Below are 114,608 nucleotides of genomic sequence, written 5' to 3' on the forward strand. Positions count from 1 at the left end.
CATGCCATTGGCACGGTCACTTAGTGATGAGGGTTTCACGCTCCGTCACAGTAGTGGCTTGTCTTTGTGCTTTCTCTCAGTTGGGTCTGGCGGCAGGTCTGGATGTGTTCGCGACTAAGCGTGCAGTTGCGCAAACTGCTACTCAACCCATCGACAGTGTTCCCGGTGCGTGTGAGAGCAGCCCGGTGCCTACGCGTTTAACATTGGAGGACATGATAGAGCGCGTGCTCTGTCACGATCCCCAGGCGAGGCTGAACTGGGCAAATGCTAAGGCTCAGGCCGCGAATGTCGGGGTGCAGCAGTCGGCGTATCTTCCCAGACTCAACGCAAGTTCGGGTATCACAACGGGTCGCAACGACACGAATTATGATCAGCGTGAGGAATACTCCAACCGCGGCAATAAAAGCCAATTGGATCACCGATTGGCCTTGACCTGGGTGTTGTTTGATTTTGGTCGGCGCGACGCAGCGTTGCGTAATGCTCGCCAATTGTTGGTTGCGGCGAACGCCAATCAAGATGAGCAATTGCAGCAAACATTCATACTGGCTGCGCAGTTGTATTACGACACGTTGGCAGCACAAAACAGTCAGATTGCTGCCGCTCAGGTGGCGGCCCTGGCAGCCGAAAACCTTAAGGCTGCCAGTGCCAAGCATGACGCAGGTGCTGCTGCACTTTCGGACCGACTCCAAGCCCAAGCTGCGTATTCCCAAGCGGCACTCAATGAAGTCCGCAGCAATGGGGCGTTAGTCAGTGCCAAGGGGATTATTGCCCTGCGCATGGGATTGGCGCCGCAAACACCGCTGGAGTTAGCAGGAAGCCTGACTCGTCGCCCGGATACGCGATTTGTCAAAGGTATTGACGAGCTGCTTGAGCAAGCTAAGCAGGATCATCCCTCGCTCGTTGCTGCCAAGGCTCGGCTGAATGCGGCAAAAGCAGCTATCGACGAGAGTAAGGCGGAAGGCCGTCCTACCTTGTCATTTGTTGCCAACGCCTCCGATGTGCAGCTTAACCAATCAATGGCGCTCAACGGCGATAGCCGAACACGTGACAACAGCATTGGGCTGCAACTGAACATCCCTTTATTTGAAGGATTCGAGCGCACTTACCAACTACGAAGCGCTCAAGCGCGACTGGAAGCGAGGGAGGCAGAGGTGATCGATGTTGAACAGCGTATCTCGATAGACCTTTGGGGTAACTATCAAACGTTGATCACTGAAACGGGATCCTTGGAAAGAACGGCCGAGTGGGTGGAGCAATCCAACCAGGCACTGGAAGTAGTGCAAGGCCGCTACCGAGCCGGTGTTGGCAGCATGATCGAATTACTTAATGCATTGACTGCATATGCAACCGCAGAGCAGCAGCACATCAATGCCCTAAACAGCTGGCAAATGGCACGCTTGAAATTAGCGGCTAGTCTAGGGCGCCTGGGATTCTGGGCGTTATAGTCTCCTGTGATAGTAGTAAACCAAAAGTTGAAATTAAAAATATAAATATTTAAAAAACCGAGAAGCCATGATGGGTGCTGATACAGATAATACGGATGCAGCGAGTTTTAATAAAAGTGGTTTTTCGCGCAATACTTTTCTATTGCTTTCGTTGTATTGGAGGTCAGAGGAAAAACTATTTGCATGGTGCGCTTTAATCGCCCTGACAACCCTCTCACTACTGGGGGTTGCGACGGCGCTGGCGCTTAATGAGTGGTACAAGCATTTCTATAATGCCATTCAAGAACTAAACGCTCACAGATTCTATACATTGACATTGGTTTTCCTCGGGGTTGTATGTTTCTCAGTAGCGCGGTCAGTGCTCACCACTTACTTGGTAGATATATTTGCGCTCAGGTGGCGCCGGTGGCTGACTAATCATTATCTTTCGGCATGGATGATCCAATCCCCACAGCCGGATCAAATTGAACATCGCGTCGATAATCCAGACCAGCGCATTGCTGAAGACATTAATAAGTTCACGTTTTCTACAGTCTATCTTGCCTGCGGACTGATCTACACACTGGCGAGCGTGGTTTCATTTAGCATGGTTTTAATCACGATTTCGGGGAGCGCAGCGTTATGGGGTGTAACTGTTCCTGCCTATATGTTTTGGGCGTCGATTATATATGCGCTGCTAGGAATGTATGTAAGTCAAAAAATTGGATTTAAGCTGGTCTATTTGAACAATAAGCAGCAAAAATCAGAAGCAGACCTTCGTTATTTTTTGGTGCGTTTTCGTGATCGAAACAAGATAGAGCACATCGCATCGACGCGAAGCTTTGAAAAAAATCATATCAGTGAAAAACTCGACATTAGCTTAACCAACATGCGCCATACAATTCGGGTAAAAGTGCGTCTTTCTTTATTCACGGAAAGTTACAGCCAGCTTTCCCTGCTATTTAGTAGCTTACTGGCAGTCCCGCGATTCTTTTCTGGCTCCATTAAGTTTGGTGATGTCATGCAGATAAACTCAGCATTTGGAAATCTATGCGAAAACCTAAGTTGGTTTATTAATGCGTACCACAATATAGCGGAATGGAAAGCGACAACTGATCGATTGATTTCTTTTAATGAAGCCCTGGCGCAGATACAGATCCACCAAGGAGCTATCAATCTATCAAAAATCTATAGCTGAGGAAGAGTAATGACAATTTTAACATTACGCAATTTGCCAGAAGTTTTTTTGATATTTGAAGCCGTAAAAGCCAAAAAAGGCAAGGTTGTATATAATAATAAAAACCTTGATTGTGGCTTGAGTGATTTGGAAATAATTTCTAGATATAACTATGTGACCATTGATACTGCACATCAGTCAGATGATTTTTTGGATAAGAAGCTTTTTTTTGCAGAGCGATATGGTGGAGATGGCATTTCTACAAATGGCGGAGGTGGACGCTGTGGCTTCGATGGGGCATTTCAATTAAAAGGATTGGGGCCTAATCAATTAGTAGGAGACAGACCTCGTGACACCTATGGAAACTCACACGCGAACGGTTTTCTATCATTAGATGTTGCTATTTACGAATATATTTGGGCTGAGATCATCAACGTTGCGCTCCCATATGGTGCAGTAAGATCTGTCGCTGTGATAGATTTGGAACTAGACTTCGAAGAGCCAGATCAAAAACTTCGCAGAGGGCTATTGGTTCGATTGCCTGCTGTAAGGCCTGCACATTTTATCCGAGCTCTTTACTTCAAGGAAGAAAAAAAAGGCTTGTTAAGTGAGGATGCACGGCGTGTGAAAGAGGCAATGCATAAATTAGTTTATTTTTTGCCCAAGCCAGCGGACAACATTAAGGCTGACACTTTGGAAGAGAAACTTTGCGCGGGTATTGTTGAGCTGGCGAGGCGCTATGCTGAGCAATTTTCTGCCGCTAAAGCTAAACGTATTTATCATCAAAGTATCAGTGCATCTAATATAACCCTGACGGGTGGATGGATGGATTTGGCAGGATCAACAGTGTTTTCAGAAAAAGTCTTGTGGGATGGCTTCGACATTAAGTACTTCACGTTAGAGTACGAGCCTGCAATTTCCAGTATTCAGGAGATGTGTTTTTATTTATCTAAGTACAATATAATACCAGAAAATGTTTCCTTTTCAATATTTGAGTCTGCAAAAGAAGCTTTTAGAACTCGATACGACAAAAGCTTACCTAAATACGAACTGGCTCAGGCAGGATTTCCTCTTGATGTTTTAGAAGAGATTTCAAGTGATGCTTTGTTTGTGGAGGCTTCTAAAGAGTTCAATAAAATATTGGCGTATGATGACTTCTCATTATCTGAAGTCTTATGTGATGGTTGGAGCGGTTACGAATATGGAGTTTGTAATCTTTACAAAAAATTACTCATGGGCAATGTATATCTGAATAAGGATATCTCTGGCTTGGCTTCAGACGAAGTGCAGAAAAAAGATAGTATTAGCCGTGCATATAATTATCTCGTAAACATTGCTTTAAACGCGGCTGCACCGTTGGGTGTAACCCGCAAAAGCCTAGTTAAACTTATGGTAATTAATATTCTCAGGTTGAATAGGTGTAACGCGTCGATCATAGATCTTAAAGATAAAATCAACAATATTCGCCAGTCTGACAAAGGCAATGAAGCCCGTTTATTATACGGCGAGCTATATGAAGATGTTAATTGCTCGGTATACATGGCTTATCAGCACAGCTCTAATCTTAGTACCTTATTCTGGAAAGATGTCTCTTCAGAGATTTACTATAATGCCATTAAGGATAATTTTGTTGTATACGAAAAAGGCATGAGCTCTCCAGTCTCTGGGACACTTTCCGAGCTTGAGGAAAATTTTTTATCTCTAAAAAAAGCCGTATTTTTCTATAAGGACGTTATGGAGTTTCTATATGAATAAAAGATATGAGTTATTCACGGTTTGCCGGACAGCTAGCCACATGCAAAAGGCCAATTCTTTAGGCTTTGCTCTTTGGATTGCAATGCAAAGTCATAGTTATTACATGTTCCGCCTGATCGACCTTAGGGTATGGATTGAGCCAGCTATACATCATGATCAAATAATGTTTTTTTTTGACATATTCGATAAGCCGATAGGGTATATAATATGGGCCAACTTTGCTCCAGACGTAGAGAAGCGGTTTTTAAATAATCCTGATTTTTTACTTCATGAGTCTGAGTGGGATGAGGGGAATAAGACGTGGATTCTAGATTGCTGCTTTCCGTTTGGAGGGGTACGTCATGCAATATGCAAGCTTAGAAATAAGCTTTTTTTGCAAAGCATTAGGAGAGTATCTTGGGTGCGTAGAAATCCTGATTATTCAATCAAAAAAGTTTTTGTATATGAAGGGCGTGAAGCTTAGAGTGGTCGATTGGATCTGAGTGCAACATGTTTATTAAATTGAGGTTGTGGATCATGCCGCATGCCTACGACCTCTTGTATCACTTGGCTCATTATTTCGATGAGGTATTGTTTGCGTGGCCGCATGTTAATCATACCAAGCTGAAGCGGACCCTCGTGGCCTGACCTCTACTTCTGATTAGCATTAAAATGAGGTGGATTGCCGGAATAAGACATAGGGGGAACGCCGTATCGAAAAAGTCAGGTATTGCACTCTATTTTTGCAACCGTCTATCTATGCTCCAGACCAGCGTAATACTACCCTTCGAGCGAGCTTGTCATGCCATCCTTGTTTATGGGGGTGGCAAATGCTGCTCATATAAAACCAAGCCCCATAGGTAACGCCGAAATAAAATAGCTTAAATACCGACCAGCGCACTGTTTTATGCTTGCAGTTTCCCAGCTTTCAGCATCCACTACTTAAAGTTTTAGGGCAAATTTTCCTGGTGTGGCCTGAAAGCGACGACATAAAATCACTGTCAAGACCGCCGGCACAACGACGCTGATTATTATATCCGCAGGCCCAAAGTACAATTTATCATAGCTGAAATACTCAAGACCATAAATCTTTATAAAAGTCGGCAAGGTAACTAGAGCAAAAAAATCGAGTTAATAAGTCTAGCTCCTGCTCTTGCCCAAAAAAACTGCATAGGGCTATTTTTTATTCGCAATTATAAACTCTTTGTTGTTTTGTATTTAAGGCACTTGGCAATGCCTAAACGGTTATTCTAGAGGCGAAGTGCCGCAATTTCAGAAAGCATGGTTATTTTTGTGCCATAACTAGTTTTCATGTTGGTGTTTGTGAAAAAAAGGAGGTCCCTCTAAAACCACTAGAAACAAATCGAGCCATTATAAAGTTTCTCTCCTGCCGTACTTCCCAGGCTATTTCCAAGAGCCTCTCCCGCCAACGCCCGCCTAGGGTCTGTACGAAAAGTTTGAACGAGTAAAATAGCTGCCATGAACAGGCTGGAGGCCCGTATGGCAAAGTGTTGCGAAATCCCCGGTATCGCATGGGATTTGGTTGCAGATATCTTTACTGAAACCCGCCGTACCGGGCGCCCTCGAGCCGATGATCGCCTGATGCTTAACGGCATCATCTGGGTACTCTGCTCTGGTGCAGCTTGGCGAGATATGCTCGAGCGATTCCGTCCTCGGTCAACGGTCTATCAATTATTTCGTGACTGGCGTAATAGCGAAGCGTTTGATCAGATGCTAAAACGGCTTCATATCCGGTTAAACGAGCAGGGGTTGATTGATCTTTAAACATAGATGCTCGATTCCACTGTCGTACGAGCAACCCGAGCCTCATCAGGTACAGGGAAAAAGGAGACCTGAAGAACTGCAAGATTATGCACTCGGGCGCAGCCGGGGTGGCCTGACGACAAAGATCCATATGCTGTGCGACGAGTGCCTCTTCGTTTTCTGTTGTCAGGCGGACAAGCCAGCGATATTGCCTATGCCAAACCGCTACTCGATGAGGCTTGCATTCCCAGCCTGCGGGGTCGCCCGCGCAAGCGCTGCCGATGGCTGCTGGCCTGCATGGGTTACGACGCTGAAGCTCTGCGTCAGTACTGTGATCGGCAGCACAACGTCATTGAGCGCATGTTCGGATGGCTGAAGGAGAGCTGCGGCATCGTTACGCGTTTCTACAAGCTCGCGAAAAGTTTTGAGGGAATGATCTCATTGGCTTGTGCCATGCCGTGTGTAAGGCAATACTTTCGTACTGAACCTGGTCCACACGCGAGTAACAGCAGAGCTATGGCATGCTGCCCGGGGGAGCTGTTCCAGAGAGCCCATGTGCGAATGGCTTTGTAGTGTTACTTGGTCAGATGTGGTTAAAACGAATGAGGGTGCAGTTTGCGCCATGCATAACTGTTCAGCTAGGTATAAGTCAGTTCTGTTTATCGATATTTTTCGAAAAACTGACTAACTAATCATGACGCCAATGCGTAAAATTTATGATTTTTACTTTTGGCGCCCTATTGTATCGAAGGCAATTTTAATCTTGTCATAAGGGCCTGTTAATATGATGCTGTTATCTCTTCTTGTTATTGATATTGATTCGGATTTGCAGCGAAAGAATGCGCTGAACAATTTTTTGTTTGGAATGTGTGTTCCATCCTCTGTTTTTTTATAGTTAATTAACTGCAAGTAGCTCTCAATTTCTAATTGGTCTATGTCAGAAGCTAATGTTAGCTTAGATAGGGCTTGGTCATAATACATTTTTTTTGCTAAAACTATTAGCGCCCCGGCAGTACCAGCTATAATTCCGCCAATTAAAGGCGAGGTAGTAATTTCTGCCTTTCTCATAACAAAAAAAACTACAGATATCATCAGAAATGTGAAAAAGGCTTTTTCAAGCAGAGCGCATAATTTTAGCGGGTCGCTCAATATTTGAACTATTATGGGAAGTTTATTTATTGATTTATTGGTCATGGCTTTTATCGCGCAGTAAAAAGTTACTATCAAATGTTGGCCTGCTGGCGTGTTCAGCGAGCTATGCAACACGCGCAGAGGTTTTTTTATTTTGAGGTGGGAGTCTGCGGAAAAAAAGAAGTCCCGCGGAATCCACTTAGATCTGCCTGCCGCCCAGCATTTCTTAATTCCTGATAGATCGCTTCTCCTGCAACAGCTCCTATCGCACTTCCAACCGCCGCGCCTCCTGTACTCATTCCAACTCGCCCCCCTATAATTGCACCCGCAGTAGCTCCGAGTGTGGCGCCGGCGTTTGATGCCATAGTCGTACCTGTATCCGCACCTGATACCTGTGCTATCTCGATAAGTGATAATTTTCTCATAGATAAATTTCCTTTTTATGTATAAAGAGTCATTTATGATTAAGGGATTTTCTTAAGTTTTTTCTCTGTAAAGAATTTCCTGCACGATAGCGAAGATTTATAGGTTATTAGTTTGCTGGCTTCATTAACGCCTTCAAAATTAACTTATGCTTTATAAACTACCGATAAAAATAACGGTATAGTGAAAAAGCGCTTCTGGCAACCCCCTACACGTGTAGTATTGCAATGCTAAGAATATTTTAGGCGCTGTCGAGGGTTAAGTAGGCCTTCAATAGCAATCTACCTGGTTACGACGTAACTAGGTTCTGTACGAAATCCGCCGAAACCAATTTGAATTCCATAGCCGTTGAGATTAAGTAAAGTCCGCGATCATCAAAGGCAGGAGCCCACGATGACCAAACGTTACGAACTCCCAGACGCAGCCTGTGATTTGGTTGCGGATATCTTCGACGAACCGCGCCGTAGCGGACGCCCGAGAACAGATGATCGCTTGATGCTCAACGGTGTGCTTTGGGTGATCTGTTCGGGTGCCGTCTGACGCGACATGCCCGAGCGTTTCGGCCCTTGGTCGGCGGTATATAAGCGTTTTCGTGAATGGCGCAATCGCGGATCGTTTGACCAGATGCTCAAGCGGCTTCACATCAAGCTCAGCGAACAAAGGTTAATCGATCTGGAGGCCTGGATGAATTACTCCACCGCAGTACGAGCAACCCGGACCTTTTCTGGTGCCGGAAAAAAAGGGGGCCTGAAGAGCCACAAGACCACGCGCTCGGGCGCAGGCGGGGTGGCCTGACCACCAAGATCCACATACTCTGCGATGCCAACGGCGTTCCGCTGAAGTTTCTTTTATCGGGCGGACAGGCCAGCGATATTGATTACGCCCAGCCGTTGCTCGATGAAGCGTAAATCCCAAGCTTGCGCAGGAGCCCCCGCAAACGCTGCCGATGTACGCAAGCCACGTATGTTGAAGTGGGTAAGTTAGTAGTCGGAGTCACCGGTGCATCTGTGGGCGGGAGCATTGGAGCAGGTGTCGGTATAGGCGCCTGTGCGATTGTTTTTGGCATACCTACAGCTGGTGCTGGAGCTTTGGCATGTGCAATCGTCGGCGGTGCTGCGGGTGGATTTGCCTTGGGCACGCTCGGAAGCGAGGGGTGGGGACATTGCGGGTAGGTTTCTCTACAAGAGTATGAGCGATTATTAGATGTCCCTAGAACTCATGATGTTGTGCTCATGTGTCCTGATGCTGCTCAGCATCCCGCTAACATTTTATGTAATGTTCAAAAAACTCGACGCAGCAGAGCGTTATGTGCAACACAGCGACTATGTAAACGGGCACAGGCACATTTTCCGTAATGCTCCATTTGAAGGTCGGCAGGTACGTGTAGTCGCTATGGCTGTCATCATTCTTATCCCCAAAGTGCTTCAGTGGCGGAATTTGGTAAGGGTTGAGGCCGTTGAAAAAATCCCCCGACATCTCAAGTTTTGGATGGTCATGCCGCCACTCGTTGCCATCATATCCATCACAGGTATGGCTATCAGTTGGTTTTTTATAGAAAACTAATCCTCCCTGAATACAGGCGACGCTCTGTCGCCCTTAATGCCTGTGCCGATGATGCACATCCGGAAAATGCGCATGGCTATGCCTCATCGGGCTATGAACATGCACATGACTATGCGGCTCAGCCGGGTCCCATTCAAACCCATGCTCATGCTGATGATGCTCGTCATGCACGTGCCGATGCCCATGCTCCGTCGCCTCGTGCAGATGCTCATGCGCATGCCGCTCCGTCAGGTGCAGCCACACACCCACGGCCATCAGCGCCGACGCAATCCAGAACGCCATGGTCACCGACTCGCCCATCACCAGCAACGCAACCGCGGCACCGAGGAACGGCGCGGTCGAAAAGTAGGCGCCGGTACGCGCACTGCCCAGACCGCGCAATGCCAGCACGAACATGACCAGGCTGATGCCATACCCCAGAAAGCCAACCAACAAGATAGGCGCCAGCTGCGCAACACCCGGAATCTGCGCCCCGAGATACAGCGCCAAACTGCAATTCACCACCCCGGCAATTAATCCCTTGGCGCCCGCAATAAACACCGCGTCCGACGCAGACACCTTGCGCGTCAGGTTGTTATCAATCCCCCAGCACAAACAGGCCACCGCCACGGCAAACGGCCCGGTCCAATCGTGGCTCGTGCCGCCACCGCCGGCCCCTGACAACACCACGCCGCCCAGCACGATTGCGAGCATGCCCAGGACGATGCGCCGGTCGGCGTTTTCTCTGAATACCAGCCAGGCGATAACGGCGGTCAGCACCGACTCAAGGTTGAGCATCAGGGAAGCGGTCGCGCCTGCTGTGCGAGTCAGGCCGAACATCAACGCGACCGGCCCGAGGATGCCGCCGAACGCGATGGCGCCGATCAGCCACGGCCATTCGGAACGGGTCAGCCCGCTGGGTTTCCAGCCGCGATCACGGATAAGGCGCACGCCGGCCAGGCCGATTCCGCTGCCGAGGTAGAGCAGGCCTGCGAGCAGCACGGGCGAGAGGCCCAGGCCGAGGCTTTTGGCGAGCGGCGTGCTGGCGCCGAAGAGGGCGGCAGCGGCAAGTGCGTACAGGATACTGAGGTTCATGGGCCATCCTCGAAGGTCAGGCCCATGATACGTCGCGCCCAGGGGTTAATGCCCTGGCGATTTTGACACGTTCACACTTATTGCGCGGTTTTCAGCTTGATCACATCACCCGAGATCTTGGTGGTGTAACCGCTCAATACCCATGCCCAGAACCAGTTTTCCTGCACTTGGGTGTTGATCAGCGCGTCGCCGCCTTTGGCTTTGATGGCTGCATCCTGAGCGCGCACAAAACGGCTGTTCTGGCCGATAGGGATAACCCCGAACAACATGATGCCGGTGGCGCTTGCTTCACTGTGGCCCAGAACGGTGTACTGGCTGCTGTCGTACTGCGGGGATTTGATGGCGGTGCCGGTGCAGCCTGCCAGTGCGAAACCGAGAACTGCTGCTGCAACCACTTTACTGACGTACTTCACTGTGTAACTCCATGGACTAACCCTCGCGATTCAATTCACGAGGGGGGCGACACTTTAAACGCGGCCAGGGCGGATTGAAATCAATCAGCCCACATTTTGATCTTCACGCTTGTACGTACACCCAAGCTGTCAGCCCGGAAGCCAGCGCGACCGAGACCCGCTTATAGTCGGACACTTCATACGCATCCGCCGCCGCCAGTTCCTGTTCGTTGATCTGAAAGACCATGCCTTCAACGCTGGCAGCCTTTTCTGTGGTCGGTGCGACAATCGGGTGGTGGGTCTTGCCGCTGGTGGCCAGCACTTCGGGGTCGGTGATTTCTACCCAGCTTTGTGAATAGCCCAGCATCGCGTCCTGCTGGCCGACTAATTCCCGGCCGAAGTTGGCGAGTTGCACGGCCTTGTCTTGCAAGGTGCCGTAGGAAAACAGCAGCACAGGAAATTGGGTGGAGTGTTCCATTTTGATTCCTTGGTGGGTCAGGCGAGTAAATCTTCGTAGAAGGCGCCGTACGGCTTGCTCGGGTGGGCGATCTGGATTTCCAGGATCCACAGTCCGGCATTCGGGTAGTGCTCGAAATCCCCCAGGTCGCCGCCACGGTGGATCGCGTGGGGAAAGTCGCTGACGCGGTGCCCTTTGATGTCGAGGTTCAGTTGCCAGCCCATGGCCTGGGCCTGCTCCTCGGCGTAGCGATAAAGCTCAAGGCCCACGGCCTGGTGGTTTTTCCAGCGTGATTGTACGCGGTCGAACAGCTCTTTGGCGGCGCTGGCGCAGGCGATCATCTGCGGGTCGTTGCCGGTGGTGAAGGTCGCACCGGCGTCGCCTTCGTGGCCTTGCCACACAGCGCCCATGTCGATGAAGAAGATATCGTGTTCACCCAGTACCGGGTCGCCGTCGGAGCGTTGCTTGAACGTCTTGAGGGTGTTGGCACCGAAACGCACCAGCAGCGGGTGCCAGATGCGTTGCATGTCGAGCTCGGTGAGCACCTGCTTGCCCAGCTCGCGCGCTTCGGATTCGAGCATGCCGGGGCGAATACGTTGGGCAAGGTGGTCGATGGCTTGCCAGGTCATGGCCTGGGCATACCGCATGGAGTCGATACTGTAGGCGGCGCCCACGGCTTCTTTGGGTTGTGCAGTCACCGGTTTTCCCTCGCGTTCAAGCTGTACTGGTCGCTATGCGTTTTACTATATAGCGATACGATTCAGAGCCCAACTCTGAAAACCCCGAAGAGCACCTGTGGGGCTGGCTTGCTTGCGATAGCGCGGGTTCAGCAAACAGTGATGCGGCCTGACCCTCCACCATCGCAGGCAAGCCAGCGCCCACTTTTTGACCGCGTTCGGTCAGTCAGAGATGCAGCCACGCCAGGCTGCCCAATATCACGGCCACGCCGCCAGCGGTGTATGACATCCGCTTCAACCACTCCTTACGCGTCAGCAACGTGATCGCCGCCAGCGAAATCGCGATCTGAATCGCCGTCATCGCCTGAGCCCATCGGTGATGCTGGTGCAGCGCCTCTTCGGACTTCTGATCCCAGTCCCGCGAAGTCGCCTCAAGCTTCTCGGCCTGCTTGCGCACTTCTTCCTTCTGGCCCTTGTAGCGTTCGATCTCATCCTTGTAATGCGCAGCATCCACACCGGGAATATGGGTGGCCAGTTCCGCCAGGTTTTGTCGGCTGGATTTGGCCTGGTAGTAGTTCCACTGGTTGGCGGCTTCGGTCTTGATGATGGCGGCGTTGTTTTTGTCCATTGCCGCTTCGCTTTCGGTCGAGCCGGCCTGGTAGCTGAGCATGGCGCCGAGGGTGGCCATCAGGGCGGTCATCACAGCGATGCGGCTGGCGAAATTGTCTCCACGGCCATGGGCGTGTTCGGTGGTGTGTTCGACGTGTTTTTCGTGGGGGCTGGGGACTTCGAAGGCTTCGGACATGGGGGCGTCTACGAACGGAATGAGGGAGTCTGATTCTTTACCAGTTCAGCTGTCTCAATCCTGTACGTAACGCTGTAAACCCTGCACCAGCGCATCAAATGTCACCCGGCAGCGCGGGCTGTTGCGCAGGTCTTCGTGCATGGTGACCCACGTGTCCATCTTGAACGCAAACGCGTCGGGCAGGACCCGGTGCAGGCGCGGGTCTTGCTTGGCCAGTTGCACCTGGCAGCCGCCGATACCGGCACCGGCGCGAATCAGCGCCAGTTGTGCCAGGTCGCTGTCGCTGCTGATGGCGAAGGTGCTGCGTTCAAAGCCTTTGATGGCCAGGCTGCGGATAAACGCGCTTTCCTGATCGAAGCCAATCACCGAGTGGCCGACCAGGTCTTGCATCTGAAGAGGGATGCCGTGCTGTTGCAGATAATCGTCGCGGGCGTGCAGGCCGACTTCGATCAGGCCGACGCGCCTTGCCAGCAATTGCTCCTGGCTCGGTCGGACCATACGCACAGCGATGTCGGCCTCCAGTTGCAGCAGGTCGATCAGGCGGTTGCTCAGGATCAGTTCAACCCGCAGGTGCGGGTGCTGGCGGCGCAACTGCGTGATGATCGGCGGCAACACTTCCACGCCGACCACTTCACTGGCGGAGATCCGCACCACGCCACGCACTTCATCGCCTTGGGCTGACGCGGCGCGCTCCAGGGCGGCGGCCGTGCGCTCCATGGTTTCGGCGTGGGCGCGCAAGGTGTGGGCCACCGCCGTCGGCAACAGCCCGGTGGGCGAGCGAGTAAACAGCACCACACCCAGCGCCAATTCCAGTGCAGCGATGTGCCGGCCGACCGTCGGCTGTGTGATGCCAAGCAGCCGCGCGGCCCCCGACAACGATCCTTCCTTCAGTACGCCGAGGAACGACCGGTAAAGCTCCCAACCAATATTCGCAGGCATGCATAAATGTATAGCGGCTCGATGCTCTTCGGCAATTTATCGATAGCCGAGCCCGCCACACAATGGCCTCACCAACCAACGTGGGAGAAGGTCATGAGCAAAGTTCTGGTACTGGGAGCGACGGGCGGGATCGGCGGCGAAGTGGCGCGGCAGATGAGTGCGGCAGGCTGGGAGGTGTGTGCGTTGACCCGGGATGTGGACAAGGCGCGCCGTGCGAATGCCGCCTTCTCCTGGCTCCAGGGCGATGCACTCAATCGCCAGGAAGTGCTCGCTGCCGCGCGTGGCTGTGCGGTGATCGTCCATGCGGTCAACCCGCCGGGCTATCGCAACTGGGCCGAGCAGGTGCTGCCAATGATCGACAACAGTATCGCGGCGGCCATCGCCGAGGGCGCGACCATCGTGTTGCCTGGCACGGTCTACAACTTCGGGCCGGATGCGTTTCCCGTGTTGCACGAAGACTCGCCTCAGCACCCGCAGACACGCAAAGGCGCGATTCGTGTGCAACTGGAGCAGCGTCTACAGGACGCTTCCCGCCAGGGCGCTCGGGTGGTGATCGTGCGCGCCGGAGATTTTTTCGGCGCCCGGGTGGCCAACAATTGGTTCGCCCAAGGCTTGGTCAAGCCCGGCAAACCGGTGCACGCCGTCAGCTACCCGGGCGCTCCCGGTGTGGCGCATCAATGGGCGTACCTGCCGGATGTGGCGCGCACGATGCTCGAGTTGATTGAGCGTCGGGCGACCCTTGATGCGTTCGCGCGCTTTCATATGGCTGGGCATATGGACACGGACGGCACGCAGATGGCCGAGGCGATCCAGCGCGTGGTGCTGCGCCGGACCGGCCATCAACCGCGCGTAGGTCGTTTCCCTTGGTGGTTGATGAAATTGGCAGCGCCCTTTGTCGTCACAGTCCGTGAGATGCAGGAAATGCGCTACCTGTGGCAAACCCCGTTGCGCCTGGATAACCAGCGCTTGCTGGATGCCTTGGGCCGTGAGCCGCACACGCCGCTGGAACAGGCGGTGGAGACTACCTTGGCCGACCTGGGGTGTTTGCCTGCGTCCGCCTGATCAAGTGCACATACACCGCCATGTTGATCAGCAACACCACGGCCCCGAGTACCCATTGAATGTTCGGGGTCAGCCCGGCCGGGTAGATCAGCGTGAGGATGTAATGCTCGACAAACCCGCCGCCATAACCGTCCTGTCCGGCGAGATGGCGGAACAGGTTTTCCCAACGGGTCAGCGGGCAGGGCAGGTGGAACACCTCGACGGCGACCCCCCAGGCCGCTGCGGGCAGGTGCAGCCACATGACAGGCCGCCACTTGAGGGCCAGCAATCCGCCGAACAGTACGAACAAGATGAAACACAGGTGAAACAGCACCAGGCTGTCGGCGGCTACGCGATAGAGCATGTTGGGATTCGCTTATAAGGTGGGCCAGTGTCAGGCGCCGAGTTCTTCTTGCGGGTAGGCGATCAACGCAGGCAGTTTTTTCGACATATTACTGCGATTGCCGTCATACACCTGCCACGCACTATGGATGATCCCGTCGCCCAATACTTCCACCCACTCGCCGCTTTGCAAATAGGGCGCGAGGCTGGAGCACCCAACATAGGCAAAGCCGAAGCCGTCCAGCGTGCCTGCTGCTGGGCAAGGCTACGTTGGGTTTTGCACGCACCCAGGTCAAGGGTGTTAAGCGCTGATTTTGAGGCGTGGGCTGAGATGACTGAAGGCGTGGACTTTGCGGAGTAAGGCGCGAGGGCGGGCTCAGGTTTGTGGCCGTGATGGTTGCTTGCAAGCAACCTGGGCCGTTATTGTGCTGAATCCTTTTAGTCCTCCCCCCAAGGTTCTGTTGTGATGAATGCACCGCGTACCGCAGTCGGCCCGATCAAGGCCGTGATTTTCGATATGGACGGGTTATTGCTGGATACCGAAGGCATCTACACCGAAGTCACGCAGATCATCGCCGAACGCTACGGCCGTACCTACGACTGGGGCATCAAGCAGCACATCATCGGTCGAGGCGCTCAGGACCTGGCCGATTACGTGGTCAAGGCGCTGGACTTGCCGATCACGCCAGCAGAGTTTCTCAGAATCCGTGAACCGCTGATGAGCGAGCGTTTTCCCAAGGCCTTGGGCATGCCCGGGGCCGAGGCGCTGGTGCGGCACTTGAGGGCGCATAACATTCCGATCGCGGTGGGCACCAGTTCGTCGCGCAATTCGTTTGGCCACAAGACCACCTTGCACCGTGAATGGTTTGGCCTGTTCGGCACCATCGTCACGGCCGATGACCCGGAAGTCGGCGCCGCGAAACCTGCGCCGGATATCTTCCTGACCGCTGCGCGTCGCCTGGGCGTCGCGCCGCAGGATTGCCTGGTGTTCGAGGACTCGCCGTTTGGTGTGACGGCCGCGAAAGCCGCCAACATGACCGCTATTGCCGTGCCCGATGAAGCCATGGCCGACAGCAAATACCAACATGCCGACCAGATCATCCGCAAACTCGCGGACTTCGATCTCGCCGCCTATGGCTTGCCACCTTTTCCCTGACTGAACAGGGTCAAAAATGTGGGAGCTGGCTTGCCTGCGATGGCGTCCTCAAGACCGCCGTCGCAGGCAGGCCAGCTCCCACAATGGGTTAGGCGCTGAAACCACCATCAATGGTCAGGCTTGCACCGGTGATATACCCCGCTTCCGGCCCGGCCAGGTAAGCCACAAAACTCGCTATCTCCTCCACGTGGCCATAACGCCCCACCGCCATCAACCCGATCAGCGTCTCGGCAAACTCACCGTTCGCGGGGTTCATATCGGTGTCCACCGGCCCCGGCTGCACGTTGTTAATGGTGATGCCGCGTGGCCCCAGGTCCCGTGCCAAACCTTTGGTCAGGCCCACCAGCGCCGCCTTGCTCATCGCGTAGGGGCCACCGCCGCCAAACGGCATACGTTCGGCATTGGTGCTGCCGATGTTGATCACGCGGCCGCCTTCACCCATGTGCTTGGCCGCTTCCTGAGTGGCGATAAACACGCTGCGCACATTGATCGCCAGGGTCTGGTCGAAGTCTTCCAGCTTGAAATCCTCCAGTGGCGCGATGGCCAATACACCGGCGTTGTTCACCAGGATATCCAGGCGCCCGAACGCTTCGACGGTGGCGTTGACCGCATTGCGAATCGCCGTGGCGTCAGCACTGTCGGCCTGAATCGCCAGGGCTTTACCGCCTGCGCTGATCACGACGTTCTGCAGTTCTTCGGCCTTGGCGGCCGAACTGACGTAAGTGAAGGCGACGGCTGCGCCTTGTGCGGCCAGGCGTTTTACGATCGCAGCGCCAATGCCGCGGGAACCGCCCTGGATCAAGGCGACTTTGCCGGTGAGGTTTTGTGTGGTCATGTCGATCTCCAAGTAGTTGATGGGCCGAGTATCGACCTCACCCACCCATGCCGGTAGACCGTGATTGCTATAGTCTGTGTAAACCAAAAGTTTAGAATGGCGCGATATGGAAAGCTTTGGCAGTATCGAATGCTTTGTGCGCAGTGCCGAAGGCGGCAGCTTCGCCGAAGCGGCCCGGCACCTGAGCCTGACGCCGGCGGCGGTCGGCAAGAGTGTCGCCAAGTTGGAAGCACGCCTCGGTGTTCGCCTGTTTCAACGCAGCACCCGGCGCCTGACCCTGACCGAAGCCGGCAAGCTGTTCCTCGAAGAAGTCAGCGGCAGCCTCATCACCATCCAGAACGCCGTGGCCAACCTGGCGAGCGCGGAAGGCCGCCCGGTGGGCACGCTCAAGGTCAGCATGGGCACGGTGTTCGGCAATCGTTATGTGGTGCCGTTACTGGTGGAGTTCATGCGGCGCTTTCCGGATATCAGCCCGGACTGGCATTTCGATAATCGCCAGGTGGACTTGATCGGCCAAGGCTTTGATGCGGCTATCGGCGGCGGTTTTGAACTGCCCCAGGGCGTGGTGGCGCGCAAGTTGGCACCTGCGCATCGAATACTGGTGGCCTCGCCGGCTTATCTGGAGCGGCGTCTGCCGGTAAGGGCGCCCGAAGATTTATCGCGTTGCCTGGGCATCCTGATCCGCTCTCCGCAAACCGGCCGCGTGCGCACCTGGCAGCTCACGGGCCCGGAGCGTGAGCAACGCCCGCTGGTGCTCAAGCCGCGCATGACCATGAGCGATTCCGAAGCCGCCTGCTGCGCCAGCGCCCAAGGCCTGGGGATTGCGCTGGTCAGCATGCCGATGGCCGTGCCGTTCCTCGACAGCGGCGCGGTGGTGCGGGTGTTGCCCGATTGGTACGTCGACGACGGCAACATCTCCATCTACTACGCCGAACACAAGCTGCTGCCCGGCAAGACTCGGGCGTTTGTGGACTTCATCATTGAGCAGTTTTCCGAAAAGGGCTTGGGGCAGCGGTTCAGCGCGATTTGACGACGGTTGCTCACGGAATCGCGGCCATCGCGGACAAGCCCGGCTCCCACAGTTGCTCGCATTCCAATGTGGGAGCCTGGCTTGCCCGCGATGCAGGCGACTCGGTCTACTGGCCCAACTTACCCGGCCAACCAATGACCTGCTTCGGCCTCGGCGTGGCATAGGTCCTGATCTTCGATGTCGACAACCCCAACCGAACCAGGGATTCGGCAATGGTCACCGCCGCCGTCACCCCATCCACCACCGGCACGCCGGTGCGCTGGCGAATTTGCTCATCCAGCCCGGCCATACCGCCGCAGCCCAGGCAGATCACTTCGGCCTTGTCCTCGCGGATCGCCAGTTCCGCCTGGCGCACGATGGCTTCCATGGCGGCCAGCGGGTCTTCTTCAAGCTCGAGCACTGCCATGCCACTGGCGCGTACCGAGGCGCAGCGTTGATACAGCCCGGCAAGTTTCAACCGGTCTTCGATCAACGGCACGGTACGGTCCAGGGTGGTCACCACCGAGTAGGCGTGGCCCAGGAACATCGCCGTGCTGGCCGCCGCCTCGGTGATGTCCACCACGGGTACATTCAACAATTCCTGCAAGCCTTCACGGCCATGTTCGCCATAGCCGGCCTGGATCACCGCATCAAACGGCTGATCGTAGGCCATTACCCGGTCCATCACGGCGATAGCGGCCAGGTAGCTTTCGAAATTGCCTTCCACCGATTCGGCGCCGAAATACGGCGTGAGGCCGATGATTTCTGTGCCGGGCGAGGCCACGGCCCGTGCCTGCTGGGCGATGGTTTCAGTGATGGATTCGGTGGTGTTGACGTTGACCACGAGGATGCGCATGGAATGTCCTTGGTTAATGACTGACGTTATCGACTGCAATGCTTTCGCCGCTGACATCGGCGTAGAACGGTTGGCGCTTGGCGATCAGCCGATACAACAGCCCTGCAATACCAGCGCCAAACAGCCAGGAAAAGGGAGCGACGCTGGTAAAACCTGGCAACAGCGCCAGTAGGATCGCGATCACCGCCGCAGGAATAAACGCCGCGACTGCGCGTAAATTGACGCCTCGGCTGTAGTAATAAACGCCATTTGGGTCTTCGCTATACAGCTGCAGAACGTCCACCTGGCTTTTACGAATCAGCCAGTAATCGACCATGATCACCCCGTACAGTGGCCCCAGCAGCGCGCCCAGTCCGGACAGGAAATACACGATCACCAGCGGGCTGTTATAGAGGTTCCACGGCAGGATCAGCACCGCCACGGTGGCGCTGATCAGCCCGGCACGACGAAAGTTCAGGTACTTGGGCGCCAGGTTGCTCAACACAAAGGCCGGTGCGACGAAGTTGGCCATGATGTTCACCGCCACGGTGACGATCAGGAATGCCAGGCAGCCCAGCACGAGAAAGAAGGTATTGGGAATCGCCGCGATGATTTCGGTCGGGCTTTCGATCACCCGGCCATTGAGCTGGAACTGCCCACCGCAGAGCAGCACGGTGATGGCGGCAAACACCAGGATATTCACCGGCAAGCCCCAGAAATTGCCGACCAGGATGGTTTTGCGGCACGGCGAGGACCGGGCAAAGTCGCAGAAGTTGAGAATCAGCGTGCCGTAGATCGTCAGCCACAACGCGCCGCCGGCAAAGATGTTGCGCCACATCTCGCCACCGCTCAGCGGCTCGCGGATCGACCAGGCGATATTGCCGCCGACCTGGAAATACATCCAACCGGCCAATGACGCCACAGTCACCAGAATGACCGGCCCGGCAAACGCTTCATAGCGGCGCACCATTTCCATGCCGTACGCCAGGATCGCCAGTTGCACAAACCAGATCGCCACGAAACACGCCCAACCCAGCGTCGACAGGCCGAGGATCGAGTTGTGATCATAGTCGGCAAACCCTGGATGAATTGCCGACAACAGCACGCGGAAAACCACTGACGCCAGGTAGGTCTGGATACCAAACCAGGCAATCGCAATCACCGCCCGAATCAGCGCCGGAATTTGTGCACCGTGAATACCGAAACTGATACGGCTGATGACCGGGAACGGCACACCGGTCTTCTGCCCCATATACCCCGACAAGTTCATGAAGAAGTACACCAGCGCCGCGCCAATCCCGAGTGATAACAGAATCTGCCACCCGCCAAGGCCCAGCGCATATAAGCCAATGGCAAACGAATAGTTGGCGATGTTGTGCACGTCATTGGTCCACAGCGCGAAAATGCTGTAGCGACCCCAGCGACGACCCTCAACTTTGGTGGGCGCCAGGTCCCGGTTGTGCAGGCGAGGGCTGAGCACCAACGGGCCGGGGCTTGCGGCCGCCGGGTTAAGGTCGGAGGAGGGCAGATCCAGTGCGATGTTATTCGAGAGGCTTGTACGCATTCCGGCAGGCTCCAGCGCATCGGCGAGCAAGCCGCGGATGGCAAAGTGTATGTAGGTTTTGTATTTATTGTATACAAAACGCATTTCACCTTAAGCCACATGCGTGCCAGTTTTGGAACTATGAAACGGGTGATTAATTTCGTTTTTATAGGTTGTCCAAATAACTGACTGAATTAAAAGCGATATAAATTGACCGTTTGAACAGGTATTTATTTTTTATGCAGTAGAAGCTGTGTGGGAGAGAACGAAAAGAAGCGGGAACAGATGTTACGTTATGGTGCGTCTTGAACTAGATTGCACACATAAATGGCACCGATGGTTACATTAGTGTGTACAAAATTTATACCCACCACAAAGCAAATGTGGGAGCGGGCTTGCTCGCGAATGTGAAGGGCCAGTCACTGAATATGTCGACTGATCCACGGCATTCGCGAGCAAGCCCGCTCCCACATTTTTTACTGCGCTAGCCCTCAGGCTTTGCTGATGATATTCCCGGCGTGCAGGCCACATTCTTTCTGCGTAGCTTCTTCCCACCACCAGCGGCCTTCGCGCTCGTGCTGGTTCGGCAATACCGGCCGGGTGCACGGCTCGCAGCCGATGCTGATAAAGCCGCGTTCATGCAGGCTGTTGTAAGGCAACTCCAGCATTCGGATGTAACCCCAGACTTCCTCGCTGGTCATCTGCGCCAGCGGGTTGAACTTGTACAGCGTGCGTTCCGGGGTGGAGAAAGCGCTGTCGACCTCCAGTGCCGCTACCTGGCTGCGGGTGCCGGGGCTCTGGTCGCGGCGTTGGCCGGTGGCCCAGGCGCTTACGCCGGACAGTTTGCGGCGCAGCGGCTCGATCTTGCGCACGCCGCAGCATTCGCCATGGCCGTCCTTGTAGAAGCTGAACAGGCCCTTTTCCTTGACGAAGGGTTCCAGCGCGCGCTGGTCCGGCGAGATCAGCTCGATGTCGATCTTGTAGAACTCGCGCACCTGCTCGATAAACCGGTAGGTCTCCGGGTGCAGACGGCCGGTGTCGAGGCTGAACACCTTGACGTTCTTGTTCAGCTTCCAGGCCATGTCTACCAGCACCACGTCCTCGGCGCCGCTGAAGGAAATCCACAGGTCATCGCCGAACTGACTGAACGCCAGCTTGAGAATGTCCTGGGCGGATTTGTTTGCGTAAGTCGCAGCGAGTTCAGCGACGTCGAAGGCTTGGTTCATCAGGACGGTTCCTACAGGTCAGTGGCGCTGAGCGCTCTATAGGGGAGCGATGGTATCAAAATCCGCCCCGCGTTGCGGGGCCGAGCTTGAGTCGCTAGAGTTCGGCAGTCCTTTTGCTCGCTCAACTTGAATAAGATAAATAGGGGTGTGTTGTGGAAATTGCCTGTCTCGACCTGGAAGGGGTGCTGGTTCCGGAAATCTGGATCGCCTTCGCTGAAAAAACCGGTATTGAATCCTTGCGGGCCACCACCCGGGATATTCCCGACTACGACGTGCTGATGAAGCAGCGCCTGCGCATCCTCGACGAACACGGGCTCAAGCTCGCCGATATCCAGGAAGTGATCGCCACCCTCAAGCCGCTGGACGGTGCCATCGATTTCGTCAACTGGCTGCGCGAGCGCTTCCAGGTGGTGATTTTGTCAGACACCTTCTACGAGTTCTCCCAACCGCTGATGCGCCAACTCGGCTTCCCGACCTTGCTGTGCCACCGATTGATTACCGATGAGAACGACCGGGTGGTGAGCTACAAACTGCGCCAGAAGGACCCCAAGCGCCAGTCGGTGCTGGCGTTCAAAACCCTCTACTACCGCGTGATCGCCGCCGGCGATTCCTACAACGACACCACCATGCTCGGCGAAGCTGACCGTGGGATTCTGTTCCATGCGCCGGAGAATGTGATTCGCGAGTTCCCGCAGTTCCCCGCGGTGCATACGTTTGAGGACTTGAAGAAAGCGTTCATCAAGGCGTCGAATCGGCCATTGAGCCTGTAGTTGATTGGTTGATGCTGTTTGCCTCATCGCGGGCAAGCCCGGCTCCCACATTTTGATGTGTGACCCTTCAAATGTGGGTGCTGGCTTGCCTGCGATGAAGCCGGTTCAGTCAGCGCCTAAACCCCGGCCAGCAACCGCTCATAGGGGATGCTTAAACCCTCATGCAGGCGTTTGATCATCGCCAGGCTCAGCTTTCGCTTGTGATTCAGCACTTCGGACACTCGCCCGCTCGTACCGATAAAAGGCTCAAGGTCACGAGCGGTCATCCCCAGCTGTTCCATGCGAAATTTAATCGCTTCCACTGGGTCCGAAGCTGGCATTGGAAAATGTTCCGCCTCGTACTTCTCGATGAGTACGGCGAGGATTTCCAACTCGTCACCCTCTGGCGAGCCGATTTGCGCTCCCCATAGCTGCTCGACGCGTGCGAGCGCCGCAGTCAGGTCTTCCTGGGAATGAATAGGTTTGATGTTCATCACACGGTCTCCGCGTTGATCTGGTCGTATTGCGCATGGGTCCCTACGAAACGGATGAAACCCAGCTGTCGTTGATAGTCGATCGCCATGATCACTCGGTACTTGTTGCCGCCCACGTTGAAAACAACCCTGCCGCCCTTGAGAATGCTCGCCGTTCTAAGCGCTTCTTTGAGTGCATGCGGCGTGGCGTAAGTAGTCTTCTCCATGTGGCGATACAGCTCGACCAGCGGCGTTTTGGCCTCGATATGCGTGGGATGGCTTTCCCAGAATATTCGTAAGGTAGAGAGAGCGATTATCCGCATCGCTGCAACCTCCCAATACGGGAGATAATAGATATGCTCGAGTGGATATGCAATCGCGGAAATAATTTCTGACGAGTAGGTGGTCGCTTCATGTGATCCTTCACAAACGGCGGGCGGACGGTAGGGTTGGACGCTATCCTCCCGCTCACACGCCGTCCACGGCCATTCTGATTCAGGCTTTTTCGGCTACTGGGCTCTGCGTCTGAGCGCCAGAAGAAGCGCGGCGCTAGAGGTTTTCCAACGTGTGTAACAACACCCGCACCTTGGTCAGCGACTCCTGATACTCCGCCTCCCACTGCGAGTCCGCCACGATCCCGCCGCCGCCCCAGCAGCACACCTGCCCATCCTTGACCAACAAACTGCGAATCGCGATGGAGCTGTCCATCTCGCCGCGTACATCCAGGTACACCAGCGAGCCGCAGTACAAGCCGCGTCGCGTCGGCTCCAGCTCGTCAATGATCTGCATCGCGCGGATCTTCGGCGCGCCGGTGATCGAGCCGCCGGGGAAGCTGCCGGCGATCAGGTCGAGGGCGTCCTTGTCGTCGGCCAGGATGCCGGTGACGCTGCTCACCAGGTGGTGCACGTTGGGGTAGCTTTCCAGGCTGAACAGCTCGGGCACTTTCACCGAGCCCGTGCGGCAGGTGCGACCGAGGTCGTTGCGCAGCAGGTCGACGATCATCAGGTTTTCGGCGCGATCCTTGGGGCTGGCCAGCAGTTCGGCGGCGTGAGCTGCATCCTCTTCGGCGGTCAAACCCCGTGGGCGGGTGCCCTTGATCGGGCGAGTTTCGACGTGGCGTTCGCTGACCCTGACGAAGCGCTCCGGCGACAGGCTCAATACCGCGCCGTGATCCGGCAGGCTTTGAAAACCGGAGAAGGGAGTAGGACAGGCTTCACGCAGAGCGCAGTAAGCCACCCATGGGTCGCCGATGCACGGCGCCCGGAAGCGCTGCGCGAAGTTGACCTGATAGCAGTCGCCCGCCTGGATATAGTCCTGAATGCGCACGATGGCCTGGCGATAAGCCTCGGCTGTGAGGTCGGGCGCCATCGGGCCGTGGAGCTTGAAGGTGGCTGATGTTTGTGGGGCAGCCTGGCTGAACAGGTCGGTCAGCCGTTGTCGCTCGCTGTCGGCCTGCGCCGGGTGGAAGACCAACTGACTGGTCTGTGCCTGGTGATCGCTGATCAGCGCCCAGGCATACAGCCCGAAGCGAGCATCCGGCAGGTGCAGGTCATCCACCGCCAGGTGTGGCATCTGTTCGAGGTGCCGGCCGAAGTCGTAGCTCAGATAGCCGATCAAGCCGCCGGCAAACGGCAGTTCCACACCTACCGGCATTGCCGCTTCACCCAGCTGCGTCAGGTTATCGCGCAAGCGTTGCAGGAAATCACTGCCGCTTTCGTCAGGCCTTACGGTCAAGGTTGCTTGTGGCCAGGCGCTGAGCACGTCATAGCGCCCGCGTTCGGCAGCCGGGCGCCCGCTGTCGAGCAGCACCGCACCGGGGGCATGGCGAATCGCCGCAAAGTATTCGGCGGGGTTGGCCCGGTAGGGCAGCGAGTGTACGGAGCAGGTCGACATTGCGGGGCGGATCAGCGATTGGCGTGGGGAGGCGATTGTAGTCCCCCGTAGGATTTGGTCCTAGAGGGGATGTCGGCTATAGACAGATTGAAGCCCGGATCAGCCTTCGACGTGGGGTATATGCCCAAACATTTCCTGCACAAACTTCACGCGCTCTTGCGGGGTTTCCGTCACGCCGGCGGCTTTCAGCTCTTCCAGGCGCGCTTCCACGGCGTGGGTGCGCAGGGTCAGGCCGCAGTCGTTGGCGATTTGGATATTCAGCCCCGGGCGTGCATTCAGTTCGAGGATCAGCGGGCCTTTTTCCTGGTCCAGCACCATGTCCACGCCGATATAGCCCAGCCCGCACAGTTCATAGCAGCCGGCCGCCAACTGCATGAAACCATCCCAGTTGGGCAGTTGCACCCCATCCACTGCGTTGGTGGTGTCGGGGTGTTTGGTGATGATGTTGTTCAGCCAGGTGCCGCGCAGGGTCAGGCCGGTGGCCAGGTCCACACCGACGCCAATCGCACCCTGGTGCAGGTTGGCCTTGCCGCCGGACTGCCGGGTCGGCAGGCGCAGCATGGCCATCACCGGGTAGCCCATCAACACGATGATGCGGATATCCGGCACGCCTTCGTAGCTGATGCTCTTGAAGATCTGGTCGGGCACCACGCGGTATTCGATCAGCGCACGGTCGCGGTGGCCGCCCAGGGAATACAAACCGGTGAGGATGCTGGAAATCTGGTGCTCGATTTCTTCATGGCTGATGATCTTGCCTGACACGGTGCGATAGCGCCCTTCAAAACGGTCGGCCACCACCAGGATGCCATCGCCGCCGGCGCCCTGGGCCGGTTTGATCACGAAGTCGTTGCGCCCGCCGATAATCTCGTCGAGCTTGTCGATTTCCTTCTCGGTGGAAATGACCCCGTACATTTCCGGCACATGGATGCCGGCGGCAATCGCCCGCTCCTTAGTGATGATCTTGTCATCCACAATCGGGTACAGGCTGCGCTTGTTGTACTTGAGCACGTAGTCGGCATTACGCCGGTTGATGCCCATGATCCCCCGCGCTTCGAGGGCCTTCCAGGTCTTCCAGAAGCCGAACATTATGAGTCAGCCTTGAGGAAGGCCTTGAAGCGCACCAGTTCGGTCAGGCGGTAGCCGCGATAACGACCCATGGCCAGCATGAAGCCCACCAGGATCAACAGGATCGCCGGGAAGGTAAACACAAAGTAGATCAGCTCCGGCACGCTCATGATGATGTGCGCCAGGGAGGCAGCGAACAGCGTACCGATCGCCACTTTCAGCGCATGGTTGGCGCCGCGCTCCTCCCAGGTGATCGACAGGCGTTCGATGGTCATGGTCAGGATCACCATCGGGAACAGCGCCACCGACAGCCCACGTTCCAGGCCGAGTTTGTGGCTGAACAGGCTGATGGCCGCAATCAGCACCACCACGAAGGTCAGCACCACCGATAGCCTCGGCAGCATCTGCAACTTCAAGTGTTCCAGATACGAGCGCAGGGACAGGCCCAGCGCCGTGATAATCGTAAACAGGACAATGCCGAAGCCCAGCTGCGTCTCGCGAAACGCCAGGGCGATCAGCACCGGGGTAAAGGTGCCCAGGGTCTGCAGGCCGATGAGGTTGCGCAGGATCAGAATCACCAGCACGCCAATCGGGATCATCACCATGATCATGAAGGTCTGCTGGGTTTGCAGCGGCAGGCCGTACAGCGAATATTCGAGGAAGTTGGCGTCAGTGTTTTCGTCGGTCAGCTTGGCCAGGCGAATGGCGTTCATTTCGCTGTTGTTCAGGCTGAAGGTGACCATGGCTTTCTTGCCGCCATCGACCGTGATCAGGTTTTCATCGCCCGTCCACCACAACAGGCGGTCGGACGGCAGGCCTTGCTCGCCGGTTTCCGGGTTGAAGTACAGCCAGTCATTGCCGTTGAAACTGCGCAGCCACAGCTCGGGGGTTTGCGGTTGGTCGGCCACCAGGCGGATGGTGTGGACCTTTTCGATCGGCACGTGGGCGATGGACAGCAGCAGCTCGACGATCTTGGCTTTGTGCGGCGTCGACGGATCGCCGGCCAGCAGCAGCTTCACATTGTCGTCGTTGAGGTTGTTGGTGCGCTTGATGGCCTCGCCGATAAAGGTCTCGACGTCCGCCGAGTGCTGGCGTATCGGCGCGAGCAAGGCTTCGGCGGCGATCTTCTCCGGGCCGTCCACTGCGATGCTGTCGCGGAAGGTCGGGCCCTTGACCTTGACCTTTTCACCGCTGTAACGCTTGGTCAGCACCAGTCGGTAATACAGGGTCTGCTTGCCTTTGGCTCGGCGTGCCGACCACGTGACCTTACGGTTGCCGTCGGTGCGGTTGACGCTGACGCCATAATTATTGGAGATGAAACTCTCATTGAGGCTGACGAAGTCGCGGCTCAGGGGCGGCACGAACATCGAGATTTTCACCGGGTCCTTGGGGTTGGCGACGAACTCGACCTTGGCGTCGATGTTCCACAGGTCGTCGGTGGCGTCCTCGGTGACAGGAATCCCCAGCACGAAAATCTGGTAGGCGGTGACCGAAATACCCAACACCACCAGGATGGTGATCAGGATTTTCAGGTGCAGGGTCAGAGAGCGCATTCAGTTTACTCGGCGGTATGAGCGTCGGCGGCGCAGGCAGGTTTGCCCGCTGCGTATTTGAGACTGGGGTCGACCAGCGCATCAAAGCGTTTCAACGCTTCGGAGCCGATCAGCAGCGGGTATTGGAAGGCACTGCGGTCAGTCAAGTTCACTTCGATGCTGCGTAAAGCGCTGCCCATGCAGATTTCCAGCGAGATCACTGGGCGGGCGGTGTAGTTCTTGTCCTCATCGGGGTCGTAGTCACCGGCGCGGCGCTTGATCTTGCTGACGCGGGCCAACGGGCGTTCGATGGGGTGGGAATGGGCGGCGTCGATAGCCAGGTAGAAGCGCACCCAGGATTCGCCGTTGCGCTTGAAGCGCTTGATATCGCGGGCGCTCAACGAGGCGGTCTTGGCGCCGGTGTCGAGTTTGGCCGCCACTTCCAGGTCAATGCCGGCCAATTTGGCGTATTCATTCAGGCCATACACGGTCTTCTCGGCGGCAGCACTTAGCCCCGGCATGAGCCCCGGCAGGAACAGTAGGCAAATCAGAAGGAAGGGCTTGAGTCTCATAGATCCTGACGCGGTGCAGTGCGATGTTCAATTCATCAAGGCGACTGGCATTGCTGCGCAATCTCTAGTGCGCCGTTTCATCAAGTGATGTCAGGCAAAAGCGGCGGGCATTCTAACATGATGCTTTTTTGGCGCCAGCGCTGGCAGGCGGCCATGCCCTAGAGCGTGCAGAAGGGGTTATTAGACGATTGTCGACAATGTTGATTTATTCTTTGACTAATAAGGTCTGATTGGCTAGTTTTTGCGGCATTGCTTTTAAAGGTGTCGACAATATGCTGGATCAACTGGAAACCCCAGTGGTAGCGCAAGACGATTCCCAGACCATGTCAGAGAACGTCTTCCGGCGTATCCAGGCCGCCATCGTCAAAGGCGAAATCGCCCCCGGCAGCAAGATCTCCGAGCCGGAACTGGCGCGCACCTACGGCATCAGCCGTGGCCCATTGCGTGAAGCGATCCACCGCCTGGAAGGCCAGCGTCTGCTGGTGCGCGTGCCTCACGTTGGCGCGCGAGTGGTGTCCTTGAGCCATGCCGAGCTGATCGAGCTCTATGAAATCCGCGAATCTCTGGAAGGCATGGCCTGCCGCCTGGCCGCCGAGCGCATGACCGATGCGGAAATCGAGGAGCTACGCCAAGTGCTGCACACCCATGAACGCGACGAAGCGTTCCAGGCCGGGCTCGGCTACTACCAGCAGGAAGGCGACTTCGATTTTCATTACCGGATAATTCAAGGCGCCGGTAATCGCACGCTGACCCAAATGCTCTGCGGCGAGCTGTACCAATTGGTGCGCATGTACCGCATCCAGTTCTCCGCCACCCCCAATCGTCCGCGCCAGGCTTTTGCCGAGCATCACCGCATTCTTGACGCGATTGCCGATCGTGACGGTGAACTGGCCGAATTGTTGATGCGCCGGCATATCGGCGCCTCCAAACGCAATATCGCCCGTCACTTCCCGGACGGCGCGCCCCAGACAGCCACTCAGCGAGGTGAGTCATGAGTTCCAACAATAAAACTACTCCAGGCCAGCGTTTCCGTGATGCAGTCGCCAGCGAACATCCCTTGCAAGTGGTGGGCGCAATCAACGCCAACCACGCGCTGCTGGCCAAACGCGCCGGTTTCAAGGCCATCTACCTCTCGGGTGGCGGTGTCGCTGCCGGCTCCCTCGGCGTGCCGGATTTGGGCATCACCGGCCTGGATGACGTGCTGACCGACGTGCGCCGCATCACTGACGTGTGCGACCTGCCGCTGCTGGTGGACGTGGACACCGGTTTCGGTTCCTCGGCCTTCAACGTGGCGCGCACGGTCAAGTCGATGATCAAGTTCGGCGCCGCTGCCATCCACATCGAAGACCAAGTCGGCGCCAAGCGCTGTGGGCATCGCCCGAATAAAGAGATCGTGTCCCAGCAGGAAATGGTCGACCGCATCAAGGCCGCCGTGGATGCGCGCACCGATGACAGCTTCGTGATCATGGCGCGCACCGACGCCCTTGCCGTCGAAGGGTTGGAGTCCGCTCTGGAACGCGCCGCCGCCTGCATCGAAGCCGGCGCCGACATGGTGTTCCCGGAAGCCATCACTGAACTGGAGATGTACAAGCTCTTCGCGTCAAGGGTGAAGGCGCCGATCCTGGCCAATATCACCGAATTCGGCGCAACCCCGCTGTACACCACCGAACAGTTGAAATCTGCCGATGTTTCCATCGTGCTGTACCCGCTCTCGGCTTTCCGTGCCATGAACAAGGCCGCCGAGAACGTCTACACCGCGATCCGTCGCGACGGCACCCAACAGAACGTGATCGACACCATGCAAACCCGCATGGAGCTTTACGATCGCATCGACTACCACACCTTCGAGCAGAAGCTCGACGCGCTGTTCGCCGCGAAAAAGTAACGAACGCGCCTCCCTGAATAACTACAAAATTGGAGAAGAACCATGGCTGAAGCAAAAGTACTGAGTGGTGCCGGCCTGCGTGGTCAGGTAGCCGGGCAGACCGCACTGTCCACCGTAGGCCAGGCCGGTGCTGGCCTCACCTATCGCGGTTACGACGTGCGTGAACTCGCCGCCGACGCGCAATTTGAAGAAGTCGCTTACCTGCTGCTTTACGGCGAGTTGCCGACCAAAGCCGAACTGGCCGCCTACAGCAAAAAACTGAGCACGCTGCGCGATCTGCCCCAGGCCTTGAAAGAAGTGCTGGAACGCATCCCCGCCGACGCCCACCCGATGGACGTGATGCGCACCGGTTGCTCGTTCCTGGGCAATATCGAGCCCGAGAAAGACTTCAGCGTGCAACGCGATGTCACCGACCGCCTGCTTGCCGCCTTCCCGGCGATCATGTGCTACTGGTATCGCTTCAGCCACGACGGCAAGCGCATCGACTGCGTGACAGACGAGCCCAGCATCGGCGGCCACTTCCTGCACCTGCTGCACGGCAAGAAGCCGAGCGCGCTGCATGAGAAAGTCATGAACGTGTCGCTGATCCTCTACGCCGAGCACGAATTCAACGCGTCGACCTTCACCGCCCGCGTGTGTGCCTCGACCTTGTCCGACCTGTATTCGTGCGTCACGGCCGCCATCGGCTCCCTGCGCGGCCCGCTGCATGGCGGCGCCAACGAAGCGGCGATGGAAATGATCGAGCGTTTCGGCTCGGCCGAAGAAGCCGTTGAAGGCACTCTTGGCATGCTGGCGCGCAAAGACAAGATCATGGGCTTTGGCCACGCGATCTACAAAGACAGCGACCCGCGCAATGAAGTGATCAAGGGCTGGTCGAAAAAACTCGCTGACGAAGTGGGCGACAAAGTGTTGTTCCCGGTCTCGGAAGCCATCGACAAAACCATGTGGGAGCAGAAGAAACTGTTCCCCAACGCCGACTTCTACCATGCCTCGGCGTACCACTTCATGGGCATACCGACCAAGCTGTTCACGCCGATCTTTGTGTGCTCGCGCCTCACCGGCTGGGCCGCGCACGTGTTCGAGCAGCGCGCCAACAACCGCATTATCCGTCCGAGCGCCGAATACATCGGCGTTGAGCAGCGCAAGTTCGTGCCAATCGAACGTCGCTGAGTGGAGTGACCGGCGATCCTGACGTGGTAACCGAATCAAAAATGTGGGAGCGGGCTTGCTCGCGAATACGGTGTGTCATTCAACACATCCGGCGACTGTTCCACCGCTTTCGCGAGCAAGCCCGCTCCCACATTTTGACCTCATTCCAATTCGGGATCTGCCTCGGCTCTTCTTTATGTAACTACCGTGACCGAGTCCTGACGATGAACACTGAATTTCGTAAACCGCTGCCCGGCAGCCGCCTGGATTTCTACGACGCCCGTGCGGCCGTCGATGCAATCAGCCCCGGTGCCTATGCCACCTTGCCGTACACCTCCCGCGTCCTTGCGGAGAACCTGGTGCGCCGTTGCGACCCGGCCACGCTCAATGCGTCCCTGAGCCAGATGATCGAGCGCAAGCGTGACCTCGACTTCCCGTGGTTCCCGGCGCGTGTGGTGTGCCACGATATCCTCGGCCAGACCGCCCTGGTCGACCTCGCCGGCCTGCGCGATGCCATCGCCCTGCAAGGCGGCGACCCGGCCCAGGTCAACCCGGTGGTGCCGACCCAACTGATCGTCGACCACTCCCTGGCCGTTGAAGCCGGTGGTGCTGACCCGGACGCGTTCGAGAAAAACCGCGCCATCGAGGACCGTCGCAACGAAGACCGTTTCCACTTTATCGAGTGGACCAAAAAGGCCTTCAAGAACGTCGACGTGATCCCGCCGGGCAACGGCATCATGCACCAGATCAACCTGGAGAAAATGTCGCCGGTGATTCAGGTGCGTGACGGTGTGGCGTTCCCCGACACCTGCGTCGGCACCGACAGCCACACCCCACACGTGGATGCCCTGGGCGTGATCGCCATCGGCGTCGGCGGCCTTGAAGCCGAGAGTGTGATGCTCGGCCGCGCCTCGTGGATGCGCCTGCCGGAAAGTGTCGGCGTGGAGCTGACGGGCAAGCTGCAACCGGGCATTACCGCGACCGACATGGTGCTGGCACTGACCGAATTCCTGCGTAAGCAGAAAGTGGTGGGGGCATGGCTGGAATTCTTCGGCGAAGGTGCCTCGGCACTCACCCTGGGCGACCGTGCGACTATCTCCAACATGGCACCGGAATATGGCGCCACTGCGGCCATGTTCTACATCGACCCGCAAACCATCGCCTACCTGAAACTCACCGGCCGCGAAGACGAACAAGTCACGTTGGTTGAGCAGTACGCGCGCCACACCGGCCTGTGGGCGGATGACCTCAAAAGTGCGCAGTACGAGCGTGGCCTGACCTTCGACCTGTCCAGCGTCGTACGCAATATGGCCGGCCCGAGCAACCCGCACGCCCGTGTCGCCACCAGCGATCTGGCCTCCAAAGGCATCTGCGGCCCGTGGGACGACGTGCCGGGGCAAATGCCCGATGGCGCGGTGATCATCGCTGCCATTACCAGCTGCACCAACACCAGTAACCCGCGCAACGTGATCGCCGCCGGCCTGTTGGCACGTAACGCCAACAAGCTCGGGCTGGCCCGCAAACCGTGGGTCAAATCCTCGCTGGCGCCCGGCTCGAAAACCGTGGCGATGTACCTCGATGAAGCGGGCTTGACCCACGAGTTGGAGCAGTTGGGTTTTGGTGTGGTGGCGTTCGCTTGCACCACCTGCAACGGCATGTCCGGTGCGCTCGACCCGGTGATCCAGCAAGAAATCATCGACCGCGACCTCTACGCCACTGCCGTGCTTTCCGGTAACCGCAACTTTGACGGGCGCATTCACCCGTACGCCAAGCAAGCGTTCCTCGCTTCGCCGCCGCTGGTGGTGGCTTATGCGATTGCCGGCACCATCCGTTTCGACATCGAAAAGGACGTGCTGGGCCTGGATGCCGACGGCAAGGAGATCCGCCTCAAAAACATCTGGCCGAGCGATGAAGAAATCGACGCGGTGGTCAAGGCTTCGGTCAAGCCGGAGCAGTTCCGCGCGGTCTACATCCCGATGTTCGCGATTCACGAAGACACCGGCCCGAAAGTCGCGCCGTTGTACGATTGGCGCCCGCAAAGCACCTACATCCGCCGCCCGCCGTACTGGGAAGGCGCGCTGGCCGGTGCTCGCCCGCTCAAGGGGATGCGCCCGCTGGCGGTGCTGCCGGACAACATCACCACCGATCACCTGTCGCCGTCCAACGCGATCATGCTCGACAGCGCCGCCGGCGAATACCTGGCGAAAATGGGCCTGCCGGAAGTCGACTTCAACTCTTACGCCACCCACCGCGGCGACCACTTGACCGCGCAGCGCGCGACCTTCGCCAACCCGAAACTGTTCAACGAAATGGTGGTTGAAAACGGCAAGGTCAAGCAGGGTTCCCTGGCGCGTATCGAGCCCGAAGGCCAGGTCACGCGGATGTGGGAAGCCATCGAAACCTACATGGAACGCAAGCAGCCGCTGATCATTATTGCGGGTGCCGACTACGGCCAGGGCTCGTCCCGCGACTGGGCGGCCAAGGGCGTACGCCTGGCCGGTGTGGAAGCGATTGCCGCCGAAGGCTTCGAACGCATCCACCGCACCAATCTGGTGGGCATGGGCGTGTTGCCGCTGGAGTTCCTGCCGGGCACCGACCGTCACACCTTGAACATCGACGGCAGCGAAACCTATGACGTAATCGGCCAGCGCACCCCGCGTGCGCAGTTGACCCTGGTGATCAACCGCAAGAATGGCGAACGTGTCGAAGTGCCGGTGACGTGCCGCCTGGACACCGCTGAAGAAGTGTCGATCTACGAGGCGGGCGGCGTGTTGCAGCGTTTTGCCCAGGACTTCCTGGAATCGGCGGCGACCGCCTGAAGAGGATAACCATGGCACACACAGCGCAAATCAAGATCCCCGCCACCTATATGCGTGGCGGCACCAGCAAGGGCGTGTTCTTCAGCCTCAAGGACCTGCCCGAAGTGGCGCAGGTGCCGGGTGCCGCCCGCGATGCCCTGCTGTTGCGGGTGATCGGCAGCCCCGATCCCTACGACAAGCAGATTGACGGCATGGGCGGTGCGACCTCCAGCACCAGCAAAACCGTGATCCTGGTCAAAAGCACGCGCGCCGAGCACGACGTGGACTACCTGTTTGGCCAGGTCTCCATCGACAAGCCCTTTGTCGACTGGAGCGGCAACTGCGGCAACCTGTCGGCGGCGGTGGGCTCGTTCGCCATCAGCGCCGGGCTGGTCGACCCGGCCCGCGTGCCGCACAACGGTGTAGCGGTGGTGCGGGTGTGGCAGGCCAATATCGGCAAGACCATCATCGCCCATGTGCCGATCACCGACGGTGCGGTGCAGGAAACCGGCGACTTCGAACTCGATGGCGTGACCTTTCCGGCCGCCGAAGTGCAGCTCGAATTCATGGACCCGGCGGCGGAAGAAGAGGGCGGCGGCGGCTCGATGTTCCCCACCGGCAACCTGGTCGACGACCTCGAAGTACCCGGTGTCGGCACCTTCAAGGCGACACTGATCAACGCGGGCATCCCGACGATTTTCATCAACGCCGAAGACCTTGGCTACACCGGCACCGAGCTGCAAGGCGCGATCAACAGCGACCCCAAAGCCCTGGCGATGTTCGAAACCGTGCGGGCCTATGGTGCGTTGCGCATGGGCCTGATCAAACACCTCGACGAGGCCGCCCAGCGACAGCACACGCCGAAGGTGGCGTTTGTGGCCAAGCCTGCGGACTACGTGGCGTCCAGTGGCAAGGCGATCAAGGCCGGTGATGTCGACTTGCTGGTGCGTGCGCTGTCCATGGGTAAGTTGCACCACGCGATGATGGGCACGGCAGCGGTGGCGATCGGCACGGCGGCGGCAATTTCCGGGACGTTGGTTAACCTCGCCGCCGGTGGTGTTGAACGTAACGCCGTGCGCTTCGGGCATCCGTCCGGCACCTTGCGCGTCGGCGCCGAAGCCCGCCAGGTGAACGGTGAATGGGTGGTAAAAAAAGCCATCATGAGCCGCAGCGCGCGAGTCCTGATGGAAGGCTTCGTACGCGTTCCCGGCGACGCCTTCTAAAGCCTGACACCATCCCCTTGTGGGAGCGGGCTTGCTCGCGAAGGCGGTGGTCCCGTCAACTTATGTGTAGCTGACACGCCGCCTTCGCGAGCAAGCCCGCTGCCACAGGGGTTCAACGCAATCCGCACTCCATTAGCAGGCAATCAGACCTGCCACACATGATCAACCCTGACCCTGAGGATGAAACAACCCTAACCCACTTTGGAGAACTGCCATGAGCGCCAACGTCGACCAGAACAACCGTCCCGACTACGACCAGGTCCTGCAGGACATCGCCGATTACGTCCTCAATTACCGGATCGATTCACGGGACGCCTTGGACACCGCCCGCAACTGCCTGATGGACACCCTCGGTTGTGGCCTTTTGGCCTTGCGCTTCCCCGAGTGCACCAAGCACCTGGGGCCGATCGTGGAGGGCACGGTGGTGCCGTTCGGCGCGCGCGTGCCGGGCACGTCCTTTCGGCTGGACCCGGTCAAAGCCGCCTGGGACATTGGCTGCATCGTGCGTTGGCTCGACTACAACGACACCTGGCTCGCCGCCGAATGGGGCCACCCTTCGGATAACCTCGGGGGCATTCTTGCCGTGGCCGACCACCTTTCGCAAAAACGCGTGGCCAATGGCGACACGCCGCTGACCGTGCGCGCGGTGCTGGACGCGATGATCATGGCTCACGAGATCCAGGGTGTGATTGCCCTGGAAAACTCCTTCAACCGTGTCGGTCTCGATCATGTGCTACTGGTGAAAGTCGCTTCCACCGCCGTCACTGCCAAGCTGATGGGTGCCAACCGTGAGCAACTGCTTGCCGCCTTGTCCCACGCGTTTGTCGATGGGCAGGCGCTGCGCACCTACCGCCACGCGCCCAATGCCGGTTCGCGCAAATCCTGGGCGGCGGGGGACGCGTCGAGCCGTGGTGTGCGCCTGGCGGACATCGCACTGCGTGGCGAGATGGGCATCCCGGGCGTGTTAAGCGCGCCGCAGTGGGGTTTTTACGACGTGCTGTTCAGCCACACCAACAATGACCTGGCGCTCAAACCCGAGGACAAGCGGGCCTTCAGCCTGTCACAGCCCTACGGCACCTATGTGATGGAAAACGTGCTGTTCAAGATCAGCTTCCCCGCCGAGTTTCATGCGCAAACGGCCTGTGAGGCGGCGGTGACGTTGCACCCGTTGGTCAAGCATCGCCTGCATGAAATCGAACGCATCGTGATCACCACCCACGAGTCGGCGATACGCATCATCTCCAAGGTCGGCCCACTGGCCAACGCCGCCGACCGCGACCACTGCCTGCAATACATGACCGCTGTGCCCTTGGCCTTTGGCAACCTGGTGGCCGAGCAGTATGAGGACGAGTTTCATGCGGCTCATCCGATCATCGATGAGCTGCGCCAGAAGATGGTCATTGTCGAAGACCCGCGCTACAGCCGCGAATACCTGGAGGCGGACAAACGCTCCATCGCCAACGCGGTGCAGGTGTATTTCAAGGACGGCTCCAGCACCGAGCAGGTGGCGGTGGAATACCCGATTGGCCATCGTCGGCGTCGGGTGGATGGCATTCCGTTGCTGGAAGACAAGTTCAAGGCCAATTTGGCCACGCGGTTTACCGCGCAGCGCAGTGCGCAGATTTTTGCGTTGTGCAAGGATCAGGCACGGCTTGAGGCCACGCCTGTGAACCGCTTCGTTGATTATTTTGTAATCTAAACAACACCACGAAACTAATGTGGGAGCGGGCTTGCTCGCGAAAGCGCAGTGTCAGGCAATTCATCTGTCACTGACTCACCGCATTCGCGAGCAAGCCCGCTCCCACATTCACATTAGCGTTTGCTCAGGAGCTACATACTGCCTTCCACATCATCCAGGCTGAACGTCTCGGTGTGGTCGTCATAGGAGAAAATCTCCGCATAGCGCCCCCACGCCACCACGCTTTCCAGGGTTTTCTCCACAAATGCTTCGGTCATCGAGTCTTCCAACTCCTGCTCGAAGCGCACCCGTGGCGCCCGGTGCCCGCTGCGCTCAAGCAGCACCTGATGAATGCGTGCGGCCAACGGCACGTGCCGGATCAAATGCTCGGCGAACAGGGTTTTGCGTTCCTGGGTGCCGTAGTCGGCGAACAATTTGCCGGCGTCGGTCAGGGTGATGTCGGCGCCCTTGAGCTCAGCGAAGCCCAAATGCTCAAGCATCTCCGCTACTGGGAACAGGTCGTCGACTTCCAGCAAGCGCCGCTCGGCCACGGTCGGCAAGCCGGCATGACCGTTGTAAGGCTCGGCGGCCAGGGTTTCGATCAAGCCGGCCATCAGGTTGGTGGACACTTCCGGCAACAGGCTGCCCATTTTCAGCTCCGGCAGGCCTCGGCTGGCGTCGGCGCTGCGCCGGTCAGTCATCAGTGCGTAGATGTCGTCGACCATTTGCCGAAAGGTCGGGTCCAGCCGGTTGCGCGGGTGCGGGAACGGTACTTTGATTTCTGCGACCACGCGACCGGGGTTGGATGACAGCACCAGGATGCGGTCGCACATCAACACGGCTTCTTCGATGTTGTGGGTCACGATCAGGATCGACTTGATCGGCAGTTGTTTGCCGCTCCACAGGTCCAGCAAGTCCGTGCGCAGGGTTTCGGCGGTCAGCACGTCCAGGGCGGAGAAGGGTTCGTCCATCAGCAACAGGGTCGGGTTGACCACCAGGCCACGGGCAAAACCCACACGTTGGCGCATACCGCCGGACAACTCACGCGGGTAGGCGTTTTCAAAACCGTCCAGGCCGATCAAGTCGATGGCCGCCAGTGCGCGCTTGCGGGTTTCCTTGCGCTCGACCTGCAAGGCTTGCAGGCCGGCCTCCACGTTTTCCAGCACGGTCAGCCAAGGGAACAGCGCAAACGTCTGGAACACCATGGCCACGCCTTCGGCCGGGCCGTTCAGCGGCGCGCCGTTGTAGCGGACTTCGCCCGATGACGGTTGAATAAGCCCGGCGATAATGCGCAGCAGTGTGGACTTGCCCGAGCCAGAGCGGCCGAGCATGCCGACGATTTCACCTTCGTGCAGGCTCAGGTTCACGCCACTGAGCACCTGCAGTTCGTCTTTACCTTTGCCGAACACCCGATTCACGTTTTTCAGCGAGAAGATTTCGGGGGTATCAGCAGTGTGTTCAGTGTTGGTATTCATCACAGCGAATCCCGTCAATTCAAGCGAAGTTTGTTTTCAGCCATGGCGTACATAGGTCGCCAGACCGCGCGGTTGAAGGCCACCACAAAGATCGACATCACCACGACGCCCAAGGCGATCTTCGGGAAGTCGCCGGCAGCCGTGGTCTGCGCGATGTAAGCCCCTAGCCCGTGGGCCACCACATTGTCCTGGCCCCAGGACACATACTCGGACACGATGCTGGCGTTCCATGCACCGCCGGACGCGGTAATCGCACCGGTGACGTAATACGGAAAGATCCCCGGCAGCATTACCTTGCGCCACCACAGCCAGCCGCGAATGCGGAAGTTGGCGGCGACTTCCTTGAAGTCATTGGGGAACGCCGTGGCGCCGGCGATCACGTTGAACAGGATGTACCACTGGGTGCCCAGCACGATCAGCGGGCTCAGCCAGATGTCCGGGTTGAGCTTGTAGTGCAGGATCACAATGACGAACACCGGGAACAGCAGGTTCGCCGGGAACGCCGCGAGGAACTGCGCGAGGGGCTGGATTTTTTCCGCAAGGCTGGGACGCAAGCCGATCATCACGCCCAACGGCACCCAGATCAGCGAGGCGATCAGAATCAGCCCGGCTACCCGTAGCAGCGTGATAAGGCCCAGTACAAATACATGGCCGACTTCGGCGAACGTCACCTCGGTGCCGACGTATTGCACGATGTGGTACAGCGCATAAGCCGCCATCAGCGCAATCAGAGTGCCCCACACCCAGTCGATCACCTTTGACGCCGCCGGTGTCTCTGCCGGCAAGGCCTTGAGCGCACCGCCCGCCAGGCTGAAGCGCTTATTGCCGATGCGACTGACGGTGCGGGTGATAGGGCGCAGGATGCGCTGGACGATGCGTGTGCGCTGGATCAGGTTCAGCAGCCAGGACTGTGGCGCGGCGCCCTGGGAGGCGGTGGTTTCCATGCGGAATTTGTCGGCCCAGGCCACCAGTGGGCGGAACAGGAACTGGTCGTAGATCAGGATCACCACAATCATCGCCAGGATCACATACCCCACCGCATGCAGGTCTTTCTGGGCAATGGCCAAGGCCAGGTATGAACCCACGCCCGGCAGGGTGATGGTCTTGTCGCCGACGGTGATGGCTTCAGAAGCAACCACGAAAAACCAACCGCCGGACATGCTCATCATCATGTTCCACACCAGCCCGGGCATGGCGAAGGGCACGTCGAGTTTCCAGAACTTCTGCCAGCCGGAAAGCCGCAGGTTGGTGGACACTTCCACCAGGTCATGGGGCAGCATGCGCAGCGACTGGTAAAAGCTGAACGTCATGTTCCAGGCCTGGCTGGTAAAGATCGCAAAGATCGCCGCGAACTCGGCCCCCAGCACGCGCCCTGGAAACATCAGCAGGAAGAACGTCACCGTAAACGAGATGTAACCGAGTACCGGCACCGACTGCAGAATGTCGAGCACCGGCACCAGCAATTTTTCGGCGCGCCGGCTTTTGGCGGCCAGTGTGCCGTACAACAGCGTGAAAACCAGCGATGCCACCATTGCCGCAAGCATTCGCAAGGTAGTGCGCATGGCGTATTCCGGCAGGTTGGCCGGGTCGAGGGAGATGACCTCACTTTGCAACGTGGCGATGGGGGCCCAGGTTTCCCGGGCGCCGATGGACAAGAACAGCAAAAAGCCGATCACCAGAGGCAGTGCGACCAAATCCCAGCGGTTGGGCAGCAGGCGCAGCGTGGAGGCTGGCAGGTAGTGACGGAATACTTTTTTCATAGGCCGTGGTTCATAGGCAGTCAGTCCGGCAGCGTTCAGGTTCAAAGAGGTGCGGTGGGGTGAGCTTAGCTTCTATACAAATCACCCACCGAGAATGGGCGGGCGCTCTTTCTCCGTGAGTCTGGGGCGCATCGAATCTGAGGGAGATTCGCCGCTGGCGGGATTGTACGTTTCAAAATGTTACAAACGTATAAAATTACTGTCAGTTTTAGGTAAAAAAACACCGCCAGGGTGTCGACTGCCCTGGCAAGGCTTAACAATCATTCAAATTGCAGGGTGTGGCTGTTTTTCTAAGCGGACACAATCAGCTACCCACCTGTCATGCAGGCTCGGAACTGCTTTCAGAAAAGTGCCAATCAGGTAGTGAGACGACTGGCTATTGCATCGCTGCTGGCACGCGTCAGTTACGTATTAAAGACCTGAATCTGAGGCGGCACCCCATGACTAGCGTAAATACTCGGCAACCATCGCCCTGCACTGTCGGCCATGAGATCTCCCCGGCGCCTGCGCCCACGGGCCCGGAAGGCGACGCCGAAGCTTCCGGGAGATCCGACACACGGCCCGACGCGGCGCCTCCCCGAAACCCTGTGACACCCGAGCAGCGCGGTCAGTTTTCGAGCCACCATGCAATCGTCAACCCGAAGCCGCCAGAAACCGCAGAAACGCGCCTGCTGGCAGAATTGACTCAAAAAAATAATCAACTTCTCGCCAAACTAAACGCGCTGGTGGAAAAGTTTGAGCCGCAAGCCCAGGGTAAAGCAGCTCCCGATTCTGCCGTTGCACCGGCCAGTCAGCCGTATTACCGCCTCTTCGATGAACAGGATGAAACTTTCCTCCTGCAGGGCACGCTGGTGAACGAGTCAGGCTTGTCGCGCAGTCTGGATACGTTGACCCGTGAAAACGATGAGTTTCGCCATATGGTCAAGAAGGCATTCGAGCAGTTCCATAGGATGCTTACACGGCTGCAACAGCTGGTTGGGAGCCTGGCTCACCGAGTCGACACGATGGATCTCCCGCAAAGGCAAATACCTACAGGGACGGCGGCCTCCGCCAAACCGGTTTCGTCAGACGACGTGCAGCCTGAAGCACCCGCTTCCCGGCAAAACCAAGTGTCTGTCCCGGCGAATGAGTCAACAGCCTCGAGGGCCAGGACCGTTGAAGCGCTCAAGAAAGAAAACCAGGCGCTTGAGGACGGACTTGATGCGGCCACTGCTTACTACCACACGTTGATCTCACCGCTTCAACAGCAGATTGAGGCGCCGGTCAAGAACGCCGACAAGCAAAAGAAATAGGGCGCGCAAAACCGCTTCGGACAGGGTGGGGTGAGCCCCCATGCTGGACCGGGTCAGCCTCGATTTACTCAAAGCGCAGGATCACCCGACGGTTGTGCTTGCTCTTCTTCTCGATTTTTTCGCAAAACACCCGGCCGATTTCTTCGGTGTTGATCACGTGGGTGCCGCCGCACGGCTGGATATCGATCCCGGCGATCTCTATCACGCGGACCGAACCCTGGATGACCGGTGGTGCCACCGCCTGGGTGCGGGTGATTTGGAGCAGGGTCGAATATTCGGAGGCGGGCATCGACAGGGTTTTCACCTCGTGGGCCTGTTCGATCAAGGCGTTGAGGTCGCGGGTGATGCTGTCTTTGTCGAGGGTCATTTCCGGCAGGTCGAAATCCAGGCGACCTTTGTCTGCGCTGATGCTGCAACCGGTGACCGGAGCATCAATGATCGAGCAGAGTAAGTGCAGGCAGGTGTGCATCTTCATGTGCTGGTAACGCCGCTGCCAGTTCAGGCCTGCGTCTACTTGCACACCGGCCGTCAATTGCTCGGGGCAGTGTTCAACCTGGTGCCAGATGATCGAGCGCAGCACCGGGTCGCGCACGGTGCCGATCACCTCGACCCGCGTGCCATCAGCCAGGGTCAGATGCCCGGTGTCGCCCGGTTGCCCGCCGCCGGTGGGGTAGAACAGCGTGTGTTCCAGCGCGATACCGTGCTCGCTGACGGCAATCACCCGTGCGCTGAAGGCGTTCTGATAGGGCGCGCTGTCAAACAGCGCCAGGGTTTCCATGGTGTGCACGGACATGTTCAACCTCCGACGATCAGTGGGCTGGCTTGCAGCAGGTGGCGCACCATTGCACTCAAGCCAGGAGGGGAGAGCAGGGTGATTTCAAATTCCGGCCCGCAGACTTTCAGGTTCAGCGGCAGTCGCGGCAGGTGGTCGCCGACATCGAGGCGACGCAAGCGAAATTGCAGGTGATGGCGCTCTTTCACCGTGGCCTCCAGCATCAGCCCCAGCAGGGGGTGAAAATCGGCATCCAGTACCGTGACCTTGTGGCTGGCACTGACCTCACCGACCACGTGTAAACGCTCATCCAGGGCGAACGCACCGAGGTAGTTGCTGTGGTCCGATTCGGCGTTTTTCTGCAGCTGAATCTGATTGACCACCTTGACCTTGGTGCCCGCCGGCACATCCTGGGTAATCACACAGGAAGGGCTGATAAACACGTTGTCGCCGATCAGCACATAGCCGAGCACGCGCGCGCCGGCGCCCACCTCGACATTGTTGCCCAGGCGCGGGTGACGCTTGCCGTCCGGGTTATTGGCGATACCCCGTGCGCCCAGTGTCACGCCGCAGAGGATGTAGCAGTCGTTGCCGATCTCGCAGGTCTCGCCGATCACCGTGCCGTAGCCATGGTCGAGTACGAAGCGCCGGCCGATGCGTGCGGCGGGGTGAATCTCGGCGCCGGAGAGCACTTTGCCCTGATTGCTGAGCTTGAGGGCGATGCGCGAAAACAGACCGTTAGTCTGGTCGGGAAAATTCCACACCAGGTGCGCAAGCCGGTAGAACAGCACGGCCTTGAACGAGGCGTAGGACTCCAGGATCAACTCGCCGCGCCCTCGGGAAGCCGGGTCGCGATAGGCATAGGCGATCAAGTCTTCGGCCACTGCCTGCGCGGCGTTCTGGATCAGCGGCGCCAGGTGCGGTTCCAACTGCTTCATCTGCGTAGGCGTCAGGGTCTTGATGAGGTGGGTAAGCAACTCATCGTGCAGCTGTTGCATGTCGATAAAGCCCCCCATGGAGGCACCCCCACATTCTGGATGGTTGGCAAACGGGTTACTCGAAATTGGGCAGGTAGCTGTCAGCATTGTCGTAGACCATGGTCAACACCACCGTTTCGGGCGGAAGTTCGGGGGCAAGCTGAGCGATGGCAACCATGTTGGCAGCCGAGGACAACCCAAGGCTGATGGCGTCGGTTCGCATGATGCGTTTCATCATGTCGATGCACGCCTGTCGCGATACCTTGAGCATGCCGTCCAGCACCTCGACATTGAGGATGCTTGGGATCAAGCCAATCGACAGGCCCTGTATATGGTGCGGCGCGTGCCGATCTTTTAGCAGGTCGCATTCTTCCGGCTCCACGCCCATTACCCGGATCGCCGGCCACGTGGCTTTGAGGGTTTCGCCGATGCCGGTGATGTGGCCACCGGTACCGATACCGCTGACGAAATAGTCAACGCGCTGTTCACCAAAGGCGCGGATGATTTCCGGCGCGGTAGTATCGCGGTGGGTTTGTGGGTTGGCGCCGTTGCGTTGCTGGTTGAGCATTACGAAGCTGGGGTTTTCCAGCTGCAGCTCCATACACTTTTCGCCATGGGAGTTATTGCCCAAACGGCTGTCCGACAGCACTACCTTGGCGCCGTAGAGGCGCAGCAGTTTCTGTTTTTCGGGGCTGTAGTTGTCGGGGATCACCAGCACCACTTTGTAGCCCAGTACATTGCCTGCCATCACCAGGCCGATGCCGGTGTTGCCGCCGCTGGGTTCGATAATGGTTTGCCCGGAATCGCGGATCAGCACGCCGCGACGTTCCGCGTCGAGGATCATGCCCAAGGCGATGCGTGCCTTGTGACTGCCGCCGGGGTTGAGTGATTCCAGCTTGGCGTAGACCTCGATGCCGAGGTCCTCGGAAAACTGCTCCAGGCGCACGATGGGCGTATGGCCGATCACGTCGAGAATTGAGTTATGCAACATCAGGCTGTCCCCGAATCAGTACAAAGGCATATCGGGTTCGACGTCGCGAACCCAGTGTTTCATGCCGCCCTGCAGGACTTTGGTATTGGCGAAACCGGCCGCCAGCAAGGTGCTGGCCGCTTGCTCGGCGCGGGTCCCTGCGTAGCAGATCAGGTAATGGGTGTTGTCCCGGCTGAGGCTGTCGAGTTGCCTATCCAGTTCGGCGAGGGGGATGTGCACAACGCCTGGCAATTTGCACACTTCCAGTTCGCTGGCGTCGCGCACATCCAGCAGCACGTCAGCGCTGCGCGGGTGTTCGAGCAGTTGCTTGAGTACGCGCGGCTTGATGTAGCGCTCTTCGGCCAGGGAAGGTTGGCTGGGGAGGGCGTCCGCGCAAACCGCCGGTGCCACGGTTTCGCTGTGGCGCAGTTCCGAGCAGCAGGGGCAATCGGCGCGACGCTTGAAGCGGATTTCGCTGAACTTCATTGCCAGCGCATCGAAGCGCATCAAGCGGCCGGACAGCGGTTCGCCGATGCCGATCAGCAACTTGATGGCTTCGGTGGCCTGAATCATCCCGACCACTCCCGGCAGTACACCGATAACGCCGCCGGCGCTGCAGTTGGGGGCCAGTTCTGCGGGCGGGGCTGTGGGGAACAGGCAGCGGTAGCACGGCCCGCCTTTATGGTTGAGCACGCTGATCTGCCCGTCGAAGCGATAGATGGCGCCATATACCAAGGGTTTGCCCAACTGCACGCAAGCGTCGTTGACCAGGTAGCGCGTGTCGAAGTTGTCGGTGCCGTCGATCACCAGATCGTAGGCGCCCACCAGTTCCAGCGCGTTGTCGGCATTCAGGGCCGTGTTGTGGGCGTTGATCTGAATATGCCGGTTGAGGTCCTGTAGGCGCTGCTTGGCGGACTCGACCTTGGGCATGCCCAGTGTGCTGTTGCCGTGGACGATCTGGCGTTGCAGGTTGCTGCTTTCCACCACATCGAAATCCACCAGGCCCAGTGTGCCGATGCCGGCTGCCGCCAGGTACAGGCTGATGGGTGAGCCCAGGCCACCCGTGCCGATGATCAAGACCTTGGCTTTTTTGAGGTTCAACTGACCTTCGCGGCCGACGCCCGGCAGCGTGATGTGGCGCACGTAACGCTGCACTTCTTCATTGCTCAGGGCGTCGACATCCATGCCGCCTGAGGTCGCGAGCAGCACTTCGATCCTGGCTTTTTCCGGCAATGTGTCGTCTGCGCCGATCAGTTCTTCTTCGGCGGTGAACAGAAAGTGTTCCTTGAGCTGGTTGTTTTTTTCGTGAAACAGGTGCGAGCGCAGCTGTGGGTGGCTGCTGCAGAGGTTTTCAATGACTTCGCGCAATGTCGATCCAGTGCCCTCAAGGGTCGATTCCGGCAGCTTGGCCACGCGAACCAGAATATCGGGGAAAGAGACAGCGTTCATGGACAACTCCGTGTGCAGGTCGTTGAAGGGTTGAAGTGCGAAATGCTTGCCATCCCAGGCAAACAGCTTTGAGCCCAGGGCCTTACCCTGGCGAACGTCCACCACCAGGTAGCTGACGGGGTAGATCGGCTCACCCAGGAACAGCGCCTTGTCCTGGTCTTCGTCACTGAAATAGGCACCGACGTCCGGGTGGGAGTGGTAGATCACCACCACCGGGTTATCGCTGCGAAACGCCTTGTTCAGCAGCAGCGTGTCGGCCACGGAAAAGGTGTAGCCGTTGGCCGCGCTGCGCGAGTACATCTCAGGGTTCTTGCGGTGCAGCTCATTCTGGATATTGCTGCCCAGGTACACACTGCCGTCGGCGAAGACAAAACCACAGCACTCTTCGGGGTAGCTGCGGCTGGCGTGGGCGTAGATCTGTTCCAGGGCGGTCGGGCGGAGGACATCCATGTTTCTCTCGCGTGGCTGATGTTGATGGGTCAGGACAGTCAATTTTTCTGGGCCAGCAGTTTTTCAACCGGCAACTTGGTAATCGCAAAGCCGGCCAGCAAGATGGCCGAGTACAGCATCAGGTCACGGGAAATTTCCACGCCTTCGTACCAGGCGCCGATGATCACCGCGAACACCGGGAAGATGATGAACACGAACGACAAAATGATCGGGCTCAAGCGTTTTAGCAGCATGAAATAGACGATAAAGCCGCCCACCGACGCCACCAGCCCCAGGTAGAACAGTGCACTCCAGGAACGCAGGGTAATGTTTTCGAACGTGGGCGTTTCAAACCACAGCCCGGCGACGAACAGCATCAGCCCGGCAATGCCGATGGGCAGGGTGTTGTAGGTAATTACGCTGATGGCGCTGCCTTTTTGCTTGGTAATGACATAGCACAGTGCATGCATGATCGCGGCGGTCAGGATCGCCAGTACCCCGAAGAACTCGGCGTGGTCCAGGTGCAGGCCCTGGCTCTTGATGATCATGTAGAGGCTGCCGAAACCGATGCCGATGCCGACCACCTGGGAAAAGTAGATGCGCTCGCGCAGGAACAGCGCGGAGAAAATCAGGATGAAGACGGGCATGCAGCTGAACAGCAGAGCGGTGAGGCCGGATGAGACGTGCATCTCGCCATAGTTGAGCAAGTAATAGGGAACGCTGAAATAGGTCAGGGTTACGAATACGAAGAACCAGCGGCTTTCTCGCGGGAACAGGATCGGTTCACGGCGCACCAGGGCAAAGCACAGAAACAACGGAAACGCGATCAGGAAGCGCAAGCCTGCAGACGTCAGTGGTGGCACGCTTTCGACGGCGATCTTGATCCCCAGCCAAGTGGTGCCCCAACTCAGGCACACGATAAGAAACATCACGCTGGTTACCAGGCCGGACAACCACTGTTTCTGAGTTTTTGTTTTTGTAGTGTTTTCAAGAACGGCGGACATTGGCATCGTTTATTGCTTCCCTGAGCCGGAATTGAACTCTATATTGACTGTGTATTAAGTTGTTTCATTCGGTGATTGAACCCGTAAAAGCACACTATTAGGGCGAATGATGGCTGTCAAAACAAATATTGACATGGTGTCAATTATGCGTGAGGGGTTGTCCAGCGGTCAGGGCGTGAAGTACAAGCGCCTGTCTGACGTGATGGAACGCGGCATCCTTGAAGGCTTGATTGAGCCGGGGCGAAAACTGCCGCCCCATCGGGTTCTTTCCGACAATCTGGGCGTGACCATCGGCACCATCAGCCGAGCCTACGGCGAACTGGAACGCCTTGGGTTAGTGGTGGCACGGGTGGGTGACGGTACTTTCGTACGCAAGCGTGGGATGGAGCGTCAGCGTGATGAAGGCTTTCGCAACGTCAGCGAGGAGCCACGTCATTATTTCGATATGAGCCGTAACATGCATATTCCCGGGCAGGAGACGGTGTTTCTCGCGCAGAGCTTCCAAACCCTGTCGACCAATGCCAAGTTCCTTCAAGACATCAGTGCCTACACACCCGACGCCGGTTTGCCGCGCTACCGTGAGGCCGGTGCGCAATGGCTGGTGCAGCGCGAATTTCACCCGATTCCCGAGCAGGTCATCTGTGTCAATGGCGGCCAGCATGGCTTGCTTTGCGCCATGATGGCGCTGCTGCGGGCGGGCGATACGGTGGTCACTGAACAGCTCACGTACCCTGGGCTGATTACCGCTGCGCGGATGCTCGGCGTACGTCTGATCGGTCTGGAGATGGATGAGGAAGGCGTGCTGCCCGGTGCGCTGGATGAAGTTTGTCGTAATCACCGGGTTTCGGCGCTGTACTGCACACCGACCATCCAGAATCCGACCACGGCGGTGCTGTCTGTCGCACGCAGGGAGGCTCTGGTTAAGGTATGCCGTGAGCATAATCTGCTGATTCTTGAAGACGAAGCCCACGGCGTCCTGGTGGAAGATCGCCCACCACCGCTAAGCTTTTTCGCACCGGAGCGTACGATTTTGATCAGTAGCCTGAGCAAGGCAGTGTCTGCCGGGTTACGTGTGGGATATGTGCATGCGCCACCGGCGTTGGTCAGCCGTATTTCGGCAGCGTTGCGCTCGACGTGCTGGATGGCCACGCCGGTGACCCTGGAACTGGCAACCCAGTGGATCGAAAACGGCACGGCGGAATACCTGTTACGCCAACAAATCAATGAGATCAGCCGACGCAAAGCCCTGGTGCGTGACCTGCTGACCGGCCTGGAATACCGCACCCACCTCAACAGTCCGCATTTCTGGATTGAAGTACCGGAGCCATGGCGAGCGTCGGAAATTGAGGCGGAGCTCAAGCAGAATAATTACCTGATCGCCACCGCCGAGGCGTTTGCTGTGGGGCAAACAGCAGTCCCGCAGTTTATTCGGGCGAGCATTTGTAATACGTCGGGGGATGACCAGTTGTTGCGGGCGGGGTTTGATGCGCTGGCGACGGCGTTGGGGCAGGGTGGGGACAGGTTTCATTTGTAGGACGGTAAACCGAGTTACCGTTCATCGCAGGCAAGCCGGCTCCCACATTTGCAGTGTATTCCGCTGTGGGAGCTGGCTTGCCTGCGATGGCGTCAGTTCAGGCAACAGAGATTATTTAAAGCGTCGCTCTACGCCTTTCTCTACCAGAATCTTCGCCGATATCTCTTCCACCGAGAAATGCGTGGAATTGATGTGCGCAATATTCTCGCGACGGAACAGATTTTCCACTTCGCGCACTTCGAACTCGCACTGGGCATAGCTGGAGTAGCGGCTGTTGGGCTTGCGCTCATTGCGGATGGCGGTGAGGCGGTCCGGGTCGATGGTCAGGCCGAACAGCTTGTGCTGGTGCGCGCGCAGGGCGGCCGGCAGCGTCAGGTGCTCCATGTCGTCTTCGGTCAGCGGATAGTTGGCCGCGCGGATGCCGAACTGCATGGCCATGTACAGGCACGTCGGGGTCTTGCCGCAGCGGGATACGCCCACCAGGATCAGGTCGGCCTTGTCATAGTAGTGAGTACGGGCGCCGTCATCGTTGTCGAGGGCGAAGTTTACCGCCTCGATACGCTCCATATAATTGGAGTTGTGCCCAATGGAATGGGACTTTCCTACGGAATAGGAGGAGTGTTCACTCAGCTCTTGCTCCAGCGGCGCCAGGAACGTGGAGAAGATGTCGATCATGAAACCATTGGAAGTCGCGAGGATCTCACGAATATCCTGATTGACGATGGTGTCGAAAATGATCGGGCGACAACCGTCTTTTTCGGCCGCCAGATTGATTTGTTGTACCATGGCCCGCGCTTTATCCACGCTGTCGATATAGGGCCGCGTGAATTTGGCGAAGGTAATGTTTTCGAACTGCGCGAGCAGGCTCTGACCCAATGTTTCGGCTGTAATGCCGGTGCCGTCGGAGATAAAGAAAGCAGATCGTTTCATTTGAGCCCTGGGCCTTAAGCTGATGGCGAATCTTGGATATGATAGGCGCGATTTTGCCGTCCCGCAGTGGGCCGCATTCTCACTTATTTTCCAGGTCCAGGCCACAAGCGTCAGCGTTTGCTCCTACTGAGCAGCCGGCGTCCTGAGCTTTTCCAACACAGAAAGTGGAGAGATCACCTTGGTAGAGTACGTAGTTTCCCTCGATAAGCTCGGCGTCCATGATGTAGAGCATGTGGGGGGCAAGAACGCATCCCTCGGCGAGATGATCAGTAATCTTGCAGGCGCTGGTGTTTCGGTGCCCGGTGGTTTTGCCACCACGGCCCAGGCTTACCGCGATTTCCTCGAGCTGAGCGGGCTGAATGCTCAGATCCACGCCGCGCTGGACGCCCTGGACGTCGATGACGTCAACGCTCTGGCCAAGACCGGCGCCCAGATCCGTAAATGGATCATGGACGCCGAGTTTCCCGAGAAGCTCAACGAAGAAATCCGTACTGCTTTCGCCATTTTGTCTGCCGGCAACCCGGACATGGCCGTCGCTGTGCGCTCTTCTGCCACCGCTGAAGACTTGCCGGATGCCTCCTTTGCCGGCCAGCAAGAAACCTTCCTTAATATCCGCGGCGTGGAAAACGTTATCCGCGCAGCCAAGGAAGTGTTCGCCTCACTGTTCAACGACCGCGCTATTTCCTATCGTGTACATCAGGGTTTCGACCACAAGCTGGTGGCCTTGTCTGCCGGTGTGCAGCGCATGGTACGTTCGGAAACCGGCACCGCCGGCGTGATGTTCACACTGGACACCGAATCCGGTTTCCGTGACGTGGTGTTTATCACCGGTGCCTACGGCCTGGGCGAAACCGTCGTACAAGGCGCGGTCAACCCGGACGAATTCTACGTCCACAAACACACCCTTGAGGCAGGCCGTCCGGCCATCCTGCGCCGTAACCTGGGCAGCAAAGCCATCAAGATGATCTACGGCGACGAGGCCAAGGCCGGTCGCTCGGTGAAAACCGTTGATGTCGACAAGGCTGAACGCGCGCGTTTCTGCCTGACCGACGCCGAAGTCAGCGAATTGGCCAAGCAAGCAATGATCATCGAAAAGCACTACAAGTGCCCGATGGACATCGAGTGGGCCAAAGACGGTGACGACGGCAAGTTGTACATCGTGCAGGCTCGCCCTGAAACCGTGAAGAGCCGTACCTCGGCCAACGTCATGGAGCGTTACCTGCTCAAAGAAACCGGCACCGTGCTGGTAGAAGGTCGCGCCATCGGCCAGCGCATTGGCGCCGGTAAAGTGCGGATCATCAAGGACGTGTCCGAAATGGACAAAGTCCAGCCAGGTGACGTACTGGTTTCCGACATGACCGACCCGGACTGGGAGCCGGTGATGAAGCGCGCCAGCGCCATCGTCACCAACCGCGGCGGGCGTACCTGTCACGCGGCGATCATCGCCCGTGAGCTGGGGATCCCTGCTGTGGTGGGTTGCGGCAACGCCACCCAACTGTTGAAAGACGGCCAAGGTGTGACGGTGTCCTGCGCCGAAGGCGACACCGGCTTCATCTTTGAAGGCGAACTGGGCTTCGACATCAAGCAAAACTCCATCGACGCCATGCCAGACCTGCCGTTCAAGATCATGATGAACGTCGGTAACCCGGACCGTGCCTTCGATTTCGCGCAGCTGCCGAATGCCGGTGTGGGCCTGGCCCGCCTGGAGTTCATCATCAACCGCATGATCGGCGTGCACCCCAAGGCCTTGCTGAACTACGACGGTCTGCCGTTGGAGATCAAGGAAAGCGTCGACAAGCGCATCGCCGGCTACAACGACCCGGTAGGTTTCTACGTCGAGAAGCTGGTGGAAGGCATCAGTACCCTGGCGGCGGCCTTCTACCCGAAAAAGGTCATCGTGCGCCTGTCGGACTTCAAGTCCAACGAATACGCCAACCTGATCGGCGGCAAGCTCTATGAGCCGGAAGAAGAAAACCCGATGCTGGGTTTCCGCGGCGCCTCGCGTTACATCAGCGAAGCTTTCCGTGACTGCTTCGAGCTGGAGTGCCGTGCGCTCAAACGCGTGCGCAACGAGATGGGCCTGACCAACGTCGAGATTATGGTGCCGTTCGTGCGTACCCTCGGCGAGGCGAGCCAGGTCGTTGATCTGCTGGCGGAAAACGGCCTGAGTCGTGGTGAAAACGGCTTGCGCGTGATCATGATGTGCGAACTGCCATCCAACGCCATCCTGGCCGAAGAGTTCCTGGAGTTCTTCGACGGTTTCTCCATAGGCTCCAACGACCTGACCCAGCTGACCCTGGGCCTGGACCGCGATTCGGGGATCATCGCTCACTTGTTCGACGAGCGTAACCCGGCGGTCAAGAAGCTGCTGGCCAACGCCATCCAGGCGTGTAACAAGGCCGGCAAGTACATCGGGATCTGCGGCCAAGGCCCTTCCGACCACCCGGACCTGGCCAAATGGCTGATGGAGCAGGGCATCGAAAGCGTCTCGCTGAACCCCGATTCCGTGCTGGAAACCTGGTTCTTCCTCGCGGAAGGCCAAGCGCCCGCATAAGGTCGTTACGTCAAAAGTGCCGGTCACTCATTAAGGATGACCGGCATTCTTATCTGTGCAGGGCGGAACTCCTTCCGGACGCCGCCCTTTTTTGTGCAAGAGCATTATGCAAAGCAGTAGCAACCTGTTTCCCGTCGCCCTGATCAGCGCTGAACGTCGCGGCGACCTGAGTGAAGATGTGTACCGCCTCAAACCCGGCAACAGCCCGGACGGCACCGTCGAGTTGGCCGTGACCCGTTTGGGCCTGGCGGATGTCCCGGAAAACCGGGGCACGCCGGTAATTTTAGTGCACGGCAGTTTTTCCAATCGGCGCTTCTGGTACTCGCCTAAAGGCATCGGCCTGGGCGCTTACCTGGCGCGCCAGGGATTTGATGTATGGATCCCGGAAATGCGCGGGCATGGCCTGTCCAAGCGCAATCAGAACTACGCCAGCAATCGCGTCGCCGATTATGCGCGTTACGATTTGCCGGCCATCGGGGCGTTTGTGCGTGAGCAAAGTGCGCAAATCCCGCACTGGATTGGGCATTCCCTGGGTGGCACCGCTCTGGCGGCAGCCTTGGGCGGTCAGCACCTTGGCGCGCCAGCAGTGGCCTCAGTCGCGCTGTTTGGCTGCCAGGTCAGCCGCACCCACTGGCCGTTGAAAATTCCACCGCTGGAGTGGACGGGGCGTTTGCTTCTGAAGCGCTTTGGCGAGGTATCCGGCTCCCGCCTCAAGCGCGGTCCGGAGGACGAGCCGGCGGGCGTGATGATCGAGGCCATGCGCTGGAATGGCCTGTTCGGTCGCTTTGGCGAGGGAAAGCAAGACTGGTGGAAGGGCTTGGCCGACGTTGACGTGCCGCTGTTGGCGGTGAGCGCTGCGGGTGATCGGCAAGACCCGGATTGGGCGTGTCGCAAACTGTTCGAGCAAGTGGGCTCTGTGCATCGCCAATACCTGTGCCTGGGGCGCGGGCAAGGTTTTACCGGGGATTTCGGGCATGTTGAAATGCTGGTCAGTAAAGCCGCCCAGGCCGAAGTGTGGCCGTTGGTGGCGCAGTGGTTGAAAGATCCGCTCACACCTTTGTTCGGGGCTCAATCGCAGATTGCCGCAACGGTTTGACGCAAGCGCTCTACCAAGGGCGTTTCACTTGTGTGTGGTTGCGGCTAAGATATGACGCGTTATGGGCTTCTGGTCATATTCAGTCGCGCAATGGCTATTGCGTTGCGATAAAATGGGTTTGATCATGGCCGCCGTCAACGGGTGAGCATGTAAAGATTGCCTGTCACGACGCGTTTTTCTGATGTACACCGTGGGATGTTCGACCTCTTCTTTCACGACAGGAGTTTCTCGATGAACCATTACGTGACGCCCGACTTGTGCGACGCCTACCCGGACCTGGTGCAGGTGGTTGAGCCGATGTTCAGCAATTTCGGTGGCCGAGACTCCTTTGGTGGCGAAATCGTCACCATCAAATGCTTCGAAGACAACTCGTTGGTCAAGGAGCAGGCCGACCAGCCGGGTGCCGGCAAAGTGCTGGTAGTCGACGGTGGTGGTTCCCTGCGCCGCGCGTTGCTGGGTGACATGATCGCCGAGAAAGCCGCAAAAAACGGCTGGGAAGGGCTGGTGATCTACGGTTGCATCCGTGATGTCGATGTCATCGCCCAGACTGACCTGGGTGTGCAGGCACTGGCCACTCACCCGATGAAAACCGACAAGCGCGGCATTGGCGACCTGAACGTAGTGGTGACCTTCGCGGGCGTGACGTTCCGCCCGGGTGAATACATCTATGCGGACAATAATGGTGTGATCGTCTCGCCAAGCCCGCTGAAAATGCCTGAATAAACTGCTGTAGCCATAGGGGTGAGGATGTTCGAGGAAGAAAACGCGCAGTGGGGGCTGGTGCATGCCCTGGTACTGGACGGTAAAGGCGGTGCGCGTTCGATTGCCCGGACTGAGCTCGACGATTTGCAACTGCAGCCCCAGGAAAGCCTGTGGTTGCATTGGGATCGCAGCCATCCGCAGACCCAGACCTGGTTGCGTAAATCCAGCGGCTTGAGCGAGTTCGCGTGCGACTTGTTGCTGGAGGAAAACACCCGTCCGCGCCTGTTGCCGCTGCCGGACGACGAATTGCTGCTGTTTCTGCGAGGGGTCAACCTCAACCCGGGGGCCGAGCCGGAAGACATGGTCTCGGTGCGTATCTTCGCTGCGGCCAGTCGCGTGATTTCCTTGCGCTTGCGCCCGCTGCGCGCCACTGATGAGTTGCTGGTGCAACTGGCGGAGGGCAAAGGCCCAAAGACCTCGTCTGAACTCATCCTTTATATGGCGCAGTACCTGACCCATAAAGTGCAGGATTTGGTGACCGAGCTCTCCGAAATCGTCGATTTCGAGGAAGAAAAACTGGATGCCGACGAACGGTATACTCCGGAACATGGCAATGTTTTGCAGATCCGTCGACGAGCGGCTGGGCTGAAGCGATTCCTGGCGCCGCAGCGGGATATTTTTGCCCAGCTGACGCGGATCAAATTGCCGTGGTTCTGTAACGATGATGCTGACTATTGGAACGAATTGAACAACAGCCTGACCCGTTACCTGGAAGAGCTCGAATTGACTCGGGAGCGCGTGGGGCTGGTGCTTGAGACCGAAGACCGGCGCTTGAGCGTGCGCATGAATCGCACCATGTACCGCTTTGGGATCATCACGGGAATCTTCCTGCCGATGAGTTTTCTGACCGGTTTGCTGGGTATAAACGTGGGCGGAATACCCTTCTCCGGTGACCCCTACGGATTCGCGATTGCCTGCCTGATGATGGTGGCTGTCGCGCTCGGGCAATGGTGGCTATTTCGACGATTGCGCTGGGTTTGACCTGAATATGACCTGAACACAGGAAGGGTCGCATGTGACCCCAAGAATTTAACCCTCGTCTTTTAAAATACTTGCGAGAGGTCTTTATGCACGATCCGTTCGAACAGTCTTTGCGTGACATGCTCAATGCTTCGCCGTCCAACCGTGACGACGACGCTTGCCTGGGCCGCGTGTTGAAAACCGCCAACCGTCAGGTAGGGGCGGGTGACCTGTTCGGTTTGCTCGGTCGTTGGCTGCCAGCTTTGATGATGGCTCTGAACAATGGTTCGGCCCATGTATCGCCGGTTTCCCGTCGTAAACCTCTTGCTCGCACTGCTGATAAGGCTGATTGAATATGGAACTTGATCTCTGGACCCAGAGCCTGGTCACCGCGATGACCGCATTATGGACCAAGGTGGCGAATTTCATTCCCAACCTGTTTGGTGCTCTGGTCCTGGTATTGCTGGGTTTTGTCGTGGCCAAGTTGCTCGACACCTTGCTGTCCAAATTACTCGCCAAGCTTGGGCTGGATCGCTTGATGGCGGGCACCGGTTTGACCAAACTGTTGGGCCGTGCCGGGCTGCAAGTCCCGATCTCTACCCTGATCGGGAAGATCGTCTACTGGTTCGTTTTACTTATTTTTCTGGTTTCTGCGGCTCAATCCCTTGGACTTGAGCGAGTTTCAGCTACGCTCGACATGCTGGCGCTGTATTTGCCGAAAGTATTCGGCGGCGCGCTGGTGTTGCTGGTAGGCGTTTTGCTGGCGCAATTGGCCAACGGTCTGGTGCGTGGGGCAGCCGAAGGCGTGGGCTTGGACTATGCTGCGGGCCTGGGGCGAATTGCCCAGGGGCTGGTGATCATCATCAGTATTTCCGTCGCGATCAGCCAGTTGGAGGTCAAAACTGACCTTCTCAACCACGTGATTGTGATTGTTTTGATTACCGTTGGTCTGGCCGTTGCGCTGGCCATGGGGTTGGGTAGCCGGGAAATTGCCGGTCAGATTCTTGCGGGAATCTATGTGCGTGAGCTGTATCAGGTTGGGCAACAGGTCCGTGTGGGCGAGGTCGAAGGGCAAATCGAAGAGATCGGTACAGTCAAGACGACGGTGCTGACCGATGACGGTGACCTGGTGTCACTGTCCAATCGGATTCTTCTGGAGCAGCAGGTCAGTAGCCGCTAACCCGGCAAACCCTGCTAATGTACGCCGCCGCAAACCCGGGTGACCGGGCTGTAGCGGACATTGACCTGACTGTCGGCACGACTTGTTTTGAATAAAGCCCAAACGCTGTCTACGCGCTATGACCCCCGTGAGCTCTCTGATGAGGAGTTGGTCGCGCGCTCGCACACGGAGCTGTTTCACGTAACACGCGCGTACGAAGAATTGATGCGCAGGTATCAACGCACTCTGTTCAACGTTTGTTCAAGGTATTTAGGGAACGATAGAGACGCGGACGATGTCTGTCAGGAAGTGATGCTCAAGGTGCTGTACGGCCTGAAGAACTTCGAGGGGAAATCGAAGTTCAAGACATGGCTTTACAGCATCACGTACAACGAGTGCATCACGCAGTATCGTAAGGAACGGCGGAAGCGTCGCTTGATGGACGCTTTGAGTCTGGACCCCCTTGAGGAAGCGTCTGAAGAAAAGGCGCCGACACCCGAGGAGAAGGGCGGACTTGACCGTTGGTTGGTGTATGTGAATCCAATTGACCGTGAAATTCTGGTGCTACGATTTGTCGCAGAGCTCGAGTTTCAGGAAATTGCTGACATCATGCACATGGGTTTGAGTGCTACAAAAATGCGTTACAAACGTGCTCTTGATAAATTACGTGAGAAATTTGCGGGCAGTACTGAAACTTAGTTCGGTGCAAATATCTCTTACGTGTAGGCAAGTTCTGTTAGACTTGTCGCCGAGTTGTCCCCCGGTTTGTGGGACTGCTTTACAATCACCAGATGGGGATTTAACGGATGAAACTGAAAAACACCTTGGGCTTTGCCATTGGTTCTCTTATTGCTGCCACTTCTTTCGGCGCTCTGGCACAAGGCCAAGGCGCAGTTGAAGGCCAGCTGTTCTACAAGAAGCAGTACAACGATAGCGTTAAGCACATCGAAGACGGCTTCAACCCTGGCGCAAGCATCGGTTACTTCTTGACCGACGACGTGTCGATCAACCTGAACTACGACACGACCAACCACACCCGCTCCAACGGCGGTACTGGCAACCAGAAGATCAAAGGTGACACTGGCAGCGTGACTGCTCAGTACCACTTCGGTCAGGCCGGTGTTGACTCCCTGCGTCCATACGTTGAAGGTGGTTTCGGTCACCAGAGCCGTACCAACGTTGCTGCTGACGGCCACACTGGTCGTGACCAGTCGACCCTGGCTATCGCTGGCGCTGGCGTGAAGTACTACTTCACCAACAATCTGTTCGCACGTGCTGGCGTTGAAGCTGACTACGCACTGGACAACGGCAAGTGGGATTACTCCGCACTGGTCGGCCTGGGTGTGAACTTCGGCGGTAACGCTGGCGCAGTTGCTCCAGCTCCTACCCCAGCACCAGCTCCAGAGCCAACTCCAGAGCCAGAAGCTCCAGTTGCTCAGGTTGTTCGTGTTGAGCTGGACGTGAAGTTCGACTTCGACAAGTCGGTTGTTAAGCCTAACAGCTACGGCGACGTGAAAAACCTCGCTGACTTCATGAAACAGTACCCACAGACCACCACCGTTGTTGAAGGTCACACTGACTCCGTCGGTCCTGACGCTTACAACCAGAAGCTGTCCCAGCGTCGTGCTGACGCGGTCAAGCAAGTTCTGGTCAAAGACGGTATCGCTCCTAACCGTGTAAGCTCGGTTGGTTATGGCAAATCCCGCCCAGTTGCTGACAACGCAACTGAAGCTGGCCGCGCTATCAACCGTCGCGTAGAAGCCTCGGTAGAAGCTCAAGCTGCTCAGTAATTACTGAGTGGTAGAAAAAAGCCCGGCTTAGGCCGGGCTTTTTTTCGCCTGTGATTTGCCTCAAATGCTGGCTGAGACCGCAACCCGGATCGCCTGTGCAGTGGCGGCAACGGGGCCGATCACGAGGATCGCCGGGCTCTTCAGGGCAAACGCCTGCGCATCCGCATGCATAGACGCCAGATGACTGCGACATTCGCGCTGCTGGGGCAGCGATGCGTTTTCGATCATCGCCACCGGCATATCCGCGGCCATTCCGCCTTCCAGCAGTTGCTGACGAATCTCCTCAAGTTTCGCCACGCCCATATACACCACCAACGTCGTGCCACCCTCGACCAATGCGCGCCAGTTCAGGCTGCTGTCGTCCTGGGTATGCGCCGTGACCAGTGTTACGCCTCGGCTGACACCACGTAACGTCAGCGGGATATCGCAATTCGTTGCCCCCGCCAGCCCCGCTGTAATCCCGTTGACCAATTCCACCTCCACCCCGCGCTCACGCAACCACGTCGCCTCTTCGCCGCCTCGACCAAAAATGCACGGGTCACCACCTTTAAGTCGCACCACGCATTTGCCCTGGCGCGCATAACGCTGCATCAGGCGGTGAATGAAATCCTGCGGCGTCGAACGGCAACCCCCACGCTTGCCTACGGTAATTACCCGCGCGTTGACACAGTGTTCCAGCACTGCCGGGTTGACCAAATCATCGATCAGCACCACATCGGCTTCGTGCAGGGCCCGCACCGCCTTGAGGGTCAACAACTCCGGATCACCAGGCCCTGCGCCCACCAGCCAAACCTTTGCGCTCATATTTTCCCCTCACACACGCATTGCGATTGGCTGCGGGTTGCTGGCCAAAAGACGTTTGATTTCCGGTACACAGGAGCCGCATTGAGTGCCGCAGCCTAATTCCTGTTTAAGCCCGCCCAGGTCCAACCCACGCCCGATACCGGCGCACACCGCGCTTTCGCTGATGTTCTTGCAGTTGCACAAAGTCTTGTTGCTGGCTGTCGTGCCACCCGGTGGCGCACTGAGTGGCGCCAACAGCCAACGTCGTAGCTGATCGTCGGCACGGCCTTCCTGCCAGAGGTTTTGCAGCCAGTGCCGGGCCAGGGTTTCGCCTGCCAGGCGCAGCGCAGTAATGCGGCCTTTTTCAATTTTGACGCGCTTGCCGATTGAACGACGGGGATCGTCATAGGCCATGACAGGGCCGTCGTTCAGTCCCAGCAGTTCGTCGATTCGGGTCAACAGTTGCAGGTCGGGCGCTTCGGTGTGCGCAGCGCGCACCAGCAGCGCCGGCCTTTCGCGCCCGGCCAGGCTGAGGCTGACGTAGGCAAAACCCTCGCACAGCGGGCGCAGGGCCTCAAAGTGTTGCTGTATATTTCCTTCGATCAGCGCGAACAGCTGCCATGGCAGTTGCACGGGTTCCAGGCGCACGCCGCTGTGCTTGAGTTCGGGTTGTTTTGACAGGGGATCGAACGCCGGTGGGGTCAGGACGTTGACGCCGCCTTTGAGAAAGCGATCGCCCCAATGCATGGGCAAGAACGCCTGGCCTGGACGCACGCTGTCGTCACTGCTGACGGCGACGATCACGCTGCCGCGACGGCTTTTCAGGCTGACCAGGTCACCTTCTTTGAAGCGATGGCGGCGTAACTCTTCCGGGTGCAGGCTCAGTAACGCCTCACTGATGTGCCCGAACAACTGCGCCGCCGTGCCGGTGCGGCTCATGCCGTGCCACTGGTCGCGCAGGCGGCCGGTGATAAGGGTCAGCGGGAAGCGCGCGTCCCGCGTTTCCTTGGCGGCGCGGTAAGGGTCGGCGATAAAGTGCGCGCGGCCAGTTTCGGTGGGGAAGGTGCCATCGGTGTACAGGCGCGGCGTTCCCGTTTGCGCGCCCACGGGAAATGGCCATTGCTGCGGGCCGATCTGATCGAGCAGGGCATGGCTGAGGCCTGACAGGTCGAGGTCGCGGTCGCCGGTCAGTCCCTTGTACTCATCAAAAATCTGCGCAGGTTGTTCAAACGTAAACAGGCTGGTCGACCCTGGCCGTAAGCGACGCTCCAGCCGCCGTGCGAAATCCACCGTAATCGCCCAATCGGGACGCGCTTCTCCTGGTGGGACGATGGCGCGGCGCACGTGGGAAATACACCGTTCGGAGTTGGTCACTGTGCCTTCCTTCTCCCCCCAACTGGCGGCAGGCAGCAGCAGGTCGGCATAGGCAGCGGTTTCGGTCGTGCGAAAGGCTTCCTGCAAGACCACGAACGGGCAGGCGGCCAAGGCCGCACGGACGCTGTTTTGGTCCGGCAGGGATTGCGCAGGGTTGGTACAGGCAATCCACAATGCCTTGATCTTGCCAGCCTGGATTTGCTCGAACAGTTCGATCGCCGTTAGCCCGGTTGTCGCGGGCAACGATTCAACCCCCCAATAGGCGGCGACTTGCGCTCGGTGTTCGGGGTTGGCCGCTTCGCGGTGCCCTGGTAGTAAATTCGACAAGCTGCCGGTCTCGCGTCCACCCATCGCATTGGGCTGACCCGTCAGGGAAAACGGCCCACAGCCCGGTCGGCCAATCGTGCCGGTCGCCAGGTGCAAGTTGATCAGCGCGCTGTTTTTCGCACTGCCGGCGGTGGATTGGTTCAGCCCCATGCACCACAGCGACAGAAAACTGCTGGACGTGCCGACCCATTGCGCACACAGGCGCAGTTGCTCGACGCTGATCCCGCACAACTGCGTGACCATTTGCGGTGTGTAGTCATGCACCAGTCGCTTTAACTCGGCCAACCCATCGGTATGCGCCTGGATAAAGTCGCGGTCGATCCAGTCTTCCCACAGCAACAGATGCAAAATTCCGTGAAACAACGCGACGTCCGTGCCCGGCAAGATCGCCAAGTGCAGGTCAGCCAAATCGCAGGTGTCGGTACGCCGGGGGTCAATGACCACGACTTTCATCTGTGGACGCCGGGATTTAGCTTCCTCCAGGCGTCGGAACAATACTGGGTGGGCGTAGGCCATGTTGCTGCCGACGATCAGCACACAGTCGCTGGACTCCAGGTCTTCATAACTGCACGGCGGTGCATCGGCGCCCAGGCTGCGCTTGTAGCCAACCACCGCCGAAGACATGCACAGCCGCGAGTTGCTGTCGATATTGTTGGTGCCGACCACCGCGCGGGCCAGCTTGTTGAAGCTGTAATAGTCCTCTGTCAGCAATTGCCCGGATATGTAGAACGCCACGCTGTCCGGCCCGTGCTCGGCGATGGTGTCGGCGAACACGTTGGCCGCGTGTTCGAGAGCCGTGTCCCAGTCGGTGCGGGCACGGGCCAGGCCTTTGCCCAGGCGAAGCTCCGGGTACAAGGCGCGGGCAGCCAGGTCGCCGGTCAGGTGCAGGCTGGCGCCTTTACTGCACAACTTGCCGAAGTTTGCCGGGTGGTTCGGGTCGCCTTGCACGCCCAGGATCTGCGAGCCGTCATGCTCGATCAGCACGCCGCAACCCACCCCGCAATAACAACACGTGGATGCAGTGGTCTGGCGGTTCATCAACCCGCGTCCCGCAGGGCCAACATCACTCGGCCGTTTTCCACGCGGGCGGAGTGATGATGGGCGCAGCCAATATCCGGTGCCTGGGCTTCGCCGGACGCCAGGTCGATCTGCCAGTTATGCAGCGGGCAGGCCACGCGCTTGCCATAGATCAAACCTTGGGACAGTGGCCCGCCCTTGTGCGGACAGCGGTCGTCGAGGGCGAAAACTTCGTCATCACTGGTACGAAAAATCGCGATATCGCCTTTGGGTCCATTGATGATGCGCGAACCCAGAGTGTTGATTTCATCGAGGGCGCAAATATCCAGCCAGTTCATGCCTGCACCTCCAGTTGCTTGACGGGAATAACCTCGAACTCCTTTTTCAGCAGCGGCTGCTCCAGGCGTTCCTTCCAAGGGTCTTGTTCGAATGACAGTGAGAACTGCAGGCGCTCATTGAGCGCCTGGCGCCTGGCCGGGTCTTCCAATACGGCCTTCTTGATATGTTCCATGCCCACCCGTTGCAGGTAATGCACGGTGCGCTCTAGGTAGAAGGCTTCTTCGCGGTACAGCTGCAGGAAAGCGCCGTTGTATTCGCGGACTTCTTCGGCGGTTTTCAGCTTGACGAAGAACGCTGCGACTTCGGTTTTGATCCCGCCATTGCCGCCGATATACATCTCCCAGCCGGAGTCGACACCGATAATTCCTACGTCCTTGATGCCCGCTTCCGAGCAATTGCGTGGGCAGCCCGACACTGCCAGCTTGACCTTGTGCGGCGACCACATATTGAACAGGTCATGCTCCAGTTCGATGCCCAACTGCGTGGAGTTCTGAGTGCCGAAGCGGCAGAACTCGCTGCCGACGCAGGTCTTCACGGTGCGGATGGATTTGCCGTAAGCATGGCCGGACGGCATGTCGAGGTCTTTCCAGACGCCGGGCAGGTCCTGTTTCTTGATGCCCAGCAGGTCAATACGCTGGCCGCCGGTGACCTTGACCATCGGCACGTTGTACTTGTCGGCCACATCGGCGATACGCCGTAGCTCCGAGGGATTGGTCACCCCGCCCCACATCCGGGGGACTACAGAATAGGTGCCGTCCTTCTGAATATTGGCGTGGGCGCGTTCGTTGATCAGGCGCGATTGCGGGTCGTCCCTGGCTTCGCCGGGCCAGGTGGAAATCAGGTAGTAATTCAATGCCGGGCGGCAAGTGGCACAGCCGTTGGGTGTGCGCCAGTTCAGGTAAGTCATGGTGCCGGCGATGGTCAGCAGATGCTGTTCGCGGATAGCCTGGCGGATTTGCCCGTGGTTGAGGTCGCTGCAACCGCAAATAGCCTTTTCGCTTTTCGGTTTGACGTCCGCAGCGCCTCCCACGGTGTTGATTAAAATCTGTTCCACCAGACCGGCACACGAGCCGCAGGAGCTGGCGGCCTTGGTGTGCTTTTTCACGTCGTCAACGCTGAACAGCCCATGTTCCTGAATCGCCTTGACGATGGTGCCCTTGCACACGCCGTTGCATCCGCAGACTTCGGCGTTGTCGGCCATGCTCATGGCCTTGTCCTGGCCTTGATGGCCTACATCGCCGAGAGTATTTTCGCCAAACATCAAGTGATCGCGGATCTCGCCAATCGCGTGGTTCTCACGGATCTGACGGAAATACCAACCGCCGTCTGCGGTATCGCCGTACAGGCAGGCGCCGACCAGGATGTCGTCCTTGATCACCAGTTTCTTGTAAACGCCACCGATCGGGTCGGAGAGGGTGATGGTCTCGGTGCCTTCGCCGCCCATGAAGTCGCCGGCGGAGAACAGGTCGATGCCGGTCACCTTCAATTTGGTCGAAGTGACCGAACCCTTGTAGGTCGCAAAGCCCAGCTGGGCCAGATGATTGGCGCAGACCTTGGCTTGTTCGAACAGCGGCGCCACCAACCCGTAGGCAATCCCGCGATGGTTGGCACATTCACCGATGGCATAGATGCGCGGGTCGTAGGTTTGCAGGGTGTCGTTGACCAGAATCCCACGGTTGCAGGGGATGCCGGATTTTTCCGCGAGTTCAGTGTTGGGGCGGATACCGGCAGCCATTACCACCAGGTCGGCGGGGATGATGTCGCCATTCTTGAATTGCACGGAGCCAACGCGGCCATTGCCGGCGTCGTGCAGGGCCTGGGTCTGTTCACACAGCCGAAACACCAGGCCACGGTTTTCCAGTTCGGTTTGCAGTAACTGGCCGCTGGTCTTGTCCAGCTGGCGCTCCAGCAGCCATTCGCCGATATGCACCACAGTCACGTGCATGCCGCGCAGCATCAGACCGTTGGCGGCTTCCAGGCCGAGCAGACCACCGCCGATCACCACGGCGTGCGTGTGGGTCTTGGCGGTGTCGATCATGGCCTGGGTATCGGCGATGTCGCGGTAGCCGATTACACCCTTTAAGGTGTTGCCGGGGATCGGCAGGATAAGCGGCGTTGAGCCGGTGGCGATCAGCAAGCGATCGTATTCGGCTTCGCTGCCGTCTTCGGCAATAACGATGCGTTTGACGCGGTCGATCTGCACCACTTTGCGGTTGAGCAACAGCTTGATGTTGTTATCCAGGTACCAACTGAGATCGTTGAGCACGATCTCTTCAAACGTCTGCTCGCCCGCCAGCACCGGCGACAACAGAATTCGGTTGTAGTTGGTGTGGGGCTCGGCGCCGAACACGGTGATGTCGTACAGGTCGCTGCTCAGCTTGAGCAATTCCTCGAGGGTGCGAACCCCGGCCATGCCGTTGCCGATCATCACCAATTTGAGTCTTTTCATGTCGTTCTCCGTAATGGCTCGACAAATCACGCGCAAACAAAAAAGGCGTCCCCGCTAGTTAGCTAGCGAGGACGCCTTTGTCCTGGTCCCGTTCTCTCGGGAAGCTCGGCCCTTCGACGTTGAAGGAGCGGCTATATGTGTGTTGTTGAAAAAGTTAATGCAGTGGTTGTGCCAAGTTACCCAGCGCCCGGTTTTATTGGGGAGAGTGCCGATATCCCTGAGTTTATTCGCCCTCTAGTGGTGCAACAGCCAGTAAGCCAGCACCAGATTGACCAGCAGCGATGCCAGCGCCACGGTTTGCCAGACCTTGAGCGGTTCGCGCTCCAGCAGCGGTTTGGGCCGCACGCTCAACTCACGGCGGTCGGCCTGCTCCAGCACCAGCAGCCATTCTTCGGCTGTTTCATAGCGTTGTGCGGGGTGAGCCGCCACCGCGCGTTCCAGGCTGAGGGGCAACCAGTCCGGCAGGTCGGGGCGATAGCGGCTGGCGCTGACGGGCTGGTTGAAACGGGGTCGTTGGAAGGCTTCGATTTCGCCGTAGGGGTAATGCCCGGTCAGTAGGTAATACAGCGTGACGCCGACGCCGTATAAATCTTGTTGCGCCGTAGGATGTTCGCCACTGAAAGCCTCGGGTGCGATAAAACTCGGCGTGCCGGGCAGCACGTGGGCGCGGTCCTCGGAGAGCCCCGGGCAATACGCCAGGCCGAAATCCAAGACGCGCAGTTCGCCATCGTCACCCAATAACACGTTCTGCGGCTTGATGTCCCGGTGCAGGATCTGCCGCCGATGCAGCATGCCTACCGCCCGCAACAAGCGCTCGGCGATGGACTGCCACTGCGCCAGGGGCAATGGGCCCTGATGCTGGAACAGTTCTGCAAGGGTGTGCCCCGGATATTCACGCATCACGTAGTACAAATGCTGACGCCCACTGGCCGCATGGACTTCAGGAAACGCGCGCCCGGCCACTCGCCGCAGAAACCATTCTTCCGAGAGCAGCGCTTGGCCCGCATCGCTGTCATCCTCGCGGTTAAGCGGCAAGGTTTTCAGCAGCCAAGGCTGCTGCTGTGCGTCGCGCACTCGGTACAACAAGGACTGGCGACTGTGCGCCAACACGCTTTCAACCTGCCAGCCCTCAAAGTGTTGCCCGGCTTTCAGGGCCGGTGGCAGCGGCCATTGCTGCAACTGCACCAGCGCATCGCCAAGGGTAGCGGCACCCAGTCTGTCGATACGCACCAGCAGCGCGCTGGCATTGTCCTGGCTGGCGGCCAGGTGTGCGGCGTTGACCAGGGTGTTGACCGCCAGATCCAGGTCGGTTTGCTCACGCAGAATCGCCCGGATGCTGTGATCGCCCAAAGTGGCCCACACGCCATCGCTGAGCAGCAGGAAACATTCACCCTCGCGCAATTCGCCGTCGAGAAAATCCAGTACCAGGTGTTGATCCAGGCCAAGGGCGCGCTTGAGCACATGGTGCATGCCCGGTTGCTCCCACACGTGGTCTTCGCTGATGCGCTGCAATTCGCCGTCCAGCCAGCGATAGACCCGGCAATCGCCGACATGTGCGAGCGTGAAGCGTTGGCCGCGAAACACCAGGGCGCTGAGGGTGGTCAACAGTGGCTGGCCGCCGCCGTTGGCCTGTAGCCAGCGATTCTGCGCCAGCAGCAAACGTTCGAGCGCCTGCGCTACGCCCCAGGTTTGCGGCGTGGCGTAGTAGTCCAGGGCCAGCGCCTGCAAGGTCGAGCGCGCGGCCAGGCCACCGTCGGCACATTGGCTGACACCGTCGGCCATGGCGCACAGATAACCCTTGCTTGCGGCCAGTTCCGCCACCGGGGTGACCACGCGCAGGGCATCCTGGTTTTCCGCTCGAGGGCCGATGGCGCTGGCGTGGGCGATGCTCAGTTGCAGGCTCATCAGACGCGTGCGGCGGTCACGGCGGCCGAGCCCCAGGTGGTTCTCCAGCGACGTTTGACGCCGTGCAGGCCAAACCAGGCCACCACGCCGAGGCTGGCGAACAACCACAGGGCCATCTGATAACTGCCAGTGCTTTGTTTGATCGCACCCATACCCGCAGCGAGGGCGAAGCCGCCGATACCGCCAGCCATGCCGATCAGACCGGTCATCACGCCGATCTCGCGGCGAAAACGTTGGGGAACCAGTTGGAACACCGCGCCATTACCCGCGCCGAGGCCGAGCATGGTGCAGACGAAAAGCGCCAATGCAGCGTAGGAACTTGGCAGGTTGAACCCGACCGCAGCGATGCAGATTGCCGCCACGCTGTACATGCCGAGCAGGGTACGAATCCCGCCGAAACGGTCAGCCAGGGCGCCGCCCAACGGACGCATCAGGCTGCCACCAAATACGCAGGCGGCGGTGTAGTAGCCGGCGGTCACCGGGCTCAGGCTGTATTGGTCGTTGAAGTAGCCGGGCAGGGCGCTGGCCAGTCCGATAAAGCCGCCGAAGGTCACGCTGTAGAAGAACATGAACCACCAGCTGTCGCGGTCGCCCAAGGCCTTGAAGTAGTCAGCCATGGATTTGGCTTTCGCACGTTCAGGGGCATTGCGCGCGAGCCAGGCGAAGACAATCAGGGTGAGGATCAGCGGAATCAGCGCGAAGCCGAACACATTGCTCCAGCCATACGCAGCGGCCAGCACCGGTGCCAGCAGCGCGGCAAACACGGTGCCGGAGTTACCGGCGCCGGCGATGCCCATGGCCTTGCCTTGGTGTTCAGCGGGATACCACTGGGACGCCAGGGGCAGGGCAACCGCAAAGGACGCTCCGGCCATGCCAAGGAACGCGCCGAGCAGCAGGGCTTGCTCGTAGCTGTGGATGCCAAGCTTCCAGGCCCCGAACAATGCTGCGATCACAATCACCTGACCGATCAGGCCGGCGGTCTTGGGCGACAGCTTGTCGGCCAGCATGCCCATTAAAAAGCGCAGTACCGCGCCGGCCAGGATCGGCGTCGCCACCACCAGGCCTCGTTGCTGGGTGGTCAGGTGCAGGTCGGCGGCGATCTGTACCGCCAGCGGGCCCAACAGGTACCAGACCATGAAGCTCAGGTCGAAATACAGGAACGCGGCAAACAGGGTCGGGGTGTGCCCGGATTTCCAGAAGCTTGATTTCATCACGCACCTCAACGGTTGGGAGTCTTGTAAGAAGGCCTGGTGATGGAACAGCCGTTTAGGGCCGCCCCACCGGCCCCATGTTCTAGGGCCAAAACGAAAAAACGCCGCCACCAGGTTTGCGGGGGCAAACCGAGTGGGCGACGTCTTTGTCGTAGAAGGGGCAACCGCCGTTGGTTACCTGTGAGGATTCTTTAGCAAGAGCTGCGCCAGTTCAGCCGAGTAACTCGCTCATCGCAATAATCTGCTCCGCCACCTGGATCAGTTTCTGTTGGCGGCTCATGGCCTGGCGGCGCATCAGGGTGTAGGCCTCTTCCTCATTGCAGTGCTTCATTTTCATCAGCATGCCTTTGGCCAGCTCGATGCGTTTACGCTCGGCCAGTTGCTGATCCCGGGCCTGGAGCTGCGCGCGCAGGGCCTGGTCGCTTTCAAAACGCGCCATGGCCACGTCCAGGATGGGCTGGAGGCGTTGGGCCTGAATGCCTTCAACGATGTAGGCGCTGACACCGGATTTGATTGCCTGGCGCATCACATTCGGGTCGTGCTCGTCAGTAAACATCACGATCGGCCGGGGTTGGTCGCGGCTGACCAGCACCACTTGCTCCATCACATCGCGACCGGGCGACTCGGTATCGATCAGGATCACGTCCGGGCGCACCGTTTCGACGCGCGCAGGCAGGTCAATGGTCAGGCCGGACTCATCGATTACCTCGAATCCTGCTTCGGTCAGCGCGGCCTTCAGGCGCCCGACTTTGCGCGGGGTATCGTTGATCAACAGGATTCGCAACATCGTGGTTCCTCCTGTCAGCGCTGGGCGTGGCGGCTGGAAGGGTCGGCCATGGCGTGCAGGCGGAAGCTGCGGGCGTACGCGGCGGGGTTGGAGCCGTCCCAAATTTTGCCGTCGATTAACTGGCTGCTGCGCATGTCCTGGCCGCTTGCCGGAACGCCGACGGCAGCGGCCGCTTGACGATACAGGTCCAGTTGCTGCACCTGGCGGGCAACGCCGAGGTAATCCGGGTCTTCGCGCAGCAGGCCCCAACGCCGGAACTGGGTCATGAACCACATGCCGTCGCAGAGGTACGGCAGGTTCACCTCGCCATCGGCAAAAAACCTCAAGGCATGCGGGTCTTGCCACTGGTTGCCGAGGCCATCGTCATAAGCGCCCAGCAGGCGTGGCTCGATGCAGTCGAGCGGCGTATCGAGGTAGTCGCGGGCGCTGAGTAATTGCGCCGTAGAGCGGCGGTTTTCCTGGCTTTCTTCGATAAAACGGCTGGCCTCCAGGATCGCCATTACCAGCATGCGGGCAGTGTTCGGATATTGATCGACGAACGCCTGGGTGCAGCCGAGTACTTTTTCCGGATGGTTCGGCCAGATCGCTTGCGTGGTCGCCAGCGTGAATCCCTGGTTTTGCTTGACTGCGCTGGCGCACCAGGGCTCGCCGACGCAAAAACCGTCGATACGCCCGGCTTGCAAGTGCGCGAGCATCTGCGGCGGTGGCACCACCACGCTATTCACATCTTGCAATGGATGAATGCCTTGGCTGGCCAGCCAGTAATACAACCACATGGCGTGGGTGCCTGTGGGAAATGTCTGGGCGAAGGTCAGCTTTGTTCGGCTTTGGTGCACGTGACGGTCCAGTGCATCAGGAGTGACCACCCCCTGTTGTTGCAGATTGTGGGAGAGGTTGATGCTCTGACCGTTTTGGTTGAGCCCCATCAACACGGCCATATCGGTAGAGGCTACGCCGCCAATGCCCAGGTGCACGGCATAGACCAGCCCGTACAGGCTGTGGGCGGCGTCCAGCTCACCGCTGACCAATTTGTCGCGCAGGTTGGCCCAGGATGATTGGCGTTTGAGGTTCAGTGTCAGGCCGTAGGGCTGAGCGAAGCCCTGGGTGGCGGCGACCACCAGCGAGGCGCAATCGGTCAGCGCCATGAAGCCCAGGTCGAGGCTGCTCTTTTCCGGGGCGTCACTGCCGTTTACCCAGGCCAGCGCATTGTTCACCGGGCTGTTGCCGACCGAATCGTTCATCAACACCTACCTTTTCTGTCAAAAAAAAGCGTCGTTTCCTTAGATGGCAGCGCGGTGATGCCAGCGCAGGCCATTGCGGGGTAACGACGCCTTTGTCTGTAGGCACGCTCCGACGTTGGTGCGCGCTCTGATGCAGAGTCCAAAGCAAGGCACATGCCACGGGCAGATAGAGGTGGCCTGCCGTCAGCTTTCCATCAAGATTGAAAGTCGACGCCCTTTCAGTATGGCCGCTTCTTTGCGCCAGACTGCCAGGAACCCCTGCGTGTATATCGAACCCTCGGCGATGATGAGTTTCCACAGGCTGTGCCCCTGGCTGATGTGCCTTACGTTGTTGCTGGCAAACGCTCCCGCCCTGGGGGAAAGCTACCAGGCGCGGGATGAGAGCCTGCATACCTTTTTTACCGCGTTATCGGTGCCTTTGGGCCTGCCCGTCGTCGTCAGCCGCGACGTGGCGCGCAAGCGTATCTCCGGGGTATTCGATTTGGGGATGGCTCAGCAGACCCTGGAGGCGGTCGCCGCGCAACAAGGTCTGATCTGGTACAGCGACGGGCAGGTGCTTTATCTGTATGACGCGGGCGAAGCAAAAAGCTCGGCGGTGGCGCTGCGGCATATCTCTGTCGACAGGTTGCGAGGGTTCATGCGCCGTTCGGGGCTAGATGAATCACGTTATCCCCTCAGGGAGAGCGGCGGGCGGACGTTCTATGTGGCCGGGCCACCCAATTATGTGGATCAGGTGTTGCACCTGGCCCGGCTGATGGACAGGCAACGCACCGAGGTGCGCATGGGCAAGCAGATCTTCGGCGTGGTGCAGGTATTCAATACCCACGTGGCGGACCGTCAATACGCCATGGGTAACGACAAGGTCAATGTGCCGGGCATGGCCTCGATAATCGAAAACCTGCTGGCTATCGAGCAGAAGGATGCCACGCAGCGCCCGCCGGGCTTACTGGCCGACAAGAGCTTGTTAGTGATTGCCTATCCTGACTCCAACAGTTTGTTGATCAAGGGCAAGCCTGCCCAGGTGAAGGTGATTGAGGACCTGGTGGCGGAGCTGGACAAGCCCAAACGTCCGATTGAAGTGGCACTGTGGCAGGTCGATGTGGACCGCGACGAACTCGAGAAGCTCGGCGCAGCCTGGGCCCGGGAAACCGACGGCGTGGCTTCCGTGACGCGCGTCATGGAACCCTTGGACGATAACCGCTTGATGGTGCAGCTCAATGCGCTGGAGCGTCGCCGCAAAGCCAGGATCACAGCGTACCCGGTGATACTCACCCAGGAAAATGTACCGGCGGTGTTCCAGGATCAGCACACGTTCTACCTGCCCAACCCCGGGGACAACAAAGGCGAATGGCAGCCCGTACGCTATGGCACCGAAGCCAGTGTGCTACCGCGCTTTGCTCAAGCGAATCAGATCGAAATGCTGCTGAGTCTTGAGGATGGCCGCCAGATGGCGGGTAAAACCACGCCTGGCGCCGCAGGGGCGGCAGGCAGAGTGGGAATCAGCACGGTGGTGCGCGTGGCGCAGGGTAAACGCCTGTGGCTGGGCGGTTTTCGACGTGATGACGAGGGGGCGGGTCGCGGGCGACGCGCCGAGGTCCGGTTGTTTGTAATCCAGGCGCGTGCGGTTGGGAGTGAGCCCAGGATGTTGGCTGGCGCTGTGGGGCCGCCGCCGCTGACGCAGGCTCAATATGAGCGCGTGCAACGTGCGTTTGTGCGCCAAAACCATGATGTCTCTGAATGAGATCGCCGTTTAAGCACGCTTGTTGACCGTAGTGGCGAAAGATCCTACGCGGTACCCGCCGAAAGCCTCGAATACATCGGTTTTTTCCTAGCGCTGTCCCAGGTTCAGGTTTTTATAGTCGCGGGGTTGGCGTTTCGCCGTTTCTTGAAACAAGGAATTCAATGTCAGTAGTTGGATGCAGAGGTGTGTATGACCCTCACGAATGAAGGGGCGACGGCCTCATCGGTCTTTGCCGGGTGGACCTTGCATGGCGATGGACGGTTGACCGGCGATGGTGTGGACATTCAGTTGCCGCCCAAGGAGTGGCAGGTACTGCGGCTGCTGCTGGCGTCCGATGGCGCACTGATCACCAAGGATCGTTTGCTTGAGTGGGTCTGGCCACGTGGAGAGGTTGCTGAAGAGTCGCTCACCCGCTGCATTTATGCGTTGCGCAAACACTTGAAGATGGACAAGCGGTTTATCAAGACGATTTATGGCAGGGGCTATCGCTTTACCTGTGCCGTGAACGTCCGGCAACACGAACCTCGACAGACAGGGCTGGGACGTGCGCAGCGCATCTGTTCGGCTTGTGGCCAGGTGAGACATGATTAAGCGCCTGTGCAAAAGTTTACTGTTGAGCCTGTTGATGGGCAGTCTTCCAGCCTGGGCAAGTTGCTGGGATGAAGTAGCCCGTCGCTACGACATCGAGCCGGAACTGTTGCAGGCCATTGCTGCCGTGGAGTCGGGGTACCAGGCGCAAGCCTTGAACGCCGGCAACAGCGATGGCTCCCGGGATATTGGCTTGATGCAAATCAACAGCATGCATTTGCCTCGCTTGCTCAAGCAGGGGATTACCCAGGAACGGTTGCTGAGTGAGCCTTGTTTGTCGATTGAAGTGGGCGCCTCGATCCTCGCCGAGTTCATCCAGCGCTTCGGTTACAACTGGACAGCTATTGGCTCATACAACGCAGGGGCTGCGCCTGAGCGTGAGGCGTTGCGCTTACGTTATGCACAAAAGATCTGGGCTCGGTATGAGGTGCTGGTTGCGCAACGCCAATGACGATTGGACGGCACGCCTCGCACCTGGCGTGCCACCCCGGCTATAATCGGCGCCACCTTTCGCCGCCATCCGAGTCTAGCCCGCCCATGTATACCCTGGCCCGCCAGTTGTTGTTCAAACTCTCTCCGGAAACCTCCCACGATCTGTCCCTGGACTTGATCGGTGCCGGTGGTCGCCTGGGGCTCAATGGCCTGGTATGCAAGGCACCGGCAAAAATGCCGGTGACGGTGATGGGGCTCGATTTCCCCAACCCGGTCGGGCTGGCTGCCGGCCTGGACAAGAATGGCGCGGCCATCGACGGTTTTGCGCAACTGGGTTTCGGCTTTGTCGAAATCGGCACCGTGACGCCACGGCCGCAACCGGGCAACCCTAAGCCGCGCATCTTTCGTTTGCCGGAAGCCGAGGCGATCATCAACCGCATGGGCTTCAACAACCTGGGCGTTGATCACCTGCTGTCGCGGGTTCAGGCTGCGAAGTACAAGGGCATCCTCGGTATCAATATCGGCAAGAACTTCGATACCCCGGTAGAGCGCGCCGTCGATGATTACCTGATCTGCCTGGACAAGGTTTACGCCCACGCCAGCTACGTCACGGTCAACGTCAGTTCACCCAACACCCCGGGCCTGCGCAGCCTGCAGTTTGGTGATTCCCTCAAGCAATTGCTCGAAGCCTTGCGTCAGCGCCAGGAAGACTTGACGGTGCGCCATGGCAAGCGCGTACCGTTGGCCATCAAGATTGCTCCAGACATGAGTGATGAAGAAACTGTTCTGGTTGCCCAGGCGTTGGTCGATTCGGGTATGGATGCGGTGATTGCTACCAACACCACCCTCGGCCGTGTCGGCGTTGAAGGGTTGGCGCATGGTGATGAAGCGGGCGGCCTGTCGGGTGCGCCGGTGCGTGACAAGAGCACCCATATCGTCAAGGTGCTGGCCGCTGAGCTGGCGGGGCGTTTGCCGATCATCGCGGTGGGCGGCATCACCGAAGGCAAGCACGCCGCCGAGAAGATTGCGGCGGGCGCGAGCCTGGTGCAGTTGTACTCCGGCTTTATCTATAAGGGGCCGGCGCTGATTCGCGAGTCGGTGGATGCGATTGCCGCGTTGCCGAAGGCCTGAAAGTATCGGCCATTAAAAAGGGCTCCATTAGGAGCCCCCTGGGCCGAAGCCCGCCGCCCGGATAGGACGTGCGTGGTTAAGTCGTTACATAATCTTCTAGGTGGTATGTCGGATTAAGTGCCCTGTGTTAGCCGACGGCGTGAAGTTCGTTGAGTCTATGTATCCCCGCAGTGCCGGTCATACCGTCCCAATTGTCGCCGCGTCCTTCTCGCCAGCCGTTGATCCAGGCTTGGCGTACCGACGGTAGAGTAAATGGGCAAAGCTCACGGGATTTGCCATGAACGCCATACTGATATCCGCGTAAAAATGCTCTTTCCAACGGATCACGCTTAAGTCTTCTCATAGGGTGTTTCCCTCACTTGTTGACTGTGTAGATATCCTTCGGCCTCGTCTGAGGCCGGGCAGAGTTTTTCTGCCGTTGGTGGGCTCGCTGCCGGCGTGGCGAGCCAATGTGTCGGCGTCGTTACGGCGCCAACCTGTGTTGAGTTCTAACCAATAGGTCACATGGATTCAATGATCGTTTTGTCATAAGCACGTAACGATAACGATGCTATAGCCATAAGCTGGGATGGCTTTTCGCCCCATTTATTGGGCAAAGCCAGCTATGATGTGCCTTGCAAAGAGGATGGGTTTAATCCTTTAGTGAGAATGCCCGCTCGTTGCAGTCGGTTATTATTCGACGAAGGGTCGGAATATTTCTTTTTGTTGCAAACAATTGTTTATCTGCCCCGGAAATTTTGGCCGAAAGGCCCGGCAGCCGGGGTGGAACGGCACATTCGTGCCACGCGAGCACTCTTCAAGAAAAGTGCTTGATTGAAAACCGAGCCGGCGATGCGTCGCCCGTTCATTTATTGCTGAAAAGCCTGGAATGCCCATGTCGGACCGTTTTGAACTCTTCCTCACTTGCCCCAAGGGCCTCGAAGGCCTGCTGATCGAGGAAGCCGTCGGGCTTGGCCTTGAAGAAGCCCGCGAGCACACTTCGGCCGTGCGCGGCATGGCCGATATGGAAACTGCCTACCGCCTGTGTCTCTGGTCGCGCCTGGCCAACCGCGTATTGCTGGTGCTCAAGCGCTTCCCGATGAAGGACGCCGAAGACCTGTACCACGGCGTGCTGGATATCGAATGGGCTGACCACATGGTCTCGGACGGCACCCTGGCGGTAGAATTCAGCGGTCACGGCTCGGGCATCGATAACACCCACTTCGGCGCGCTGAAGGTCAAGGATGCGATTGTCGACAAGCTGCGCACCCCGACCGGCGAACGCCCGTCCATCGACAAAATCAACCCGGACCTGCGTATCCACCTGCGCCTCGACCGTGGCGAAGCGATTCTCTCCCTTGACCTGTCCGGCCACAGCTTGCACCAGCGCGGTTACCGCCTGCAGCAGGGCGCGGCACCGTTGAAGGAAAACCTGGCCGCCGCGATTTTGATTCGCGCCGGCTGGCCGCGCATTGCTGCCGAAGGCGGCGCGCTGACGGACCCGATGTGCGGCGTGGGTACCTTCCTGGTGGAAGGCGCAATGATCGCGGCCGACATGGCACCCAACCTCAACCGCGAACTGTGGGGTTTCACCACCTGGCTCGGTCACGTCCCGGCGCTGTGGAAGAAACTGCACGCCGAAGCCAGTGAGCGTGCCGCCATCGGCATGAACAAACCGCCGCTGTGGGTCCGTGGTTACGAAGCTGACCCGCGTCTGATCCAGCCAGCCCGCAACAACATCGAACGCGCAGGCTTGAGCCACTGGATCAAGGTGTACCAGGGCGAAGTCGGCACCTTCGAACCGCGCCCGGACCAGAACCAGAAAGGCCTGGTGATCTGCAACCCACCCTACGGCGAGCGCCTGGGTGACGAAGCCAGCCTGTTGTACCTCTACCAGAACCTTGGCGAGCGTCTGCGCCAGGCGTGTATGGGTTGGGAAGCGGCGGTGTTCACCGGCGCGCCGGACCTGGGCAAGCGCATGGGCATTCGCAGCCACAAACAGTATTCGTTCTGGAACGGCGCGTTGCCGTGCAAATTGCTGCTGATCAAGGTCAACCCGGACCAGTTCGTCACCGGCGAGCGCCGTACCCCGGAACAGCGTCAGGCCGAGCGTGAGCAAGCCGCTTACGATCAAGCCCCGACCGAGCCGCAAGAGCGCCAGTACAACAAGAACGGTAACCCGATCAAGCCAGCACCGGCTCCGGTGGTCGAGCAGGCGCGCCTGAGCGAAGGCGGGCAGATGTTCGCCAACCGCTTGCAGAAGAACCTCAAGCTGCTGGGCAAGTGGGCCAAGCGTGAAGGGGTGGATTGCTACCGTGTGTACGATGCCGACATGCCGGAATACTCCATGGCCATCGACCTGTACCACGATTGGGTTCACGTCCAGGAATACGCTGCGCCTAAGTCCATCGACCCGGAAAAAGCCTCCGCACGCATGTTCGATGCGCTGGCGGCCATTCCCCAGGCGCTGAACGTCGACAAGAGCCGCGTCGTGGTCAAGCGTCGCGAGCGTCAGAGCGGTACCAAGCAGTACGAGCGCCAGAGTGCCCAGGGCAAGTTCACCGAGGTCAGCGAAGGAGGCGTGAAGCTGCTGGTCAACCTCACCGACTACCTGGACACCGGTCTGTTCCTCGACCACCGCCCAATGCGCATGCGCATCCAGAAGGAAGCGGCCGGCAAGCGTTTCCTCAACCTGTATTGCTACACCGCCACCGCGAGTGTGCACGCTGCCAAGGGCGGCGCGCGCAGCACCACCAGCGTGGACTTGTCCAAAACCTACCTGGACTGGGCGCGTCGCAACTTCTCGCTCAACGGTTTTTCCGACAAGAACCGTCTGGAGCAGGGTGACGTGATGGCGTGGCTGGAAGCCAGCCGCGATGAGTTCGACCTGATCTTCATCGACCCGCCGACCTTCTCCAACTCCAAACGCATGGAAGGCATCTTCGACGTGCAGCGCGACCACGTGCAGTTGCTCGACCTGGCCATGGCCCGCCTGGCACCGGGTGGCGTCCTGTACTTCTCGAACAACTTCCGCAAGTTCGTGCTTGAGGACAACCTCAGTGAACGCTATGCCGTAGAGGAAATCAGCGACAAGACGCTCGACCCGGATTTCGCGCGTAATGCGAAGATCCACCGTGCATGGAAAATCACCGCGCGCTGATCGCTGCACCACGACGCATCACGTTGCACCAAAAAGCCGCAAGCCTGGATTAAACCGGGCTTGCGGCTTTTTTGCGCTGGTCAAATACCGGCCTCATGGCTATAACTTAACGCCTAGCCAAAGTGACACCCCCGCACGCTGGCGTTGTGAGTGTTGCCTATGACGTTACAAGCTGTTCGCCCGAAAATCCTAGGCTTTATCAGTGAACAGGCGTCGGCTTGGCTGGTGGCATTGGCGGTATTACTGGCAGGTTGCACGCTGACGATCATCGTTGCCTGGGGGGCTGCCGACCTTTATCAGCAGCAGGTTCGCCAGCGTTTCCAGTTGCTGGTCAATGAGCGCTACGCCCGCCTTCAGGAACGTTTTGAAGACCAGGAGCAACGCCTGGCAAGCCTGCAACGTTTCTTCGTCAATTCCAGTGGTGTCTCCCGCGCCGAGTTTGATGGTTTCGCCCAACCCTTGTTGTTGCGCGCCCGCGCCTATGCCTGGGCGCCACGGATATCGCACGATCAGCGCAGCGCGTTTGAGCAGGAAATTTCCCGCCAGCGAGGCGTGCCCTTCGCGATCCGTGAATTGAGTGCGTCGGGTGAGCTGGCGCCTGCCGCGGAGCGCGATGAATACGTGCCGGTGCTGTACAGCCAGACTCAAAGCCTGCTGGGCTCACCCTTGGGTTTTGACCTGTTGGCCCAGCCGCTGCGTCGCTCGGCGCTTGAACGTGCGCAAAAAAGTGGAAAGCCGGCGGTGTCTCAACCCATGCAACTGGTGGGCGTGGAGCCGGCTTATGCTGCCGGTGTGTTGCTGGTGGCGCCCGTCAGCAAGCCGGTTGGCGCAGAGCCTTTCGGTTTTGTGATGGCGGTGATCAGCATGCGCCAGCTGGTCGCCGATGGGTTGCCCAAGCCGAAGCGGGACAACCTGGTGATGCAGATCATCGACACCTCCGACACTCAACAGCGCGTGCTGTACGCGTCCAGCAATGCGGTAGGCGAGAGTGATCTGATTGCCGCGCGCCGTCTGACCCTTGGCGACCATGTGTACGCCCTGAGTATTCGCGCTAGCCAGGTCTTCGACCAGGCTAACCATTCTTCGAAGAGCACGATCCTGACCATGGGCGTGCTCCTCAGCCTGCTGCTGAGTGTTTTGTTGTATGTGCTGGTCAGCCAGCGCCAACGCGCGCTGGAACTGGTGGAGCAACGCACAGAACAGTTGCGCCTGCGTGAGCTGGAGTTGCGTGGGGCGCATGGGCAATTGCGCAGCGTGCTCAATGCCGCCACCCAGGTTGCGATCATTGCCACTGACCTCAGAGGCGTGATCAACACGTTCAATGCCGGTGCCGAGCAGATGCTTGGGTTCAAGGCCGACGAAGTTGTGGGGCGGCTGACGCTTGAGAGCCTGCACCTGGCCTTCGAGCTCGAATCACGCGCCGCCAGTTTAAGCGTGGCCTTGGGCAAGCGTATTGCGCCGAGTCAGGCGATGCTGGTGGAAAGTCCGGACAACCTGCTCGAGGCGCGGGAATGGACACTTCTGCGCCAGGATGGCAGCCATTTGACGGTGAATATGCTGACCACTGTTTTACTGGATGACTATGGCCTGTGGGTTGGGCACTTGGCGATATACCTGGATGTCACCGAGCAGAAGCGCGCCTACGAAGCGCGGGCCGCACGTGACCGCTTACTGAAAAAACTCAGTGCCCACGTGCCCGGCGGAATCTTCCAGTTCACCCTGGACCCCCAGGGAAACGGGCGCTTTATCTACGCCAGCGATGGCATGCGCGATATCTATGAAATCGAACCCGGCGTCTTGCAGCACGACGCGACTAAGGTTTTTGAACGTATCCACCCTCTGGACGTAGAGCGGGTACGACTCTCGATGCGGCTGTCGGCGTTGCAGTTGAGCCATTGGCGCGAAGAGTATCGCGTGGTATTGCCGCAACGGGGTCTGCGCTGGATTCGCGGCGAAGCGACGCCGGAGGAGTTACCCGGCGGCGGCACCTTGTGGCACGGCTACGTTTCGGACATTTCCGATCTCAAGCGGGTAGAGGAGGAACTGCGCGCGTTATCCATTACCGACTCGCTGACGGGGATTTATAACCGACGCTATTTTCAGGATCGCCTGCAGGCCGAGATGCTCAGGCTCAACCGCACTGCAGGGGCGCTGTCGTTGATCATGTTCGATATCGATCACTTCAAGCGGATCAACGACCAGCATGGGCATGCGGTGGGGGATGGTGCCCTGCAGGAAGTGTGCAAGCGCATCAGCCAGCGCCTGCGTCGCACGGACGTGTTCTGTCGCCTGGGTGGCGAAGAGTTCGTGGTGCTGTGCCCGCACACCCATTGTGATCAGGCTTACAGCCTGGCGATGGAGTTGTGGCAGTCGCTGCGCACTACGTCGATGGACCCCGTGGGGGTCGTGACCGCCAGTTTCGGGGTGGCCAGTTGGCGGGTCGATGAAGGCGTAGATGAGCTGCTGCTGCGCGCGGATTCGGCGGTGTATGTGGCCAAGCAGGCGGGGCGCGACCGGGTGGAAGCCGAGCGCTTGCGTGCCTGAAGGTGGGAGGCTGGCTTGCCTGCGATTACAGAGTGTCAGTCGATGCATCTGATACTGATACACCGCTATCGCAGGCAAGCCAGCGCCCACACTTGATCTGTGTTGCCTTTAGAGTACCGGGGCCGCCGCCGTCAGCTTAGGCTGGCGATACAAATCCAGCAGCACCTGATCCAGCACCGACGAAGCACCCCAAGGCTTCGAGTCGTTGAGGATCGCCACCACCACCCAGCTATTGCCGTTGTTATCGCGGCTGAACCCGGCGATGGCGCGCACCGTGTTCAGGGTGCCGGTCTTGACGTGGGCCTCGCCGCGCAGGGCGGTGGTTTTCAGGCGTTTACGCATGGTGCCGTCGGTGCCGGCAATCGGCAGCGAGCTGATGTATTCCGCTGAATACGGGCCTTTCCAGGCGGCTTGCAGCATGGCTGCCATCTCGCGGGCGCTGACCCGTTCGGCGCGGGACAGACCGGAACCGTTTTCCATCACCAGGTGCGGTGCGGTGATGCCTTTCTTCGCCAGCCACTGACGCACAACGCGTTGTGCGGCCTTGGCATCATCGCCATCGGCATCGTTTCGGAACTGCGCGCCGAGGCTCAGGAATAACTGCTGGGCCATGGTGTTGTTACTGTATTTGTTGATGTCGCGAATGATTTCCGCCAGGTCCGGCGAAAATGCACGGGCCAGCACCTTGGCGTCCTTGGGGACCGGCGCCTGGATATCACGGCCCTGGATGGTGCCGCCCAACTCCTGCCAGATCGCGCGCACGGCGCCGGCGGTGTAAGTGGCATGGTCGAGCAGCGACAGGTAAGTCTGCGAGCTGCAACCATCGCCCAACTGGCCACTGACGGTCACGGTGACGCTGCCATCGGCGGCAGTTACGGGGCTGTAGCGCACGTCGCCGGTGCATTGTTTGGCGTTGGACACCTTGACCTGATTGTCGATACGGATGCTGGCAATCGGCGGCTCGACCGACACGATCACCCGGCCCGAATCATTGCGGGTAACAAAGCGCAGGGCCTTGAGGTTGACCAGCAGGGCGTCGGGCTTGACCAGGAACGGCTTGTTCTCGTCGTTACCGTCGTCATTGAATTCGGGCAATTGCGGCTGGTTGAAGAAGCTGCGGTCCAGCACCAGGTCGCCGGTGACTTGTTGCACGCCGTTGGCGCGCAGGTCGCGCATCAGCAGCCAGAGTTTTTCCATGTTCAGCTTGGGATCGCCACCGCCCTTAAGGTAGAGGTTGCCGCGCAACACGCCACCGCTGAGGGTGCCGTCGGTGTAGAACTCGGTCTTCCACTGGTGGTTGGGACCGAGCATTTCCAGGGCCGCATAGGTGGTGACCAGTTTCATGGTGGACGCCGGGTTTACCGAAACATCGGCGTTGAACACGGTCGGAGTGCCGGGGCCGGTCAGCGGCAGCATCACCAGGGACAGCGAAGTATTGGGGATTTTGGCTTTTTGGAGGGCTTGCTGAACATTGGGTGGCAGGGTGTTATTGATCGGCGCAGCGGTAACGGAAAAGGCCAGTGGCAGCAAAAAACCGGCAAACAACATTGAACGTAAAGAATGGGAACGAAAAGAGTTGATCATAAGGAATAAAACCCTACGGCAGAGGAGGGTGAAAAAGGCGAGGGGTATGGAAGAAAATCCCTCATTGGTCACGAAAGTGTCGGCATTATGCCCCAACCTGGAGCCACTTGTAGCTCAACGATAGCTGGTAATCGGCGTTTTTTTAACTGGCGCATAGCCGCCTGTCCCAGAGAGTCGGGCAATTGCCGCCTTAAACTGCTAAAGTGCCGCCCGTTATTACTTATGAGGATTGTTCCAATGGCGACTAACCGTTCCCGGCGTCTGCGCAAAAAACTGTGCGTTGATGAATTTCAAGAGCTGGGTTTCGAACTGAACCTGGACTTCAAAGAAGGTTTGGACGATGAAGCGGTAGACGCTTTCCTCGAAGCATTCCTGACTGAAGCAATGGACGGCAACGGCCTGGACTACGTCGGCGGCGATGACTTCGGTCTGGTTTGCAAAGCCACCCGTGGTTCGGTCAACGAAGAGCAGCGTGCAGCTGTTGAAGCGTGGCTGAAGGCTCGTCCAGAGCTGACCCGCGTTGAAGTCAGCGCCCTGTTGGACGCTTGGCACCCAGAAAAGCCGATCAATCCGGCAGTCTGATGTCAAAAAAAAGCGACCCTCCCGGGTCGCTTTTTCGTTGCGCAGTCTTAAACAATCAAGCCTTGCGCCCATTCAGAATCAGCAGCGTCAACACCCCCGCCACAATCCCCCAGAACGCCGAACCGATGGAAAACAACGTCAAGCCTGACGCGGTGACCATAAAGGTGATCAGCGCCGCTTCCCGTTCCTTCGGCTCATTCATGGCGATGCTCAAGCCATTGATGATCGAGCCAAACAACGCCAAGGCCGCAATCGACAGCACCAGCTCCTTGGGCAAGGCTGCGAACAACGCCGCCAACGTGGCACCAAATACCCCGGCAATCCCGTAGAACACCCCGCACCACACGGCCGCGGTATAGCGCTTGCTGCGGTCTTCATGGGCATGCGGCCCGGTGCAGATGGCCGCACTGATCGCTGCCAGGTTGATCCCGTGGGAACCGAAGGGCGCCAGCACCAGCGAGGCCAGGCCTGTTGCGGTGATCAACGGCGAGGCGGGCACGGTGTAGCCGTCGGCGCGCAATACGGCGACGCCGGGCATGTTCTGCGAGGTCATCGCCACCACGAACAGCGGGATGCCGATGCTGATGGTCGCCGCCAGCGAGAAGTGCGGGGTAGTCCAGACCGGCGTTGCCACTTCCAGATGAAAACCGCTGAAGTCCAGCAGCCCCATCAGGCCCGACAGCAGCGTGCCTATGACCAACGCGGCCAGCACGGCATAACGTGGCGACACGCGCTTGATGACCAGGTAGGTGAAAAACATCCCCAGCACCAGGCCGGTGCGATGTTGCGCGGCGACGAAAATCTCGCTGCCGATCTTGAACAGAATCCCCGCCAGCAGTGCCGCCGCCAATGACGCGGGAATGCGCTTGACCAGTTTTTCAAAGCTGCCGGTCAGCCCGCAGAGCGTCACCAGCACCGCGCAGGTGATGTAGGCACCAATCGCTTCGTCGTAACTCACGCCGCCCAGGCTGGTGATCAGCAGCGCCGCGCCGGGGGTCGACCAGGCAATGGTGATGGGCGTGCGATAACGCAGGGACAAGCCAATGCTGCACACCGCCATGCCGATCGAGATGGCCCAGATCCACGAGGAAATCTGCGCGGTGGTCAAGCCGGCGGCTTGTCCGGCCTGGAACATCAACACCAGGGAGCTGGTATAGCCGGTCATCATGGCGATGAAGCCGGCGACGACGGCCGACGTTGAAGTGTCGGCCAGCGGGCGCAAGGGCGCTTGGATGGCATCAGTCATGGAGAGGGTGTTCCTTTTACCTGGGTGTTTGCCGGTGAAGGCCCGGATTCAAGCCTAAACTCAAACGTAACGACTCATTGCAATACAGCCGAGGCCGCAAACAGCCGTACAGTGTGTTGGCGCACTCGGTTGTGTACAATGTGCCCTGTTTTTAGGTGATACTTGCCAGCGACACGCTGTTGCCGTATTACCGTTAATTCGCCGCCGTTCTCCCTACCCGAGTGCCCATGAACGAACAGTTGCAACCTCTCAAGAAACAACCGCGAGCCGGCAAGGCCGGTCGCAGCGGAACCCAGGACGATATCGTCTATGCGCATATCTTCGAAGCGATCCTCGAACAACGCCTGGCGCCCGGAACCAAATTGAGTGAAGAGGCACTGGGCGAAATCTTCGGCGTCAGCCGCACCATCATTCGCCGCGCGCTGTCGCGCCTGGCCCATGAGGGCGTGGTGTTGCTGCGGCCCAATCGCGGCGCAGTGGTGGCGAGCCCAAGTGTAGAAGAAGCGCGCCAGGTATTCCTGGCCCGGCGTCTGGTCGAGCGGGCGATCACTGAATTGGCGGTGCAACACGCCACGGCTGAGCAACTGGCCGAGTTGCGCCAGATGGTCAACGACGAGCGCGACAGCTTTTCACGCGGTGATCGCGGTGCGGGTATCCGTCTTTCCGGCGAATTCCACCTCAAGCTGGCCGAAGCGGCGAAGAATGCGCCGCTGATAAGCTTCCAGCGCAGCCTGGTTTCCCAGACATCGTTGATCATCGCCCAGTACGAAAGCGGCAACCGCTCGCACTGTTCCTACGATGAGCACACTCAGCTGATCGATGCGATCGAAGCACGGGACGCGACGCTGGCGGTGAATCTGATGATGCATCACATGGATCATATCGACAGCAAGCTCAACCTCGATGAGGAAAGCGCGTCGGATGATTTGCATGCAGTGTTCTCGCATTTGTTGCAGACCAAGAAGCCAGGGCGTTCTTCAGTAAAACTGTAATTTTCCAGGTTCGCCTGGGACTAAAAATGTGGGAGCGGGCTTGTGTGGGAGCTGGCTCCCACACAAGCCCGCTCCCACATTGATTTATGGCGGCCCTGAAATTAGCGCTGGTGCACGAGCTGACCCGCTGCATACGTCTGCAACACCGCCCGATCATCCCCCAGCGTCATCAACACAAACAACGTCTCGGCAATATTATTGGCCTGCTTCAAGCGATAGCTCAGCAGCGGCGTGGCGTTGTAATCCAGTACCAAAAAGTCCGCATCGGTGCCCGGCTGCAAAGTGCCGATCTTGTCTTCCAGGCGCAGTGCCCGCGCACCGCCCAACGTGGCCAGGTACAGCGACTTGAACGGGCTCAACCGCGCGCCCTGCAACTGCATGACCTTGTAGGCTTCGTTCAACGTTTGCAGCAGCGAGAAGCTGGTACCGCCACCCACGTCCGTGCCCAGGCCCACGTTGAGCTTGTGCTTCTCGGCCATCGGCAGGTTGAACAAACCACTGCCGAGGAAGAAGTTCGACGTTGGGCAGAACGCGACGGCCGAACCCGTTTCTGCGAGCCGCGCGCACTCGTCGTCACACAGATGCACACCATGGGCAAACACCGAGCGCTCGCCCAGCAGTTTGTAGTGGTCGTACACATCCAGATAGCCTTTGCGCTCCGGGAACAGCTCCTTCACCCATTGCACTTCCTGCAGGTTTTCACTGATGTGAGTCTGCATGTACAGGTCCGGGTACTCGCCCAGCAGTTGCCCGGCCAGTGTCAGTTGTTCAGGGGTGCTGGTCGGTGCGAAGCGCGGCGTGACCGCGTAGTGCAAACGGCCCTTGCCGTGCCAGCGCTCGATCAGCGCCTTGCTTTCCTGGTAGCCGGATTCGGCGGTGTCGGTCAGGTAGTCCGGTGCGTTGCGGTCCATCATCACCTTGCCGGCGATCATGCGCAGGTCGAGTTTCTCGGCCGCTTCAAAGAATGAATTCACCGACTGCGGGTGCACGCTGCCGAACACCAGCGCGGTGGTGGTGCCGTTGCGCAGCAGTTCCTTGATGAAGATGTCCGCGACTTCTTCGGCATGGGCCTTGTCGGCGAACTGGCTTTCACATGGGAAGGTGTAAGTGTTGAGCCAATCCAGCAGTTGCTCGCCATAGGCGCCGACCATGCCAGTTTGCGGCAGGTGGATGTGGGTGTCGATCAGGCCCGGTGTGATCAGCGCATCCTGGTAATGGGTGACGTCGATATCGGCGGGCAGCGTCGGCAGCAAATCGCTGGCATGGCCCAAGGCACTGATCTGGCCGTTATCGATCACCAGCAGGCCGTCTTCGAAATACTCGTAGGAGGCTTCGATCCCTACTTCAGCAGGGTCGGCGATGCTGTGCAGGATGGCGGCACGGTAGGCTTTGCGAGTCAAAGGCATGGTCATCTCAACTGATAGCTTGGCTGCGGCGTGATACCGGCAGCAGTTTGGCAATGGGTTCGGCGCTCGCGGTGTGCTGGCCGAAATTCGCGTTATAGGTGGCAATGATTTCGCCGGCGATGGAGATGGCGATCTCCACCGGTAATTTGCCCTTCACCTCGGTGAGGCCCATGGGGCAGCGCATGCGTTGCAACTGTGCGGTATCGAAGCCGCGGTCACGCAGGCGGTGTTCGAACTTGACCCGCTTGGTCTTCGAACCGATCAAGCCGAAGTAAGCAAAGTCATTGCGCTTGAGCAGTGCTGCGGTCAGTTCCAGGTCCAGCGCATGATTGTGGGTCATGACGATGCAGTAACTGCCTGCTGGCAGGTCGGCAATTTCGTCGACCGGCTCTTCGCTGACGATTTTACGCACGCCTTGGGGGATATGTTCCGGAAACTCCTGGTCACGGGAGTCGATCCAGCGTACCCAGCACGGCAAGCTCGCCAACAGTGGCACCAGCGCGCGACCGACATGGCCGGCGCCAAATACGGCGATCTGCGCCTGTACCTGGCCCATGGGTTCGAACAGCAGCACTGTCACGCCACCGCAGCACTGGCCAAGGCTCGCGCCGAGGCTGAAGCGCTCCAGATGGGTGTTCTGCTGGCCACGCACGAGCATGTCGCGGGCGATCTGCATCGCCTTGTATTCCAAGTGCCCGCCACCGATGGTGTCGAAGGTCTGCGCGGCGCTGATCACCATCTTGGAGCCGGCATTGCGCGGCGTGGAGCCGAGCTCTTCGATGATGGTCACCAGCACGCAGGGTTCACCCTGGTTCTGCAGGTCGGCGAGGGCGCTGATCCAGTTGTTCATAGTCACCTCTTGTGGTGTCTGTGAGGCCGCTATCGCGGGCAAGCCCGCTCCCACTTTTTTGAGTGTGAACACCGTCAAATGTGGGAGCTGGCTTGCCTGCGATGGCAGCACCTCGGTCCTAAAGCGAAGCCATCTCGGCGTCAGTCTCAACAGCCTTCGCCGCCTGCAACTGCCGCATCTGCTCACAGCCCCACAACACCCGCTCCGGCGTGGCCGGTGCATCGACCTTCGGCTGATGGCGATACTCACCCAAACTCGCCACCGCATCCTTGATCGCACACCACGAGGCGATCCCGAGCATAAACGGCGGCTCACCCACAGCCTTGGAATGGAACACCGTGTCTTCCGGGTTCTTGCGGTTTTCCACCAGCTTCACGCGCAGGTCCAGCGGCATATCCGCCACGGCCGGGATCTTGTAACTGGCCGGGCCATTGGTCATCAACTTACCCTTGTTGTTCCACACCAATTCCTCCATGGTCAGCCAGCCCATGCCCTGGATGAAGCCGCCTTCGACCTGGCCGATATCGATGGCCGGGTTCAGCGAGGCGCCCACGTCGTGGAGGATGTCGGTGCGCAGCATCTTGTATTCGCCGGTCAGGGTGTCGACGATCACTTCGCAGCAGGCCGCGCCGAACGCGAAGTAATAGAACGGCCGACCCTTTGCCTGGCTGCGGTCATAGAAGATTTTCGGGGTCTTGTAGAACCCGGTGCTCGACAGCGAGACCTGGGCGAAATACGCCTGCTGAATCAGGCTTTCAAAGGTCAGGATCTGGTCGCGCACGCGCACATGGCCGTTGTGAAATTCCACATCCGCTTCGCTCACGTCGTACTTGCGCGCGGCAAATTCCACCAGCCGTTGCTTGATGGTTTCGGCGGCGTTCTGCGCAGCCTTGCCATTCAAGTCGGCGCCGCTGGAGGCCGCGGTCGGCGAGGTGTTGGGCACTTTGTCGGTGTTGGTGGCGGTGATTTGTACGCGGTCGATTTCCACCTGGAACACTTCGGCCACCACTTGCGCGACCTTGGTGTTCAAGCCCTGGCCCATCTCGGTGCCGCCGTGGTTCAGGTGGATGCTGCCGTCGGTATAGATATGGATCAGGGCGCCCGCCTGGTTCAGGAAGCTCGCGGTGAACGAGATGCCGAACTTCACCGGCGTCAGCGCCAGGCCTTTTTTCAGGATCGGGCTGTGGGCGTTGTACAGGCGAATCGCTTCGCGGCGCTCGGCGTATTGGCTGCTGGCCTCAAGCTCGGCGGTCATTTCCTCGAGCATGTTGTGCTCGACGGTCTGGTAGTAGTGGGTGACGTTGCGCTCGGTCTTGCCATAGTAATTGGCCTTGCGCACGGCCAATGGGTCCAGCGCCAGATGGCGGGCGATGGCGTCCATCACTTCCTCGATGGCGACCATGCCTTGCGGGCCACCGAAGCCTCGATAAGCCGTGTTGGAGGCAGTGTTGGTCTTGCAGCGATGACCCTTGACGGTGGCGTCGCCCAGGTAATACGAGTTGTCGGCATGGAACATCGCGCGGTCGACAATCGAGTTCGAGAGGTCTGGCGAACAGCCACAGTTACCCGCCAGTTCCAGGTTGATTCCATGCAGGCGGCCGCTGTCGTCGAAGCCCACGTCGTATTCGATGTAGAAGGGGTGGCGCTTGCCGGTCATCAGCATGTCTTCGACGCGCGGCAGGCGCATCTTGGTCGGCTGGCCGGTGAGGCGCGCGACCACCGCGCACAGGCACGCCGGGCTGGCCGCCTGGGTTTCCTTGCCGCCAAAACCACCGCCCATGCGGCGCATATCCACGACGATTTTGTTCATCGACACGTCCAGCACTTCGGCCACCAGTTTCTGCACTTCGGTGGGGTTTTGCGTGGAGCAGTAGACGATCATGCCGCCGTCTTCGGTGGGCATCACCGAAGAGATCTGGGTTTCGAGATAGAAGTGTTCCTGGCCGCCGATGTGCAGCGTGCCCTGGATGCGGTTTTTCGCCGTGGCCAGCGCGCCCACTGAGTCACCGCGTTGGTGGGTGTGGCTGTCCAGCACGAAGTGCTTGTTGCGAAAGGCCTCGACCACGTCCAGCACCGGGTCCAGGTCTTCGTATTCGATCACGGCCGCCATGGCGGCTTTGCGCGCGGTTTCCAGGTCGCGGGCGGCGACGGCCAGTACCACTTGGCCAACGAACTGCACCGTGTCGATGGCCAACAGTGGATCGCCGGGCATCAGCGGGCCGATGTCTTTCAGGCCCGGTACGTCTTCGTGGGTGATAGCAATGCGTACGCCTTCAAACGCATAGCAGGGCGCGGTGTCGATGCTGAGGATTCTGGCATGGGCGCGGTCTGACATGCGCGCATACAGGTGCAACTGGTTGGGGAATTCCAGGCGATCGTCGATGTACTGCGCTTCGCCGCTGACGTGCTTGGCGGCGCTGTCATGCTTGACGCTGCGCCCGACGCCGGAGGTCAGGTCCTGGGCAAACAGTGCGGCGAGTTCGGCCTGGGTTTTAACGACGGCGTGATGGTTAGACATAAGCGGTCACCCGAGTCTCGATGTGCGGTGTTTGCAGCTCGATGAAGTATTTACGCAACAGGTTCTGTGCGCTGAGCAGGCGGTATTCCTTGCTGGCGCGGAAGTCCGACAGCGGGGTGAAATCCTCGGCGAGTGCGGCGCAGGCTTTCTCCACGGTGGCGGCGTTCCAGGTGGCGCCGACCAACACGGCTTCGCAACTCTTGGCACGTTTGGGCGTGGCGGCCATGCCACCGAAGGCGACGCGTGCTTCGTTGATCACACCGTTTTCGATCTTCAGGTTGAAGGCGGCGCACACGGCGGAAATATCATCGTCCAGGCGCTTGGAGACCTTGTAGGCACGGAACAGGGAATGGCCTTTGGGGACAATGATTTTCTCGATGAACTCACTGTCCAGGCGCGCGGTAACGCGGTAGTCGATGAAGTAATCTTCCAGCGCCAGGGTGCGGCGGGTGTTGCCTTTGCACAGCACGATCTGCGCACCGAGGGCGATCAGCAGCGGCGGCGAATCACCAATCGGCGAGGCGTTGCCGATATTGCCGCCCAGGGTGCCCTGGTTGCGGATTTGCAGGGAGGCGAAGCGGTGCAGCAGATCGCCAAAGTCCGGGTACTCGTGATGCAGCGCGCTGTAGCAATCGGACAGCGCAGTGGCAGCGCCGATTTCCAGGCGGTCGTCGAAGTTTTCGATGCGCTTCATCTCTTCGATATTGCCAACGTAGATCATTACCGGCAGCGTGCGGTGGAACTGGGTGACCTCCAGCGCCAGGTCGGTGCCGCCAGCCAGCAGCCGGGCTTGTGGGTAGGCGTCGTAGAGGTCGGCGAGGTCGGCAACGGTCAGCGGCACCAGGCAGCGTTTATCACCACTGTTGAGCTCGCCGGTTTGCGTCGGCGCAATGGCTTTGAGGCGGGCGATGGTCTCGGCTTGGCGGCTGTCGAACTGGTCCACCGGTTTATTGCAGCAGGCCTGTTCGGCAGCGGCAAGAATCGGGCGGTAGCCAGTGCAGCGGCAGAGGTTGCCGGCCAGGGCTTCGTGGGCTTTTTGGCTGTCGGGGGCGTCGCTGTTCTTTTGCAGGGCAAACAACGACATCACGAAACCCGGCGTGCAAAAGCCGCATTGCGAGCCGTGGCACTCAACCATGGCTTGCTGCACGCTGTGCAACTGGCCTTGATGCTTGAGGTCTTCGACGCTGATCAGTTGTTTGCCGTGCAACGACGATACGAAGGTCAGGCACGAATTGAGGCTGCGATAACGAATCTGCTCTGCGCCTTGCTCATTGGTATGCAGCTCGCCGACCACCACGGTGCACGCACCGCAATCGCCGCTGGCGCAGCCTTCCTTGGTACCGGGTTTGCCCACATGCTCGCGCAAATAGCTGAGCACGGTCAGATTGGGGTCCAGGGCGTGCTCGCTACGGAGTTCCTGGTTAAGTAAAAACTGGATCACGGAAGGCCTCGCAGACTCATTATTGTTGTTAACCGCTTTGCGCCGAATCTAGTCATATCTGACTTTTCGGTCAATGGTTTTCTGACCTACAGGTCAAGAAAATGCGATCGCAACACTTTCAATTATGGTCCAGTCTTCTGGAACCGGCGTTTTTGGCGGCTTCTGGCTGTTCATCGTTGCTTATTTCGTGCCAAATTCGCCACCGTGGGCGTAGCGCCATCAGCTGGCCAATGCGCTACACTGCCGCGCTTGTACCGATAGACGATTTTGAAGGAAAAACATGACGTTCAAGGCGCCGGACAGTCTCGCCGAGCAAATCGCTCACCACCTCGCCGAACGTATCATTCGCGGCGATCTCAAGCCTGGGGAGCGGATCCAGGAACAGAAAGTCACGCTGGCGCTCAATGTCAGCCGTGGTTCCGTGCGTGAAGCCTTATTGATCCTTGAGCGCCGCCACCTGATCGCGATCCTGCCGCGCCGTGGCGCCCACGTCACCGAACTCACCGCGCACAAGGTGCAGAGCCTGTGTACGTTGATGAGCGAGTTGTACATCCTGCTCGGTAATGCAGTGGCGGATGGCTGGCGGACTCAGGCCGACATGGCGCCGTTCCTGCAAATCCAGCAGCGACTGGTGACCAGTTTTGAACGCGAGGACATCCGTGCCTTCGTCGAAGAAAGCTTCAACGTGATGCGCGCCGCGTACCCCTTCGCCAACAACCCGTATTTGCAGGAAACCGTCGAGAACCTGCAGCCGGCGATGAACCGCGCGTATTACCTGGCGCTGGATCAACGCAAGGCGTCCATGAGCGAGTACCTGGCATTGTTCGAGCAACTGCTCGCCGCCGTGCTGGCCCGTGACCTGGCGCAGATTCGCCAGGTACTGTCGGCCTATGGCCAGCGCAGTTCCTCGCTGGTGATCGCTGCGTTGGCGGACGCCTAAGCGTGCGGCTCAAGTGCATCAAACTGGCGGGGTTCAAATCCTTCGTCGACCCGACCACGGTGAACTTCCCCAGTAACATGGCGGCGGTGGTCGGGCCCAATGGCTGCGGCAAGTCGAACATCATCGACGCCGTGCGCTGGGTGATGGGCGAGAGCTCGGCAAAAAACCTGCGTGGCGAGTCGATGACCGACGTCATCTTCAACGGCTCCACCAGCCGCAAGCCGGTGAGCCAGGCCAGCATCGAACTGGTATTCGACAACTCCGACGGCACCCTGGTCGGTGAATACGCGGCCTACGCGGAAATCTCGATCCGCCGCAAAGTGACGCGCGACAGCCAGAACAGTTATTTCCTCAACGGCACCAAGTGCCGGCGCCGGGACATCACCGATATCTTCCTCGGCACAGGCTTGGGCCCGCGCAGCTACTCGATCATCGAGCAGGGCATGATCTCCAAGCTGATCGAAGCCAAGCCCGAAGACCTGCGCAACTTTATCGAAGAGGCGGCCGGCATCTCCAAGTACAAGGAGCGCCGCCGCGAGACTGAAAACCGTATTCGCCGCACCCATGAAAACCTTGCCCGCCTGACCGACCTGCGCGAAGAGCTGGAGCGCCAGTTGGAGCGCCTGCACCGCCAGGCCCAGGCCGCCGAGAAGTATCAGGAATACAAAGGCGAGGAGCGTCAGCTCAAGGCGCAGCTGTCGGCCCTGCGTTGGCAGGCGCTGAATGATCAGGTCGGCCAGCGCGAAGCGATCATTGGCACCCAGGAAATCAGCTTTGAAGCGCTGGTGGCCGAGCAGCGCAATGCCGACGCCAGCATTGAGCGCCTGCGCGATGGGCACCATGACCTGTCCGAGCGCTTCAACCTGGTGCAGGGCCGTTTCTACTCGGTGGGGGGGGATATCGCCCGGGTCGAGCAGAGCATCCAGCACGGCCAGCAGCGTCTGCGCCAGTTGCAGGATGATTTGAAGGAAGCCGAACGCGCGCGCCTGGAAACCGAATCGCACCTGGGCCATGACCGCACCTTGTTGCTGACCCTCGGCGAAGAGCTCGACATGCTCACCCCCGAGCAGGAAATCACCAGCGCCGCCGCCGAAGAAGCGGCCGCTGCGCTGGAAGAATCCGAAACCACCATGCACGGCTGGCAGGAACAGTGGGACGCTTTCAACCTGCAATCCGCCGAGCCGCGCCGTCAGGCTGAGGTGCAGCAGTCGCGTATCCAGCAGCTGGAAACCAGCATGGAACGCCTGGCCGAGCGCCAGCGCCGTCTGCAGGAAGAGCGTGTGTTGCTTGCCGCCGACCCGGAAGACGCGGCGATCATGGAGCTCAGCGAGCAACTGGCCGAGAGCGAAATGACGCTCGAAGAGCTGGAAGCCAGCGAAGAACAACAAGTGGAGCGCCTGGAGCAATTGCGTCAGCAGTTGCAACAGGCGACCCAGGCCCAGCAGCAGGCCCAGGGCGACTTGCAGCGGCTCAACGGTCGGCTGGCGTCACTTGAAGCCTTGCAGCAAGCCGCACTGGACCCGGGCACCGGCACCGCCGAGTGGCTGCGCGACCAGCATCTGGCCGAGCGCCCGCGCCTGGCCGAAGGCTTGAAGGTTGAGGCCGGTTGGGAGCTGGCGGTGGAAACCGTGCTCGGCGCCGACCTGCAAGCCGTGCTGGTGGATGATTTTGGCGGCTTCGACCTGGCCGGTTTTGCCCAGGGCGATCTGCGCTTACTCAGCCCGGCAGCCGATGGCACCCGCGTGCCGGGTAGTCTGCTGGACAAGGTCGAGGCGGCAATTGATCTGTCGCCCTGGCTGGGCCAGGTCAAACCGGTGGATTCCCTGGAGCAGGCCCTGGCCCAACGCGGTCAGCTGGGCGCCGGTGAAAGCCTGATCAGCCGTGACGGTTACTGGGTTGGCCGGCACTTCCTGCGGGTGCGCCGTGCCAGCGAAGCGGAAAGCGGCGTATTGGCCCGTGGCCAGGAAATCGTCAACCTGACCGCCGAGCGCGAGGAGCGCGAAGCCACCCTCGAACGCCTGGAAACCGAACTGCAAACCTTGCGCGCTACCCAGCGCCAGCAAGAGACCGGTCGCGAACATTTGCGCCGCCTGTTGCAGGATGAGGCGCGCCAGCAAGGTGAATTGAAAGCCCAGCTGTCGGCGAGCAAGGCCAAGGCCGAGCAACTGACACTGCGCCGCTCCCGCCTCGACGACGAAGTGGTCGAGATGGGCGAGCAGCGTGCCCTGGAACACGAACAAATCGGCGAAGCGCGCCTGCAATTGCAAGAAGCCCTCGACAGCATGGCCCTCGATACCGAGCAGCGCGAACTGCTGCTGGCCCAGCGTGACAGCCTGCGCGAGCGCCTCGATCGCGTGCGTCAGGAAGCCCGCCAGCACAAGGACCACGCCCACCAATTGGCGGTGCGCCTCGGCTCTTTGCGCGCCCAGCACGATTCCACGCGCCAGGCCCTTGAGCGCCTGGAGATGCAATCCGAGCGCCTCACCGAAAAGCGCGAACAACTGAGCCTCAATTTGGAGGAGGGCGAAGCGCCGCTGGAAGAGTTGCGGCTCAAGCTCGAAGAATTGCTCGACAAGCGCATGACCGTCGACGAAGAACTCAAGACTGCGCAGATCGCCCTGGAGGACGCCGACCGCGAACTGCGTGACGCAGAAAAACGGCGGACCCAGGCCGAGCAGCAATCCCAATTGATCCGCGGCCAACTCGAACAGCAACGCATGGAATGGCAAGCCCTGACCGTGCGCCGCAAGACCCTGCAAGACCAGTTGTTGGAAGACGGTTACGATCTGCACGGCGTGCTCGATACCTTGACCGCCCAGGCCAACGAAAAAGACGCCGAAGAAGAACTTGAGCGGATTGCTGCGCGTATTCAAAGGCTCGGTGCGATCAACCTTGCGGCCATCGACGAGTACCAGCAGCAGTCCGAGCGTAAACGTTATCTGGATGCTCAGAACGCCGACCTGGTGGAAGCCCTCGACACCCTGGAAAACGTGATTCGCAAGATCGACAAGGAAACCCGTAATCGCTTCAAAGATACCTTTGATCAGATTAATAGCGGTTTACAGGCGTTATTCCCGAAAGTTTTCGGTGGAGGCAGCGCCTACTTGGAACTGACGGGCGAAGATCTACTCGATACAGGGGTAACGATCATGGCGCGGCCTCCGGGCAAGAAGAACAGCACCATCCATTTGTTGTCCGGCGGCGAGAAGGCCCTGACTGCATTGGCTCTGGTATTTGCCATCTTCAAGTTGAACCCGGCGCCGTTTTGTATGCTCGACGAAGTTGACGCCCCGCTGGATGACGCTAACGTTGGACGCTACGCTCGATTGGTGAAAGAGATGTCCCAGACCGTGCAGTTCATCTATATCACCCACAACAAGATCGCCATGGAAATGGCGGACCAATTGATGGGTGTAACGATGCACGAGCCGGGTTGTTCGCGATTGGTGGCAGTGGATGTCGAGGAAGCGATGGCGATGGTGGAGTCCTGAACCGCGCTGGCAGAGCAGATTTTTAGCCCGTAACAGGAGATGGACCGGTCTGGCGAAAGTGGCAAATGGACATATTTGTTCAAGGCATTTTGACAGACGGTGTAAAGTTATCTTGGGTCGTGCTAGTTTAATGTCAATTTTTCGTATGCGTGGGCAAAACGTCAGTCAGAACATAGAGTTGGCGCCACGTTTTAAAGCGGTTTGCACGGTGCTAAACCCCTTATTTTTCAGCATTTTTTATTAGAGGCACGGGATTACATGGAAATCGGTCTGCGCGAGTGGCTGATCGTCATCGGCATTATTGTCATTGCCGGTATTCTTTTTGATGGCTGGCGCCGCATGCGCGGTGGCAAGGGCAAGCTCAAATTCCGTCTGGACCGTAACCTGTCCAACTTGCCCGACGACGACGGCAGCGCCGAGCTGCTGGGGCCGCCCCGTGTGCTGGATACTCATAAAGAGCCGCAGCTGGACGAGCACGACTTGCCGTCGATGAGCGCGCCAATGCGTGAAGCGCGGGAGCCGTCCTCCAAGCGTGGCAAGCGCGGCAGTGCGCCGGTGGCCGAGCCGCATCAGGGCGACCTGAACCTCGACGTCGATGAAGGCCCGAGCTTCAGCAGCCGCGATGACGACTTCCCTGACGAGACCCCGACCAAAAGCGCGCCACGCCAATCGGTAAACGATCAGCCGGCCGCCGAAGAAGTGTTGGTGATCAGCGTGATCTGCCGCGACGCCGCCGGCTTCAAAGGCCCGGCGCTGCTGCAGAACATCCTCGAAAGCGGCCTGCGCTTTGGCGAGATGGATATTTTCCACCGTCACGAAAGCATGGCCGGTAACGGCGAAGTGCTGTTCTCGATGGCTAACGCGGTCAAGCCGGGCACTTTCGATCTGGACGATATCGACCTGTTCAGCACCCCGGCAGTGAGTTTCTTCCTCGGCTTGCCAGGCCCACGTCACCCGAAACAAGCGTTCGACGTGATGGTGGCCGCCGCCCGCAAGCTGTCCCAGGAACTCAACGGCGAGCTCAAGGACGACCAACGCAGCGTCCTCACGGCCCAGACCATCGAACACTACCGTCAGCGCATCGTCGAGTTCGAGCGTCGCGCCCTGACACAGAAACGCTGAGGTTCGATCTTAAGCGTTGTCTGTAGAATCCGTGCACTAACATATTGAGCAGCTTCGGCTGCTCTTTTGCTTTATGAGAGAACACCCATGACCGCCGCCCATACCCGCATCCTCGAACTGCGCGCTGAACTGGATCAGCACAACTACCGTTACCACGTCCTCGACGAGCCGAGCATTCCGGACGCCGAGTACGACCGGTTGTTCCATGAGCTCAAGGCCCTTGAGGCCGAGCACCCGGAATGGGTGACACGTGATTCGCCGACGCAGCGGGTCGGCAGTGCGGCGTTGTCGGCGTTTACCCAGGTACGCCACGAAATTCCGATGCTCAGCCTGGGCAACGCCTTTGATGAAACCACCATGCTCGAGTTTGATCGCCGGGTCACCGAAGGCCTCGACCTGCCGGTGGGCGATCTGTTTGGCGGTGGCGCGGCGGTGGAATACAGCTGCGAGCCCAAGCTGGATGGCCTGGCGGTCAGCCTGTTGTATCAAGATGGCGAGCTGGTGCGCGGTGCTACCCGGGGTGATGGCACCACGGGTGAAGACATCAGCGTCAACGTGCGCACCGTGCGCAATATCCCGCTGAAGCTGCAGGGCACTGGCTGGCCCGCCACCCTGGAAGTGCGCGGAGAAGTGTTCATGTCCAAAGCCGGTTTCGAGCGGCTGAACGCCTCGCAGCTGGAAGTCGGCGGCAAGACCTTCGCCAACCCGCGCAATGCCGCGGCCGGCAGCCTGCGCCAGCTGGATTCGAAGATCACCGCCAGTCGCCCGCTGGAGTTTTGCTGCTATGGCATTGGCCAAGTGACCGCAGATATCAGCGACACCCATATCGGCAACTTGAAGCAGTTGCAGAAGTGGGGCATGCCGATCAGCCACGAGTTGAAGTTGGCCAAAGGCATCCAGGAATGCCTGGACTACTACCGCGATATCGGCGAGCGGCGTAACAGCCTGGGTTATGAAATCGACGGCGTGGTATTCAAGGTCAACAGCATCGCCTCGCAGCGTGAACTGGGCTTCCGCGCCCGCGAACCGCGTTGGGCGATCGCGCATAAATTCCCGGCCATGGAAGAGCTTACCGAGTTGCTCGACGTGGAGTTCCAGGTCGGCCGCACCGGCGCCGTGACGCCCGTGGCGCGGTTGAAACCGGTCAAAGTTGCGGGTGTCACCGTGTCCAACGCCACCTTGCACAACATGGACGAAGTCGCGCGTCTGGGCCTGATGATCGGCGACACCGTGATCATCCGCCGGGCCGGTGATGTGATCCCGCAAGTCGTTTCCGTCGTGCCCGAGCGCCGGCCGGAAAACGCCCGCGCGGTGCAGATTCCCGAGCGCTGCCCGGTGTGTGGTTCCCACGTGGAGCGCACGCAGCTGGTCAAGCGCAGCAAGGGCAAGGAAACCGTCAGCGAAGGCGCGGTGTACCGCTGCGTCGGGCGCCTGGCCTGTGGTGCGCAGCTCAAGCAGGCGATTATCCATTTCGTTTCGCGCCGCGCCATGGACATCGACGGTCTGGGCGACAAGACCATCGAGCAACTGGTGGATGAAAAGCTCATCGGTTCGCCGGCCGATCTCTACAAGCTCAAGTACGAGCAGGTCATCGACCTGGAAGGCTTTGCCGATATTTCCAGCAAGAAGCTGATCACCGCCATCGAAAACAGCAAGACGCCGACCCTGGCGCGCTTCATCTACGCGCTGGGTATTCCGGACGTAGGCGAGGAGACCGCCAAGGTGCTGGCGCGCTCGCTGGCGTCTCTGGAGCGGGTGCAGAAGGCGTTGCCGGAGGTGCTGACGTACTTGCCGGACGTGGGCCTGGAAGTGGCGCACGAGATTCACAGCTTCTTCGAAGACGGCCATAACCAGGACGTGATTGGTGCCCTGTTGTCACCGGACGAATGCGCGCTGCAATTGCAGGATCAGGGTGACCTGAGCGCCGAGTTTGCCGCCAGCACCACGCTGGGCGGCCTGCTCGACAAGCTGCACGTACCCAGCGTTGGCCCGGGTGCCGCACAGAAACTCGCGGACAAGTTCGGCTCCCTGGAAGGCGTGATCAAGGCCGACTGGCTGGATATGCGCCAGGCGCTGCCCGAGAAGCAGGCCAAGGCCGTGCGCGACTTTTTCGATAACCCCGACAATGCCCACCACGCCCTGGCCATCGAGCAGCAGCTCAAGGACTTTGGCATGCACTGGCAGAGCGAGAAGAAGGTGGTCGAAGGGTTGCCGGAGGCGGGGCATACCTGGGTGCTCACCGGCTCACTGGAGCTGATGAGCCGCGATGTGGCCAAGGACAAGCTCGAAAGCCTCGGCGCCAAGGTGGCCGGTTCGGTGTCGGCGAAAACGCACTGCGTGGTGGCTGGCCCGGGCGCCGGTTCTAAACTGGCCAAGGCCAGCGAACTGGGCCTGAAAGTGTTGGATGAGGAGGCATTTGTCGCGTTCCTGGCCAAGCACAACATTACGGTCTGATTTGGACTGAACGATCTCTTCCTGGCGATGCTCTAGTATTGGCAAGCACCCAGGGAGAGATCGCCATGTTCCGCTACTTCGAGCAACTCAGTTCGCGCATCGCCGCACCGTTCATGGCCGGATCCTCGCGCAACAGCAAGGTGTGGCAATGCCGCTGCGGCCAGGCGCTGTTCTTTCGCAACAGCCAGTGCCTGGCCTGTCAGGCGTTGCTGGGCTACCAACCGCAACAAAGCCGGTTGTCGTCTCTACAGCCCGGGCCCGTCGCCGACACCTGGCTACAGGACGATAACCTCGACGCCGGCGCCTTCCGCCGCTGCGCCAACCTCGACACTGCGGCCGCCTGCAATTGGCTGATTCCCGCCCACAGCACCGCACCGCTGTGCGTGGCGTGCAGCCTGAACCGCACCATTCCGGACCTTTCCGTGCCGGAAAACCCCGAACGCTGGCGCAAGGTAGAAACCGCCAAGCGCCGGCTGGTGGCACAACTGATCAGCCTGGGCCTGCAAGTCGTGCCAAAAAGCGTTGACGAAGACATCGGCCTGGCCTTCGACTTCGTCGGCATCGACCTGGAAGGCAACGCGCCCACCACCGGCCATGCCAACGGTCTGATCACCCTCGACATCAAGGAAGCCGACGACGCGCACCGCGAAAAAATCCGTGTGCAGATGCGTGAACCCTACCGCACCTTGCTCGGCCATTTTCGCCATGAAGTCGGCCATTACTACTGGGATCGACTGATCGCCAACAGCCACTGGCTTGAACCGTTTCGCAGCCTGTTCGGCGACGAGCGCGCCAGTTACGCCGAGGCGCTCGACCAGCACTACCAAAACGGCCCACGCCCCGACTGGCAGCAAACCTGCGTGAGTGCCTACGCCACCATGCACCCTTGGGAGGACTGGGCCGAAACCTGGGCCCATTACCTGCACATGATGGACGCCGTCGACACCGCGCTGGGCTTTGGCATGAGCGCCCGTGAGATGGACCTGGATTATCAACCGTTCCCGCTCACCACGCTCTACGACCCCGAGCACCCTGGCGGGCCGGCCTTCCTGTCGTTCGTCAACGCCTGGATCGAACTGGCCGGCATGCTCAACGAACTGTCGCGCAGCATGGGCCAGCCGGATTTTTATCCCTTTGTATTGCCGCCGGCAGTGATCGCCAAGCTGCACTTTATTCACCTGGTGATCCAGGAAGAGGGTGGCAGGGCCGATGACGTCCTGAAGGCACAATGATCAAAATGTGCGAGAGGCTTACTGCCAACAGCGTGGATCAGTCACCGGCCTGACTGGCTGGCAGACTGCTTTCGGAAGCAAGCCTCCTCCCACATGGGACAGGGGCGACGCTGAAGGTTATGGCAAGTGCTTGAGCCCCTTCATATTTTAATCCTGCACCAACGGTTGTAACTTCCGATGAGATCGGTACAATGGCGCTGCTTGCCGAGAGGCTAGCGTCGTTATGGTGACCCCATCGGTCCCCCCGCAACGATTACCCGTGAACCTGGTCAGAGCCGGAAGGCAGCAGCCACAGCGGGAACATTGTGTGCCGGGGTGTGGCTGGTGGGGTTGCCTCCATAACGCTCTTCCTTATTGTGTTCCTAAAGCTTCCAATTCTTTCCTGCTACCCAGCCTGATGATGGGGTGGCGATCTTCGCTATTCGCTTATTTTTATCCTCTTACGGCCTCAAAATCCCAAGACCCGATTGGCCTATTGGCTGACGAAGATTGCGACGCGTAATGGCTATTTGATGGCGTTTCTTCGTTTTAAAATATATGATTGCCTTTGGTTGTTGTGGAGCGGAAAAAGACCGATCTGAAACGGTGCTTTCAGTAGGTGTTCGCTATTTAGTCTTTAGTCTATGGCTGGAAGGTTTCTATGTCTCTTTGTATAGGGTTGGAGCAATTCTTTTCTGATATGTTTGTTTTTATTTTATCAATCCCCAGTAGCATACATGCCTTTGGTATTTTGTCTTCGAACTACGGCTCGCTCGTTGCAACACTCTTGGCGGCGACGGCATTATTTGCTGTAAAGGAGTTTTCCAACAATGCGTCGAAATGCTCAGGGGTTTTTTTTACGAAAAGTATAGTTGAATTGACGGAGTATAATCCGCATAAAGGGATGGAGGTTTTTCATACGTTTGTTCTTTTTTCTGATGGTTATATTGTCTCTGGTACCTCGGAAAAGACGGGTGATAATGATTTAAGAGGGGGGTGTGAATATGTTGGGGGCGGTAAAATTCGAGGAGTTGTAGCTGGTCGGATTGAAAGGAATTATATAAGGTCTAGTGTTATGAATTTGCATATAGTAGAGCAGGGTTTGAATAGGGAGATTACAACGTATATGTCGATACCTATGTCGCGATTTTCGCTTGGCAATTCGCCTATGTATGGAAAGTTTTATACTACAGCATCTAATTCGAAAGGAAGCGTCTTGTGTGGCAGAGAAAAATTCAACGAGCATCCATGTGGCTGCTCACCGCTCCGGTCTACATAGGAATAGGTTTTGTAAGATTTTTTTCTTACACTCCTGTTTTGAGAGATTTTGATTGCTGTAAAATTGTTGTTGAAGAAATGAGGTATAAGTTTGCATCAGATATCTCTGAGACGTTAATTTTAACATTATTTGTTGCGGAGGATCATCGGAATCACTCTCATTATGGGGTTGATCCGGTCGCGATTGTGCGAGCATTGGTTATGCGTTTTTTTTACGGAAAAAAACAAGGAGCCAGCACTGTAGAGCAGCAGTTGGTAAGAACAATTACTCAGCGCTATGAAAAAACGCCTAGGCGTAAAGTGCGAGAGCAGATGTTGGCTGTTATGTTGGGTGCGGAATTCAAAAAAACAGAATTGGCGGCGGCATATCTTAAGTTGGCTTACTATGGGGGGGGTCTTGTTGGGGGGCATGGAATTCGAAGGCTGCGAGTAGAGTGTTCTCAGTTTTCAGATGAAGCCATAGTCGCGCATTTAAAGTATCCTAGGCCTTTGGTTTATAGTGAGAGGTTGCGCGAAAAGCACAAGGATAGGATGAGGCATATTAGGCGTCTAATAAGTGGTGAGATTAAGTTGCTATTTCGTACTCTTTAGCCGGAGTTGAGCTGGGTTGTTATGAATGCTCTCAGAGGATATCTACCAATTCCACTCTAGAAATCGGTATTGGACTAAAATTCAACAACCACTAACCAAACGTCTCCCGCAGCAGCTCGGCAAACGCATCCCGCGCCAGGTGCCGTTGGGTGTCTGTGTGCCAGAACAGCAGGTTGTCCACGGCCTGCAACTCCTCGAACCGGTAGGACGTCAGCTGGTTCGCCTGCTCATAGCGGGCCAGGATGCCTTCCGGTGCCAGGGCCACGCCAATACCTGCGCTGACACAGCCGATGATCGTGCCCCAGCTGGCATAGCTGGCGATGCTTGGCTTGAAGTCATGGGGTTTGATCCAGTTTTCCAGCGCGGCGCGATACGGGCAGCCGGGTGGCCACACCAGCAGCGTGCGGCCCGCGAGGTCTTCGGCGCTGTTGATCGGCGCGCTGGACGCGCTGGCAATCAGCACCAGGCGCTCGCTGTAGACCACGCTGCGTTCGAGCTTGGCGCGTTTACCGCCGGAGGCGACCAACGCCACGTCGAGACGATGGTGTTGCAGGTCGTCCAGCAGTTGCGCCCAGGCGCCGGTGACCAGCTCAAGTGTGACGTCCGGGTAGCGGCGATGGTATTCCGCCAGCAATGGCGGCAGGCGGCCGCTGGCGCTGGACTCTACCGCGCCGATGCGCAAGGTGCCGCGCGGAATGGCGTTGGCATCGACCGCGCGTTTGGACTCGTCCACCAACGCTAGGATGCGCTCGCAGTAGTCCAGGAAAATTTCACCGGCGGCACTGATCGCCAGCCCACGGCCCGCACGAATAAACAGCGGCGTGCCCAACTCGCCTTCCAACTGCTTGATACGTGTGGTGATGTTGGAGGGTACGCAGTGCAATTGCAGAGCGGCCTGGGCCACGCTGCCGGTTTGCGCCACGGCTCGCACCATTTTCAGTTGGGCCAGTTCCATTGCTCAGTTCCAGTGATTTCAGAAGTCAGAAACGGTTAATTGTCCTACGCCTTGCCCAGGCCAAGACTGACGGCATTCCTTCTCAGTTTTGGGCGCCGTCGATGAATACCCCGTCATCCTTAAAGCTTACGCTAGTCATCGCCGGCGTCATCCTCTGTTGGGCTTACTCGCCGATTGGCGTGCACATGGGCCTGCACAGCTATAGCCCCGGTCAGTTGGCGTTGCTGCGATTCTTGATCGCGTCGGTATTCATGGCGGGTGTGGCCGTGGTGGTGGGCATTGCCCGCCCGCGTTTGCAGGATCTGCCGTGGCTGCTGGTGTTGGGGTTTTTCGGGGTGTTCCTGCACCACACCAGCCTCAATTATGGGCAGCAATGGGTGACGGCGGCGGCGTCCAGTGTGCTCGCGCAGTCGGCGCCGCTGTTCAGTGTGCTGATCGCGTTTTTTGGCTTGAAGGAGCGGGTCAGTGCCTGGCGTTGGGGCTGCGTGCTGTTGGGGTTGATCGGCGTGCTGGTGGTGATCTGGGGCGATCATGGCCTAGGGGGCATCGACCCGCGCGGTTTGCTGATTCTATTGGCGGCCGTCTCGTGGAGCGTGTACTTCGCCATCCAGAAACACTATGCCCACCGCTATAGCCCGCTGACCATGGCGTGCTACATGGTGTGGGCGGGCACGCTGATGCTTTGCGTGAACCTGCCGGGCTTGGCCAATGCCGTCGGGCAGGCGCCGTTGCCGGAAAACCTGGCGGTGCTGGTGTTGGGTATTTTTCCCAGTGCCCTGGCGTATCTGGCGTGGGGTTATGTGTTGAAACACATCGAGGTCAGCCGTGCCTCGGTGGCGATGTACCTGATTCCGCCGGTCGCCATGGTGATGGCCGCGACGTTGCTGGGCGAACACATTGCCGTGCAGGTAGTGCTGGGCGGCGTGATTGTGTTGGCCAGCGTCGCTGCCATCAGCCTGGAGGGCCGCTGGCGATCAGTCGCTCAGGCTGAACGCGCGCAGCCGGTGGCCATCAAGGTCCTGGGCGACAAAGGTGTAACCGAAGTCCAGGGTGGCCGGTGACTGGATGATCGTCGCGCCGCGCGCTACCCACTGAGCGTGCAGGGCGTCGACAGCGGCATGGTCGGGCAGGGAAAAGCCCACCTCGCCACCGCCGCCGGTGATCTGGGCCGCCGGCTCGACGGTGTGCCGCGACCACAACCCCAGCTTCACACCGTTGTCGAGGATGAACAGGGCAAACGTCGGGTTCAGCTCCACCGGGGGCTTGTCCAGCAGGCGGCTATAGAAGTTGGCGCTGGTGGCCGGGCTGTCTACGTACAGCAGGAAGTAATGGGCGACGGTGTTCATGCAGGCTCCTTGAGAACGGGCGGTTGAGTGAGGCCAGTCTAGGGGAGGGCCCTGTCAGTTCTTGTCAGGAGTCGGCAGCGGTTGCGCATTCTCGCCGGTGTACAGCTTGATGATGTCATCGATCTCCCCTGACATTTTCATCCGCAGCAGCGTGCGCAAGATCCGCTGCACCGGCACGTTCGGATCATTGCGCACGATGCAGCCCAGGCTTTGCTCGTCGATCACTGCGCCCTTGTGCAACTGCTGGCTCGCAGGCAGGTTGAGGTTGAAGCGGTCCAGGATCCAATCATTGATGACGGCGTATTTAAAGCGCCCGGCGACCAACTTTTGCAGCACGAGCGCCTCGCTGCGGGAATCGTCACGGGTCAGCTGGCCGCTGGCGAACAGCGGGTCGAGGACGGCATAACGGTAGTTAAGCACCGTGCCGATCGACTGGGGTGCCAGCTCACTCACGTGCACCGGTTGCGGCGCTGCAGGGCTGCTCGCCATCACATTGCGTTGCACCATCAGGGGTACGCTCCAGGTGTAGTCGCCGGACAGGTTATCGACCCAGTCCTGGGCGACATAGCAGCGCACGTCAATGTCGCCGTGCGCCATGGCACCGGCGATGCGGGCCCGGGCCAGTACGTGGAACTCGGCCGGGCGCCCGACCTGAGTGGCCAGGCTCAACATCAAGTCATACAAAATGCCCTGGGTGGGCCGGTTGTTTTCGACTTCGGCCATGGGCATTGCCCAACTGTCGGAAATCGAGAAGCGCAACGGCGCGGGTGCCGCGAGGCAGGTGAGGGAAATCATCCATAAAGCGCCCAGGATTCCGCGCATACACTCTCCGGGTTGAGGCCTTCGTGGGGCCAGTCACGCAAGCTTAGTCAGATTAGGCGAGCGTGCCGGATGCAATTTCCCCCTTGCTCCGCTAGCATTACCGGCTTCCGCTTCCCAGTTGCGACGGTTTTCGATGAGTTATCAGGTTCTTGCACGTAAATGGCGTCCGCGCTCGTTCCGCGAAATGGTCGGCCAGACCCATGTGCTCAAGGCTCTGATCAATGCCTTGGACAGCCAACGGCTGCACCACGCCTACCTGTTCACCGGTACGCGGGGGGTGGGCAAGACCACCATTGCGCGCATCATCGCCAAATGCCTGAACTGTGAAACCGGCATCACGTCGACGCCTTGCGGCACGTGTTCGGTGTGCCGGGAAATCGACGAAGGGCGTTTTGTCGACCTGATCGAAATCGACGCCGCGAGCCGCACCAAGGTCGAAGACACCCGCGAGTTGCTCGACAACGTGCAGTACGCGCCGAGCCGTGGCCGCTTCAAGGTCTACCTGATCGACGAAGTGCACATGCTGTCCAGTCATTCCTTCAACGCACTGTTGAAAACCCTGGAAGAGCCGCCGCCCTACGTAAAATTCATTCTGGCCACCACCGACCCGCAGAAACTTCCTGCAACGATTCTGTCGCGGTGCCTGCAGTTCTCCCTGAAAAACATGACCCCCGAGCGTGTGGTCGAGCATTTGACCCACGTGCTGGGCGTCGAGAACGTACCGTTCGAAGACGACGCACTGTGGCTGCTTGGCCGTGCTGCCGATGGTTCGATGCGCGATGCCATGAGCCTCACCGACCAGGCCATCGCCTTTGGTGAAGGCAAGGTCATGGCCGCCGATGTGCGTGCCATGCTCGGCACCCTCGACCACGGCCAGGTCTTCGACGTGCTGCACGCGCTGATCGAAGGTGATGCCAAGGCTTTGCTCGAAGCCGTGCGCCACTTGTCGGAGCAAGGGCCGGACTGGAACGGTGTGCTCTCGGAAATCCTCAATGTGCTGCACCGCGTCGCCATCGCCCAGGCCTTGCCTGAAGGTGTCGACAACGGCCATGGCGACCGCGACCGCGTATTGGCGCTGGCCCAGGCGTTGCCGGCCGAAGACGTACAGTTTTACTACCAGATGGGCCTGATCGGCCGTAGGGACTTGCCCTTGGCACCGGACCCGCGTGGTGGCTTTGAAATGGTCCTTCTGCGGATGCTGGCCTTCCGGCCCGCCGATACGGCAGACGCACCGAGACAGCCGCTAAAGCCAGTGGGGATCAGCCAGGCCACAGTTGATTCCGCCAAACCAGTGGCTGGCGCAGCGGTGGCCGCGCCAGTGGTTGCTGCGCCTGCGCCGGTTGCTCCGGCACCTGCGCCAGTGGTTGCCGCGCCCGTGGCCGAGCCAGCGCCGCAGCCTGCGCCTGTGATCGAGCCTGAGCCTGAGCCCGAACCCGCCCCGGTGGTCGACCTGCCCTGGAATGATCCGGTAGACGCCGAGCCTGAAGTCGAGCTACAGCCTGCCGTGGAGCCCGTACTGGAAACCACCGGCGAGCAGCCCGAGCTGACGCCGATGCCTGCACCGACGCCGGACAGTGTTGTGCCGGCCGCGCCCGAGTGGGTGTCTGCGCCGGTGCCCGAGCCGACTGTCGCCCAGGTCGACGCTGCAACTCCGGGTATCGACCTCGACGACGAGCCGCCACTGGACGAAGACTACATCGAGCCGGACATGGATTCGGCCTACAGCTACCTGGATGACCTAGCCAGCGAGCACACCGCCGACCCGGCGCCCGAGCCCGAGGCGGAACCCGCTGCGGCCCCGGCCACCGGCCTGGCGTTACAGTGGCTGGAACTGTTCCCGAAATTGCCGATCTCCGGCATGACCGGCAGCATCGCGGCCAACTGCACCTTGATCGCCATCGATGGCGACCATTGGCTGTTGCACCTGGACCCGGCCCACAGCGCGCTGTTCAACGCGACCCAGCAACGCCGGCTCAACGATGCGCTGAACCAGTACCATGAGCGCACGCTGACCATCGCCATCGAGTTGATCAAGCCCGAGCAGGAAACCCCGGCCCAGGCCGCGACACGCCGACGCATCAACCGTCAGCAAGAAGCGGAAAACTCCATCCAGGCTGATCCGCTCATCCAGCAAATGATGCAACAGTTTGGTGCGGTCGTGCGCCAAGATACTATTGAACCTGTCGACGCCCCGGTGCCCCAAGCGTCATAAAACCGGGCTACTTATTGATCCACGTACTTTTGAGGTGATTCCCATGATGAAAGGTGGCATGGCCGGCCTGATGAAGCAGGCGCAGCAGATGCAGGAAAAGATGGCCAAGATGCAGGAAGAACTGGCCAACGCCGAAGTCACCGGTAAGGCCGGTGGCGATATGGTCAGCGTGGTGATGACCGGTCGTCACGACATCAAGCGCGTGAGCATTGACCCAAGCGTGTTGCCAGGCGCCAGCGAAGATGACCTGGAAATGCTTGAGGCGCTGTTCGCGGCGGCCGTCAACGATGCCGTGCGCAAGATCGAAGCCAACAGCCAGGACAAAATGTCTGGCGTGACCGCCGGCATGCAACTGCCGCCGGGCATGAAGCTGCCGTTCTGATCGGTGAGCGTTTGCTTTAATAAAAATGCCAGGCATCCAGCCTGGCATTTTTGTTTGTGCCGTAATCGTCCGCTGGGCAGTAACGTCATGCCGCGAGGACGCACTGCGTTCAATATGAACCCTGGCGCGGCATATAGGGTCTGCACCCTATACCGATGAATTCGATAAAGGAGTTCCCTGATGTCTGAAGAACCGATTCTGAACCAGCGCGTCGTGCTGGTCTCGCGCCCTCAAGGCGCACCGACCCCGGAAAATTTCCGCCTGGAACGCGTGAACTTGCCCGAGTTGGCGGACGGCCAGGTGCTATTGAAAACGCTGTACCTGTCCCTCGATCCCTATATGCGTGGCCGCATGAGTGACGCACCGTCCTACGCCGCTCCGGTTGAAATCGACGAGGTTATGACCGGTGGCGCTGTCAGCCGTATCGAGCAATCGCGTAACCCGAAATTCGAAGTGGGTGACCTGGTAGTTGGTTCCACCGGCTGGCAGAGCCACAGCGTTTCCGATGGACAAAATCTGATCCCGGTGCCCAATGGCCTGGCGAGCCCGTCGATGGCACTGGGTGTGCTGGGCATGCCGGGTATGACCGCGTACATGGGCCTGATGGATATCGGTCAGCCCAAGGAAGGGGAAACCCTGGTGGTCGCCGCAGCGTCCGGCGCCGTCGGTTCGGTGGTGGGCCAGGTGGCCAAGCTCAAGGGCTTGCGGGTGGTGGGCATCGCAGGTGGCGCGGACAAATGTCGCTACGTGGTGGACGAGCTGGGTTTTGACGCGTGCATCGATCACAAGAGCGCCAATTTTGCCAATGAGCTGGCCCTGGCCTGCTCCAACGGCGTGGACATCTACTTCGAAAACGTCGGCGGCAAGGTGTTCGACGCGGTGTTGCCGTTGCTCAACCCCAAAGCGCGGGTTCCCCTGTGCGGCTTGATCGCCGGCTATAACGCCCATGAAGCCCCGAGTGGCCCTGACCGTCTGCCGGCGCTGCAACGCACCTTGCTGACCAAGCGCGTGCGCATCCAGGGCTTTATCGTGTTCGATGACTACGGTGATCGCCAGCCTGAATTCCTCAGCGCCATGGCGCCGTGGGTGCGTGATGGCAAGATCAAGTTCCGCGAAGACGTGGTCGAGGGCCTGGAGCAGGCGCCCGAAGCCTTTATTGGTTTGCTTGAAGGGCGCAACTTCGGCAAGTTGGTGGTGCGCGTCGCGCAGGATTGACCATTTGACGCTAATCCGGGGCGCGGGTATAAACCGCGTCTCGTTGTTTTGTCGGACCATTGCCCCATGAGCTTCAGCCCTCTGATTCGCCAACTGATCGACGCCCTGCGCACCTTGCCGGGTGTGGGTCAGAAAACCGCCCAGCGCATGGCGCTGCAACTGCTGGAGCGGGATCGCAGTGGCGGCACCCGGTTGGCCCAGGCCTTGAGCCAGGCCATGACCGGTGTGGGCCACTGCCGCCAGTGCCGCACCCTTACCGAAGAAGACCTCTGCCCGCAATGTGCCGACCCGCGCCGTGACGACACGTTGCTGTGCGTGGTGGAAGGGCCGATGGATGTGTACGCGGTCGAGCAGACCGGCTATCGCGGGCGCTACTTTGTGCTTAAAGGGCACCTCTCACCGCTGGATGGGCTGGGGCCGGAAGCCATCGGCATTCCGCAACTGGTGGCGCGCATTGAAGAGCAGGGCACCTTTACCGAGGTGATCCTGGCGACCAACCCGACGGTGGAAGGTGAGGCGACCGCGCATTACATCGCCCAGTTGTTGAGCAATAAAGGCCTTGTGACGTCGCGTATCGCCCATGGTGTGCCGCTGGGTGGTGAGTTGGAGTTGGTCGATGGCGGCACGTTGGCGCATTCGTTTGCAGGTCGCAAACCGATCGCCCTTTAAAGACCATCACAGTTCAACATGTGGGAGCGGGCGGGCTCGCGAATGCGCTGGTTCAGTCAATACATCTGCTGACTGACACCCCATCGCAGGCAAGCCAGCTCCCACATTTGACTGGGTTCACACATCAAAATGTGGGAGGGGGCTTGCTCCCGAAGAGGCCCTCACAGTCACCAAAAATCCCCCCGCTATCGCAGGCAAGCCAGCTCCCACAGTGTTTTGTGAAATCCGCATAGCTTGATAACCAAGCAAGCGCTTGGTAATTTCGTTCCACCTCACCGTGGAGCTTGCCGATGTCTGCCTACCAGGACTACTTCGACCCCAGCCACCAATTGGTCCGCGACAGCGTGCGTCGTTTTGTCGAGCGCGAGATGTTGCCGGGCATCGAGCAATGGGAGGAGGCCGAAAGCTTCCCCCGTGAGCTGTACCTCAAGGCAGGCGCTGCGGGGATTCTCGGCATCGGTTACCCGGAGAGCCTGGGCGGCAGTCACGAAGGTGATCTGTTTGCCAAGGTTGCCGCCAGCGAAGAGTTGATGCGGTGTGGTTCCGGTGGTGTGGTGGCGGGGTTGGGTTCGCTGGATATCGGCCTGCCGCCCGTCGTCAAATGGGCGCGGCCCGAGGTGCGCGAACGTGTCGCGCCGCAGGTGTTGGCCGGCGAGAAGATCATCGCCCTGGCCGTTACCGAGCCCTGTGGTGGCTCCGATGTGGCCAACCTGCAAACCCGCGCTGTGCGTGATGGCGAGCATTACCGGGTGAGCGGCAGCAAAACCTTTATCACCAGCGGCATCCGTGCCGACTTCTACACCGTAGCCGTCCGCACCGGCGGGCCGGGCTTTGGCGGTATCAGCTTAGTGCTCATCGAAAAAGACACCCCCGGTTTCACGGTCGGCCAGCCGTTGAAGAAAATGGGCTGGTGGGCGTCGGACACGGCTGAGTTGTTCTTCGACGATTGCCAGGTGCCTGTGGGCAACCTGATCGGTGTCGAGAACATGGGCTTTGCCTGCATCATGGGCAATTTCCAAAGTGAACGCCTGGCCCTGGCGTTGATGGCCAATATGACCGCGCAGTTGGCGCTGGAGGAAAGCCTCAAGTGGGCCGCCCAGCGCGAAGCCTTTGGCAAGCCCATTGGTAAATTCCAGGTGCTCAAACATCGGCTGGCGGAGATGGCGACGGCGGTGGAGGTGTCGCGGGAATTCACGTATCGCCAGGCAGCGAAAATGGCTGCGGGCATGAGTGTGATCAAGGAGATCTCCATGGCCAAGAACCTCGCCACAGACACCGCCGATCGCGTTACCTACGACGCGGTGCAGATCCTCGGCGGCCAAGGTTACATGCGCGGCAGCCTGGTGGAGCGGCTATATCGTGACAACCGCATCCTGTCCATCGGCGGCGGTACCCGCGAAGTGATGAATGAAATCATCAGCAAGCAGATGGGGTTGTAAGGTGGGGGGTCTCACAGGCCCCATCGCGGGCAAGCCCGGCTCCCACAGGTGATCGCATACCAATGTGGGAGTCGGGCTTGCCCGCGATGAGGCCGGTTCAGGCAATGATTAACGTTCGGTCAACGCAAACTGCGTCAGGCAGAACGTCGGAATTCCCATGTCTTCCAGGCGCTGCGAGCCACCCAGCTCCGGCAGATCGATGATCGCCGCCGCTTCGAAGATGGTTGCGCCCATGCGCCGCACCAGATTGGCGGCAGCGATCAAGGTACCGCCGGTGGCAATCAAGTCATCGAACATCAGCACCGAGCCGCCTTCACACAGGCTGTCGGCGTGCACTTCGAGGAAGGCTTCGCCGTATTCGGTCTGGTAACCCTCGGCCAGCACGTCGGCCGGCAGCTTGCCCTGCTTGCGGAACAGGATCAGCGGTTTGTTCAGTTGGTAGGCGATGATCGAACCGATCAGAAACCCGCGTGCATCCATTGCGCCGATGTGGGTGAAGTCGGCCTCGACGTAGCGGTGGGCAAAGCTGTCTGCCACCAGCCGCAGGGCCCTGGGCGATTGGAACAGGGGCGTGATGTCACGAAAGATCACCCCAGGCTTGGGGAAGTCGATGACGGGGCGAATCAGGGATTTGATGTCGAACGAATCGAAGGTCATCGTCGAAGAGTCCTGAGGGCTGAAAACGGACTCGAAGTATACCTGCGGCCTCGCCGATTGGCGCAACCGCAAGCCTCTGCATCAACCTTCCAGCGAACCACCGGCCAGCGCACACAGCTGGATGGGGTCAAGGATATGCACTTCCTTGCCTTCGGCGGCAATCAATTCGTTCTGCTGGAAACGGGTGAACACGCGGGACACGGTTTCCACCGCGAGGCCCAGGTAATTGCCGATTTCATTGCGCGACATGCTCAGGCGGAACTGGTTGGCCGAGAACCCGCGGGCGCGGAAACGTGCCGACAAGTTGACCAGGAACGTGGCGATGCGCTCGTCGGCGGTTTTTTTCGACAGCAGCAACATCATCTGTTGATCGTCACGAATCTCGCGGCTCATCACGCGCATCAACTGGCGACGCAGTTGCGGCAATTGCAGAGCCAACTCATCCAGGCGTTCGAAGGGGATTTCGCAGACTGATGTCGTCTCCAGCGCCTGGGCCGACACAGGATGAATCTCGGTGTCCATGCCGGACAGCCCGACCAGCTCGCTGGGCAGGTGGAAACCGGTGATCTGCTCTTCGCCGCCGTCGCTCAGGCTGAACGTCTTCAACGCTCCCGAACGTACTGCATAAACGGAATCGAATTTGTCGCCCTGGCGAAACAGAAACTCGCCTTTTTTCAGCGGGCGACCGCGTTTAACGATTTCGTCCAGCGCTTCCATGTCTTCCAAATTCAATGAAAGTGGCAGGCATAGCGGGGCCAGGCTGCAATCCTTGCAGTGAGTCTGGCTGTGAGCGCGCAGTTTGACAGGCTCGGACATTTCTTAAATCCTTGTGGGAAAACACACATAAGACGTAAGGGTAACGCACTGGGGGGCAGTGAGGCCAGCGTGTGCAAAAAAGCAGCAACGGTATAAAGGTTTGTGTATCAGCGCCGATACATGCAGATATCTCCATGAGCCGGAGCTCAGATCATGTCAGTCAGTACGATCCAAAACCCGACTATCAACGTGGCGGCGGTATCGGTTTGGAAGTCCGCCGATGCGGCGAAGGATAAAGACGCCACCACCAAGGCGCCAACCGAAGCCAAGGCTGCTGAGCCTGCGGCCACCGCAAGCGTGAAGGTCGTCATTTCCGGTGCGGGGATGGACGCATCGAAGGCCGAGCAATCGTCCAACAGCGATATTGACAACAGCAGCTTGAGCGACAGCGTCAAGCAACTGTTGAAAATGATCCGCCAACTGAAAAAGCAGCTTGCCGAGAAAATGGCCGAGCTTTCCGCGGCCATGGCTGACACTTCCATGAGCCCCGAAGCGCGGCAGGCCAAGATAGCCAGACTGCAGGGAGATGTGATGACATTGCAGGCTGGCTTGACCACGGCCCAGACACAGTTGGGCAAGTCCATGAAGGGCGAGCCGCCAGCGGCTCAGTTGGAAGCCATGAGCCTGGCGATGAAGTAACGGCGCTCAGATCACCCGCGAGAATCGTTGCCTGTTCTGGTGCTCCAGGTAGGCATCGAACACCATGCACACCGAGCGCACCAACAATCGCCCGGCGGGCAGTACGTGAATGCCACGGGCGTCCAGTTCAATCAGGCCGTCTGCGGCCATCGTCTCCAGTTGCGGCCATAGCTCGTCGAAATAACCTCGAAAATCGATGTTGAAAGCCTGTTCGATCCGCTCGAACCCCAGGCTGAAATTGCAGATCAACTGCTGAATCACCTCCCGCCGTAATCGATCATCCGTGGTGCAGACCAAGCCACGGCTGGTCGCCAGCTGCGCGCCGGCCAGCGCGTTCTGGTAGTGGTTGAGGTCGCTGCTGTTCTGGCAGTACAAGTCACCGATCTGGCTGATTGCCGATACGCCCAACCCAATCAGGTCGCAATGCCCGTGGGTGGTATAGCCCTGGAAATTGCGTTGCAGCCTACCTTCTTCCTGGGCAACGGCCAGTTCGTCATCCGGCAGGGCGAAGTGGTCCATGCCGATGTAGCGATAGCCCGCCCGGGTCAACTGCTCGATGGTGGTTTGCAGCATCAGCAGTTTTTCTGCCGGGGAGGGCAGGTCGTCGGCGTTGATCCGCCGCTGAGGCATGAAACGCTCCGGCAGGTGTGCGTAGTTGAACACCGACAGGCGATCCGGCTGCAGGCCGATGACTTCTTCGACGGTGCGCGCGAAGTTCAACGGCGACTGCTTGGGCAGGCCGTAGATCAGGTCGACATTGATCGAGCGAAATTGCAGGGTGCGCGCCGCATCAATCACTGCGCGGGTTTCTTCCAGACTTTGCAGGCGGTTGACCGCCCGTTGCACCTCGGGGTCGAGGTCTTGCAGGCCAATGCTCACGCGGTTGAAGCCCAATTCACGCAGCAGGCCCATGGTCGCCCAGTCGGCTTCACGCGGGTCGATTTCGATGCCGTAGTCGCCGGAGTCGTCATCGAGCAAATTGAAATGCTGGCGCAGGCTTGTCATTACCTGGCGCAGTTCGTCGTGGCTGAGAAAGGTCGGGGTGCCGCCGCCAAAGTGCAGTTGCTCCACCGGCTGTTTCGGGTCGAGGTGGCAGGCCACCAGCTGGATTTCCTGTTCCAGTCGTTGCAGATAGGCCTGGGCGCGGCCACGGTCCTTGGTGATGACCTTGTTACAGGCGCAGTAGTAGCAAATGTTCGCGCAGAACGGCACATGCACATACAGCGACAGCGGGCGCACGGCCTTGCGGCTGTCGCGCAGGGCGTGGAGCAGGTCGAAGGTGCCGACCTGGCTGTCGAATTGTACGGCGGTGGGGTAGGACGTGTAGCGCGGCCCCGCCAAGTCGTAACGGTGAATCAGATCTGTGTCCCAACGAATGGCGTCGAGCATGCGGGTGGTCCCCCGGATAGGCTAGTGGACCGAGTCTAGGGGCATGGCCGCAATGGCATGTTGACTTGTATCAACGGGGAGCGGCGCTATGCCACATGGGCGTTTAGTGGCCCATCAACCAGTGCTGATGCGGACCGGGCAGCGTCCAGACACCGAAGAAAATCACCAATAACCCCCCGGCCACGCGCACGCTGCGTTTGCGCAGCAACGCCGTGACACGTTCGGCCGCCAGCCCGGTGGCGAGCAACACCGGCCAGGTGCCCAGCCCGAAAGCCAGCATCAGCCATGCACTGTCCAGCGCATTTCCCTGGCTCGCGGCCCACAGCAGGGTGCTGTAGACCAACCCACACGGCAACCAGCCCCATAGCGCCCCCAGCAGCAAAGCTCGGGGCAGGCTGGACACTGGCAGCAAACGGTTGGCGACGGGTTGCAGGTAGCGCCACAGGCCGCGCCCGAGGCTTTCGATTCGGGTGAGGCCGCTCCACCAGCCGGCCAGGTATAACCCCATGCTGATCAGCAGCAACCCGGCAAGCACGCGCATGAACATCGCCGCCGGGCTGTTGGCCACCGCCCAGCCGGCCAGGCCAATCAATAACCCTGCGGTGGCATAGCTGAGCACTCTGCCGAGGTTGTACGCCAGCAGCAGGCGAAAGCGGCGGCTGCGTTGCTCTTTTGGAATGGCCAGGGTCAACGCTCCCATCAGCCCGCCGCACATGCCCAGGCAATGGCCGCCGCCGAGCAGTCCGAGGATCAGCGCGGAGACCAGCAGCGGCGCCAGCTCAAGCATGGGGTGGTTCTTTTGGCGCGGGCGGTTGCTCGGGCCCGTTGGCTTCGTCGACGGCGGCCAGGTGGTTCGGGTCCTGGTCGTCGAACAGCACGCTGTGAGCCGGGCCGTCGAGGTCGTCGTACTGGCCGCTGTCCACCGCCCAGAAGAAGATGTAAATGGCTACGCCTACTAACAGCAGCGCCGCCGGAATCATCACGTATAGAGCTGGCATCTGCACTCCATGCCTGTGCGGCTCAAGCCGGCAGCGGGCGGGTTACTAAGGCGGCGCTTTTAGCCTGCGCGCTCGGCAGGCGAGTCAGGCGCAAGGCGTTGAGCACCACGGTCAACGAGCTGAGGGACATGCCGATCGCCGCCCAGATCGGGGTGATCCAGCCGAGGGCGGCAAACGGCAGCATAAGGCCATTGTACAGCCCGGCCCACAACAGGTTTTCGATGATTACCCGGCGTGTGCGCCGCGCGAGGGTAAACGCCTGCACCAGCGCGTCGAGGCGGTTGGACAGCAGCACAGCATCGGCGCTGGTTTTAGCCAGGTCCGTGGCCGAGCCCATTGCCACACTGATATCGGCGGCGGCGAGCACGGGCACATCATTGACGCCATCGCCGAGCATCAGCACCTTGCGGCCATCCCTGTGCAGTTGTTGCAGCACCTGCAGCTTGTCGTCGGGACGCAGGCCGCCATGGGCTTCGTCGATGCCCAGCTCCAGCGCGACACTGGCAACCATCGGCGAGCTGTCGCCCGACAACAGCAGCGTGCGCCAGCCCCGCGCCTTGCACGCGGCCAGCAGTGCTGGCGCGTCACTGCGCAGGCGGTCGTCCAGCACGAACCAGGCGAGGGCGCCAGTACGGTCGCCCAGCAGCAGCCATTGGCCAGCCTCATCCGGCGAATCGGGAATCGGGCAGCCACTCAATTCGCAGACAAAACCGGGCTGGCCGATGCGCAACCGGCGTTCGCCTACGCGACCCTCCAGGCCGAGCCCCGGGGCGCTGAGGACTTCATCGGCGGCCAGCGGCGCTCGGCCGAAAGCCCGGGCAATCGGGTGCTCGGAGCGGTTTTCCAGGGCGGCGGCGAGGCTCAGGCATTCATCACTG

The 114,608-nt window shown here is 59.0% G+C and carries 99 protein-coding genes, 1 other RNA gene and 2 pseudogenes (2 of these 102 cut by a window edge); 50 read left to right on the forward strand and 52 right to left on the reverse strand.

Annotated elements, in window-relative coordinates:
* The 6 genes and pseudogenes from ACLBW8_RS00815 to ACLBW8_RS00840 all read left to right on the forward strand — a co-directional run.
* Positions 1-24: the final stretch of a peptidase domain-containing ABC transporter gene (locus tag ACLBW8_RS00815; protein ID WP_447804325.1), read on the forward strand. 2,127 nt of this gene lie to the left of the window's left edge; 24 of the gene's 2,151 nt are visible here — the last part of the coding sequence; its start codon lies beyond the left edge, outside the window; it ends in the stop codon at positions 22-24.
* Between the two features lie 2 nt (positions 25-26).
* On the forward strand, positions 27-1,445 hold the full coding sequence (locus tag ACLBW8_RS00820; protein ID WP_447804326.1) for a TolC family protein: 1,419 nt from the start codon (positions 27-29) through the stop codon (positions 1,443-1,445).
* A gap of 67 nt (positions 1,446-1,512) precedes the next feature.
* Positions 1,513-2,622, forward strand: a complete 1,110-nt coding sequence (locus ACLBW8_RS00825) for an SbmA/BacA-like family transporter (protein ID WP_447804327.1) — start codon at positions 1,513-1,515, stop codon at positions 2,620-2,622.
* 9 nt (positions 2,623-2,631) lie between these two features.
* Positions 2,632-4,356, forward strand: coding sequence for a hypothetical protein (locus tag ACLBW8_RS00830; RefSeq protein ID WP_447804328.1), 1,725 nt, complete (start codon positions 2,632-2,634; stop codon positions 4,354-4,356).
* A gap of 40 nt (positions 4,357-4,396) precedes the next feature.
* Positions 4,397-4,819 carry a toxin-activating lysine-acyltransferase gene (locus ACLBW8_RS00835; protein ID WP_447804329.1) on the forward strand — a complete coding sequence of 141 codons (423 nt, stop codon included), beginning with the start codon at positions 4,397-4,399 and terminating at the stop codon, positions 4,817-4,819.
* 1,016 nt (positions 4,820-5,835) lie between these two features.
* Positions 5,836-6,576: pseudogene (locus ACLBW8_RS00840) on the forward strand (IS5 family transposase); the annotation flags it as partial.
* A gap of 246 nt (positions 6,577-6,822) precedes the next feature.
* Here ACLBW8_RS00840 and ACLBW8_RS00845 read toward each other — a convergent pair.
* Together ACLBW8_RS00845 and ACLBW8_RS00850 are read right to left on the reverse strand one after the other, a co-directional pair.
* A complete protein-coding gene (locus ACLBW8_RS00845; RefSeq protein ID WP_447804330.1) occupies positions 6,823-7,293 on the reverse strand; it encodes a hypothetical protein in 471 nt (156 codons plus the stop codon).
* Positions 7,294-7,379: 86 nt separating this feature from the next.
* Positions 7,380-7,655, reverse strand: coding sequence for a hypothetical protein (locus ACLBW8_RS00850; RefSeq protein ID WP_447804331.1), 276 nt, complete (start codon positions 7,653-7,655; stop codon positions 7,380-7,382).
* A gap of 391 nt (positions 7,656-8,046) precedes the next feature.
* Here ACLBW8_RS00850 and ACLBW8_RS00855 point away from each other — a divergent pair.
* A pseudogene (locus ACLBW8_RS00855) lies at positions 8,047-8,558 on the forward strand (IS5 family transposase); the annotation flags it as partial.
* A gap of 337 nt (positions 8,559-8,895) precedes the next feature.
* A complete protein-coding gene (locus ACLBW8_RS00860; RefSeq protein ID WP_447804332.1) occupies positions 8,896-9,216 on the forward strand; it encodes a hypothetical protein in 321 nt (106 codons plus the stop codon).
* Between the two features lie 33 nt (positions 9,217-9,249).
* Here ACLBW8_RS00860 and ACLBW8_RS00865 read toward each other — a convergent pair whose 3' ends face one another.
* The 6 genes from ACLBW8_RS00865 to ACLBW8_RS00890 all read right to left on the reverse strand — a co-directional run bounded on the left by ACLBW8_RS00865 (position 9,250) and on the right by ACLBW8_RS00890 (position 13,560).
* Positions 9,250-10,290: an EamA family transporter gene (locus tag ACLBW8_RS00865; RefSeq protein WP_447804333.1), complete on the reverse strand. Its 1,041-nt coding sequence runs from the start codon at positions 10,288-10,290 to the stop codon at positions 9,250-9,252.
* Between the two features lie 77 nt (positions 10,291-10,367).
* Positions 10,368-10,703 carry a hypothetical protein gene (locus ACLBW8_RS00870; protein WP_010563783.1) on the reverse strand — a complete coding sequence of 112 codons (336 nt, stop codon included), beginning with the start codon at positions 10,701-10,703 and terminating at the stop codon, positions 10,368-10,370.
* Between the two features lie 103 nt (positions 10,704-10,806).
* A complete protein-coding gene (locus tag ACLBW8_RS00875; RefSeq protein WP_064453658.1) occupies positions 10,807-11,160 on the reverse strand; it encodes a gamma-glutamylcyclotransferase family protein in 354 nt (117 codons plus the stop codon).
* 17 nt (positions 11,161-11,177) lie between these two features.
* Entirely contained in the window at positions 11,178-11,837 is a 660-nt protein-coding gene (locus ACLBW8_RS00880) for a M24 family metallopeptidase (protein WP_221295423.1), read from the reverse strand.
* Positions 11,838-12,042: 205 nt separating this feature from the next.
* Positions 12,043-12,621 carry a DUF4337 domain-containing protein gene (locus ACLBW8_RS00885; protein ID WP_064453656.1) on the reverse strand — a complete coding sequence of 193 codons (579 nt, stop codon included), beginning with the start codon at positions 12,619-12,621 and terminating at the stop codon, positions 12,043-12,045.
* Between the two features lie 54 nt (positions 12,622-12,675).
* Entirely contained in the window at positions 12,676-13,560 is an 885-nt protein-coding gene (locus ACLBW8_RS00890; protein ID WP_064453655.1) for a LysR family transcriptional regulator, read from the reverse strand.
* 93 nt (positions 13,561-13,653) lie between these two features.
* Here ACLBW8_RS00890 and ACLBW8_RS00895 point away from each other — a divergent pair, with 93 nt between their 5' ends.
* Positions 13,654-14,622: an NAD-dependent epimerase/dehydratase family protein gene (locus tag ACLBW8_RS00895; RefSeq protein WP_447804334.1), complete on the forward strand. Its 969-nt coding sequence runs from the start codon at positions 13,654-13,656 to the stop codon at positions 14,620-14,622.
* On the opposite strand, the gene ACLBW8_RS00900 is transcribed toward ACLBW8_RS00895, so the two are convergent.
* Together ACLBW8_RS00900 and ACLBW8_RS00905 are read right to left on the reverse strand one after the other, a co-directional pair.
* On the reverse strand, positions 14,582-14,965 hold the full coding sequence (locus ACLBW8_RS00900; protein ID WP_447804335.1) for a DUF2784 domain-containing protein: 384 nt from the start codon (positions 14,963-14,965) through the stop codon (positions 14,582-14,584). The two genes, ACLBW8_RS00895 and ACLBW8_RS00900, sit on opposite strands and share 41 nt — an antisense overlap.
* A gap of 30 nt (positions 14,966-14,995) precedes the next feature.
* Positions 14,996-15,136 (reverse strand): hypothetical protein, encoded by a 141-nt coding sequence (locus tag ACLBW8_RS00905; RefSeq protein ID WP_447804336.1) that lies wholly within the window; start codon positions 15,134-15,136, stop codon positions 14,996-14,998.
* A 273-nt stretch (positions 15,137-15,409) separates the two neighbouring features.
* On the opposite strand from ACLBW8_RS00905, the gene ACLBW8_RS00910 reads away from it, so the two are divergent.
* Positions 15,410-16,099 (forward strand): HAD-IA family hydrolase, encoded by a 690-nt coding sequence (locus ACLBW8_RS00910; RefSeq protein WP_128588244.1) that lies wholly within the window; start codon positions 15,410-15,412, stop codon positions 16,097-16,099.
* Between the two features lie 88 nt (positions 16,100-16,187).
* On the opposite strand, the gene ACLBW8_RS00915 is transcribed toward ACLBW8_RS00910, so the two are convergent.
* Positions 16,188-16,934: a 3-oxoacyl-ACP reductase family protein gene (locus ACLBW8_RS00915; RefSeq protein ID WP_064453651.1), complete on the reverse strand. Its 747-nt coding sequence runs from the start codon at positions 16,932-16,934 to the stop codon at positions 16,188-16,190.
* 106 nt (positions 16,935-17,040) lie between these two features.
* On the opposite strand from ACLBW8_RS00915, the gene ACLBW8_RS00920 reads away from it, so the two are divergent.
* Positions 17,041-17,964 (forward strand): LysR family transcriptional regulator, encoded by a 924-nt coding sequence (locus tag ACLBW8_RS00920; RefSeq protein WP_064453650.1) that lies wholly within the window; start codon positions 17,041-17,043, stop codon positions 17,962-17,964.
* Between the two features lie 106 nt (positions 17,965-18,070).
* Here the strand turns inward: ACLBW8_RS00920 and ACLBW8_RS00925 are convergent, their stop codons facing one another.
* The 3 genes from ACLBW8_RS00925 to ACLBW8_RS00935 all read right to left on the reverse strand — a co-directional run bounded on the left by ACLBW8_RS00925 (position 18,071) and on the right by ACLBW8_RS00935 (position 21,547).
* On the reverse strand, positions 18,071-18,799 hold the full coding sequence (locus ACLBW8_RS00925; RefSeq protein WP_447804337.1) for an aspartate/glutamate racemase family protein: 729 nt from the start codon (positions 18,797-18,799) through the stop codon (positions 18,071-18,073).
* 13 nt (positions 18,800-18,812) lie between these two features.
* Positions 18,813-20,342 carry an NCS1 family nucleobase:cation symporter-1 gene (locus ACLBW8_RS00930; protein ID WP_447804338.1) on the reverse strand — a complete coding sequence of 510 codons (1,530 nt, stop codon included), beginning with the start codon at positions 20,340-20,342 and terminating at the stop codon, positions 18,813-18,815.
* Between the two features lie 470 nt (positions 20,343-20,812).
* On the reverse strand, positions 20,813-21,547 hold the full coding sequence (locus tag ACLBW8_RS00935; RefSeq protein ID WP_064453648.1) for a phosphoadenylyl-sulfate reductase: 735 nt from the start codon (positions 21,545-21,547) through the stop codon (positions 20,813-20,815).
* A gap of 152 nt (positions 21,548-21,699) precedes the next feature.
* Here ACLBW8_RS00935 and thrH point away from each other — a divergent pair, with 152 nt between their 5' ends.
* Positions 21,700-22,317, forward strand: coding sequence for a bifunctional phosphoserine phosphatase/homoserine phosphotransferase ThrH (thrH, locus tag ACLBW8_RS00940; RefSeq protein ID WP_447804339.1), 618 nt, complete (start codon positions 21,700-21,702; stop codon positions 22,315-22,317).
* Positions 22,318-22,433: 116 nt separating this feature from the next.
* Here thrH and ACLBW8_RS00945 read toward each other — a convergent pair whose 3' ends face one another.
* The 6 genes from ACLBW8_RS00945 to rloA all read right to left on the reverse strand — a co-directional run bounded on the left by ACLBW8_RS00945 (position 22,434) and on the right by rloA (position 27,831).
* On the reverse strand, positions 22,434-22,790 hold the full coding sequence (locus ACLBW8_RS00945; RefSeq protein ID WP_447804340.1) for a helix-turn-helix domain-containing protein: 357 nt from the start codon (positions 22,788-22,790) through the stop codon (positions 22,434-22,436).
* Positions 22,790-23,092, reverse strand: coding sequence for a type II toxin-antitoxin system HigB family toxin (locus tag ACLBW8_RS00950; RefSeq protein ID WP_447804341.1), 303 nt, complete (start codon positions 23,090-23,092; stop codon positions 22,790-22,792). Before ACLBW8_RS00950 ends, ACLBW8_RS00945 begins: the two co-directional genes overlap by 1 nt.
* 226 nt (positions 23,093-23,318) lie before the next feature.
* On the reverse strand, positions 23,319-24,662 hold the full coding sequence (gene pabB / locus ACLBW8_RS00955) for an aminodeoxychorismate synthase component I (RefSeq protein WP_447804342.1): 1,344 nt from the start codon (positions 24,660-24,662) through the stop codon (positions 23,319-23,321).
* A 99-nt stretch (positions 24,663-24,761) separates the two neighbouring features.
* Positions 24,762-25,748 (reverse strand): alpha-L-glutamate ligase-like protein, encoded by a 987-nt coding sequence (locus tag ACLBW8_RS00960; RefSeq protein WP_447804343.1) that lies wholly within the window; start codon positions 25,746-25,748, stop codon positions 24,762-24,764.
* Positions 25,748-27,280, reverse strand: a complete 1,533-nt coding sequence (rloB, locus tag ACLBW8_RS00965; RefSeq protein ID WP_064453643.1) for an osmotic stress tolerance membrane protein RloB — start codon at positions 27,278-27,280, stop codon at positions 25,748-25,750. Before rloB ends, ACLBW8_RS00960 begins: the two co-directional genes overlap by 1 nt.
* A gap of 5 nt (positions 27,281-27,285) precedes the next feature.
* The gene (gene rloA / locus ACLBW8_RS00970; protein ID WP_447804344.1) at positions 27,286-27,831 is read right to left on the reverse strand and encodes a retropepsin-like aspartic peptidase RloA; all 546 of its coding nucleotides are present in this window, start codon (positions 27,829-27,831) and stop codon (positions 27,286-27,288) included.
* Positions 27,832-28,103: 272 nt separating this feature from the next.
* On the opposite strand from rloA, the gene ACLBW8_RS00975 reads away from it, so the two are divergent.
* From ACLBW8_RS00975 to prpD, 6 genes are all read left to right on the forward strand, one after another.
* Positions 28,104-28,826 carry a GntR family transcriptional regulator gene (locus ACLBW8_RS00975; RefSeq protein WP_064453641.1) on the forward strand — a complete coding sequence of 241 codons (723 nt, stop codon included), beginning with the start codon at positions 28,104-28,106 and terminating at the stop codon, positions 28,824-28,826.
* The gene (prpB, locus tag ACLBW8_RS00980; RefSeq protein WP_021491517.1) at positions 28,823-29,716 is read left to right on the forward strand and encodes a methylisocitrate lyase; all 894 of its coding nucleotides are present in this window, start codon (positions 28,823-28,825) and stop codon (positions 29,714-29,716) included. Before ACLBW8_RS00975 ends, prpB begins: the two co-directional genes overlap by 4 nt.
* 42 nt (positions 29,717-29,758) lie before the next feature.
* Positions 29,759-30,886, forward strand: coding sequence for a bifunctional 2-methylcitrate synthase/citrate synthase (prpC, locus tag ACLBW8_RS00985; RefSeq protein ID WP_447804345.1), 1,128 nt, complete (start codon positions 29,759-29,761; stop codon positions 30,884-30,886).
* 203 nt (positions 30,887-31,089) lie between these two features.
* Positions 31,090-33,684 carry a Fe/S-dependent 2-methylisocitrate dehydratase AcnD gene (gene acnD, locus ACLBW8_RS00990; RefSeq protein ID WP_447804346.1) on the forward strand — a complete coding sequence of 865 codons (2,595 nt, stop codon included), beginning with the start codon at positions 31,090-31,092 and terminating at the stop codon, positions 33,682-33,684.
* A gap of 11 nt (positions 33,685-33,695) precedes the next feature.
* Complete coding sequence (gene prpF / locus ACLBW8_RS00995) at positions 33,696-34,886, forward strand: 2-methylaconitate cis-trans isomerase PrpF (protein WP_447804347.1); 1,191 nt, start codon at positions 33,696-33,698, stop codon at positions 34,884-34,886.
* A gap of 214 nt (positions 34,887-35,100) precedes the next feature.
* Positions 35,101-36,585, forward strand: a complete 1,485-nt coding sequence (prpD, locus tag ACLBW8_RS01000) for a 2-methylcitrate dehydratase (RefSeq protein WP_447804348.1) — start codon at positions 35,101-35,103, stop codon at positions 36,583-36,585.
* 131 nt (positions 36,586-36,716) lie between these two features.
* On the opposite strand, the gene ACLBW8_RS01005 is transcribed toward prpD, so the two are convergent.
* Positions 36,717-38,039: an ABC transporter ATP-binding protein gene (locus ACLBW8_RS01005; RefSeq protein ID WP_064453636.1), complete on the reverse strand. Its 1,323-nt coding sequence runs from the start codon at positions 38,037-38,039 to the stop codon at positions 36,717-36,719.
* Positions 38,040-38,053: 14 nt separating this feature from the next.
* On the reverse strand, positions 38,054-39,799 hold the full coding sequence (locus tag ACLBW8_RS01010; RefSeq protein ID WP_064453635.1) for an ABC transporter permease: 1,746 nt from the start codon (positions 39,797-39,799) through the stop codon (positions 38,054-38,056).
* Positions 39,800-40,386: 587 nt separating this feature from the next.
* Between ACLBW8_RS01010 and ACLBW8_RS01015 the strand changes: the two genes are divergently transcribed.
* Entirely contained in the window at positions 40,387-41,091 is a 705-nt protein-coding gene (locus ACLBW8_RS01015) for a hypothetical protein (protein WP_447804349.1), read from the forward strand.
* Positions 41,092-41,155: 64 nt separating this feature from the next.
* Here the strand turns inward: ACLBW8_RS01015 and ACLBW8_RS01020 are convergent, their stop codons facing one another.
* The 5 genes from ACLBW8_RS01020 to ACLBW8_RS01040 are packed head-to-tail and all read right to left on the reverse strand — an operon-like array spanning position 41,156 to position 46,641.
* Positions 41,156-41,884 carry an alanyl-tRNA editing protein gene (locus tag ACLBW8_RS01020; RefSeq protein ID WP_447804350.1) on the reverse strand — a complete coding sequence of 243 codons (729 nt, stop codon included), beginning with the start codon at positions 41,882-41,884 and terminating at the stop codon, positions 41,156-41,158.
* 2 nt (positions 41,885-41,886) lie between these two features.
* A complete protein-coding gene (locus ACLBW8_RS01025; RefSeq protein ID WP_447804351.1) occupies positions 41,887-42,879 on the reverse strand; it encodes a serine O-acetyltransferase in 993 nt (330 codons plus the stop codon).
* A 37-nt stretch (positions 42,880-42,916) separates the two neighbouring features.
* A complete protein-coding gene (locus ACLBW8_RS01030) occupies positions 42,917-43,831 on the reverse strand; it encodes a PLP-dependent cysteine synthase family protein (protein WP_064453633.1) in 915 nt (304 codons plus the stop codon).
* 15 nt (positions 43,832-43,846) lie between these two features.
* Complete coding sequence (gene moeB, locus ACLBW8_RS01035) at positions 43,847-45,709, reverse strand: molybdopterin-synthase adenylyltransferase MoeB (protein WP_447804352.1); 1,863 nt, start codon at positions 45,707-45,709, stop codon at positions 43,847-43,849.
* 38 nt (positions 45,710-45,747) lie between these two features.
* Positions 45,748-46,641, reverse strand: a complete 894-nt coding sequence (locus ACLBW8_RS01040; protein ID WP_447804353.1) for a DMT family transporter — start codon at positions 46,639-46,641, stop codon at positions 45,748-45,750.
* A 160-nt stretch (positions 46,642-46,801) separates the two neighbouring features.
* Between ACLBW8_RS01040 and ACLBW8_RS01045 the strand changes: the two genes are divergently transcribed.
* Entirely contained in the window at positions 46,802-48,226 is a 1,425-nt protein-coding gene (locus tag ACLBW8_RS01045) for an aminotransferase-like domain-containing protein (RefSeq protein WP_064454994.1), read from the forward strand.
* A 111-nt stretch (positions 48,227-48,337) separates the two neighbouring features.
* Here ACLBW8_RS01045 and ppsR read toward each other — a convergent pair whose 3' ends face one another.
* Positions 48,338-49,156 (reverse strand): posphoenolpyruvate synthetase regulatory kinase/phosphorylase PpsR, encoded by an 819-nt coding sequence (ppsR, locus tag ACLBW8_RS01050; protein ID WP_064453630.1) that lies wholly within the window; start codon positions 49,154-49,156, stop codon positions 48,338-48,340.
* 178 nt (positions 49,157-49,334) lie between these two features.
* Here ppsR and ppsA point away from each other — a divergent pair, with 178 nt between their 5' ends.
* From ppsA to ACLBW8_RS01090, 8 genes are all read left to right on the forward strand, one after another.
* Positions 49,335-51,710, forward strand: coding sequence for a phosphoenolpyruvate synthase (gene ppsA, locus ACLBW8_RS01055; protein ID WP_064453629.1), 2,376 nt, complete (start codon positions 49,335-49,337; stop codon positions 51,708-51,710).
* A gap of 106 nt (positions 51,711-51,816) precedes the next feature.
* Positions 51,817-52,806 carry an alpha/beta fold hydrolase gene (locus tag ACLBW8_RS01060; RefSeq protein WP_221295412.1) on the forward strand — a complete coding sequence of 330 codons (990 nt, stop codon included), beginning with the start codon at positions 51,817-51,819 and terminating at the stop codon, positions 52,804-52,806.
* Positions 52,807-53,037: 231 nt separating this feature from the next.
* The gene (gene rraA, locus ACLBW8_RS01065) at positions 53,038-53,529 is read left to right on the forward strand and encodes a ribonuclease E activity regulator RraA (RefSeq protein ID WP_432750917.1); all 492 of its coding nucleotides are present in this window, start codon (positions 53,038-53,040) and stop codon (positions 53,527-53,529) included.
* A gap of 24 nt (positions 53,530-53,553) precedes the next feature.
* Entirely contained in the window at positions 53,554-54,549 is a 996-nt protein-coding gene (locus tag ACLBW8_RS01070; RefSeq protein WP_447804354.1) for a zinc transporter ZntB, read from the forward strand.
* 86 nt (positions 54,550-54,635) lie between these two features.
* A complete protein-coding gene (locus tag ACLBW8_RS01075; RefSeq protein ID WP_005790375.1) occupies positions 54,636-54,881 on the forward strand; it encodes a hypothetical protein in 246 nt (81 codons plus the stop codon).
* Between the two features lie 2 nt (positions 54,882-54,883).
* Positions 54,884-55,708, forward strand: a complete 825-nt coding sequence (locus tag ACLBW8_RS01080) for a mechanosensitive ion channel family protein (RefSeq protein WP_003175519.1) — start codon at positions 54,884-54,886, stop codon at positions 55,706-55,708.
* A gap of 87 nt (positions 55,709-55,795) precedes the next feature.
* Positions 55,796-56,386: an RNA polymerase sigma factor SigX gene (gene sigX / locus ACLBW8_RS01085; protein ID WP_064453626.1), complete on the forward strand. Its 591-nt coding sequence runs from the start codon at positions 55,796-55,798 to the stop codon at positions 56,384-56,386.
* A gap of 107 nt (positions 56,387-56,493) precedes the next feature.
* Complete coding sequence (locus ACLBW8_RS01090; RefSeq protein WP_064453625.1) at positions 56,494-57,477, forward strand: OmpA family protein; 984 nt, start codon at positions 56,494-56,496, stop codon at positions 57,475-57,477.
* A 60-nt stretch (positions 57,478-57,537) separates the two neighbouring features.
* On the opposite strand, the gene cobA is transcribed toward ACLBW8_RS01090, so the two are convergent.
* From cobA to ACLBW8_RS01130, 8 genes are all read right to left on the reverse strand, one after another.
* Positions 57,538-58,281, reverse strand: a complete 744-nt coding sequence (gene cobA / locus ACLBW8_RS01095) for a uroporphyrinogen-III C-methyltransferase (protein ID WP_064453624.1) — start codon at positions 58,279-58,281, stop codon at positions 57,538-57,540.
* A 9-nt stretch (positions 58,282-58,290) separates the two neighbouring features.
* On the reverse strand, positions 58,291-60,999 hold the full coding sequence (locus tag ACLBW8_RS01100) for a nitrate reductase (protein WP_447804355.1): 2,709 nt from the start codon (positions 60,997-60,999) through the stop codon (positions 58,291-58,293).
* Positions 60,999-61,316: a nitrite reductase small subunit NirD gene (gene nirD, locus ACLBW8_RS01105; RefSeq protein ID WP_432750914.1), complete on the reverse strand. Its 318-nt coding sequence runs from the start codon at positions 61,314-61,316 to the stop codon at positions 60,999-61,001. The genes ACLBW8_RS01100 and nirD overlap by 1 nt, the downstream gene beginning before the upstream one ends.
* Complete coding sequence (nirB, locus tag ACLBW8_RS01110) at positions 61,313-63,766, reverse strand: nitrite reductase large subunit NirB (RefSeq protein WP_447804356.1); 2,454 nt, start codon at positions 63,764-63,766, stop codon at positions 61,313-61,315. The genes nirD and nirB overlap by 4 nt, the downstream gene beginning before the upstream one ends.
* Before the next feature lie 234 nt (positions 63,767-64,000).
* The gene (locus ACLBW8_RS01115; RefSeq protein WP_447804357.1) at positions 64,001-65,671 is read right to left on the reverse strand and encodes a protein kinase domain-containing protein; all 1,671 of its coding nucleotides are present in this window, start codon (positions 65,669-65,671) and stop codon (positions 64,001-64,003) included.
* Entirely contained in the window at positions 65,671-66,882 is a 1,212-nt protein-coding gene (locus ACLBW8_RS01120) for a nitrate/nitrite transporter (protein WP_447804358.1), read from the reverse strand. Before ACLBW8_RS01120 ends, ACLBW8_RS01115 begins: the two co-directional genes overlap by 1 nt.
* 211 nt (positions 66,883-67,093) lie before the next feature.
* Complete coding sequence (locus tag ACLBW8_RS01125; protein ID WP_053257467.1) at positions 67,094-67,669, reverse strand: ANTAR domain-containing response regulator; 576 nt, start codon at positions 67,667-67,669, stop codon at positions 67,094-67,096.
* 14 nt (positions 67,670-67,683) lie between these two features.
* A complete protein-coding gene (locus tag ACLBW8_RS01130) occupies positions 67,684-68,910 on the reverse strand; it encodes a CmpA/NrtA family ABC transporter substrate-binding protein (RefSeq protein WP_447804359.1) in 1,227 nt (408 codons plus the stop codon).
* A gap of 286 nt (positions 68,911-69,196) precedes the next feature.
* Here ACLBW8_RS01130 and sctC point away from each other — a divergent pair, with 286 nt between their 5' ends.
* The 4 genes from sctC to ACLBW8_RS01150 all read left to right on the forward strand — a co-directional run bounded on the left by sctC (position 69,197) and on the right by ACLBW8_RS01150 (position 72,802).
* Positions 69,197-70,651 carry a type III secretion system outer membrane ring subunit SctC gene (sctC, locus tag ACLBW8_RS01135; RefSeq protein WP_447805002.1) on the forward strand — a complete coding sequence of 485 codons (1,455 nt, stop codon included), beginning with the start codon at positions 69,197-69,199 and terminating at the stop codon, positions 70,649-70,651.
* Positions 70,652-70,840: 189 nt separating this feature from the next.
* Positions 70,841-71,242, forward strand: a complete 402-nt coding sequence (locus tag ACLBW8_RS01140) for a winged helix-turn-helix domain-containing protein (RefSeq protein ID WP_447804360.1) — start codon at positions 70,841-70,843, stop codon at positions 71,240-71,242.
* Positions 71,235-71,690: a transglycosylase SLT domain-containing protein gene (locus tag ACLBW8_RS01145; protein WP_447804361.1), complete on the forward strand. Its 456-nt coding sequence runs from the start codon at positions 71,235-71,237 to the stop codon at positions 71,688-71,690. Before ACLBW8_RS01140 ends, ACLBW8_RS01145 begins: the two co-directional genes overlap by 8 nt.
* A gap of 86 nt (positions 71,691-71,776) precedes the next feature.
* Positions 71,777-72,802 (forward strand): quinone-dependent dihydroorotate dehydrogenase, encoded by a 1,026-nt coding sequence (locus tag ACLBW8_RS01150; protein WP_447804362.1) that lies wholly within the window; start codon positions 71,777-71,779, stop codon positions 72,800-72,802.
* A gap of 127 nt (positions 72,803-72,929) precedes the next feature.
* Here the strand turns inward: ACLBW8_RS01150 and rmf are convergent, their stop codons facing one another.
* Positions 72,930-73,145, reverse strand: a complete 216-nt coding sequence (gene rmf / locus ACLBW8_RS01155) for a ribosome modulation factor (protein ID WP_002553055.1) — start codon at positions 73,143-73,145, stop codon at positions 72,930-72,932.
* Positions 73,146-73,676: 531 nt separating this feature from the next.
* Between rmf and rlmKL the strand changes: the two genes are divergently transcribed.
* Both rlmKL and ACLBW8_RS01165 read left to right on the forward strand, forming a co-directional pair.
* Complete coding sequence (gene rlmKL / locus ACLBW8_RS01160; protein ID WP_262665940.1) at positions 73,677-75,941, forward strand: bifunctional 23S rRNA (guanine(2069)-N(7))-methyltransferase RlmK/23S rRNA (guanine(2445)-N(2))-methyltransferase RlmL; 2,265 nt, start codon at positions 73,677-73,679, stop codon at positions 75,939-75,941.
* A 159-nt stretch (positions 75,942-76,100) separates the two neighbouring features.
* Positions 76,101-78,485: a sensor domain-containing diguanylate cyclase gene (locus ACLBW8_RS01165; RefSeq protein ID WP_447804363.1), complete on the forward strand. Its 2,385-nt coding sequence runs from the start codon at positions 76,101-76,103 to the stop codon at positions 78,483-78,485.
* A 108-nt stretch (positions 78,486-78,593) separates the two neighbouring features.
* Here the strand turns inward: ACLBW8_RS01165 and dacB are convergent, their stop codons facing one another.
* Positions 78,594-80,069, reverse strand: a complete 1,476-nt coding sequence (dacB, locus tag ACLBW8_RS01170) for a D-alanyl-D-alanine carboxypeptidase/D-alanyl-D-alanine endopeptidase (protein ID WP_447804364.1) — start codon at positions 80,067-80,069, stop codon at positions 78,594-78,596.
* Between the two features lie 237 nt (positions 80,070-80,306).
* Here dacB and ACLBW8_RS01175 point away from each other — a divergent pair, with 237 nt between their 5' ends.
* Positions 80,307-80,651 (forward strand): YggL family protein, encoded by a 345-nt coding sequence (locus tag ACLBW8_RS01175; RefSeq protein WP_003219101.1) that lies wholly within the window; start codon positions 80,307-80,309, stop codon positions 80,649-80,651.
* Positions 80,652-80,706: 55 nt separating this feature from the next.
* On the opposite strand, the gene ACLBW8_RS01180 is transcribed toward ACLBW8_RS01175, so the two are convergent.
* Complete coding sequence (locus tag ACLBW8_RS01180) at positions 80,707-81,897, reverse strand: benzoate/H(+) symporter BenE family transporter (RefSeq protein WP_447804365.1); 1,191 nt, start codon at positions 81,895-81,897, stop codon at positions 80,707-80,709.
* A gap of 227 nt (positions 81,898-82,124) precedes the next feature.
* On the opposite strand from ACLBW8_RS01180, the gene ACLBW8_RS01185 reads away from it, so the two are divergent.
* Positions 82,125-82,889 (forward strand): GntR family transcriptional regulator, encoded by a 765-nt coding sequence (locus tag ACLBW8_RS01185; protein WP_017134778.1) that lies wholly within the window; start codon positions 82,125-82,127, stop codon positions 82,887-82,889.
* A gap of 101 nt (positions 82,890-82,990) precedes the next feature.
* Here ACLBW8_RS01185 and guaD read toward each other — a convergent pair whose 3' ends face one another.
* The 4 genes from guaD to xdhA all read right to left on the reverse strand — a co-directional run bounded on the left by guaD (position 82,991) and on the right by xdhA (position 89,104).
* Positions 82,991-84,295, reverse strand: a complete 1,305-nt coding sequence (guaD, locus tag ACLBW8_RS01190) for a guanine deaminase (RefSeq protein WP_064454993.1) — start codon at positions 84,293-84,295, stop codon at positions 82,991-82,993.
* Between the two features lie 7 nt (positions 84,296-84,302).
* A complete protein-coding gene (gene xdhC, locus ACLBW8_RS01195) occupies positions 84,303-85,145 on the reverse strand; it encodes a xanthine dehydrogenase accessory protein XdhC (RefSeq protein ID WP_447804366.1) in 843 nt (280 codons plus the stop codon).
* Between the two features lie 118 nt (positions 85,146-85,263).
* The gene (gene xdhB, locus ACLBW8_RS01200) at positions 85,264-87,663 is read right to left on the reverse strand and encodes a xanthine dehydrogenase molybdopterin binding subunit (RefSeq protein ID WP_447804367.1); all 2,400 of its coding nucleotides are present in this window, start codon (positions 87,661-87,663) and stop codon (positions 85,264-85,266) included.
* The gene (xdhA, locus tag ACLBW8_RS01205; protein WP_447804368.1) at positions 87,656-89,104 is read right to left on the reverse strand and encodes a xanthine dehydrogenase small subunit; all 1,449 of its coding nucleotides are present in this window, start codon (positions 89,102-89,104) and stop codon (positions 87,656-87,658) included. The genes xdhB and xdhA overlap by 8 nt, the downstream gene beginning before the upstream one ends.
* A gap of 280 nt (positions 89,105-89,384) precedes the next feature.
* Here xdhA and ACLBW8_RS01210 point away from each other — a divergent pair, with 280 nt between their 5' ends.
* The 7 genes from ACLBW8_RS01210 (at position 89,385) to ACLBW8_RS01240 (ending at position 100,191) form a co-directional block, all read left to right on the forward strand.
* Positions 89,385-90,044 carry a GntR family transcriptional regulator gene (locus tag ACLBW8_RS01210; RefSeq protein ID WP_064453606.1) on the forward strand — a complete coding sequence of 220 codons (660 nt, stop codon included), beginning with the start codon at positions 89,385-89,387 and terminating at the stop codon, positions 90,042-90,044.
* Between the two features lie 2 nt (positions 90,045-90,046).
* Entirely contained in the window at positions 90,047-93,535 is a 3,489-nt protein-coding gene (gene smc, locus ACLBW8_RS01215) for a chromosome segregation protein SMC (RefSeq protein WP_447804369.1), read from the forward strand.
* A gap of 258 nt (positions 93,536-93,793) precedes the next feature.
* Positions 93,794-94,657 (forward strand): cell division protein ZipA, encoded by an 864-nt coding sequence (zipA, locus tag ACLBW8_RS01220; protein ID WP_064453604.1) that lies wholly within the window; start codon positions 93,794-93,796, stop codon positions 94,655-94,657.
* 87 nt (positions 94,658-94,744) lie between these two features.
* A complete protein-coding gene (gene ligA / locus ACLBW8_RS01225) occupies positions 94,745-97,111 on the forward strand; it encodes an NAD-dependent DNA ligase LigA (protein ID WP_447804370.1) in 2,367 nt (788 codons plus the stop codon).
* A 65-nt stretch (positions 97,112-97,176) separates the two neighbouring features.
* Positions 97,177-98,343 carry a zinc-binding metallopeptidase family protein gene (locus ACLBW8_RS01230; RefSeq protein WP_447804371.1) on the forward strand — a complete coding sequence of 389 codons (1,167 nt, stop codon included), beginning with the start codon at positions 97,177-97,179 and terminating at the stop codon, positions 98,341-98,343.
* 233 nt (positions 98,344-98,576) lie between these two features.
* Positions 98,577-98,673: signal recognition particle sRNA small type (ffs, locus tag ACLBW8_RS01235), an RNA gene on the forward strand.
* An 897-nt stretch (positions 98,674-99,570) separates the two neighbouring features.
* Positions 99,571-100,191, forward strand: a complete 621-nt coding sequence (locus tag ACLBW8_RS01240) for a transglycosylase domain-containing protein (RefSeq protein ID WP_447804372.1) — start codon at positions 99,571-99,573, stop codon at positions 100,189-100,191.
* Positions 100,192-100,282: 91 nt separating this feature from the next.
* On the opposite strand, the gene ACLBW8_RS01245 is transcribed toward ACLBW8_RS01240, so the two are convergent.
* Positions 100,283-101,146 (reverse strand): LysR family transcriptional regulator, encoded by an 864-nt coding sequence (locus tag ACLBW8_RS01245; RefSeq protein ID WP_447804373.1) that lies wholly within the window; start codon positions 101,144-101,146, stop codon positions 100,283-100,285.
* 101 nt (positions 101,147-101,247) lie between these two features.
* On the opposite strand from ACLBW8_RS01245, the gene ACLBW8_RS01250 reads away from it, so the two are divergent.
* Positions 101,248-102,207, forward strand: coding sequence for a DMT family transporter (locus tag ACLBW8_RS01250; protein WP_447804374.1), 960 nt, complete (start codon positions 101,248-101,250; stop codon positions 102,205-102,207).
* On the opposite strand, the gene ACLBW8_RS01255 is transcribed toward ACLBW8_RS01250, so the two are convergent.
* Entirely contained in the window at positions 102,121-102,492 is a 372-nt protein-coding gene (locus tag ACLBW8_RS01255; RefSeq protein WP_407017032.1) for a VOC family protein, read from the reverse strand. The two genes, ACLBW8_RS01250 and ACLBW8_RS01255, sit on opposite strands and share 87 nt — an antisense overlap.
* Before the next feature lie 54 nt (positions 102,493-102,546).
* Positions 102,547-103,314 (reverse strand): substrate-binding periplasmic protein, encoded by a 768-nt coding sequence (locus ACLBW8_RS01260; RefSeq protein WP_447804375.1) that lies wholly within the window; start codon positions 103,312-103,314, stop codon positions 102,547-102,549.
* 133 nt (positions 103,315-103,447) lie between these two features.
* Here ACLBW8_RS01260 and dnaX point away from each other — a divergent pair, with 133 nt between their 5' ends.
* From dnaX to ACLBW8_RS01285, 5 genes are all read left to right on the forward strand, one after another.
* Positions 103,448-105,526 (forward strand): DNA polymerase III subunit gamma/tau, encoded by a 2,079-nt coding sequence (gene dnaX, locus ACLBW8_RS01265; RefSeq protein ID WP_447804376.1) that lies wholly within the window; start codon positions 103,448-103,450, stop codon positions 105,524-105,526.
* Positions 105,527-105,569: 43 nt separating this feature from the next.
* The gene (locus ACLBW8_RS01270; RefSeq protein WP_010563853.1) at positions 105,570-105,908 is read left to right on the forward strand and encodes a YbaB/EbfC family nucleoid-associated protein; all 339 of its coding nucleotides are present in this window, start codon (positions 105,570-105,572) and stop codon (positions 105,906-105,908) included.
* A 180-nt stretch (positions 105,909-106,088) separates the two neighbouring features.
* Positions 106,089-107,123, forward strand: a complete 1,035-nt coding sequence (locus tag ACLBW8_RS01275; RefSeq protein WP_064453591.1) for an NADP-dependent oxidoreductase — start codon at positions 106,089-106,091, stop codon at positions 107,121-107,123.
* A gap of 66 nt (positions 107,124-107,189) precedes the next feature.
* A complete protein-coding gene (recR, locus tag ACLBW8_RS01280) occupies positions 107,190-107,792 on the forward strand; it encodes a recombination mediator RecR (RefSeq protein WP_064453590.1) in 603 nt (200 codons plus the stop codon).
* A gap of 290 nt (positions 107,793-108,082) precedes the next feature.
* Positions 108,083-109,231 (forward strand): acyl-CoA dehydrogenase family protein, encoded by a 1,149-nt coding sequence (locus ACLBW8_RS01285; RefSeq protein WP_447804377.1) that lies wholly within the window; start codon positions 108,083-108,085, stop codon positions 109,229-109,231.
* 108 nt (positions 109,232-109,339) lie between these two features.
* Here the strand turns inward: ACLBW8_RS01285 and ACLBW8_RS01290 are convergent, their stop codons facing one another.
* Both ACLBW8_RS01290 and fnr read right to left on the reverse strand, forming a co-directional pair.
* Positions 109,340-109,888 (reverse strand): adenine phosphoribosyltransferase, encoded by a 549-nt coding sequence (locus ACLBW8_RS01290; protein ID WP_447804378.1) that lies wholly within the window; start codon positions 109,886-109,888, stop codon positions 109,340-109,342.
* Between the two features lie 81 nt (positions 109,889-109,969).
* The gene (gene fnr, locus ACLBW8_RS01295; protein WP_064453587.1) at positions 109,970-110,704 is read right to left on the reverse strand and encodes a fumarate/nitrate reduction transcriptional regulator Fnr; all 735 of its coding nucleotides are present in this window, start codon (positions 110,702-110,704) and stop codon (positions 109,970-109,972) included.
* Positions 110,705-110,857: 153 nt separating this feature from the next.
* Here fnr and ACLBW8_RS01300 point away from each other — a divergent pair, with 153 nt between their 5' ends.
* Entirely contained in the window at positions 110,858-111,343 is a 486-nt protein-coding gene (locus ACLBW8_RS01300; RefSeq protein WP_447804379.1) for a hypothetical protein, read from the forward strand.
* Positions 111,344-111,349: 6 nt separating this feature from the next.
* Here the strand turns inward: ACLBW8_RS01300 and hemN are convergent, their stop codons facing one another.
* The 4 genes from hemN to ACLBW8_RS01320 form a co-directional block, all read right to left on the reverse strand.
* Positions 111,350-112,732, reverse strand: a complete 1,383-nt coding sequence (gene hemN, locus ACLBW8_RS01305) for an oxygen-independent coproporphyrinogen III oxidase (protein WP_447804380.1) — start codon at positions 112,730-112,732, stop codon at positions 111,350-111,352.
* A gap of 103 nt (positions 112,733-112,835) precedes the next feature.
* Complete coding sequence (locus ACLBW8_RS01310; protein WP_064453584.1) at positions 112,836-113,519, reverse strand: sulfite exporter TauE/SafE family protein; 684 nt, start codon at positions 113,517-113,519, stop codon at positions 112,836-112,838.
* Positions 113,512-113,730: a cbb3-type cytochrome oxidase assembly protein CcoS gene (ccoS, locus tag ACLBW8_RS01315; protein ID WP_064453583.1), complete on the reverse strand. Its 219-nt coding sequence runs from the start codon at positions 113,728-113,730 to the stop codon at positions 113,512-113,514. The genes ACLBW8_RS01310 and ccoS overlap by 8 nt, the downstream gene beginning before the upstream one ends.
* A gap of 22 nt (positions 113,731-113,752) precedes the next feature.
* Positions 113,753-114,608 carry the end of a heavy metal translocating P-type ATPase gene (locus ACLBW8_RS01320; RefSeq protein WP_447804381.1) on the reverse strand. 1,595 nt of this gene lie beyond the right edge of the window, so the window shows 856 of its 2,451 coding nt (coding positions 1,596-2,451); its start codon lies beyond the right edge, outside the window; it ends in the stop codon at positions 113,753-113,755.

It is taken from the genome of Pseudomonas sp. M5A4_2d, from assembly GCF_053345295.1.

Excerpts from the sequence above, each read along its gene's own strand:
- ACLBW8_RS01075 (WP_005790375.1), top strand. The coding sequence starts at position 54,636 with ATGCACGATCCGTTCGAACAGTCTTTGCGTGACATGCTCAATGCTTCG.
- ACLBW8_RS00850 (WP_447804331.1), bottom strand. The coding sequence starts at position 7,655 with ATGAGAAAATTATCACTTATCGAGATAGCACAGGTATCAGGTGCGGAT.
- ACLBW8_RS00945 (WP_447804340.1), bottom strand. The coding sequence starts at position 22,790 with ATGAACATCAAACCTATTCATTCCCAGGAAGACCTGACTGCGGCGCTC.
- ligA (WP_447804370.1), top strand. The coding sequence starts at position 94,745 with ATGACCGCCGCCCATACCCGCATCCTCGAACTGCGCGCTGAACTGGAT.
- prpD (WP_447804348.1), top strand. The coding sequence starts at position 35,101 with ATGAGCGCCAACGTCGACCAGAACAACCGTCCCGACTACGACCAGGTC.
- prpB (WP_021491517.1), top strand. The coding sequence starts at position 28,823 with ATGAGTTCCAACAATAAAACTACTCCAGGCCAGCGTTTCCGTGATGCA.
- ACLBW8_RS01145 (WP_447804361.1), top strand. The coding sequence starts at position 71,235 with ATGATTAAGCGCCTGTGCAAAAGTTTACTGTTGAGCCTGTTGATGGGC.
- ACLBW8_RS00820 (WP_447804326.1), top strand. The coding sequence starts at position 27 with ATGAGGGTTTCACGCTCCGTCACAGTAGTGGCTTGTCTTTGTGCTTTC.
- ACLBW8_RS01165 (WP_447804363.1), top strand. The coding sequence starts at position 76,101 with ATGACGTTACAAGCTGTTCGCCCGAAAATCCTAGGCTTTATCAGTGAA.
- ACLBW8_RS00825 (WP_447804327.1), top strand. The coding sequence starts at position 1,513 with ATGATGGGTGCTGATACAGATAATACGGATGCAGCGAGTTTTAATAAA.
- ACLBW8_RS00900 (WP_447804335.1), bottom strand. The coding sequence starts at position 14,965 with ATGCTCTATCGCGTAGCCGCCGACAGCCTGGTGCTGTTTCACCTGTGT.
- ACLBW8_RS01310 (WP_064453584.1), bottom strand. The coding sequence starts at position 113,519 with ATGCTTGAGCTGGCGCCGCTGCTGGTCTCCGCGCTGATCCTCGGACTG.
- rloA (WP_447804344.1), bottom strand. The coding sequence starts at position 27,831 with ATGAGACTCAAGCCCTTCCTTCTGATTTGCCTACTGTTCCTGCCGGGG.
- ACLBW8_RS00885 (WP_064453656.1), bottom strand. The coding sequence starts at position 12,621 with ATGTCCGAAGCCTTCGAAGTCCCCAGCCCCCACGAAAAACACGTCGAA.
- ACLBW8_RS01185 (WP_017134778.1), top strand. The coding sequence starts at position 82,125 with ATGAACGAACAGTTGCAACCTCTCAAGAAACAACCGCGAGCCGGCAAG.
- ACLBW8_RS01230 (WP_447804371.1), top strand. The coding sequence starts at position 97,177 with ATGTTCCGCTACTTCGAGCAACTCAGTTCGCGCATCGCCGCACCGTTC.
- dnaX (WP_447804376.1), top strand. The coding sequence starts at position 103,448 with ATGAGTTATCAGGTTCTTGCACGTAAATGGCGTCCGCGCTCGTTCCGC.
- ACLBW8_RS01060 (WP_221295412.1), top strand. The coding sequence starts at position 51,817 with ATGCAAAGCAGTAGCAACCTGTTTCCCGTCGCCCTGATCAGCGCTGAA.
- ACLBW8_RS00875 (WP_064453658.1), bottom strand. The coding sequence starts at position 11,160 with ATGGAACACTCCACCCAATTTCCTGTGCTGCTGTTTTCCTACGGCACC.
- ACLBW8_RS01080 (WP_003175519.1), top strand. The coding sequence starts at position 54,884 with ATGGAACTTGATCTCTGGACCCAGAGCCTGGTCACCGCGATGACCGCA.
- ACLBW8_RS01175 (WP_003219101.1), top strand. The coding sequence starts at position 80,307 with ATGGCGACTAACCGTTCCCGGCGTCTGCGCAAAAAACTGTGCGTTGAT.
- moeB (WP_447804352.1), bottom strand. The coding sequence starts at position 45,709 with ATGGATGTCCTCCGCCCGACCGCCCTGGAACAGATCTACGCCCACGCC.
- ACLBW8_RS00910 (WP_128588244.1), top strand. The coding sequence starts at position 15,410 with ATGAATGCACCGCGTACCGCAGTCGGCCCGATCAAGGCCGTGATTTTC.
- ACLBW8_RS00935 (WP_064453648.1), bottom strand. The coding sequence starts at position 21,547 with ATGAACCAAGCCTTCGACGTCGCTGAACTCGCTGCGACTTACGCAAAC.
- ACLBW8_RS00895 (WP_447804334.1), top strand. The coding sequence starts at position 13,654 with ATGAGCAAAGTTCTGGTACTGGGAGCGACGGGCGGGATCGGCGGCGAA.
- ACLBW8_RS01270 (WP_010563853.1), top strand. The coding sequence starts at position 105,570 with ATGATGAAAGGTGGCATGGCCGGCCTGATGAAGCAGGCGCAGCAGATG.
- ACLBW8_RS00845 (WP_447804330.1), bottom strand. The coding sequence starts at position 7,293 with ATGACCAATAAATCAATAAATAAACTTCCCATAATAGTTCAAATATTG.
- ACLBW8_RS00830 (WP_447804328.1), top strand. The coding sequence starts at position 2,632 with ATGACAATTTTAACATTACGCAATTTGCCAGAAGTTTTTTTGATATTT.
- ACLBW8_RS01025 (WP_447804351.1), bottom strand. The coding sequence starts at position 42,879 with ATGGGGGGCTTTATCGACATGCAACAGCTGCACGATGAGTTGCTTACC.
- zipA (WP_064453604.1), top strand. The coding sequence starts at position 93,794 with ATGGAAATCGGTCTGCGCGAGTGGCTGATCGTCATCGGCATTATTGTC.
- ACLBW8_RS00835 (WP_447804329.1), top strand. The coding sequence starts at position 4,397 with ATGCAAAAGGCCAATTCTTTAGGCTTTGCTCTTTGGATTGCAATGCAA.
- rlmKL (WP_262665940.1), top strand. The coding sequence starts at position 73,677 with ATGTCGGACCGTTTTGAACTCTTCCTCACTTGCCCCAAGGGCCTCGAA.
- rloB (WP_064453643.1), bottom strand. The coding sequence starts at position 27,280 with ATGCGCTCTCTGACCCTGCACCTGAAAATCCTGATCACCATCCTGGTG.
- ACLBW8_RS01260 (WP_447804375.1), bottom strand. The coding sequence starts at position 103,314 with ATGCGCGGAATCCTGGGCGCTTTATGGATGATTTCCCTCACCTGCCTC.
- ACLBW8_RS01010 (WP_064453635.1), bottom strand. The coding sequence starts at position 39,799 with ATGAAAAAAGTATTCCGTCACTACCTGCCAGCCTCCACGCTGCGCCTG.
- ACLBW8_RS00865 (WP_447804333.1), bottom strand. The coding sequence starts at position 10,290 with ATGAACCTCAGTATCCTGTACGCACTTGCCGCTGCCGCCCTCTTCGGC.
- xdhB (WP_447804367.1), bottom strand. The coding sequence starts at position 87,663 with ATGTCTAACCATCACGCCGTCGTTAAAACCCAGGCCGAACTCGCCGCA.
- ACLBW8_RS01140 (WP_447804360.1), top strand. The coding sequence starts at position 70,841 with ATGACCCTCACGAATGAAGGGGCGACGGCCTCATCGGTCTTTGCCGGG.
- ACLBW8_RS01245 (WP_447804373.1), bottom strand. The coding sequence starts at position 101,146 with ATGGAACTGGCCCAACTGAAAATGGTGCGAGCCGTGGCGCAAACCGGC.
- rmf (WP_002553055.1), bottom strand. The coding sequence starts at position 73,145 with ATGAGAAGACTTAAGCGTGATCCGTTGGAAAGAGCATTTTTACGCGGA.
- ACLBW8_RS01070 (WP_447804354.1), top strand. The coding sequence starts at position 53,554 with ATGTTCGAGGAAGAAAACGCGCAGTGGGGGCTGGTGCATGCCCTGGTA.
- acnD (WP_447804346.1), top strand. The coding sequence starts at position 31,090 with ATGAACACTGAATTTCGTAAACCGCTGCCCGGCAGCCGCCTGGATTTC.
- ACLBW8_RS01250 (WP_447804374.1), top strand. The coding sequence starts at position 101,248 with ATGAATACCCCGTCATCCTTAAAGCTTACGCTAGTCATCGCCGGCGTC.
- ACLBW8_RS01180 (WP_447804365.1), bottom strand. The coding sequence starts at position 81,897 with ATGACTGATGCCATCCAAGCGCCCTTGCGCCCGCTGGCCGACACTTCA.
- ACLBW8_RS00930 (WP_447804338.1), bottom strand. The coding sequence starts at position 20,342 with ATGCGTACAAGCCTCTCGAATAACATCGCACTGGATCTGCCCTCCTCC.
- ACLBW8_RS01020 (WP_447804350.1), bottom strand. The coding sequence starts at position 41,884 with ATGTCCGTGCACACCATGGAAACCCTGGCGCTGTTTGACAGCGCGCCC.
- cobA (WP_064453624.1), bottom strand. The coding sequence starts at position 58,281 with ATGAGCGCAAAGGTTTGGCTGGTGGGCGCAGGGCCTGGTGATCCGGAG.
- ACLBW8_RS01100 (WP_447804355.1), bottom strand. The coding sequence starts at position 60,999 with ATGAACCGCCAGACCACTGCATCCACGTGTTGTTATTGCGGGGTGGGT.
- ACLBW8_RS01150 (WP_447804362.1), top strand. The coding sequence starts at position 71,777 with ATGTATACCCTGGCCCGCCAGTTGTTGTTCAAACTCTCTCCGGAAACC.
- ACLBW8_RS01120 (WP_447804358.1), bottom strand. The coding sequence starts at position 66,882 with ATGAAATCAAGCTTCTGGAAATCCGGGCACACCCCGACCCTGTTTGCC.
- ACLBW8_RS00860 (WP_447804332.1), top strand. The coding sequence starts at position 8,896 with ATGCTGCTCAGCATCCCGCTAACATTTTATGTAATGTTCAAAAAACTC.
- prpF (WP_447804347.1), top strand. The coding sequence starts at position 33,696 with ATGGCACACACAGCGCAAATCAAGATCCCCGCCACCTATATGCGTGGC.
- ACLBW8_RS01125 (WP_053257467.1), bottom strand. The coding sequence starts at position 67,669 with ATGTTGCGAATCCTGTTGATCAACGATACCCCGCGCAAAGTCGGGCGC.
- ACLBW8_RS01090 (WP_064453625.1), top strand. The coding sequence starts at position 56,494 with ATGAAACTGAAAAACACCTTGGGCTTTGCCATTGGTTCTCTTATTGCT.
- ACLBW8_RS01130 (WP_447804359.1), bottom strand. The coding sequence starts at position 68,910 with ATGAACGATTCGGTCGGCAACAGCCCGGTGAACAATGCGCTGGCCTGG.
- ACLBW8_RS00960 (WP_447804343.1), bottom strand. The coding sequence starts at position 25,748 with ATGTTCGGCTTCTGGAAGACCTGGAAGGCCCTCGAAGCGCGGGGGATC.
- xdhC (WP_447804366.1), bottom strand. The coding sequence starts at position 85,145 with ATGAACAACTGGATCAGCGCCCTCGCCGACCTGCAGAACCAGGGTGAA.
- ACLBW8_RS01285 (WP_447804377.1), top strand. The coding sequence starts at position 108,083 with ATGTCTGCCTACCAGGACTACTTCGACCCCAGCCACCAATTGGTCCGC.
- prpC (WP_447804345.1), top strand. The coding sequence starts at position 29,759 with ATGGCTGAAGCAAAAGTACTGAGTGGTGCCGGCCTGCGTGGTCAGGTA.
- ACLBW8_RS00975 (WP_064453641.1), top strand. The coding sequence starts at position 28,104 with ATGCTGGATCAACTGGAAACCCCAGTGGTAGCGCAAGACGATTCCCAG.
- ACLBW8_RS01115 (WP_447804357.1), bottom strand. The coding sequence starts at position 65,671 with ATGAGCCTGCAACTGAGCATCGCCCACGCCAGCGCCATCGGCCCTCGA.
- sctC (WP_447805002.1), top strand. The coding sequence starts at position 69,197 with ATGAGTTTCCACAGGCTGTGCCCCTGGCTGATGTGCCTTACGTTGTTG.
- ACLBW8_RS01030 (WP_064453633.1), bottom strand. The coding sequence starts at position 43,831 with ATGTTGCATAACTCAATTCTCGACGTGATCGGCCATACGCCCATCGTG.
- pabB (WP_447804342.1), bottom strand. The coding sequence starts at position 24,662 with ATGTCGACCTGCTCCGTACACTCGCTGCCCTACCGGGCCAACCCCGCC.
- ccoS (WP_064453583.1), bottom strand. The coding sequence starts at position 113,730 with ATGCCAGCTCTATACGTGATGATTCCGGCGGCGCTGCTGTTAGTAGGC.
- fnr (WP_064453587.1), bottom strand. The coding sequence starts at position 110,704 with ATGTCCGAGCCTGTCAAACTGCGCGCTCACAGCCAGACTCACTGCAAG.
- nirD (WP_432750914.1), bottom strand. The coding sequence starts at position 61,316 with ATGAACTGGCTGGATATTTGCGCCCTCGATGAAATCAACACTCTGGGT.
- ACLBW8_RS01240 (WP_447804372.1), top strand. The coding sequence starts at position 99,571 with ATGTGGCTGCTCACCGCTCCGGTCTACATAGGAATAGGTTTTGTAAGA.
- ppsR (WP_064453630.1), bottom strand. The coding sequence starts at position 49,156 with ATGAAACGATCTGCTTTCTTTATCTCCGACGGCACCGGCATTACAGCC.
- ACLBW8_RS01290 (WP_447804378.1), bottom strand. The coding sequence starts at position 109,888 with ATGACCTTCGATTCGTTCGACATCAAATCCCTGATTCGCCCCGTCATC.
- ACLBW8_RS01005 (WP_064453636.1), bottom strand. The coding sequence starts at position 38,039 with ATGAATACCAACACTGAACACACTGCTGATACCCCCGAAATCTTCTCG.
- guaD (WP_064454993.1), bottom strand. The coding sequence starts at position 84,295 with ATGCCTTTGACTCGCAAAGCCTACCGTGCCGCCATCCTGCACAGCATC.
- ACLBW8_RS01300 (WP_447804379.1), top strand. The coding sequence starts at position 110,858 with ATGTCAGTCAGTACGATCCAAAACCCGACTATCAACGTGGCGGCGGTA.
- ACLBW8_RS01255 (WP_407017032.1), bottom strand. The coding sequence starts at position 102,492 with ATGAACACCGTCGCCCATTACTTCCTGCTGTACGTAGACAGCCCGGCC.
- rraA (WP_432750917.1), top strand. The coding sequence starts at position 53,038 with ATGAACCATTACGTGACGCCCGACTTGTGCGACGCCTACCCGGACCTG.
- dacB (WP_447804364.1), bottom strand. The coding sequence starts at position 80,069 with ATGATCAACTCTTTTCGTTCCCATTCTTTACGTTCAATGTTGTTTGCC.
- ACLBW8_RS01275 (WP_064453591.1), top strand. The coding sequence starts at position 106,089 with ATGTCTGAAGAACCGATTCTGAACCAGCGCGTCGTGCTGGTCTCGCGC.
- ACLBW8_RS00890 (WP_064453655.1), bottom strand. The coding sequence starts at position 13,560 with ATGCCTGCGAATATTGGTTGGGAGCTTTACCGGTCGTTCCTCGGCGTA.
- recR (WP_064453590.1), top strand. The coding sequence starts at position 107,190 with ATGAGCTTCAGCCCTCTGATTCGCCAACTGATCGACGCCCTGCGCACC.
- hemN (WP_447804380.1), bottom strand. The coding sequence starts at position 112,732 with ATGCTCGACGCCATTCGTTGGGACACAGATCTGATTCACCGTTACGAC.
- ACLBW8_RS00915 (WP_064453651.1), bottom strand. The coding sequence starts at position 16,934 with ATGACCACACAAAACCTCACCGGCAAAGTCGCCTTGATCCAGGGCGGT.
- ACLBW8_RS00920 (WP_064453650.1), top strand. The coding sequence starts at position 17,041 with ATGGAAAGCTTTGGCAGTATCGAATGCTTTGTGCGCAGTGCCGAAGGC.
- ACLBW8_RS00925 (WP_447804337.1), bottom strand. The coding sequence starts at position 18,799 with ATGCGCATCCTCGTGGTCAACGTCAACACCACCGAATCCATCACTGAA.
- ACLBW8_RS00950 (WP_447804341.1), bottom strand. The coding sequence starts at position 23,092 with ATGCGGATAATCGCTCTCTCTACCTTACGAATATTCTGGGAAAGCCAT.
- ACLBW8_RS01045 (WP_064454994.1), top strand. The coding sequence starts at position 46,802 with ATGGCTGTCAAAACAAATATTGACATGGTGTCAATTATGCGTGAGGGG.
- ACLBW8_RS01210 (WP_064453606.1), top strand. The coding sequence starts at position 89,385 with ATGACGTTCAAGGCGCCGGACAGTCTCGCCGAGCAAATCGCTCACCAC.
- nirB (WP_447804356.1), bottom strand. The coding sequence starts at position 63,766 with ATGAAAAGACTCAAATTGGTGATGATCGGCAACGGCATGGCCGGGGTT.